Origin of the sequence: Chitinophaga sp. Ak27 (assembly GCF_012726295.1) — a bacterium.
Lineage (GTDB): Bacteria > Bacteroidota > Bacteroidia > Chitinophagales > Chitinophagaceae > Chitinophaga.
This window is the reverse complement of sequence record NZ_JABAOB010000004.1, coordinates 403,700-519,042: the sequence shown is the minus strand read 5'-3', so window position 1 is coordinate 519,042 and position 115,343 is coordinate 403,700. Positions and strand designations below refer to the sequence as shown.

General features: G+C 46.6%; 111 protein-coding genes (2 of these 111 running past the window's edge). 50 read left to right on the top strand and 61 right to left on the bottom strand.

What is annotated here, in order from left to right; genetic code table 11:
- Positions 1 to 1,104: the 5' portion of a TolC family protein gene (locus HGH90_RS16960; protein WP_169191603.1), read on the bottom strand. It extends 231 nt beyond the left edge of the window; 1,104 of the gene's 1,335 nt are visible here — the first part of the coding sequence; the start codon lies at positions 1,102 to 1,104; its stop codon lies beyond the left edge, outside the window.
- 86 nt (positions 1,105 to 1,190) lie between these two features.
- Between HGH90_RS16960 and HGH90_RS16955 the strand changes: the two genes are divergently transcribed.
- The 5 genes from HGH90_RS16955 to HGH90_RS16935 all read left to right on the top strand — a co-directional run bounded on the left by HGH90_RS16955 (position 1,191) and on the right by HGH90_RS16935 (position 6,117).
- Positions 1,191 to 1,982: a helix-turn-helix transcriptional regulator gene (locus HGH90_RS16955; RefSeq protein ID WP_168763179.1), complete on the top strand. Its 792-nt coding sequence runs from the start codon at positions 1,191 to 1,193 to the stop codon at positions 1,980 to 1,982.
- Between the two features lie 84 nt (positions 1,983 to 2,066).
- Entirely contained in the window at positions 2,067 to 3,614 is a 1,548-nt protein-coding gene (locus tag HGH90_RS16950) for a S10 family peptidase (protein WP_247679827.1), read from the top strand.
- Between the two features lie 151 nt (positions 3,615 to 3,765).
- Positions 3,766 to 4,284, top strand: a complete 519-nt coding sequence (locus HGH90_RS16945; RefSeq protein WP_168763178.1) for an FUSC family protein — start codon at positions 3,766 to 3,768, stop codon at positions 4,282 to 4,284.
- 56 nt (positions 4,285 to 4,340) lie between these two features.
- Complete coding sequence (locus tag HGH90_RS16940) at positions 4,341 to 5,171, top strand: phosphatase PAP2 family protein (protein WP_211172652.1); 831 nt, start codon at positions 4,341 to 4,343, stop codon at positions 5,169 to 5,171.
- A gap of 430 nt (positions 5,172 to 5,601) precedes the next feature.
- On the top strand, positions 5,602 to 6,117 hold the full coding sequence (locus tag HGH90_RS16935; protein ID WP_169191602.1) for a hypothetical protein: 516 nt from the start codon (positions 5,602 to 5,604) through the stop codon (positions 6,115 to 6,117).
- Here the strand turns inward: HGH90_RS16935 and HGH90_RS16930 are convergent.
- The 3 genes from HGH90_RS16930 to HGH90_RS16920 all read right to left on the bottom strand — a co-directional run bounded on the left by HGH90_RS16930 (position 6,109) and on the right by HGH90_RS16920 (position 7,693).
- Positions 6,109 to 6,750, bottom strand: coding sequence for a phosphatase PAP2 family protein (locus HGH90_RS16930; protein WP_169191601.1), 642 nt, complete (start codon positions 6,748 to 6,750; stop codon positions 6,109 to 6,111). The two genes, HGH90_RS16935 and HGH90_RS16930, sit on opposite strands and share 9 nt — an antisense overlap.
- A 4-nt stretch (positions 6,751 to 6,754) precedes the next feature.
- On the bottom strand, positions 6,755 to 7,201 hold the full coding sequence (locus tag HGH90_RS16925) for a DinB family protein (protein WP_169191600.1): 447 nt from the start codon (positions 7,199 to 7,201) through the stop codon (positions 6,755 to 6,757).
- A 93-nt stretch (positions 7,202 to 7,294) separates the two neighbouring features.
- Positions 7,295 to 7,693, bottom strand: coding sequence for a GRAM domain-containing protein (locus HGH90_RS16920; RefSeq protein WP_168763174.1), 399 nt, complete (start codon positions 7,691 to 7,693; stop codon positions 7,295 to 7,297).
- A 60-nt stretch (positions 7,694 to 7,753) separates the two neighbouring features.
- On the opposite strand from HGH90_RS16920, the gene pncB reads away from it, so the two are divergent.
- Positions 7,754 to 8,920 carry a nicotinate phosphoribosyltransferase gene (pncB, locus tag HGH90_RS16915; protein WP_168763173.1) on the top strand — a complete coding sequence of 389 codons (1,167 nt, stop codon included), beginning with the start codon at positions 7,754 to 7,756 and terminating at the stop codon, positions 8,918 to 8,920.
- A 67-nt stretch (positions 8,921 to 8,987) separates the two neighbouring features.
- On the opposite strand, the gene HGH90_RS16910 is transcribed toward pncB, so the two are convergent.
- Entirely contained in the window at positions 8,988 to 9,851 is an 864-nt protein-coding gene (locus HGH90_RS16910) for a neutral zinc metallopeptidase (protein ID WP_168763172.1), read from the bottom strand.
- Between the two features lie 139 nt (positions 9,852 to 9,990).
- On the opposite strand from HGH90_RS16910, the gene HGH90_RS16905 reads away from it, so the two are divergent.
- The 4 genes from HGH90_RS16905 to HGH90_RS16890 are packed head-to-tail and all read left to right on the top strand — an operon-like array spanning position 9,991 to position 14,700.
- A complete protein-coding gene (locus tag HGH90_RS16905; protein ID WP_169191599.1) occupies positions 9,991 to 11,001 on the top strand; it encodes an NADP-dependent oxidoreductase in 1,011 nt (336 codons plus the stop codon).
- Between the two features lie 8 nt (positions 11,002 to 11,009).
- A complete protein-coding gene (gene fdhD, locus HGH90_RS16900; protein ID WP_168763170.1) occupies positions 11,010 to 11,858 on the top strand; it encodes a formate dehydrogenase accessory sulfurtransferase FdhD in 849 nt (282 codons plus the stop codon).
- Positions 11,851 to 14,145: an FdhF/YdeP family oxidoreductase gene (locus tag HGH90_RS16895; protein WP_248277026.1), complete on the top strand. Its 2,295-nt coding sequence runs from the start codon at positions 11,851 to 11,853 to the stop codon at positions 14,143 to 14,145. The genes fdhD and HGH90_RS16895 overlap by 8 nt, the downstream gene beginning before the upstream one ends.
- A gap of 3 nt (positions 14,146 to 14,148) precedes the next feature.
- Positions 14,149 to 14,700: a putative glycolipid-binding domain-containing protein gene (locus tag HGH90_RS16890; RefSeq protein ID WP_168763168.1), complete on the top strand. Its 552-nt coding sequence runs from the start codon at positions 14,149 to 14,151 to the stop codon at positions 14,698 to 14,700.
- Here HGH90_RS16890 and HGH90_RS16885 read toward each other — a convergent pair.
- From HGH90_RS16885 to HGH90_RS16875, 3 genes are all read right to left on the bottom strand, one after another.
- On the bottom strand, positions 14,681 to 15,760 hold the full coding sequence (locus HGH90_RS16885; protein ID WP_169191597.1) for an NAD(P)H-dependent flavin oxidoreductase: 1,080 nt from the start codon (positions 15,758 to 15,760) through the stop codon (positions 14,681 to 14,683). The two genes, HGH90_RS16890 and HGH90_RS16885, sit on opposite strands and share 20 nt — an antisense overlap.
- A 125-nt stretch (positions 15,761 to 15,885) precedes the next feature.
- Positions 15,886 to 17,808, bottom strand: a complete 1,923-nt coding sequence (locus tag HGH90_RS16880) for a hypothetical protein (RefSeq protein ID WP_168763166.1) — start codon at positions 17,806 to 17,808, stop codon at positions 15,886 to 15,888.
- Positions 17,809 to 17,866: 58 nt separating this feature from the next.
- On the bottom strand, positions 17,867 to 18,625 hold the full coding sequence (locus HGH90_RS16875; protein ID WP_168763165.1) for a DUF695 domain-containing protein: 759 nt from the start codon (positions 18,623 to 18,625) through the stop codon (positions 17,867 to 17,869).
- A 338-nt stretch (positions 18,626 to 18,963) separates the two neighbouring features.
- Here HGH90_RS16875 and HGH90_RS16870 point away from each other — a divergent pair, with 338 nt between their 5' ends.
- Positions 18,964 to 21,456, top strand: a complete 2,493-nt coding sequence (locus tag HGH90_RS16870) for an outer membrane beta-barrel family protein (RefSeq protein WP_168763164.1) — start codon at positions 18,964 to 18,966, stop codon at positions 21,454 to 21,456.
- 30 nt (positions 21,457 to 21,486) lie between these two features.
- Positions 21,487 to 21,960 (top strand): acyl-CoA thioesterase, encoded by a 474-nt coding sequence (locus HGH90_RS16865; RefSeq protein WP_168763163.1) that lies wholly within the window; start codon positions 21,487 to 21,489, stop codon positions 21,958 to 21,960.
- Between the two features lie 116 nt (positions 21,961 to 22,076).
- Here the strand turns inward: HGH90_RS16865 and HGH90_RS16860 are convergent, their stop codons facing one another.
- The 3 genes from HGH90_RS16860 to HGH90_RS16850 form a co-directional block, all read right to left on the bottom strand.
- Positions 22,077 to 23,849 carry an ABC transporter ATP-binding protein gene (locus tag HGH90_RS16860; protein ID WP_169191596.1) on the bottom strand — a complete coding sequence of 591 codons (1,773 nt, stop codon included), beginning with the start codon at positions 23,847 to 23,849 and terminating at the stop codon, positions 22,077 to 22,079.
- A gap of 128 nt (positions 23,850 to 23,977) precedes the next feature.
- The gene (locus HGH90_RS16855; protein WP_168763161.1) at positions 23,978 to 24,235 is read right to left on the bottom strand and encodes a hypothetical protein; all 258 of its coding nucleotides are present in this window, start codon (positions 24,233 to 24,235) and stop codon (positions 23,978 to 23,980) included.
- A 68-nt stretch (positions 24,236 to 24,303) separates the two neighbouring features.
- Positions 24,304 to 24,501, bottom strand: coding sequence for a DUF4348 domain-containing protein (locus HGH90_RS16850; protein WP_168763160.1), 198 nt, complete (start codon positions 24,499 to 24,501; stop codon positions 24,304 to 24,306).
- A gap of 126 nt (positions 24,502 to 24,627) precedes the next feature.
- Here HGH90_RS16850 and HGH90_RS16845 point away from each other — a divergent pair, with 126 nt between their 5' ends.
- From HGH90_RS16845 to nfi, 3 genes are read left to right on the top strand one after another with little or no spacing between them, the layout of a single operon-like run.
- On the top strand, positions 24,628 to 25,293 hold the full coding sequence (locus HGH90_RS16845; protein WP_168763159.1) for an MgtC/SapB family protein: 666 nt from the start codon (positions 24,628 to 24,630) through the stop codon (positions 25,291 to 25,293).
- A 21-nt stretch (positions 25,294 to 25,314) separates the two neighbouring features.
- Positions 25,315 to 26,523, top strand: coding sequence for a DUF763 domain-containing protein (locus tag HGH90_RS16840; RefSeq protein ID WP_169191595.1), 1,209 nt, complete (start codon positions 25,315 to 25,317; stop codon positions 26,521 to 26,523).
- A 22-nt stretch (positions 26,524 to 26,545) separates the two neighbouring features.
- Complete coding sequence (gene nfi, locus HGH90_RS16835; protein WP_248277025.1) at positions 26,546 to 27,238, top strand: deoxyribonuclease V; 693 nt, start codon at positions 26,546 to 26,548, stop codon at positions 27,236 to 27,238.
- Positions 27,239 to 27,245: 7 nt separating this feature from the next.
- On the opposite strand, the gene HGH90_RS16830 is transcribed toward nfi, so the two are convergent.
- The gene (locus tag HGH90_RS16830) at positions 27,246 to 28,859 is read right to left on the bottom strand and encodes a hypothetical protein (RefSeq protein WP_169191593.1); all 1,614 of its coding nucleotides are present in this window, start codon (positions 28,857 to 28,859) and stop codon (positions 27,246 to 27,248) included.
- Positions 28,860 to 28,989: 130 nt separating this feature from the next.
- Here HGH90_RS16830 and HGH90_RS16825 point away from each other — a divergent pair, with 130 nt between their 5' ends.
- The 4 genes from HGH90_RS16825 to HGH90_RS16810 all read left to right on the top strand — a co-directional run bounded on the left by HGH90_RS16825 (position 28,990) and on the right by HGH90_RS16810 (position 32,785).
- Positions 28,990 to 29,685 (top strand): LytR/AlgR family response regulator transcription factor, encoded by a 696-nt coding sequence (locus HGH90_RS16825; protein WP_168763155.1) that lies wholly within the window; start codon positions 28,990 to 28,992, stop codon positions 29,683 to 29,685.
- A 128-nt stretch (positions 29,686 to 29,813) separates the two neighbouring features.
- On the top strand, positions 29,814 to 30,062 hold the full coding sequence (locus HGH90_RS16820; RefSeq protein ID WP_169191592.1) for a hypothetical protein: 249 nt from the start codon (positions 29,814 to 29,816) through the stop codon (positions 30,060 to 30,062).
- A gap of 143 nt (positions 30,063 to 30,205) precedes the next feature.
- On the top strand, positions 30,206 to 32,404 hold the full coding sequence (locus tag HGH90_RS16815) for a hybrid sensor histidine kinase/response regulator (RefSeq protein ID WP_168763153.1): 2,199 nt from the start codon (positions 30,206 to 30,208) through the stop codon (positions 32,402 to 32,404).
- A 168-nt stretch (positions 32,405 to 32,572) separates the two neighbouring features.
- Positions 32,573 to 32,785: a hypothetical protein gene (locus HGH90_RS16810; protein WP_168762522.1), complete on the top strand. Its 213-nt coding sequence runs from the start codon at positions 32,573 to 32,575 to the stop codon at positions 32,783 to 32,785.
- A 230-nt stretch (positions 32,786 to 33,015) separates the two neighbouring features.
- Here HGH90_RS16810 and HGH90_RS16805 read toward each other — a convergent pair whose 3' ends face one another.
- Positions 33,016 to 34,275: a tetratricopeptide repeat protein gene (locus tag HGH90_RS16805; RefSeq protein WP_168763152.1), complete on the bottom strand. Its 1,260-nt coding sequence runs from the start codon at positions 34,273 to 34,275 to the stop codon at positions 33,016 to 33,018.
- A gap of 156 nt (positions 34,276 to 34,431) precedes the next feature.
- The gene (gyrA, locus tag HGH90_RS16800) at positions 34,432 to 37,026 is read right to left on the bottom strand and encodes a DNA gyrase subunit A (RefSeq protein ID WP_169191591.1); all 2,595 of its coding nucleotides are present in this window, start codon (positions 37,024 to 37,026) and stop codon (positions 34,432 to 34,434) included.
- 422 nt (positions 37,027 to 37,448) lie between these two features.
- Here gyrA and HGH90_RS16795 point away from each other — a divergent pair, with 422 nt between their 5' ends.
- Positions 37,449 to 38,771: a saccharopine dehydrogenase C-terminal domain-containing protein gene (locus tag HGH90_RS16795; RefSeq protein ID WP_168763150.1), complete on the top strand. Its 1,323-nt coding sequence runs from the start codon at positions 37,449 to 37,451 to the stop codon at positions 38,769 to 38,771.
- 85 nt (positions 38,772 to 38,856) lie between these two features.
- Here HGH90_RS16795 and HGH90_RS16790 read toward each other — a convergent pair whose 3' ends face one another.
- The 6 genes from HGH90_RS16790 to pdhA form a co-directional block, all read right to left on the bottom strand.
- Positions 38,857 to 39,534, bottom strand: a complete 678-nt coding sequence (locus HGH90_RS16790) for an SIR2 family NAD-dependent protein deacylase (protein ID WP_168763149.1) — start codon at positions 39,532 to 39,534, stop codon at positions 38,857 to 38,859.
- A gap of 150 nt (positions 39,535 to 39,684) precedes the next feature.
- On the bottom strand, positions 39,685 to 40,098 hold the full coding sequence (locus HGH90_RS16785) for an EVE domain-containing protein (RefSeq protein ID WP_168763148.1): 414 nt from the start codon (positions 40,096 to 40,098) through the stop codon (positions 39,685 to 39,687).
- A gap of 36 nt (positions 40,099 to 40,134) precedes the next feature.
- A complete protein-coding gene (locus HGH90_RS16780) occupies positions 40,135 to 40,854 on the bottom strand; it encodes a (Fe-S)-binding protein (RefSeq protein WP_168763147.1) in 720 nt (239 codons plus the stop codon).
- A gap of 10 nt (positions 40,855 to 40,864) precedes the next feature.
- Complete coding sequence (ribH, locus tag HGH90_RS16775; protein ID WP_168763146.1) at positions 40,865 to 41,365, bottom strand: 6,7-dimethyl-8-ribityllumazine synthase; 501 nt, start codon at positions 41,363 to 41,365, stop codon at positions 40,865 to 40,867.
- Positions 41,366 to 41,425: 60 nt separating this feature from the next.
- On the bottom strand, positions 41,426 to 42,124 hold the full coding sequence (locus HGH90_RS16770) for a tetratricopeptide repeat protein (RefSeq protein ID WP_168763145.1): 699 nt from the start codon (positions 42,122 to 42,124) through the stop codon (positions 41,426 to 41,428).
- 146 nt (positions 42,125 to 42,270) lie between these two features.
- Positions 42,271 to 43,281: a pyruvate dehydrogenase (acetyl-transferring) E1 component subunit alpha gene (gene pdhA / locus HGH90_RS16765; RefSeq protein WP_317166150.1), complete on the bottom strand. Its 1,011-nt coding sequence runs from the start codon at positions 43,279 to 43,281 to the stop codon at positions 42,271 to 42,273.
- A 210-nt stretch (positions 43,282 to 43,491) separates the two neighbouring features.
- Here pdhA and recF point away from each other — a divergent pair, with 210 nt between their 5' ends.
- Together recF and HGH90_RS16755 are read left to right on the top strand one after the other, a co-directional pair.
- Positions 43,492 to 44,571 (top strand): DNA replication/repair protein RecF, encoded by a 1,080-nt coding sequence (recF, locus tag HGH90_RS16760; RefSeq protein WP_168763144.1) that lies wholly within the window; start codon positions 43,492 to 43,494, stop codon positions 44,569 to 44,571.
- Positions 44,572 to 44,619: 48 nt separating this feature from the next.
- The gene (locus tag HGH90_RS16755; protein WP_145666492.1) at positions 44,620 to 44,907 is read left to right on the top strand and encodes a DUF721 domain-containing protein; all 288 of its coding nucleotides are present in this window, start codon (positions 44,620 to 44,622) and stop codon (positions 44,905 to 44,907) included.
- Positions 44,908 to 44,914: 7 nt separating this feature from the next.
- On the opposite strand, the gene HGH90_RS16750 is transcribed toward HGH90_RS16755, so the two are convergent.
- The 6 genes from HGH90_RS16750 to HGH90_RS16725 form a co-directional block, all read right to left on the bottom strand.
- Positions 44,915 to 45,412, bottom strand: a complete 498-nt coding sequence (locus HGH90_RS16750; protein WP_169191590.1) for a DUF4252 domain-containing protein — start codon at positions 45,410 to 45,412, stop codon at positions 44,915 to 44,917.
- A gap of 15 nt (positions 45,413 to 45,427) precedes the next feature.
- On the bottom strand, positions 45,428 to 45,949 hold the full coding sequence (locus tag HGH90_RS16745) for a DUF4252 domain-containing protein (RefSeq protein WP_145666498.1): 522 nt from the start codon (positions 45,947 to 45,949) through the stop codon (positions 45,428 to 45,430).
- A gap of 34 nt (positions 45,950 to 45,983) precedes the next feature.
- Positions 45,984 to 46,475 (bottom strand): hypothetical protein, encoded by a 492-nt coding sequence (locus HGH90_RS16740; RefSeq protein WP_168763142.1) that lies wholly within the window; start codon positions 46,473 to 46,475, stop codon positions 45,984 to 45,986.
- Positions 46,465 to 46,980: an RNA polymerase sigma factor gene (locus tag HGH90_RS16735; protein ID WP_168763141.1), complete on the bottom strand. Its 516-nt coding sequence runs from the start codon at positions 46,978 to 46,980 to the stop codon at positions 46,465 to 46,467. The genes HGH90_RS16740 and HGH90_RS16735 overlap by 11 nt, the downstream gene beginning before the upstream one ends.
- A gap of 132 nt (positions 46,981 to 47,112) precedes the next feature.
- Positions 47,113 to 48,168: an ABC transporter permease gene (locus HGH90_RS16730; RefSeq protein WP_169191589.1), complete on the bottom strand. Its 1,056-nt coding sequence runs from the start codon at positions 48,166 to 48,168 to the stop codon at positions 47,113 to 47,115.
- An 18-nt stretch (positions 48,169 to 48,186) separates the two neighbouring features.
- A complete protein-coding gene (locus HGH90_RS16725; RefSeq protein ID WP_169191588.1) occupies positions 48,187 to 49,266 on the bottom strand; it encodes a BT_3928 family protein in 1,080 nt (359 codons plus the stop codon).
- A 243-nt stretch (positions 49,267 to 49,509) separates the two neighbouring features.
- On the opposite strand from HGH90_RS16725, the gene folP reads away from it, so the two are divergent.
- Both folP and HGH90_RS16715 read left to right on the top strand, forming a co-directional pair.
- Positions 49,510 to 50,373 carry a dihydropteroate synthase gene (gene folP, locus HGH90_RS16720; RefSeq protein WP_248277024.1) on the top strand — a complete coding sequence of 288 codons (864 nt, stop codon included), beginning with the start codon at positions 49,510 to 49,512 and terminating at the stop codon, positions 50,371 to 50,373.
- Between the two features lie 25 nt (positions 50,374 to 50,398).
- Positions 50,399 to 51,211: a diadenylate cyclase gene (locus HGH90_RS16715; RefSeq protein WP_168763138.1), complete on the top strand. Its 813-nt coding sequence runs from the start codon at positions 50,399 to 50,401 to the stop codon at positions 51,209 to 51,211.
- Between the two features lie 79 nt (positions 51,212 to 51,290).
- Here HGH90_RS16715 and HGH90_RS16710 read toward each other — a convergent pair whose 3' ends face one another.
- Positions 51,291 to 52,184, bottom strand: a complete 894-nt coding sequence (locus HGH90_RS16710) for an FKBP-type peptidyl-prolyl cis-trans isomerase (RefSeq protein WP_168737005.1) — start codon at positions 52,182 to 52,184, stop codon at positions 51,291 to 51,293.
- A 36-nt stretch (positions 52,185 to 52,220) separates the two neighbouring features.
- Complete coding sequence (locus HGH90_RS16705; RefSeq protein ID WP_169191587.1) at positions 52,221 to 53,225, bottom strand: DHH family phosphoesterase; 1,005 nt, start codon at positions 53,223 to 53,225, stop codon at positions 52,221 to 52,223.
- Positions 53,226 to 53,390: 165 nt separating this feature from the next.
- Here HGH90_RS16705 and HGH90_RS16700 point away from each other — a divergent pair, with 165 nt between their 5' ends.
- Positions 53,391 to 53,807: a nucleoside-diphosphate kinase gene (locus tag HGH90_RS16700; RefSeq protein WP_145666522.1), complete on the top strand. Its 417-nt coding sequence runs from the start codon at positions 53,391 to 53,393 to the stop codon at positions 53,805 to 53,807.
- Positions 53,808 to 54,215: 408 nt separating this feature from the next.
- Complete coding sequence (gene xerD / locus HGH90_RS16695) at positions 54,216 to 55,115, top strand: site-specific tyrosine recombinase XerD (RefSeq protein WP_169191586.1); 900 nt, start codon at positions 54,216 to 54,218, stop codon at positions 55,113 to 55,115.
- A gap of 107 nt (positions 55,116 to 55,222) precedes the next feature.
- On the opposite strand, the gene HGH90_RS16690 is transcribed toward xerD, so the two are convergent.
- Positions 55,223 to 56,119 (bottom strand): hypothetical protein, encoded by an 897-nt coding sequence (locus HGH90_RS16690; RefSeq protein WP_169191585.1) that lies wholly within the window; start codon positions 56,117 to 56,119, stop codon positions 55,223 to 55,225.
- 555 nt (positions 56,120 to 56,674) lie between these two features.
- Between HGH90_RS16690 and HGH90_RS16685 the strand changes: the two genes are divergently transcribed.
- From HGH90_RS16685 to HGH90_RS16665, 5 genes are all read left to right on the top strand, one after another.
- Positions 56,675 to 57,085 carry a hypothetical protein gene (locus tag HGH90_RS16685; protein ID WP_168737000.1) on the top strand — a complete coding sequence of 137 codons (411 nt, stop codon included), beginning with the start codon at positions 56,675 to 56,677 and terminating at the stop codon, positions 57,083 to 57,085.
- Positions 57,086 to 57,100: 15 nt separating this feature from the next.
- Positions 57,101 to 57,787, top strand: a complete 687-nt coding sequence (locus HGH90_RS16680; protein WP_168763133.1) for a hypothetical protein — start codon at positions 57,101 to 57,103, stop codon at positions 57,785 to 57,787.
- Entirely contained in the window at positions 57,774 to 58,583 is an 810-nt protein-coding gene (locus HGH90_RS16675) for a sensor histidine kinase (protein WP_168763132.1), read from the top strand. Before HGH90_RS16680 ends, HGH90_RS16675 begins: the two co-directional genes overlap by 14 nt.
- A 116-nt stretch (positions 58,584 to 58,699) precedes the next feature.
- Positions 58,700 to 59,356 carry a response regulator transcription factor gene (locus HGH90_RS16670; protein ID WP_168763131.1) on the top strand — a complete coding sequence of 219 codons (657 nt, stop codon included), beginning with the start codon at positions 58,700 to 58,702 and terminating at the stop codon, positions 59,354 to 59,356.
- Between the two features lie 21 nt (positions 59,357 to 59,377).
- Positions 59,378 to 60,226, top strand: a complete 849-nt coding sequence (locus HGH90_RS16665) for a DUF2911 domain-containing protein (protein WP_169191584.1) — start codon at positions 59,378 to 59,380, stop codon at positions 60,224 to 60,226.
- Positions 60,227 to 60,344: 118 nt separating this feature from the next.
- Here HGH90_RS16665 and HGH90_RS16660 read toward each other — a convergent pair whose 3' ends face one another.
- From HGH90_RS16660 to HGH90_RS16620, 9 genes are all read right to left on the bottom strand, one after another.
- Positions 60,345 to 62,033, bottom strand: a complete 1,689-nt coding sequence (locus HGH90_RS16660; RefSeq protein ID WP_169191583.1) for a sodium:solute symporter — start codon at positions 62,031 to 62,033, stop codon at positions 60,345 to 60,347.
- Between the two features lie 129 nt (positions 62,034 to 62,162).
- Positions 62,163 to 62,339, bottom strand: coding sequence for a hypothetical protein (locus tag HGH90_RS16655; protein WP_168763128.1), 177 nt, complete (start codon positions 62,337 to 62,339; stop codon positions 62,163 to 62,165).
- Positions 62,340 to 62,352: 13 nt separating this feature from the next.
- On the bottom strand, positions 62,353 to 64,833 hold the full coding sequence (locus tag HGH90_RS16650; RefSeq protein WP_169191582.1) for a PIG-L family deacetylase: 2,481 nt from the start codon (positions 64,831 to 64,833) through the stop codon (positions 62,353 to 62,355).
- Between the two features lie 197 nt (positions 64,834 to 65,030).
- Positions 65,031 to 66,476, bottom strand: coding sequence for a RagB/SusD family nutrient uptake outer membrane protein (locus HGH90_RS16645; protein ID WP_169191581.1), 1,446 nt, complete (start codon positions 66,474 to 66,476; stop codon positions 65,031 to 65,033).
- 7 nt (positions 66,477 to 66,483) lie between these two features.
- A complete protein-coding gene (locus HGH90_RS16640; RefSeq protein ID WP_169191580.1) occupies positions 66,484 to 69,726 on the bottom strand; it encodes a SusC/RagA family TonB-linked outer membrane protein in 3,243 nt (1,080 codons plus the stop codon).
- A gap of 215 nt (positions 69,727 to 69,941) precedes the next feature.
- Positions 69,942 to 70,976 (bottom strand): FecR family protein, encoded by a 1,035-nt coding sequence (locus HGH90_RS16635; protein ID WP_168763124.1) that lies wholly within the window; start codon positions 70,974 to 70,976, stop codon positions 69,942 to 69,944.
- A gap of 109 nt (positions 70,977 to 71,085) precedes the next feature.
- Positions 71,086 to 71,652, bottom strand: a complete 567-nt coding sequence (locus tag HGH90_RS16630; RefSeq protein WP_211172651.1) for an RNA polymerase sigma-70 factor — start codon at positions 71,650 to 71,652, stop codon at positions 71,086 to 71,088.
- Between the two features lie 124 nt (positions 71,653 to 71,776).
- Positions 71,777 to 72,106 carry a DMT family protein gene (locus HGH90_RS16625; RefSeq protein ID WP_145666563.1) on the bottom strand — a complete coding sequence of 110 codons (330 nt, stop codon included), beginning with the start codon at positions 72,104 to 72,106 and terminating at the stop codon, positions 71,777 to 71,779.
- Positions 72,107 to 72,341: 235 nt separating this feature from the next.
- Positions 72,342 to 73,064 (bottom strand): hypothetical protein, encoded by a 723-nt coding sequence (locus HGH90_RS16620; RefSeq protein WP_169191579.1) that lies wholly within the window; start codon positions 73,062 to 73,064, stop codon positions 72,342 to 72,344.
- A 254-nt stretch (positions 73,065 to 73,318) separates the two neighbouring features.
- Between HGH90_RS16620 and HGH90_RS16615 the strand changes: the two genes are divergently transcribed.
- The 3 genes from HGH90_RS16615 (at position 73,319) to HGH90_RS16605 (ending at position 78,309) form a co-directional block, all read left to right on the top strand.
- Entirely contained in the window at positions 73,319 to 73,861 is a 543-nt protein-coding gene (locus HGH90_RS16615; protein ID WP_168763122.1) for an RNA polymerase sigma-70 factor, read from the top strand.
- 70 nt (positions 73,862 to 73,931) lie between these two features.
- Positions 73,932 to 74,909: a FecR family protein gene (locus tag HGH90_RS16610; protein WP_168763121.1), complete on the top strand. Its 978-nt coding sequence runs from the start codon at positions 73,932 to 73,934 to the stop codon at positions 74,907 to 74,909.
- 22 nt (positions 74,910 to 74,931) lie between these two features.
- Positions 74,932 to 78,309, top strand: coding sequence for a TonB-dependent receptor (locus HGH90_RS16605; protein WP_169191578.1), 3,378 nt, complete (start codon positions 74,932 to 74,934; stop codon positions 78,307 to 78,309).
- Between the two features lie 115 nt (positions 78,310 to 78,424).
- Here the strand turns inward: HGH90_RS16605 and HGH90_RS16600 are convergent, their stop codons facing one another.
- Together HGH90_RS16600 and pyrR are read right to left on the bottom strand one after the other, a co-directional pair.
- Positions 78,425 to 79,357: an aspartate carbamoyltransferase catalytic subunit gene (locus HGH90_RS16600; protein WP_168736986.1), complete on the bottom strand. Its 933-nt coding sequence runs from the start codon at positions 79,355 to 79,357 to the stop codon at positions 78,425 to 78,427.
- A gap of 51 nt (positions 79,358 to 79,408) precedes the next feature.
- Positions 79,409 to 79,939, bottom strand: coding sequence for a bifunctional pyr operon transcriptional regulator/uracil phosphoribosyltransferase PyrR (gene pyrR, locus HGH90_RS16595; RefSeq protein ID WP_168763119.1), 531 nt, complete (start codon positions 79,937 to 79,939; stop codon positions 79,409 to 79,411).
- Positions 79,940 to 80,023: 84 nt separating this feature from the next.
- Between pyrR and HGH90_RS16590 the strand changes: the two genes are divergently transcribed.
- A complete protein-coding gene (locus HGH90_RS16590; protein ID WP_247679823.1) occupies positions 80,024 to 80,545 on the top strand; it encodes a peroxiredoxin in 522 nt (173 codons plus the stop codon).
- Here the strand turns inward: HGH90_RS16590 and HGH90_RS16585 are convergent, their stop codons facing one another.
- The 5 genes from HGH90_RS16585 to prfB form a co-directional block, all read right to left on the bottom strand.
- Entirely contained in the window at positions 80,546 to 81,109 is a 564-nt protein-coding gene (locus HGH90_RS16585; protein WP_169191577.1) for a hypothetical protein, read from the bottom strand. It abuts the gene before it with no gap.
- Between the two features lie 9 nt (positions 81,110 to 81,118).
- Positions 81,119 to 81,886, bottom strand: coding sequence for a hypothetical protein (locus tag HGH90_RS16580; protein ID WP_169191576.1), 768 nt, complete (start codon positions 81,884 to 81,886; stop codon positions 81,119 to 81,121).
- A gap of 114 nt (positions 81,887 to 82,000) precedes the next feature.
- Complete coding sequence (locus tag HGH90_RS16575) at positions 82,001 to 82,411, bottom strand: hypothetical protein (RefSeq protein ID WP_168763116.1); 411 nt, start codon at positions 82,409 to 82,411, stop codon at positions 82,001 to 82,003.
- 52 nt (positions 82,412 to 82,463) lie between these two features.
- Positions 82,464 to 84,095 (bottom strand): L-glutamate gamma-semialdehyde dehydrogenase, encoded by a 1,632-nt coding sequence (gene pruA / locus HGH90_RS16570; RefSeq protein WP_168763115.1) that lies wholly within the window; start codon positions 84,093 to 84,095, stop codon positions 82,464 to 82,466.
- A gap of 162 nt (positions 84,096 to 84,257) precedes the next feature.
- A protein-coding gene (prfB, locus tag HGH90_RS16565) for a peptide chain release factor 2 (protein ID WP_145667849.1) occupies positions 84,258 to 85,353 on the bottom strand; the annotation gives its coding sequence in 2 pieces (ribosomal slippage) (positions 84,258 to 85,292 and positions 85,294 to 85,353; 1,095 coding nt in all).
- Positions 85,354 to 85,554: 201 nt separating this feature from the next.
- On the opposite strand from prfB, the gene HGH90_RS16560 reads away from it, so the two are divergent.
- Together HGH90_RS16560 and pgi are read left to right on the top strand one after the other, a co-directional pair.
- A complete protein-coding gene (locus tag HGH90_RS16560; RefSeq protein WP_169191575.1) occupies positions 85,555 to 86,292 on the top strand; it encodes a hypothetical protein in 738 nt (245 codons plus the stop codon).
- Positions 86,293 to 86,334: 42 nt separating this feature from the next.
- Positions 86,335 to 87,987, top strand: a complete 1,653-nt coding sequence (gene pgi / locus HGH90_RS16555) for a glucose-6-phosphate isomerase (protein ID WP_169191574.1) — start codon at positions 86,335 to 86,337, stop codon at positions 87,985 to 87,987.
- A 120-nt stretch (positions 87,988 to 88,107) separates the two neighbouring features.
- On the opposite strand, the gene HGH90_RS16550 is transcribed toward pgi, so the two are convergent.
- The 5 genes from HGH90_RS16550 to HGH90_RS16530 all read right to left on the bottom strand — a co-directional run bounded on the left by HGH90_RS16550 (position 88,108) and on the right by HGH90_RS16530 (position 93,698).
- Positions 88,108 to 88,542, bottom strand: a complete 435-nt coding sequence (locus tag HGH90_RS16550) for a DUF3276 family protein (RefSeq protein WP_168763112.1) — start codon at positions 88,540 to 88,542, stop codon at positions 88,108 to 88,110.
- A 157-nt stretch (positions 88,543 to 88,699) separates the two neighbouring features.
- Positions 88,700 to 90,496: an ABC transporter ATP-binding protein gene (locus tag HGH90_RS16545; protein ID WP_169191573.1), complete on the bottom strand. Its 1,797-nt coding sequence runs from the start codon at positions 90,494 to 90,496 to the stop codon at positions 88,700 to 88,702.
- Between the two features lie 156 nt (positions 90,497 to 90,652).
- Positions 90,653 to 91,228 (bottom strand): DcrB-related protein, encoded by a 576-nt coding sequence (locus HGH90_RS16540; RefSeq protein ID WP_168763110.1) that lies wholly within the window; start codon positions 91,226 to 91,228, stop codon positions 90,653 to 90,655.
- Between the two features lie 53 nt (positions 91,229 to 91,281).
- The gene (locus tag HGH90_RS16535; RefSeq protein WP_169191572.1) at positions 91,282 to 92,211 is read right to left on the bottom strand and encodes a phosphoribosylaminoimidazolesuccinocarboxamide synthase; all 930 of its coding nucleotides are present in this window, start codon (positions 92,209 to 92,211) and stop codon (positions 91,282 to 91,284) included.
- Between the two features lie 122 nt (positions 92,212 to 92,333).
- On the bottom strand, positions 92,334 to 93,698 hold the full coding sequence (locus HGH90_RS16530; protein WP_169191571.1) for an exonuclease domain-containing protein: 1,365 nt from the start codon (positions 93,696 to 93,698) through the stop codon (positions 92,334 to 92,336).
- 298 nt (positions 93,699 to 93,996) lie between these two features.
- Between HGH90_RS16530 and HGH90_RS16525 the strand changes: the two genes are divergently transcribed.
- From HGH90_RS16525 to HGH90_RS16495, 7 genes are all read left to right on the top strand, one after another.
- On the top strand, positions 93,997 to 94,530 hold the full coding sequence (locus HGH90_RS16525) for a YceI family protein (protein WP_168763107.1): 534 nt from the start codon (positions 93,997 to 93,999) through the stop codon (positions 94,528 to 94,530).
- A 66-nt stretch (positions 94,531 to 94,596) separates the two neighbouring features.
- Positions 94,597 to 95,535, top strand: a complete 939-nt coding sequence (locus HGH90_RS16520) for a ring-cleaving dioxygenase (RefSeq protein ID WP_169191570.1) — start codon at positions 94,597 to 94,599, stop codon at positions 95,533 to 95,535.
- A gap of 75 nt (positions 95,536 to 95,610) precedes the next feature.
- Positions 95,611 to 96,012, top strand: a complete 402-nt coding sequence (locus HGH90_RS16515; RefSeq protein WP_168763105.1) for an OsmC family protein — start codon at positions 95,611 to 95,613, stop codon at positions 96,010 to 96,012.
- A gap of 5 nt (positions 96,013 to 96,017) precedes the next feature.
- Positions 96,018 to 96,461 (top strand): (4Fe-4S)-binding protein, encoded by a 444-nt coding sequence (locus HGH90_RS16510; protein WP_169191569.1) that lies wholly within the window; start codon positions 96,018 to 96,020, stop codon positions 96,459 to 96,461.
- A gap of 7 nt (positions 96,462 to 96,468) precedes the next feature.
- Positions 96,469 to 96,741: a GNAT family N-acetyltransferase gene (locus HGH90_RS16505; protein WP_168763103.1), complete on the top strand. Its 273-nt coding sequence runs from the start codon at positions 96,469 to 96,471 to the stop codon at positions 96,739 to 96,741.
- 34 nt (positions 96,742 to 96,775) lie between these two features.
- Positions 96,776 to 97,351 (top strand): YeeE/YedE family protein, encoded by a 576-nt coding sequence (locus tag HGH90_RS16500; RefSeq protein ID WP_168763102.1) that lies wholly within the window; start codon positions 96,776 to 96,778, stop codon positions 97,349 to 97,351.
- Position 97,352: 1 nt separating this feature from the next.
- Positions 97,353 to 97,763, top strand: a complete 411-nt coding sequence (locus HGH90_RS16495) for a DUF6691 family protein (RefSeq protein ID WP_168763101.1) — start codon at positions 97,353 to 97,355, stop codon at positions 97,761 to 97,763.
- A 71-nt stretch (positions 97,764 to 97,834) separates the two neighbouring features.
- On the opposite strand, the gene HGH90_RS16490 is transcribed toward HGH90_RS16495, so the two are convergent.
- The 7 genes from HGH90_RS16490 to HGH90_RS16460 all read right to left on the bottom strand — a co-directional run bounded on the left by HGH90_RS16490 (position 97,835) and on the right by HGH90_RS16460 (position 104,819).
- The gene (locus HGH90_RS16490) at positions 97,835 to 98,407 is read right to left on the bottom strand and encodes a DUF4142 domain-containing protein (protein WP_168763100.1); all 573 of its coding nucleotides are present in this window, start codon (positions 98,405 to 98,407) and stop codon (positions 97,835 to 97,837) included.
- A gap of 253 nt (positions 98,408 to 98,660) precedes the next feature.
- Entirely contained in the window at positions 98,661 to 99,785 is a 1,125-nt protein-coding gene (locus HGH90_RS16485) for a zinc finger domain-containing protein (RefSeq protein ID WP_168763099.1), read from the bottom strand.
- Between the two features lie 62 nt (positions 99,786 to 99,847).
- Positions 99,848 to 100,957: an SPFH domain-containing protein gene (locus tag HGH90_RS16480; protein WP_169191568.1), complete on the bottom strand. Its 1,110-nt coding sequence runs from the start codon at positions 100,955 to 100,957 to the stop codon at positions 99,848 to 99,850.
- Positions 100,958 to 101,028: 71 nt separating this feature from the next.
- Complete coding sequence (locus HGH90_RS16475) at positions 101,029 to 101,877, bottom strand: alpha/beta hydrolase (protein ID WP_168763097.1); 849 nt, start codon at positions 101,875 to 101,877, stop codon at positions 101,029 to 101,031.
- A 156-nt stretch (positions 101,878 to 102,033) separates the two neighbouring features.
- Positions 102,034 to 102,525: a hypothetical protein gene (locus HGH90_RS16470; protein ID WP_168763096.1), complete on the bottom strand. Its 492-nt coding sequence runs from the start codon at positions 102,523 to 102,525 to the stop codon at positions 102,034 to 102,036.
- A gap of 115 nt (positions 102,526 to 102,640) precedes the next feature.
- Positions 102,641 to 103,396 (bottom strand): SGNH/GDSL hydrolase family protein, encoded by a 756-nt coding sequence (locus tag HGH90_RS16465; protein ID WP_169191567.1) that lies wholly within the window; start codon positions 103,394 to 103,396, stop codon positions 102,641 to 102,643.
- 64 nt (positions 103,397 to 103,460) lie between these two features.
- Positions 103,461 to 104,819 (bottom strand): acyl-CoA dehydrogenase family protein, encoded by a 1,359-nt coding sequence (locus tag HGH90_RS16460; protein ID WP_169191566.1) that lies wholly within the window; start codon positions 104,817 to 104,819, stop codon positions 103,461 to 103,463.
- Positions 104,820 to 105,173: 354 nt separating this feature from the next.
- Between HGH90_RS16460 and HGH90_RS16455 the strand changes: the two genes are divergently transcribed.
- From HGH90_RS16455 to HGH90_RS16440, 4 genes are read left to right on the top strand one after another with little or no spacing between them, the layout of a single operon-like run.
- Positions 105,174 to 105,728 carry an RNA polymerase sigma-70 factor gene (locus HGH90_RS16455; protein ID WP_168763093.1) on the top strand — a complete coding sequence of 185 codons (555 nt, stop codon included), beginning with the start codon at positions 105,174 to 105,176 and terminating at the stop codon, positions 105,726 to 105,728.
- 56 nt (positions 105,729 to 105,784) lie between these two features.
- A complete protein-coding gene (locus HGH90_RS16450; protein ID WP_169191565.1) occupies positions 105,785 to 106,762 on the top strand; it encodes a FecR family protein in 978 nt (325 codons plus the stop codon).
- Positions 106,695 to 109,400, top strand: coding sequence for a carboxypeptidase-like regulatory domain-containing protein (locus HGH90_RS16445; RefSeq protein WP_168763091.1), 2,706 nt, complete (start codon positions 106,695 to 106,697; stop codon positions 109,398 to 109,400). The genes HGH90_RS16450 and HGH90_RS16445 overlap by 68 nt, the downstream gene beginning before the upstream one ends.
- A gap of 2 nt (positions 109,401 to 109,402) precedes the next feature.
- Positions 109,403 to 110,434 carry a DUF4249 family protein gene (locus HGH90_RS16440; RefSeq protein ID WP_169191564.1) on the top strand — a complete coding sequence of 344 codons (1,032 nt, stop codon included), beginning with the start codon at positions 109,403 to 109,405 and terminating at the stop codon, positions 110,432 to 110,434.
- 120 nt (positions 110,435 to 110,554) lie between these two features.
- On the opposite strand, the gene HGH90_RS16435 is transcribed toward HGH90_RS16440, so the two are convergent.
- A complete protein-coding gene (locus HGH90_RS16435; protein ID WP_168763089.1) occupies positions 110,555 to 112,411 on the bottom strand; it encodes a M1 family metallopeptidase in 1,857 nt (618 codons plus the stop codon).
- Between the two features lie 64 nt (positions 112,412 to 112,475).
- On the bottom strand, positions 112,476 to 112,847 hold the full coding sequence (locus tag HGH90_RS16430; RefSeq protein WP_168763088.1) for a hypothetical protein: 372 nt from the start codon (positions 112,845 to 112,847) through the stop codon (positions 112,476 to 112,478).
- 311 nt (positions 112,848 to 113,158) lie between these two features.
- On the opposite strand from HGH90_RS16430, the gene HGH90_RS16425 reads away from it, so the two are divergent.
- A complete protein-coding gene (locus HGH90_RS16425; RefSeq protein ID WP_145666732.1) occupies positions 113,159 to 114,232 on the top strand; it encodes a ParM/StbA family protein in 1,074 nt (357 codons plus the stop codon).
- Between the two features lie 9 nt (positions 114,233 to 114,241).
- A complete protein-coding gene (locus tag HGH90_RS16420; protein ID WP_168763087.1) occupies positions 114,242 to 114,715 on the top strand; it encodes a polymer-forming cytoskeletal protein in 474 nt (157 codons plus the stop codon).
- A gap of 85 nt (positions 114,716 to 114,800) precedes the next feature.
- Here HGH90_RS16420 and HGH90_RS16415 read toward each other — a convergent pair whose 3' ends face one another.
- Together HGH90_RS16415 and HGH90_RS16410 are read right to left on the bottom strand one after the other, a co-directional pair.
- Positions 114,801 to 115,031, bottom strand: a complete 231-nt coding sequence (locus tag HGH90_RS16415; RefSeq protein ID WP_211092181.1) for a DUF3820 family protein — start codon at positions 115,029 to 115,031, stop codon at positions 114,801 to 114,803.
- A gap of 107 nt (positions 115,032 to 115,138) precedes the next feature.
- On the bottom strand, positions 115,139 to 115,343 hold the end of the coding sequence (locus HGH90_RS16410) for a DUF4136 domain-containing protein (RefSeq protein WP_168763086.1). Its footprint extends 440 nt past the window's final position; the window shows 205 of its 645 coding nt (coding positions 441-645); its start codon lies off the right edge, out of view; its stop codon occupies positions 115,139 to 115,141.

The following is a 115,343-nucleotide window of genomic DNA, read 5'->3' as shown; positions in this document are numbered from 1 at the left end:
ATAGGCAGCCTGTACCTCCTGGCGAACCTGGTCCTTTGTATCGGCGTGTTCTATTTCCTGGCGCTCCAGGTTGATTTTTGCTTCCTGTTTTTTATGCTTATTCTGGTAAAAAGCAGAGATGGGAACAGCAGCTTTCACGCCTGTTTGCCCCAATCCATATAATGCGACGGAGTAAGGATAAAAAAGTATCTGGGGATAGGTATAGGCGTATTCTGCATACAGTCCCACTTTGGGGAGTATATTACTTTTTACGTCCTTCAGTTTCAATTCACTCAATGCGGTTTCCTTTTCTGAAATCTTAAAGGCGAAGGAATATTCGTAAGCATCAGCGAGATAATCTTCGTAGCTGCGTAGCGGGGCTTGCGGCACTACCAGCGTATCAAGAGATAACTGGTTATAGCTGCTGTCTGGCTGGCCTATCATAATATTGAGGCGCTGGTTAGAGATATGTATTCCGTTCCGTACTTCGAGCAGGGTCATTTTTTGTTTGGATAGCATCAGCTCTGCGCGGAGCACGTCACTTTTTAATACCACGCCATTCTGTTGCAGGTGGCGGATTTCCTCCAGTTGCTTTTCCCTTTCTGCGATATCCTGTAACAATACTTTTTCGTACATCCGTCCCCGATAGACATCCAGATAGACGGCCGCCGCTTTATAATGTATTTCTGTGACAGTAAGATTTTTCTGTTCTGTAGCCAATTCTGCCTCGGTTTGCCTGGCCTTGATTTCCCGGGATGTTTTCCCTCCATTATATACATTCAGGTAGGCATCGGCGCCAAACTGGTAATAAGCATGCACAACAGGATATTGCGTGGGCGACTGTAATAATCCATCCTGGTAGATGGCAAGATTGGATACGCGCGCATATAAGCCATTGGCTTTCACTTCTGGCAAACGCTCATCCCTGGCTGCTTTGGTACGTTCGTCCATACTCCGTACATGGAGATACTGCATTTGCAATTGCCGGTTGTAAGCATCCGCTCTTTTCCATACATCCGTTAACGTTAGGGTATTCTTTTCGGGGGCCTGACTAAGGGCTGTTTGTGTGGTGAAAAGTGCGATCAACACCCCTCCTGCCAGCCACTTATTAGTAATTCTAGACATATTTATAGTGATGAAGATGCAAAGTTCCAACCCGATTAGTTAATTTATTTTCTATAAATTGCCATAAAATTGTTAGATCCGGCCAAATGAGTGATTTTGATCCACAACTGATATTAAAAGCTGTTGATGCCATCCCGGAATCGGCCTATGTATGGCATTGGAAAACGGAACATCATTTTTCCTCCCATAAGCATAACAAAGGACAGCTCACCTATGTTGAAGGCGGTGCTGCTTTTTTATATACAAAAGATAAAACCTACTTTCTGCCCGCCAGGCATTACATGTGGGTGCCCGCGGGAGTAGAACATTACTTTCAACACCGGTACCCGGCGAATTTTGTGCGTACGATTTATTTTTTCAGTGAGCTGGAAGACCAGGACGATCCGTTTTATACCAAGACAGGCATTTACCCGGTGAGCAACCTGTTGCTGGAAATGATCCTACATACTGCCCAATGGGACGGAGACATATTGCCGGGCGATAAGCGCTTTACCTTCATCAAGGCCATCAAGGACATGTTGCCCGAAATCAGTTCGGTACCTCTGCCTATAACCTTGCCAACCACCGATAATCTCCGGTTGCAGCCGGTACTCAGGTATATACAGGAAAACCTTGCTGAGCCGCTTACCCTTGAATCGGTGGGACATGAATTCAACTACAGTGAACGAACGCTGACACGCCTTTTCCGTGCCACCATGGACATTTCTTTTTTTCAATACCTGAAGCTGGCCCGGATGATCAAGGCGATGGGATACCTGTTGGAGACAGAGAAAACCATCAACGAAATAGCCTGGGATACTGGGTACAACAGTGTTTCTGCCTTTAGCAATACTTTCTTCAAACTAGTGGGCAGGAGACCCAGTGATTTTCAACAATAGGCAGACAGCGGCCTCCATTCATCCTAAAGTATTTGAATTTATGCGGCTTTTGCATAATCTTTAAACTCCATCAAGATCCGATCCATGAACATAATGAGTAAGCAACTGATGCTATCGCTATTGCTGTCAGGCACTTTAGGACTGCCACGACTACAGGCACAACAAAAAAACACGAAGCCACCGGTATCTTCTAAAGAAAATGTACTGCCATACGGGCCTGTTATCCTCAACCCGGATACAACGGTCACCACGTATCACGATGTTACCGTAAAAGGCCAGAAGATCCCCTACAAGGCGATTGCGGGCACCCAGCCCGTTTGGGACCAGGATGGGAAAGTATTGGCCGGGCTGTTTTATACCTATTATGAAAGAACAGATGTCAAAGACCGCGCAAGCCGCCCCCTGGTTATTTCTTTTAACGGCGGCCCGGGTACGCCTTCAGTATGGATGCAGATTGCCTATACCGGTCCGCGGCTGTTAAACATCGACGATGAAGGTTATCCCGTACAACCTTACGGTATACACGAAAATCCTGAATCCATTCTCGATATTGCAGATATCATTTATATAGACCCTGCCAACACGGGCTTTTCGAGAATCACCGGCAAAGAAGTACCCCGTGAAAAGTTCTTCGGTGTAAATGCTGATATCCGTTACCTGGCCGAATGGATCAATACTTTTGTTTCCCGCCAGAACAGGTGGGCATCCCCCAAGTACCTGATTGGCGAAAGCTATGGCACCACGCGGGTATCGGGATTGGCGCTGGAACTGCAAAACGCGCAATGGATGTACCTGAACGGCGTCATCCTGGTATCGCCAACAGAACTGGGGATATCGCGCAATGGTCCCGTGGACGCCGCTTTACGCCTCCCTTACTTCGCGGCTACTGCCTGGTATCATAAGGCACTGGCGGCCGATTTACAGCAAAAAGACCTTTCCGCTGTACTTCCAGAAGTCGAAAATTTTACCATTCACGAACTGATACCCGCTATCAGCCAGGGAGGCTTCCTCGACGATCAGCAACGGAAGGCCATCGCCGCCAAAATGGCCCACTACTCCGGTCTGTCAGATAAAGTGATATTGCAGCATAACCTCAACGTACCTCCCAGTTTCTTCTGGAAAGAATTACTGCGGGATAAAGGCTATACGGTAGGTCGGCTCGATTCCCGCTACCTCGGCATGGACCGGGAAGATGCAGGCAGCAACCCGGATTACAACGCAGAACTTACCTCCTGGCTGCATGCGTTTACACCGGCCATCAATATCTACCTGCGGCAGGAACTCGATTTTAAGACTGACCTGAAATACCTGATGTTTGGTCCTGTGCATCCATGGGATAGTAACAACGATAATACCGGGGAGAACCTGCGCCAGGCCATGGCTGCAAATCCTTATCTGCATGTCATGATCCAGTCGGGCTACTACGATGGCGCCTGCGACTATTTCAATGCCAAATACAGCATGTGGCAAATGGATCCAGGTGGCCGTCTGAAAGACCGGCTTTCCTGGCATGGCTATCGCAGCGGGCACATGATGTACCTGCGTAAAGACGACCTCTCCACCGGCAACAATGATATCCGCGCTTTTATTAAGGCATCGATGCCGAAGTCGGGTCAGCCAGCGAAATATTAAGGGGAGCTAAAAGCATACAGCGCAAAGCAAAAAGCTATTGTGGAAAAAGAATGTAGCGACCTATCTAAAACTCGCTCTAATCATCCTCCGCAATAGCTTTTTGCTTTGCGCTGTATGCTTTCAGCTTTGATAAAATTACTATCATTGCAGCATGTTGGATAGACAACGAATAAGAAGAATCCTGACGTATGCAGCAAAATGCGTAACAGGCGTACTATTAGTACTGGGGCTATCCTGGCTGACAGGATATGAAGATATTATCTGGGTATTAATTTCTGTGATGCTGGTGTTGTCGCCGGATGGTTCAGATGCGGTAACGTTGGCGGTTACACGTATAAAGGCGAACGTAGTAGGCGCAATCTCGGGATTTCTGTTGATACTTGTACATCCCAATATGCTCCTGATGATGTGTGCCGCGGTATTTATCACTGTAGTGATCTGCAATTTATTGAAGTTAGAAGCGGCTACCCGGACCGCGTTGGCGGCTACTATTATCGTGATGACGCACGAAGCTGGCGCCCACGTCTGGGACACGGCAGTGGCCAGGGTATTATCGGTGCTCGCCGGTTGTTTATTAGGCTTAGTTATCACTTTCCTTTTTCATAATAAGTATACCCGGCAAACCGCAGAAATAATACTCCCCAGGGCGCCGGATCGTGGCGGCGAATAAGCAAGTACAGATTTCCTCCAGAATTGCCCGCTATTTTTGAGCGATTAAGGAGAGATATGAAGAAAATGATATTTTCAGCCGGACTGGCTTTAGGCGCCTTTACCTTCTCTGACAAAGCAATAGCCCAGGAGATTGATTCCCTTCCTTCCCATGTTGATTCAACACATATTGTAACAGCTGTTCCCCCTCCCAGCCAGTTAAGCCGGACACCTGAGCGTTTTCACAGTACCATAGAAGGTATTGCTATACCAGCTGCAATGCTGGGATACGGCTTTATTGCACTTAACAATCCTACCTTACGGGACTTGAATACCAGCACCAGGGCAGAAGTAAAAGAAGACCATCCAACCTTCCGCACGCAAATTGATAATTACCTGCAATATTCGCCGGTGGCAGCAGTGTATGCACTGAACGCCCTGGGTATACACGGTAAGCATAACTTCCGTGACCGTACTATCATCCTCGGGCTGGCGGCCGTGTTTACAGCAGGTACTACCGAGGGGATCAAGCACTGGACACATGAAGAACGCCCCGATGGTTCCGATTTTCTCTCTTTTCCATCAGGACACACAGCTACTGCCTTTGCTTCGGCAGAATTCCTCCGGCAGGAGTATAAAGATGTATCTCCCTGGTACGGCATAGCAGGATACGCTGCGGCGGCTGCCACCGGCGCATTACGTGTTTACAACAATAAGCACTGGGTAAGCGATGTAGTAGCCGGAGCAGGCTTGGGTATTTTAAGCACTAAAGCGGCCTACTGGGTATATCCCTGGATGCAGCAAAAACTGTTTAAGGATAAACGGGAACACGCAGATAAAGTGGTAATGCCCTATTACAATCCGCAGTTTCATAGCGCAGGACTTAGCTTTATCTTCTTTCCCCGCTAATGATCACACATAATAAATATATCCTATACAAGAAAAATCACCAGCGCAAAAAGCTTTTGATACCACGAATGTTGCATTAAAGAAAATTTAAAAGTATTAAGTGGGGAATATATGGGGGTTAACCCCTAAAGCTGACCTGGCTACAAACACCCGTTTTTGGCAATGTGACAAAGTTGCAGGATTCTGCCGATAAATTTTGTGATTTAATTGTTAACGTGAAAAAAAATATCCATCTTGTAATAACCCTATGAGAAACCGTATCGTGTGTAAATCTGTTTTTTGTTAACATTGGATTTACAGTTGTATAAATGAATCCAGCTATTTTAGTGTTATCAAATTAAACATTTAAATATCACCCTACCCCCTCTCGTAGTTAATGATGTAAATCTTACTCGGTGTTGCTTTCTCCTCCCCTCAAAACCTGTTAAACATGTACGTTCCGGTCATTATTTTTTCCTTTTTCACCCTATGGTATATTCATTTCAGAACCTGTAGTTTGCGACAGGCCCGCATAAAAAGGAAACGGTTAAAACCTGTTCCTGGAGAAGATGCGATACATACCGTACGCATCGTAGGCGCGTCCAATAGCGTATTCAGTGTTTCCAAATATCTCCGTAGCGTTAAAAATATGTCGGATAAGCGATTTATGACCGTGGCGGTAGATCAGGTGATTACCACAGCGATGGGCACCACGCGGCAGGCGCGCCTGATTGAAAACCTTGCGCCCGGCGAAGAGCGCCGGCTCGGACACAGCGATCACGTTCGGGAAGGGAAATACCAGATTTATATCGGTTATGAAATATTATGGGCAAGATATATACCTGCGCCGGTACATTACAAGGGAAAAACGAAAGCAGCTCCTGCCATGCTAGGCAATGATCTCCTTCACCAGCATCAGCACTCCCTGATACAGGCCATGGAAGTCCGAAAGGACCTTTTATCGTGATAGCTGCTCTTCCTTTCCGCCAAAGATGCTTAGCCAGACCATCGTGAAAAAGACGCCTATCATAGCGCCTGCCGTCACATCCTCCAGGAAATGCTGACTCATATACATGCGGGAATATCCCACCAGCATAGCCAGCACCAGGTAAAGCAATGACCAGTACTTGCTGCGGGCATAGTAGGCCAATACTGTAGCTGCCGTAAAAGCACAAATGGTATGACCGGAAGGAAAACTTCTGAAGTTGTCGAGTACTTGTACGCCAGGCACAAAATAAATATCATGCAAACGATGTTCGAAATAACGGTGCGGACGGGGAAAACCAATCCATATTTTTAATACGCCGCCAATGGCAGCTGTAAAAAGATAAGCAGAACCAAGTACCATACCTATACGCCTGCGAAATACCAACAACGCTGTGCTCAGCAAGATGGCAGCCACCGTACTGCCCAATTCCGTGATATAGGGAAATATAAGGTCTCCCGCCGTAGTATGTAAATGATTGATAAAAAAGTACGCAGTAGTTCTGCTCACCGTCAAGCGGGCGAGCAATATTCCCAGCAGCACGGTTATCAATGGCCATAAAAAAAGTATTAGCCGCTGGTATACCTGTTTAAAGCGCTCCAGAAAAACACGCATGAATTTACGACTGGGTTAAACGGCGGTGGTAATTAATCTGGCCGAGATGGTAATTAAGATGAGTGCACAGGTGTACCAGGAAATGCCCGGTAAACATGGTTCCCGAGAATACCTTCTCCGGGTATACTTTCTCCAGGTCTTCCGCTGTCAGGTCGGCAATCACGGTTAATGTAACACGGCGGGTAGTGCCTATCAATACCAGCAAATCCTCCCTGGCAATGTTCCGGTCGCTGAATTCCCGGTCACGGTCCCGCAGGTAGCCTGTCTTTCCAAGTATGGCGCCTACATAATGTTGCAGATTACCACACAGGTGCAGACACAGGGTTCCGGCTGAATTGCTGATACCAGCGGGCACCTTCCAGATGCCTTCCTGGGTTTCATAAGCAGCGATCTCCTGTTCCAGCTTGCTGAGATCCCGCTCAAATAAATTGATTAAAATACTGGTAAGCATAATCTAAAGATAGCGAAAGATTCACATTGCCCCTGCAAAGGACATAACGGCAATGTGAATCATGTCAAATATAACAGTACTAGTGGGAAAGATCTATTTTACACTAAAGAGTGGCTGTACATCCAGCATAGCTTTCTGGTAGGCAAGATCAAAAGCCTCCCACTTACCGCCGATACCAAAGCGATAGTTAGCCCCATCGATTACACTAAAGGAGGCAACTTTTTTGTTGAACCCATGTTTAGTTCTCTGGAAGTCTGTAATATCCGATAAGGAGAATTCGATCGCTTTCTTGTTGCGGGTAAGCAGCCAGCCAATAACGCCAAATAAGAGAAACATCAGCATCGGCTTAGCTTCAAAAACAATTCGTTCATTGGTCAGATACAAGGCACCTTGCTTGGCATTCCAGCTGTTCTTGATGTAAACTGCATTCACTTTGTACAAAATGGTTTCCTGTGGGTTAAGGGGCCATTTAACTTTGATGGTTCGTTGCATTGATTAACAATATGGTTAGCCGCAAAAATATAATATTATTGTGAATCTAAATAACAGACCATGATCCTGACATCGATTCTCGACAATGACTTCTACAAATTCACCATGCAGCATGGAGTGGTTAAACTGTTTCCGAAGGCGCGCGCCCGTTATACCTTTATCAACCGGGGCAAGCATTCGTTTCCGCCTGGCTTTGCAGAGGCATTGAGAGCAGCGGTGAACGATATGGCCCAGTTACAGCTAACGGCAGAAGAAAAAGAATTCCTGCAGCTCACCTGTCCCTACCTGGATCCTACCTACCTCGATTTTCTCCAGGGATACCGCTACAATCCTTCCGAGGTATATATTTCGCAGCATGGGGAAGAACTGGAAGTACACGCTGATGGATACTGGTACCGAACCATTCTATGGGAAGTACCCCTGATGTCGCTGATCTGTGAATTGTATTATCAGCTCACAGGGCAACAAAGGGTCAGTGATGCTGAGGTAACCCGAATTACCCGTGAGAAAATTGAAAAATATAAACAGATGGGCATTACCATCGCCGATTTTGGCACCCGGCGTCGGCATTCGCTGGCAGTACATCAACTGGTAGTGAAAGCCTTGCGGCAATATGGTGAAGGATGTTTTATCGGCACCAGCAATATACACCTGGCCATGCGCAATGGTGTGAAACCGGTAGGTACCCATGCACACGAATGGTTTATGTTTCATGCGGCTAAATACGGTTTTAAAATGGCCAATATGCTGGGATTGGAAAACTGGGTACAGGTATACCGGGGAGATTTGGGCATTGCTTTGTCAGACACCTATACTTCGGCCGTTTTCTTCGAACAATTTGACAAAAAATTCGCGAAACTATTTGACGGTGTACGCCACGATAGCGGCGATCCAATCCTGTTTGCAGAGCAGACCATTGCCCATTACATCAGTAAGGGCGTGAATCCGCTCAGCAAAACGATCATCTTCTCAGATGGGCTGAATTATGATAAAGTAGCGCATATTGCCGACTATTGCCGCGGTAAAATAGGCATGTCGTTCGGCATTGGCACCAACTTCACTAACGACGTAGGGCTTACCGCCTTGAATATCGTTATCAAAATGTACGAGGCTCTGCCGGAAGACGCGCCCAGATGGACGCCGGTAGTGAAACTCTCTGATGTAAACGGTAAACACACCGGCGATGAAAAAATGATTGAATTGGCGAAGGAAATGCTGGCCATGTAAATCTCAAAATAAAATTGGCCACGTGATATCACGTGACCAATTTTTTATTTTAAAGTCTTTTAAATATTTACCAGCTTCCCAATCCAATACCTGTATCCCCCTGGGAAACGTCTCCTGATTCAAATCCTTTTTTAAACCAGAACATACGTTGAGCAGAGGTGCCATGGGTAAAAGCATCCGGTACTACTTGCCCGGTGGCTGCCTGTTGCAGGCGATCATCCCCCACGGCGCTGGCAGCACTTAACCCCGACTCTATATCTCCCGGGTCCAGGAAGGGTTTGATTTTATTGGCGCGGCTGGCCCATACTCCTGCCAGGAAATCGGCCTGCAGTTCCAGCATCACCGACAACTTGTTATATTCTTTTTCGCTCAGCCGGGAACGCATTGCCTGCATTTTCCCACTGATGCCCAATAGATTTTGAACGTGATGACCCACCTCATGAGCAATTACGTAGGCCTTGGAAAAGTCGCCCTTCACCCCAAAACGTTGTTCCAGCTCGTCAAAAAAGGAAACATCCAGGTATACCTTATGATCGGCCGGGCAATAGAATGGGCCCATGGCCGATTCTGCAAAGCCGCAACCAGATTCTGTTCCTTTTTCAAAAGATACCATACCAGGCACTTCATAAGTTTTGTTCCTTTCCTGGAATTCCAGCTTCCATACCCGCTCGGTGCTGCGTAATACTTTGGAAGACATGATTTCAAAGGGTGATGCATTTTCTTTGGTCAGCTTCTCAGAGGTACCCTGTCCCTGGCCGGGACCCTGTGCTTGCTGTACGGCCTGCATCACCTGTTGAGGGTCCTGCTTAAAGAGCAGCGCCAGTACTATAATGATAATACCGCCGATACCGCCGCCAATACCAATATTGCGCATACCGCCACCGGTACGTTTCTCGACGTTGTCGCTCATTTCTTCATCATCAAGACGCATAGTAGATCTAAAATTTAAGGGTGAAGTTTCTTACCCCGAATGTACATTTTTCTTTCATATGCAGGGCTTTTATGCTAAACAAAAACATCCCGGTACTGTTATTATTGGAGCACGTTTATTAACGCCAAAATACCATCGTATGCAAATTAAACAAATCCTGCTGGCTTCCCGTCCCCAGGGGTTACCAGACGATCATACCTTTAACACCGTTAAAAGCAGTCTCCGGGAGCCACAGCATGGAGAAGTACTGGTAAAACCGCTTTACTTTTCGGTAGATCCGTATATGCGTGGCCGTATGAACGACGCTAAATCCTATATCCCGCCCTTCCAGGTAGGAGAGCCTATTGAGAGCGCAGGCGTAGGGGAAGTTATTACCAGCCGGGACGATCAATTTAAAACCGGAGACCTGGTCATGGCTACGGGCGCCCGTCCTTTTCTTCCCTGGGCTACAGCAGCTATCTTTCCAGGTACCCATCTCCGGAAAATTGACCATAGCATTCCTCCTACCTATTACCTGGGCCTCCTGGGCGTACCGGGACTAACGGCCTATTTTGGCCTGGTAGATATCGGTAAACCCAAAGCGGGTGAAACAGTGGTGGTATCCGGTGCTGCTGGCGCAGTAGGGATTATCGTAGGACAAATCGCCAAAATAATGGGCTGCCGCGCGGTGGGTATTGCTGGCGGCGCGGAAAAAGTAAAGCTGCTCACAGATACCTTTCATTTCGATGCCGCTATCGACTATAAAGACAACCCTAACCTGGATGCCGCCATTGCCGCCGTATGCCCCAATGGTATAGATGTATATTTCGATAACGTGGGAGGCGACATTTCCGATGCCGTGATGAGACATCTGAACTTCTTCGCCAGGGTGCCGCTGTGTGGGCAGATAGCGTTGTACAACGTTACCGAAGTACCGGTTGGCCCGCGCATTCAGCCGCTCATGGTTACACGGAGTGTGCTGATGCAGGGTTTCACGATCGGTAATTACTCCGCCCGGTTCGGAGAGGGCGTGAAACAACTGTCGGAATGGATAAAAGCGGGCCAGATAAAATATACCGAAACAGTAATAGAAGGTTTCGACCAGTTACCCAATGCCTTACTGGGATTATTTTCCGGGAAAAACAGCGGTAAGATGGTAGTGAAAGTGTAATTTTACGTATGACAAATGCTATTGTTCATACCCGCGTCAGAAAAGTAGCTGCGGCAGGATTCACCGACACCAATGATACCCTCGCTACAGAAGACCCGCTCGAAATCAGGCTGGTACATGGGCCTTCTCATAATCGCCGGCAGCAAAACATATCCGTTACCATGCGTACGCCCGGCAATGATATGGAACTGGCTGCCGGCTTTTTATTTACAGAAGGTATCATTTCCCATAGTGATGATATCCAGGAAGTTATTTTATCATCTACTGAGGATGGCGACATTGCCACCGTACACCTCAAACCTTCGGTCAACGCGCGATTAGGACAAGTACAACGCAACTTTGCGGCTACGGCCGCCTGCGGCGTTTGCGGTAAAACCAACCTGTCGTCTATTCGTACGGCCGTGAATGTTGGTGAGCATACTTTCACCCTGTCAGCTCCTTCCCTGCTCCGGCTCCCGGACTTACTCCGGCATCAGCAATCGGTATTTGACAGCACCGGGGGCCTTCATGCCGCCGCCTTGTTTAACGACAGCGGGCAATTATTGCTGCTGCGGGAAGATATTGGCCGGCATAACGCAGTCGACAAAGTAATCGGCGCCGCCATACAGCAATCATCGTTGTCCCTGCAGCAATATGGTTTGCTGCTCAGCGGGCGTGCGGGGTTTGAGCTGATCCAGAAAGCAGCCATGGCCCACATCCCGGTGATAGCCGCTATTGGCGCCCCTTCCAGCCTGGCAGTGAAAATGGCGGAACAATGGCATATTACCCTCGTAGGTTTCCTGAAAGAAGATCGTTTTAATATCTATAGCGGCGCCGCCACTATTGATGTTCCACAAAATACCACCCAACATGGATAGTGCAGAAAATCCCGTAAAGTTTACCGGCATTAAGCTCGGGCCACCAAAAACAGTAGCAGCGGGTATCCCGGCAGTAATATCCAGTATGCGGCATGTGCTGGAGGAAATGAATGCCTTTCGTGGCATGAAAGCATTACTGAAACTGAACCAGAAAGACGGGTACGACTGCCCCGGCTGCGCGTGGCCCGATCCTGATGATGAACGATCCGGGATTGCCGAATACTGCGAAAACGGCGCTAAAGCGATTGCCGAAGAAGCCACCACTAAGAAGCTGACGCCCGACTTTTTTGCGCAACATAGCATCGCTGCACTCGGCGACCTAACCGATTATGAGATAGGTAAAAAAGGCAGGATAGCCCAACCCATGTACCTGGCCGAAGGAGCTACCCACTATAGCCCCATCTCCTGGGAAAACGCCTACCAACGTATTGCCTCCCATCTCAAGCACCTATCCTCGCCCAATGAAGCCATATTTTATACCTCCGGCAGAACCAGCAATGAAGCTGCCTTTCTTTACCAGTTGATGGTACGGGAATATGGTACCAACAACCTGCCCGACTGTTCTAACATGTGTCATGAATCCAGTGGCGTAGCGCTCAACGACTCCCTGGGCATAGGAAAAGGATCTGTAACCCTGGAGGATATTCACGAGGCAGAAGTGATTATTATACTAGGACAAAATCCGGGCACCAATCACCCCCGCATGCTCACGGCCCTCCAGAAAGCCAAAGCAAACGGCGCAACGATTATCGCAGTTAATCCACTTAAAGAAACAGGACTGCTCAACTTCCTTAACCCGCAAACGGTAAAGGGGGTATTGCAGATAGAAACACATCTCACCGATATTTTTCTACAGGTAAAGATCAACGGCGACATGGCCCTGGTTAAAGCCTTGTCCCTGCTGCTGTTACAGGAAGAAGAACGTCATCCGGGTACCGTGTTTGACAACGCATTTATTGCCAGCCAAACCAAAGGATACAATAACTATATCCAGCACCTGAAAACACAGCAGCTATCACAGCTGATGGCCGACAGTGGCGTGGACCCTGTACTGATAGAAGCCGCTGCAGCAGCTCTTTTCCATAAAAAGAAAATAATTGCCTGCTGGGCCATGGGCCTTACCCAGCATAAAAATGCTGTAGATACCATCCGGGAAGTGGTCAACCTCCTGCTATTGAAAGGCAGCATAGGTAAGCCCGGCGCCGGAACCTGCCCCGTACGCGGACATAGCAACGTACAGGGCGATAGAACCATGGGCATTTACGAACAACCAACCGATGCCTTCCTCGATAAAATACAGGCGGTATACGGATTTGATCCGCCCCGCGCACACGGGCATGATGTAGTACACGCCATCCATGCCATGCACAAGGGCCAGGCAAAAGTTTTCATGGCCATGGGAGGTAATTTTCTATCTGCTACACCGGACACTTTATATACTGCCGCCGCACTGCGTAACTGTGATCTTACCGTACACGTATCTACGAAATTAAACCGCAGCCACGTTGTACATGGTAAAGAAGCCATTATTCTGCCTTGCCTGGGCCGTAGCGATAAAGACATGCTCCACGAAGAGGCCCAGTTTGTGACCTGCGAAAATTCAATGGGCGTCATCCAAATGTCGAAAGGGAACCTGCACCCGATATCGGAACACCTGAAAAGTGAGCCTGTCATCATCTGTGAGCTGGCTACTGCATTGTTCGGAAAAGATACCCGCGTACCCTGGCATGATTACGCCAAACATTATGATCATATCCGGAACGATATTGAAAAAATAATTCCCGGCTTCGATCAATATAATCAACGGGTAAGACATCCGGGAGGCTTTTACCTCCCCAACGGCGCCAGGAAGGGACAGTTCAATACCCTTACCGGTAAAGCTAATTTTAATATAGCGCCCGTACTCAACACCCCATTGGCTGCCGGCGAGTATATGATGATGACGATTCGCAGTCATGATCAGTTTAATACTACTATCTATGGACTGGATGACCGTTACCGCGGTGTATACCATGAAAGGCGGGTGATATTCATGCATCCCAAAGACATTGCTGACGGCGGATTTCAACCGGGACAGGTAGTGGACCTGTATAACTATCATGGGCAAACGGAGCGTGTCGCTTATGGCTTCATTATTGTAGCCTATGATATCCCGGAAAAGTGCACCGCTACCTATTTCCCGGAAACCAATGTGCTGGTCCCTGTTGACAGCGTGGCAGACAAAAGCAATACGCCCACGTCTAAACTGGTGATCATTCAAATAAAATCATCTGACATTAAAAATTAGTACATGCAACCCATCATATGGCAAGCGCTGAAATGGCCTGCTACCGAATATTGTACCCTGCAGGATCATGCACAGGGAATGCTGGCCAATGGCAGGATTAACGGCGTATACGAACAACAACCATTTTCTGTTCACTATGCTATAGAAATTACGGCCGATTGGCGGGTATCTTCTTTCCATATCCGCCAGGAAGGCATACATTATACAGAGCTCAAACTCACCTCTGACCTGCATGGGCATTGGTTCGATAAAGACAATAACCACATTGCGGCCTTTGACCACTGTATAGATATCGATATATCGCTGACTCCATTTACAAACACATTGCCCATAAAGCGGGAGTCGTTTGAAGAGGGAGAAAGTAAAGTGTTAGATATACTGTATATCAGCCTGCCTGCCTTTGAGTTGCAGAAAGTGCAGCAGCGCTATACCCGGCTAAGCCACCATGAGTACCTGTATGAAAATATTGTCACTGATTTCAGTGCTAATATTCCGTTCGATCACCAGGGTATTGTGCAGGACTACCCCGGGTTATTTAAGCGAATTTATTATTAGGAAAAAGAAGGGCGGTTTCCCGTACCAGTTCTGCAAAGATATCTGCGGCACTCCATGCCTGTGCCTTACCGGCCGCCTGGCCCGCCCAAATATTGATCCATTGAGCGTTATCTGCCTCCCTCGCCACTTTACGTGCAGGCTGTGTTAACATATCCTGGAAAGGATAAGGGCAAAATGCCTCTCCTGCGGCTTCCAGTTCCGTGATCAATTTATTACGCACGCCTCTTGCCCAACGCCCCGAAATGGCCCTGGTAAGCTGCGTGTCTGTATCGGTTATCTGACCTAGTACTGCCTTCTGAGCGGGAGTAGCCAGGCTTTCATGACAGCGGAGAAAAGCGCTGCCCATTTGTACGCCAGCGGCGCCCAGCATTCTCGCGGCGGCTATTCCCCTCGCATCCATAATACCGCCTGCTGCTATAACGGGCATGCGCACACGATCTGCAATTTGCGGTACCAGCGCCATAGTGCCTGTTTGCGATAAGGGGCCGGGCAGAAAGGATCCCCGGTGTCCACCGGCTTCTATTCCCTGTGCCACTATGATGCCTACCCCCGCGGCCTTCAGTACTACTGCTTCCGCCACGCTGGTGGCGGTTCCCATGATATGCATACGATGCGCTTTCATGAGCGCAAATCCGTCGGCATCCGGCATACCGAAAGTGAAACTCACGTGTTGAATGCCTGCAGCAATCAGCACCGGCAATTGTTCTCTCCAGGAATGGACCTGTAAATCTTCATATTTAACGGCCGCCGGTGTAAATCCCGCCGCCTGGTATAACTCGTGGATGAGCGCCTGCATGCCATCGAAAGTGGACCGGTCCGGAGCCAGCTCAGGCTCATAGGTAAACATATTCACCGCAAACGGGTTGGCCGTCAGTGACTTTACCTCCCTGATCAGGGCAGTTACCTTCTCTGGTGATAATCCTCCTATGGGCAGGGAGCCCAGACCGCCACTATTACTGATAGCAGCCACCATTGCAGGAGTAGTGATACCTAACATAGGGGCTTGTATCAGCGGATAAGCGATACCCAGTAGCCGGGTTAATTCGTTTTTCCATTCCATGACAATCAGGTTTGTTGAACGCAATAATAGTATCCGGGAATGCGCTTTCACTCAGGTCTCGTTCAGTTTCCCGGTTATGTAAAGGTAGAAACTATTACGCAGTCTTAACATATTTCAGGAGGCTGTTAGCGGAAGCTCAGTATGTTAGGCACTTTCAGGGCAGATACATCAAACCGGAAATCAACAATGGTGGTAATCTCCAGCATGGCCTTTTTCATAGGCGGCGGTGCATTAGGATAATAATATCCTGAAACTTTTATCGTATTCAGCGCCAGGTTTTCATTACGTATCCTGAATCCACCACCAATACCCAGGTAAATGGGATTTTGCAACAGGTCGTCGTTATTGTTGTTGATCATGGATGCCTGCAGAGTTGTAAAGAAGTTGAATTTGAAACCCAATAACTTCAACGGACTATAATACACGGTTTCCGAGCTGACATTCAAACGTTGAAAGCCATTGAGCTTGGTATTCTTATATCCCCAGATACCATTCTCCATGTTAACGTTGAGCGGCTTATTAAAAAAGGGATTAGGGCTTTCCAGGTAATCAGCTGTAACGAACTGGCGGAACCGGGACTTACGGAAGGTGAGCAGACGGCTGTAATATTCGACCCTGGCATGGAAGACGGCGTCTTCGATGGAGCCCCGCAGCCAAAAAGTACTGAGCCCTACGGAGGTATTTAAAAGTCCCTGGTGCCGGGTAATCCAGAATTTCTGCGCTTCCAGACCTGTATACATCCTTCTCCGGCCTTTCCAGCTTTCCCATCCGCTGGTGGCGCTCATATTGTATCCCAGCGGGATATCCTCTGTACGGCCAAAACCAAAGAAGTAGTGTGCCTTGAAATAGTCGACCCGGTAAGTTTCCAGCTGTAGTAAATAAAAGCGGTGATTATTATACACCGGATCGTCTTTATACCTGGCCTGATCAGGCTTCCGTTGGAATGAAAGATTATAGTGCCGCGCCAGCAGCGCCAGGTTGGGCTTACGCCCAATAGAGCCATCGTGTTTATAATTGTTAATCAGGTTATAACCAATCCAGCCGTCAATCACGGTGTAGTTATAATCCCGGTAGAGGCTATCCCCCAGGTCAGCTAGCGAACCGTGTATATTGATAGACCAGTTCTTAGATATATTTAATCCCCCTACCAACTTAGCCGAATTCCGGTAAAGGGGGCGGTTGAAATTAATAAAAACAGCTCCTTCATAGGCATTGGTATCCAGCTGGGCATAGTTATTCAGCGTAGTATATCCCAGGCTCATATCGACGAAAGAGCCGAACATATTGTACTTGGTGTAGCGTACTTCTGTATTCCAGGTAGGTGAGTAATCCGATCGCCATTGCATACCAAATTTAACGCCTTGCCCCGCACCAAAGAGGTCGTTGTTAGACACACTGGCCCGGACATCGGTAGCGCTGAACTGAGTAAGGTCGGCGCCATATTCAAACAGGTCTTTGGTAACGACTTCTACGTCGATAGAATCACCGGCCGTACTTTTCACGTAAATACGGGCATCCTGGATGAAGGGGCGGTTACGCAGGTAACGCTCGTTGTCGGCCAGTTCAAAGGGATCCACCCGCTGGTCTTCCCGGAAGAACAGCGACTGCCGGATGACCCATTCCCTGGAATCGTAGTGCAGGCGGTTAGCCAGGCGGAGCAATTTCATGGAAGAGGTAAAAGTGGTATCGTTAATATTCCTGGGACCAAATACTTTTACCTTCCTGTAATAAATATTGCGGATAACCTTACCGGCAAAGGGCGTAAAATAGGCTTCACTTTTAATGATGGTGCTGTCGTTGTCGTCGGAGCGTACCGCCTCATCCTGCCGCGTAATACGTTTGATGAGCGTTTGGCGGTAGCCTTTGTTACGCATGGAATCGCGGTACTCTCCTATTTTTTTAAACAGGCCGCCCCCAGCTTTATGCGGTATCGTATCAGTGGAAAGTGGAAACTGCTGGGCGCTGGCATATACTGATGCAGGGCTATGCAAACTTAGCAGCCAGCAGATGACAGTTAATGTAGGCCATATTTTTAGATACTTCCTCAAGGATTAGCAGTAGGTAACAAGTATATTGAAAAAAAACGAGAACGCAGAAAGCATACCGTTATTTCATGATGCTCGTTTCCCAACCGTCGTATTCGGCATTTACCTGTTGAGCCAGTTCCCAAAGGCTCATCACCACACTGTCGATGGTCGTTTCTATGGTATTATCAGTGCGGGCAATACAGAGTTTAAAGGGGAATTCCGGGTTATCTAATTTTTCATCTCTTACCAGGGAGAAACCATTTTCTTTGATGTGCTCCCAGTAAACGTTTTTATCCTCTTCTGTTCTGAAATGTATCCAGTGTTCAATGGTACGCTCTTTTTCAGATGCATCTCCATGCTGCCGGAGCATACGCAACACTTTCCTATTTTGTATACGTTGAAATTCATATACGTCAGGGAAGAGAAAGTCAAAATATAATTCCCAGTTATTATCTTCCTTCACCCCATAGTCATAGCGGTAATCGGGAAAATTCACCATCGCATCCGCAATGAATTTATCATGCAGTAACGTAGTGCCGGTATAGAAGTAGAAATCACGTACGCCATTAGAGAAGGTGCGGCCAACGAAGTGCGCATCCAGCTTGGTTTGCAGTTGTTCCACCAAACGATCCTCTATTTCACCCATGATGGCAAATTCATCGTTCTGCGGGAATCCGTCTTCACGTGGATGATTAAGATATACTGTTATATATATGGCATTCGGCTTTTCCTTCAATGGTGCAAATCGTCTCAGATCAAGGTCAAGGCCTATTACTGCTGGACTTTCCTCAATATGGCACGTATAAATATCCCAGTCCGGTCGGTAATCCTTATGCATATAAAAAAATTAAAATAACGCAACAGCTGGCTGTAAAGATACGTTGCTCTCCGTTACAATCGAAAAGATAAACTTGTATTCAACGCTTTTTTATCCACAAATTTTAGCGTATGCTTTCCATTGGGCACCATACACTTACAGGAGGCTTAACACTAATTAACAGTTGGGATATTTTTCTACAGTATTTCTACAACCTGCTACCACAAGGAATCCTGCGCAATTCTGAAGTTGAAATAGCAGACTGTAAAGGGTTCTGTCTGACCTTTCATCCTAAAAAACAGGCATTCTTTAGGCATAAGGACTAATTTTACACCCGCTATAAATTGTTGGAAGCTATTATGAGAAAAATTGTATCGTTATTTACAGGTTGGCTATTATTGTTTGGTTGCTTTAGCACAATGGCACAACAACCCGGTGAAAAAGCCGGCCCGGCCAGCACCGGTACCATCTATGGTAAATTGCTGGACGCTCAGACTGGTAAACCTATTGAGTACGCATCTGTAGCACTGCTGCGTTCCGACTCCACTGTGCAGACAGGCATGCTCTCCAAAACCAATGGAGATTTTCGCTTTGAAAACATCGCCCTTAATAAATATATCCTCAAGATTAATTTCATAGGATACGAAACGATCTATAAGAATGCGGTTCTTTCTCCCAAAGCCAACAGTATCGACGTGGGTAATTTTAAATTGAAACCTAACGTAAAGTCACTGGCGGCCGTGAATGTAGTTGGCGAAAAGCCTGCCTTTACGATGGCTATCGATAAACGGGTGTTTAACGTAGAAAAGAACCTGGCCAGTATTGGTGGTACGGCCACCGATGTACTAAAGCAGGTACCTTCGGTGAATGTAGATATAGACGGTAACGTTACCGTAAGAAATGGTACGCCCACCATCTTCATTGATGGCCGGCCTTCTACATTGACGCTCGACCAGATCCCCGCCGATGCTATTCAGAATATCGAAGTGGTCACCAACCCCTCCGCAAAATACGATGCAGAAGGGATGAGCGGGATTCTCAATATCGTATTGAAGAAAAATAAAAAAGCAGGTATCAATGGATCGGTGAATGCCGGCGCCTCGTCGCTGGGCAGCGCCAATGGCGGTATCGATTTCAACCTGCGCCAGGAGAAATTCAACTTCTTCATTAACTATAATTTCCGTAACCGCAAATCCCCGATGAATAGTCGCCTGTACCGGAAAAACATAGGCGCTGATACCACCACTTATACCGAGCAACTGGAAAGCGGTGACTTCTACCGTAAGTTCCAAACCGGTCGTATCGGGTTTGATTGGTTCATCGATAATCGTAATACAATTACCCTATCTGAAAATATCACCGGGGGTAATTTCAACAAATATTTCGATCAAACTGTCAATGAGCTGGACGCCCATCAACAGCGGGTTCGCTATGGCACCGGTATCGACAATACGCTCAATGGATTCCGTAACTACACCACCCAGCTGGGCTTTAAACATACCTTTGCGAAAGAAGGAGAAGAGCTGACCGCCGATTTCACTTATAACCACGCCAACGGCGATAATGGCTCCAATTACTCCCTCCAGTATTATGATCTTTCCGGCAAACCTATTTATGATCCCAGGAAGCCCGAATTGCGCAACGGTAGCGGTGAAGGCACCACTACCTATCTTACTGCCCAGGTGGATTATGTAAAGCCACTCACTGAAAAGTCGAAGCTTGAAATGGGATTACGCAGCAACACCCGCAAATTTGATAACTATACGAACACGTTTGGTCAGAATTATCCTTCCGGCGATTTTGTGCTCGATTCTGCCCTTTCCAATAGTTACCACTACCAGGAACAGATTAATGCGGGCTATCTGAGCTATACCGGTGCCAAAGACAATTTTGGTTACCAGGTTGGCTTGAGGGCAGAACAGTCGAACTACGACGGGGAAACAAGGCTGGGACAAAAATCGTCTTATAAGATCAGCTACCCGGTGAGCTTCTTCCCCAGCATCTTCCTGTCGCAGAAATTCAAAGGCGATCATGAATTACAGCTGAACTACAGCCGTCGTATCAGACGCCCCTGGTTTCGCGACCTGCTGCCAACGATCGACTACAGCGGGCAAAGCGCCAGCACCGGTAACCCGGATCTGAAGCCTGAATTCACCAACTCCTTTGAGCTGTCGTACCTGAAAGACTTTAATCATCAGCATAATCTCCTGGTATCTCTATACTATCGCAATACCGATAATGCCATTACTGATTTTTATGTAGATACCACCCTTACGCTGAACGGACAGGCGCAACATGTGGTATTGTCGTACCCTATTAATGCCAGCACCCGCAACTCCTATGGAGCGGAGTTTACCTTAAGGAGCCAGCTTACAAAAGCCTGGGACCTGACCACCAACGTAAACCTGGCCCAAACGAAGATCAATGCCAGCGGTAATGGTAATAACCTGTCTAACCAGGGCTTTACCTGGTTTGGTAAATTAAACAGCAATACGAAACTGCCGTGGAACCTCGCCTTACAGGTAAGTGCAGAATATGAGTCCAGGCAAATTTTACCACAGGGAGAAAGAAAACCAAAATGGTCGGCCGATGCCGCAATCAAAAAAGACATGTTGAAGAATAAGGCATTGTCCATTTCCCTGGGCATAAACGATATCTTCAATACAGATCGTAATCTCAGCTATACCAGCACGGCTTTTTCTGAGCAGGAAAACTACCGTAAGCGTCTTACCCGTGAGCTAAGGCTCAATGCCACCTGGCGTTTTGGCAAGATGGATACCAATTTGTTCAAACGTAAAAACAACCGGCCAAAAGATAACAACGGGGATATGAACGGAGGTGATAATTATTAATTCGTACTTTGTAGATTGTAAACATCTATTATGGATTCTATTTATCACACTATTACCCTGCGGTTTCTAGCCGAACCATCGGACGTTAACTTTGGTGGAAAGGTACACGGAGGGTCTGTTATGAAGTGGATTGACCAGGCAGGTTATACCTGTGCGGCCAATTGGAGCGGACAATACGCGGTTACTGTTTATGTGGGAGGCATTCGTTTCTTCAAGCCGATTGCAATTGGCGACCTGGTGGAAATCCAGGCCAAGATTATCTACACCGGTACTACCAGCATGCATATCTCTATAGATGTATTTGCCGGCAACCCGCGACAGCAACAAAAATCAAAAACCACTCACTGCGTCATGGTATTTGCGGCAGTAGATGACACCGGAAAAACAGTGCCGGTACCCAAATGGATTCCACAAACCGCCAATGAAATCAGCCTGGAAGGATACGCCAAAAAGCTGATGGACCTGCGTAAGGATATTGATGAAGAAATGAAACCGTATTTGTAATAGCAGAAAGCGTAAAGCAAAAAGCTATTGTGAAGAAGACCTGGCGACTATTTGATATTCGCTTTAATCATCCTCCACAATAGCTTTTTGTTTTACGCTTTCTGCTTTCTTTCAGCTTAACTGGCAAACTGCATATCACTCAAGGTTCTATACAAACCATCCAGTCCTATTAATTCGTTGTGGGTACCTTCCTCCACAATACGTCCTTTATCGAGTACAATAATTTTATCTGCCTGTCTTACCGTAGCGAGACGGTGAGCAATTACCAGGGAAGTACGGCCTTCCATGAGTTTATCCAGGGCGTCCTGCACCAGTTTTTCTGACTCCGAATCCAATGCAGATGTAGCCTCGTCCAATATCAGGATGCGGGGATTTTTGAGTACGGCGCGGGCAATGGCAATGCGTTGGCGCTGGCCTCCGGAGAGTTGTATTCCGCGTTCTCCGACTACGGTGTCGAGCCCTAACGGGAACCGTTGTATGAATTCCCAAGCATTGGCCTGCCGCGCAGCGGCTTCCATTTCAGCTATTGTAGCATCCGGTTTACCATAGGCAATGTTTTCCGCAATGGTACCGCCGAAAAGAAAAACATCCTGCGGTACAACGGCCATCTGCGAACGTAGTTGTGATAACGGAAAGGATTTGCTGTCTTTACCATCAAACAAAATATGTCCGCTTACCGGGTCGTACAGGCGTAACAGTAAGGATACAATGGTGCTTTTACCGGCGCCACTGGGTCCTACCAAAGCTACCTTCTGATCGGCATATATATCAAACGAAACATTATTCATGATACTCAGGTCTGGCCGGGAAGGATAATGGAAAGAAATATCGCGGAAGCTAATCTGCCCGTCCAGCTGGTTTTCCGGCGCAATAGCCGTCACCGGTGTAATATCTTCTGCCGGTTCGTCCAGAATCTCCAGCAAATGTTCTGTGGCGCCGATACTCTTTTGCAGGTTGGTATATACTTCTGCCAGCCCGGCCACCGAGCCGCCTATGAACAGGGAGTACAACACAAAAGACAACAAGGCGGAGGTAGGCATGCCCATGGCTACCCCTCTCCAGATAACAGCCACCAGGGCGCCGAAGATGCCCAGGATAATAAAGGAGGAAAATGCTCCCCTGTATTTCCCCCCTTTCATGCCGGTGCGGGCTGCTTCGTTGGTACGTTTGCGATAGCGTGCTATTTCAAAAAATTCATTGGCAAATGCTTTTACATTCAGGATACCCTGTAAGGTTTCCTCTACCACGGTATTAGCGGCGGCTACCTGTTCCTGTACCTGCTTGGAAAAACGGCGGATGAATTTCCCAAAAAAAACTGCAGCCAACATCATGGCTGGTAAAGTGGCCAACATAAAGGCTGTTAGCCCCGGGGAAGTAATCAATAAGATTACAACGCCTCCTATGATGATTATCATCTGCCGGATAAACTCAGCCAGCGTGGTGGTAAAGGTCTCCTGCAGCAGGGATATATCTGAGGATATGCGACTGCTCAGCTCTCCTACCCGTCTTTCCAGGAAAAACTTCATAGGCAACTTAATCAGGTGACTGTACACCGTTTGGCGAAGGGTCGCCAGTGTCTTCTCCGTCACATTCACAAATAATATAATTCGAAAAAATGAAAATACCGCCTGTCCTACGAGTACCGCTACCAACAGTACGCCCGCCAGGTTCAAGCCTTTAAATAATTGTTCGCTGCTTTTCGGATCTACCAGATTACCTAATAATTTGGGAAGTGCCAGGCCAGCCAGGCTGGAAACCAGGAGGAACAAAAGTCCCAGGGTAAATTGGGGCCAGTACGGTTTTACATAACGGAATAGTCGGAATGTTTTCTTGAGGGAAGCCAGCTTAATGGGCGGCTGCTGCGCCGCTGCGGTGGTGTCGTTTTGCATTCGGATATAGACTTTTTATATAGAGGTTGACGAACGATATCCAAATATATTGCAAAAAACGAGATAAAATAATGATGCCTCCATTGTTTACCTGCAAGGTATAAACACTGGAGGCATCGGGTGACGTACTAACGACGTGGTCTGTTTTTGGATGAATCCCCGGCGCCAGTACCATAGCGGGCTGAATCTTCCCCGGGATTGATAGCTCCCGGAGGCGTTTGGGCTGCCGGCGCGGTATCTGCTGGTGTAACGGTTCCCGTACCCATTCCAACTGAATCTGTGGAAGTGTTGAGAGAATCTGTAGCCGTATGCCGTCCGTTTCCACAGGCGACTAACATTAATGTGGCTACTCCCGCTGCCAGGAACATGTTTGATACTTTCATCATATTGACTGTTTAAGGTGAAGTAATCATTTGAATGAGTTAACCAGCTACTTCCCCTCGCCGATGTCTGGTTAATGATGTGTTGTATCAGGCTTTGTATTCATGGTATCCACGGGTATTACACTGGTACTGTCTACGCGGGGCATAGACACCGCCGCTGAATCTGCTTCCCTGCCGGCTTCTTTACTGCCGCTGCAGCTGAAGAGAAAAATGCTGAGCATTCCAGTCAGGCAAATAATAATACAGGCTTTATAAAAAAATGGTTCCATCCTGACATAATTTATAGTGAATAAACGCGGCTGTTAAAACGACAAACACACGAGTGCTTTAATTTTCATTTTGTATTGAAAGAATTGTGCCAACGCTTACATTTGTAAGAAGATATTTTTTGCCCCATGAAACATGTATTGCAAATCATAGAAGAAGATCAGCTCCTCAAAATATTGATCGCACTGCTAGTGGGTTCGCTACTGGGGATAGAAAGAGAGTACAAACGTAAAGCGGCAGGCATGCGTACCATGACGCTGATCTGCATTGGCAGTACAGTTTTCACCATCCTGTCGGCCGAAATGGGATTTCCCAATTCCCCCGATCGTATAGCTTCTAATATTCTCACAGGTGTTGGATTTATTGGCGCGGGCGTTATCTTTAAAGGTGACTTCACTATTGATGGTATTACAACTGCCGCCTCTATCTGGATAGCCGCAGCATTGGGAATGGCAGTGGGAATGAGTCAGTACTGGCTGGCAGCAACTGCGCTGGCCGGGGCTTTGGTGGTATTAATATTGCTGGAATACGTGGAAAAAAGTATTGCCGACATCAACGATAAACGGGTATACACGATTTATTTTTATGAAGATAAATCTCCACATCCCGACATTGAAACCATGTTAGCATCGTTTCATCTTAAATACAAGAAAATGCTGACGGTGAGGAAAGAAAATGTAATAGAGATGAACTACGCTGTGCGGGGCCATCGCGACAAAATGGAACAATTAGATGAATTTTTGCTACAACACAAAGACATCTTCGAATATCAGATCCAGGCTAATCCCTTATAACAGCTGCCTTAATTTTTTTATATGCCTTCATATGCTGATATGCCACTGCACTACGGCCAGGTACCGCCCTGGCTGGCCCGCCGCATGAGCCTTTTAGGCGGCGCTATTGTAGAGGCCATTGTGACCGATTATGGTAAAGGAGAAGTGATTAGAAGGCTCAGCGATCCCTGCTGGTTCCAGGCACTTGGCTGCGTATTGGGCATGGACTGGCATTCTTCCGGTATTACTACCAGTGTGATGGGTGCATTGAAAAAAGCCATTAATCCCCGTGCGGCGGAATTGGGCATTTATATCTGCGGAGGCAAAGGTCGTCACAGCAAACAAACACCTGCCGAACTCATCGCCATTGCCGATAAAACCGGCCTGCCGGGCGATCAGCTGGTATACAGCAGTAAGCTTACTGCCAAGATAGATAACACCGCCATACAGGACGGCTTTCAGCTATACCTGCATTCCTTTATTTTATCCGACGAAGGAGAATGGGCGGTAGTGCAACAGGGCATGAATGACGCCAGTAGCATGGCCCGGCGTTATCACTGGCATTCGGCCGCTTTTAAGTCTTTTACAGAAGCGCCGCATACGTTTATTTACGGCCGCAACCAGGGACAAATCCTTAACCTCACCGATCTCCAGGCAGATAGCACTAAGTCAGGCATCTTACAACTTACCAAAGAAAAGCCAGCGCACCTGCTGCCGGAAATAAAACAGCTGATCATGCCGGCGCACCACGATGTACGAGCGGAAAATGTAAACCTGAAACGGCTGGGCAGCGTACTGGCATTAGCTCATGACACCAATCCCGCCAATTTCGAAACACTGTTGATGCTCGAAGGCGTAGGCCCGCGCACGTTACAGTCACTAACCCTGGTGAGTGAAGTGATACATGGTACCCCTTCCCGGTTTGAAGACCCGGCCCGATTTTCGTTTGCCCATGGAGGTAAGGACGGACATCCTTTCCCCGTGCCTACCCGCATTTACGATGAAACGATCCATACACTCAAAGAAGCCCTGTATAAGGCTAAAATCGGGGAATCTGATAAAAAGGATGCGATCAGGAAGCTGTCTGTTTTATCACAACAAATAGAAAAAGATTTCGAACCCAACACCAACTTCGATAAATTAATTGAACAGGAACGTCAAAACTCCTGGCAATACGGGGGTAGAACCGTTTTTGGGAAAGCGGTGAAACCCACGCCACCTCAAAACGGGGATCAACTAACCCTTTTCTGAATGGACCTGTAAACAAATGGATATGCCTGATTATAATGAATTAACTGTTCCGGAAGCCACCCTGTTGCAACGGGAGCTACAGGAAAAAGTAACGCTGATTCCATATAAAGGCCCTTTGAACTACGTCGCAGGCGCCGATATTTCCTTCAATAAATTCAGTACAACGGTATACGCGGGCATCGTGTTACTAAAGTTCCCATCGCTGATACCAGTGGGTTATAGCCTGGTAAAGAAAGAAGTGCACTTCCCTTATGTTCCCGGATTCCTCGCCTTCCGGGAAGTACCTGCCCTGCTGGATGCATGGGAGCAACTGCCATTGAAGCCTGATATATTGGTGGTGGATGGACACGGCATTGCACACCCTCGCCGCATGGGCATTGCCAGCCATTTTGGTGTGCTGGCGCAACAGGCCACTATTGGTAGCGCCAAGAAAAAATTATATGGCGTATATGAAGAACCCAGGCCTGAAAAAGGCAGCGTTAGCCCGTTGACAGACCGAAAGGGCCAGCTGTTGGGAAATGTATTGAGAAGTAAGACCAATGTAAAACCCATCTTTGTTTCCCCCGGCCACCTGATCGATGTTCCTGATAGTCTGCGTATTCTCCGGCAGTGTATACAAAAATACCGGTTGCCCGAACCTACCCGGCTGGCGCACAATGCCGTGAATCAGTTCCGCCTGGGCGCCATCCCGGAAGGATGGATGGAAATAAGCTGACGCTTCATTAAAATCTTATCCAGGCAATATTGGCTTTCTTTTCCAGTCCTTTTCGTGAAATCACCACAGTAGCATAGGTACGGGAAGCATCGTTGTAATCCGCAGCGCCAATCATACAGGCATATCCCTTCGTTACCTCCGGCATGCCAAATAAAAAGAGCTTTTCTATTTTACCATTATACAAACGACAACAGATGAAATTAGCATCTATAGCGAACTTCAGCGGCTTGCGCACCCGATCCTGACCACCGGTATCCAGGTATTGCAGGTAGTCGTTAAACAATACAAAAGATGCATCGGGTGTGGTGATGTAATCATAAGAAAGATAGGTATTCGTATTGAGGGCGGCAATTTTATTGCGAAATACCCATGCGCTCTTGGCCCGGCGTTGCAGCTGGAAAGGCTCGCATATGCCGGTAATAACCTGGTACTTGGATACTGCCACAGCGCTTTGTTCCCGCCCGGCGGTATCGAGCCGGCTGATGCCAATGTCGCCCAGGTTGGTATGGAGCTTGTTGATTTGCGAATTACCCTGTTTGTAAAACGACAGGTTTTCCAGGAGGAGTGTACTGCTGCCATCTTCGTGTAGCAGTAATCGTTGTGGCGTTCCTTTAAAGTCGCCCTTATAACCCAGCTCCTGTTGCGCTTTGCTGTTGAGTTCGGGAAACGTCCAGTCCACATGCCTGCGTAGCTTTCCATTGGGCGCCTGAAAAACGTTCATCATCATGCCATTGACCGGATGATTCAGTAAGAGGTATACCTGCGACAATGTAGTGGCGGACCGTAAGTACCCGGTCATATTACCTGCGCCGGCAGTATAGTCGAGCACCCGGTGGGCAAAGGTGGCCGAGTCGGGCGATAGCATGGAGAAGATCACTTTCGGCGCCGCATCTCCTTCTCTTCTTTTAGCATTAAATCCAACAGTTGCCAGGTATACTTTTTCTTTACCTTGTACGGCCATATCGATGTAACTGAAATAGCTATACGATGTATCGGGCAGGTAAAACCATCCATGGTGGATCATTTCATGCGACGGCGAAAAATGCAATACTTGTATGCGTTCGTGAATGCTATCGTTTTTCTGGATAGCTGCGCCCGAAAACAGGGCCACCGCATAGTAATCGCTGTCGGGGTCCTTTTCTACATAGCAATCGTGGGAAGCAAGATTATCTTCCGCAAATACGCTGTGATGCTGTATTGACGGTAGTTCTCCCAGTTTATCTTCCCGCAGTAACTGGCCGGTTTGGCCGTCCAGAACCAGGCGATATAATACCGGGTTATATTTCGCCAGCTGTTGCAGGAAAATAACCGGTTGCCCGTTGATCTCGTAAATCCCGTCTATTTCTGTCGATTCCAGGTCGGCCGCATTCCACTGCGTGGTGTGTATCGTATCAATTACAACCGGCTCCCTTTGTGGGTTATATATAGTTAATATCAGTCCTTCTTTATTTCCAAAATGCAGGTATACGGTGTTGCCATTTTTCAGTTGCAGCAATTTATCCCAGCCGTCTCCCGGCTCTCCGAAGGCTGGTCCCATGGTAACAATGGGTATCTGCGCAAGAGCCGCTGTACTAAGCATTAATCCCACTAAAAGAACCGGCCATCTTAGATATATCATCATTCAATTAATTAGTAATTTCAAATATATGAAATATTTTAAATTTTTAAAGAGATAGTGAACAGAGATGATTGTTTATCGATAGTTATGGCTGAGATGATATTATATTATGAATTGTCCTTAAATTAGCCGCATGAATTGCCTGATAGTAGACGATAATAAGCTGGCGCGTACTGCCATGAGGCAGCTGGCCAGTCACGTAGAGCAGTTGCAGGTTGTAGGCGAATGCAACAGCGCCATGGAAGCCTACAATATTTTGCAAAAAGAGAAAATAGATCTCCTGCTCCTGGATATTGAGATGCCCGGCATGAGTGGGTTGGAGCTGACCCGCAACCTGGGGAAAAAGCGTCCGGTAATTATCTTTACCACGGTAAAAAAAGAGTATGCCGTAGAAGCGTTTGAGTTGAATGTGGCCGACTATCTGATCAAACCCGTACCTCCTGCCAGGTTTATCCAGGCCATTGAAAAAGCCCGGGAAATCATCGACAGCAACAACCGGGAGTTACAGGTATCCGACAACGAATTTGTGTTTATACGGGACAATGGGATATTAAAGCGAATACGAACAGAAGATATCCTTTTCCTGGAAGCCATGGGCGATTATGTAAAACTGAATACGCCTCAGAAGTTTCATGCCATTCATACCACCCTGAAAGCGCTGGAAGAAAAGCTGCCACCAGGGAAATTTATGCGGGTGCACCGTTCTTATATAGTGGCGCTCGACAAAATCGAGTCTATAGAAGACGGTACCATTATTATTCAGAAGAATGCCATCCCGGTTGCAGATGCATACCGGTCGGCCTTGAATAATAAGCTCAACCTCCTTTGATTCAACGACACTTTCCCCTTTTTGACCGATAGCTGCCGCCCATTGGGCCATAAGTTAAAATACTGCCTTTGAACCCGTTGTATCTTTAGGTCGTCAAACAAATTGATCACTAATTAAAGTATACAACCATGAAAAAGTTTAGTATTATCATCGCTGCAGCTATGTTGTTTATGAGTGCATCAGTATTTGCTCAAACAAACAAACCGGCGCCAAAGCAAGAGAAAGCTAAGAAGGAAATGAAGGAAACAAAACAGGAAGAAAAGAAAGAAGAGGCGAAAGAAGCGTCACATAAAGCGCATGCCAAGCATCACCACCATCATGCTAAGCCTGCTAAGTCTGCTACTCCTGCCACTCCTGCTGCACCAAAAGCAAAATAAGCATAACTTATTATTTCCCTTTTTAAAATTTTAGCCTCAGAGTAATGTTGCTCTGAGGCTAAGTTTCTAAAGAACTCTGGAATAAATAAGTACTTTTAATGAACTGGCATCCTATATCAGCGTTTTATATGTACTAAACTGTCATGCAGCCAAAAAGAATCAAATATTACCTCCTCGGCCTGTTCATTACTGGAATGATATTGTTTGTTGTGCTTCAATTTAACTCCGCCAATAATATCCGTAAACTGATTAAAGGCAATGAACAACTCCTGCAGGAACTGAATGTAAAGAATGAATTACAGAAGCTGCAAACCAATATGGCCAGGACCGACAGTAAAGTACGCGGAGCGGTCATTTCCCAGGATACCACCCATATTACCGGCATCGAAGCCGAAATAGCCGTTATCAAAGCCGACCTCAAAGAGATTAATAAAATCATCAAAAACGATAGTACAGAAAGATTGCTCACCCAGCTTAATTACCTGGTAGATGAGAAGAATAACTTTAACCTGATGGTGCTCGATACTTTCTATAGCAACGGCAAATGGGCTGCAGAAAGAATGATCAATAACCAGAAAGGAAAACGCCTGGGTGAAGCGATCAACAGCATTATCCGGCAACTCGACACCACCCGGCAAACAGAAGTAAACCGTACCACCCACCTGATTGACAGCAGCGGACAGAAAGCGCAAAGCTGGGGAAGTGTACTCGTTTTCTTTGCCTGTCTCACCAGCCTGCTGGCATTCCTATATATTACCAGCCGCATACACCGGCAAGAGCAATTGATTGAAGCGCTCGATGCGTCCCAGCAGCAGGAGAAAAAACTGGCCGCTGTGAAAGACCAGTTCCTGGCTAATATGAGCCATGAAATCCGCACACCCATGAATGCCGTACTAGGATTCACCCATTTATTGAAAGCACAACCCCTCACCGATAAATCAAAGGAATATGTGGGAGCCATCGAAAACGCGGGACAAAGTTTGCTGGAAATCATCAACGATATCCTGGATATCTCTAAAATAGAGTCCGGTATGATGCGTATCGAAGCCAGCGCCTTTAGTTTACGCAGTGTGCTACATGGTGTAAACACTATGTTCAAACCTAAAGCAGAAGAAAAACAACTGCAGCTGTCGGTGACCATTGACGATAATGTACCTGATATACTATATGGTGATGTAATGCGCCTTACCCAGGTGCTGGTTAATCTGGCCAGCAATGCCGTAAAGTTTACCCAGGAAGGAAGCGTACATATACATGCCGCTAAGATCTGGGCGGAAGATAACGCCGTTCGTATATTGTTTACCGTTAGTGACACCGGTATCGGTATTGATCCCTCCAAACTCGACGCTATATTCGATCGCTTCAACCAGGCGGAGGCCTCTACTACCCGTAAATTCGGAGGTACCGGTTTAGGCTTAACGATCGTTAAACAACTGATAGAACTGCAAAATGGTTTTATTTCTGTAGAAAGCAAGCCGGGAGAAGGCACTACCTTTAAAGTGGAACTGCCCTATACCCTGGCAGATTCCTTGCTGGAGGAAGGCAATTCTTACTTCACAGAAAACGATCAATTACCGTTACATCCTGATGTGCGCATACTGGTCGCGGAAGACAATAAACTCAATCAGAACCTGCTACGCCACCTGCTGACCGGCTGGCACCTGCAATATAAAATTGTCACCAACGGAAAAGAGGTATTACAGGCGTTAGATAAGCAACATTTCGACCTGGTACTCATGGATATCCAAATGCCGGAAATGGACGGCTATAGCGCCGTACAGGCTATCCGCAACGAACTTCACTCCACCATCCCGGTTATTGCCATGACAGCCCATGCCATGACAGGAGAAAGGGAAAAATGTTTGCAGATGGGTATGAATGAGTATATTTCAAAACCCATTATTGAAGAAGAGCTGTATAAACTCATCCAGGTATATATCGGGAAGCTTCCTCCACGGGAACTACCTGCTACCAATTACTTACCGCATGAAAATGGTACCCATCAGCTGATAAATATGCATTACCTGCATGATTTATCCAAGGGCAATACCAGCTTTGAAAAAAACATGCTGGAACAGTTCATCGCACAGCTACCGGAAGAGTTATCCCTGTTGAAAAAAGCAGTGGCAGCGGAAGACATTGCCGCTATCCGCGCCAGTGCACATAATCTCAAAACCACCGTATCCTTTATTGGCTTGGAGGACCATCTCTATCCCATCCTGGAACCACTCGAAAAAGTACAGGAAAATAATTATCATGCAGCAGTTGTGGCGGGTCAGTTCAATACCCTGAAACATCTGTGTATACAGGCTGTACAAGAAGCGATCAACATCCTATTGTAGCTGTATTTCACGTATCGCGGCATACATTAACGTACATTTCCCCCTGTTCAACGACAGTAATTCCCTGTTCACCGAAACTTGCCAATTATGCCCTTGTTACTGGTGTATTTTTACTATACAAATCAACAAACAACATTCTTAATCTAATCATTCTAAAAGACAATTATCATGAAAAAAAGCCTGATCGCCGCTGTAGTAGTAATGAGCATTTCTGCTGCTTCTTTTGCACAAGCTCCAGCTGCTAAACCTGCAAAAAAAGAAAAAGCTAAAACTGAAGCTAAAGCTGAAGCAAAACCTGCTGCTGATACAACTAAAAAAGCTGCTAAACCTGCTAAGAAAGCTGCTAAACCTGCTGCTAAACCAGCTGAAAAGAAAGGCTAATTTAAGCTATACAGCGTTTGAGTTATTAGTCCCGTTGGTCTCTGGCCAACGGGATTTCTTTTGTACACAAAGAAGCTAAGGAGCAAAGCCCAAAAGGCAATTTGTCAAAACATAGGTTCTTTAGGAGCTTATAAATTTCTTTGCGGCTTTGCACCTTAGCTTCTTTGTGTACAAAAAAAATCCCGCCGATATGGCGGGACTCTTTTCAATGATATCTATTAAAGAAGCAATTATTTCTGGCCTAATCCGTCCAGTTTCTTTTTCACTTCTTCTACTTTAGCATTGTTGTTTTTAATAGCATAGATTTTTTGTAAAGCATACAGGCAGCTTTCATAAGTCTGCTTGTCGCTGGCTTCCAGGCTGCTGGCTTTAGCAGTGAAGCCTGCATCTGCCTTTTCAAAGAAAGGTAATGCCTGGTTCATTAAACCTTCCACTTTACCTTGCAATTCTTTTGCTTTAGCAGAAGTTTGTTGCTTGCTATCCAGGCCATTCAGTTCTTTGTTGAAAACAACTGCGCGGTTGAAATACAGTGCACCCAGCTGGAAATTAGCAGTAGCATCAGCAGGATTCATTTCAATTGCTTTCTTATAAGCTGCTTCTGCTTTACCCATCAGCTCTTCATAGTTAGCTGGTTTAGGCGCATCATTACCTTTATCGTCACGGGGATTAGCCAGATTGTCTACACGAATAGCGTAGTCCAGCACAGCGGCTTCATCATTAGGATTTTCAGCGATTTTCTTTTCCAGCATTCCGAGTAACTCGTTGGTTTTACCGGTTTTGCTGTAGAATGCCATTTCCATATCGTTGAAGCGTTTATCCTTAGGGAACAGTACTTTCGCCTGTTCGATGGTTTTCAGCCAGTTAGCCTGGTCGCCTTTTTCTTCGTACAGTTGACCCAGGATTACGTAAAGTGCTGGTTCGCCTTTGAATTGCAGGTCGGCAGCTTTTTTCAGGTAAGTGAAGGCATCATCTTTTTTACCTGCCATGTTAGCGGCGTATCCTACATAAAAAGTCAGGGCAGTATCTGTAGGGATAGAGCCACCCAGGTTTTTGCTGTTATAGAAATCAGCTACTTCAAAAGCTTTTTTGAAATGGATTAGTGAAGAATCCCATTTCTGTTCGTTCAGGTTGGCATAACCGGCGTTAGCAATGGTAGCATATACGTTGAATAAGGGCTGGTTCATTTCCAGTACCGCCTCTTTCATTTTAGGATCTATTTCCAGGGCTTTTTTGAAGGCAGAAAATGCTTCATCAGCCAGGGCTGGGTTCTTCTGCTTGGTACCCATTGCCTCGAGGATTTTACCATCCACCAGCCATGTTTTAGCGTCGCCTTTGGTTTTATCGTTCTGCAATGCTGCGTCGATGTCCGCTTTGGCTTTTTCCAGGTCCTGCTTCTTCAGGTTCTCATCCGCACTGCTAACTTTTGCCCGTTGCGCCATTACCGATACACCGGCCGTGCAAAAGAGAAGAGATACCAATAATTTTTTCATGCTTTTGTTTTTTTTAGTTGCTGATTACAATAAGAGTATGGTGCTCTGATAATATATACAACCAGACACGGCGTTACCACTATAGCTGGCCCTATTTTTTTATCAGGAAAAAACAACAGCTCCTTTAGAGAGCTGTTGCCTGTATCTTGATCTTAATTATTCTGCTGATTCGCCGGTGGTATTTTCTGCTGCATCATTGTTTTCTGCAGTAGTATTATCACTGCCGTTGGTGGTAGAAGCATCGGCGCCTTCTATGCCTTCCGCTCCTTCTTCCGTTTCGGGCTCTTCCTGTTCGTCCAGGCGTGCTACAGCGGCGATTTCATCACTGTCGTCCAAACGGATCAGACGAACGCCCTGGGTAGCGCGGCCTGCTTCACGGATATCTGCTACCGCCATGCGGATGGTAATACCGGATTTGCAGGTGATCATCAGATCCTGTTTTTCTTCTACGTCCAGGATAGCGATCAGGTTACCCGTTTTCTCGGTGATGTTAATGGTTTTCACTCCTTTACCACCACGATTGGTAATACGATATTCCTCAATATTGGTACGCTTTCCGAACCCTTTCTCAGAAACCACCAGGATGGTTTTCTGCTCGTCGTCCTTATTCACACAAACCATACCAACCACTTCGTCATTGTCGCTGTCGACCTCAATTCCTCTTACGCCAATGGCGCCACGGCCCGTGTCGCGTACGGTGGCTTCAGGGAATCTGATAGCGCGTCCGCTCTGGATAGCCATCATAATCTGGCTGTCGCCGGTAGTGAGACGGGCTTCCAGCAGCTGGTCGCCTTCATTTACCGTAATGGCATTCACACCGTTCTGACGGGGGCGGGAGAATTCTTCCACCAGCGTCTTCTTGATGATACCTTTCTTGGTACAGAGAACGATATAATGGTTATTGATGAAGTCTTTGTCGCCCAGGTCTTTAATATCGATGATAGCGCGGATCTTATCATCTGCCGGCAGCTGGATCATGTTCTGGATTGCACGGCCTTTTCCACTCTTCTCTCCATCCGGAATTTCATAGACCTTCAGCCAGTAGCAGCGGCCTTTTTCTGTGAAGAACAGCATAGTATGGTGGGTAGATGCCACAAAGAGGTGCTCAATATAGTCCTCGTCGCGGGTTTTGCCACCAATAGCGCCACGGCCACCACGTTTCTGCTGACGGTAATCGTAAGCAGAAGTACGTTTAATATAACCCAGGTGAGAAATGGTGATCACCACATCTTCTTCTGCGATGATATCTTCAATTCTCATTTCACTGGCCAGGTACTGGATTTCAGTTTTACGCTCGTCTCCGTATTTCTTCTTTACCTCTTCCAGTTCTTCCTTGATAATCTTCATACGCAGCGACTCATCTCCCAGTACTTCTTTCAGGTAAGCGATCAACTTCATGATATCGTCGTACTCTGCGCGGATCTTATCGCGTTCCATACCGGTTAAACGTTGTAAACGCAATTCCAGTATCGCTTTAGATTGTATTTCAGACAAGCCGAATTCAGACATCAGTCCGTCTTTCGCTATTTCAGGTGTAGCTGCAGCGCGGATGAGGGCGATTACCTGGTCCAGGTGATCCAGGGCTATCAGGTAACCTGCCAGGATATGTGCTTTTTCTTCTGCCTTGCGTAAGTCGAACTTGGTTCTTCTTACTACTACCTCATGACGGAAGTCGATGAACTCTGCAATCATATCTTTCAGGTTCAGGATACGCGGCCGGCCTTTCACCAGCGCCACGTTATTGATACCGTAAGATGTTTGCAGTTCAGAATATTTAAATAACTGGTTGATGATCACGCTGGAAATGGCTTCCCTTTTCAGATCAATTACCAGGCGCATTCCTTCGCGGTCACTTTCGTCCCTTACATCGGAGATACCTTCAATGATTTTATCGTTTACCAGTTGTGCAATCTTCTGGTGAAGTACCGCTTTATTGATCTGGTAAGGCAGTTCATAGATCACCAACTTTTCGCGGCCATTTTTAGCAGTTTCTGAGGTGATTTTACCTCTTACCACTACCCTGCCTCTACCGGTTTCAAATCCTTGTTTTACGCCCTCAAAACCATAAATAACACCCCCTGTCGGAAAGTCGGGCGCCTTTACATGTTTTACCAGTTCGTCGATCGTGATGTCGCGGTTGTCAACATAGGCTATGGCGCCATCCACCACCTCACCGAGGTTGTGGGGCATGATGTTGGTGGCCATACCTACGGCGATACCGGAGGCACCGTTTACGAGCAGGTTAGGAATACGGGTAGGCAGTACAGTAGGCTCTTCGAGGGTATCGTCGAAGTTGTTGGTGAAATCTACTGTTTCCTTGTCGATGTCTTCCAGCATAGCCTCCGCAATCTTCTGCAAACGGATTTCCGTATAACGCATCGCTGCAGGCATATCGCCATCTACCGAACCGAAGTTACCCTGGCCATCCACCATGGGATAACGCATGCTCCAGGGCTGCGCCAGACGTACAATGGTGTCGTAAATGGAAGCATCCCCGTGCGGGTGATACTTACCCATTACTTCACCGACCACACGCGCTGATTTCTTGTAAGGCTTGTTACTGTGATTGCCCAGTTCATTCATTCCGAATAGAACGCGGCGGTGTACAGGTTTCAAACCATCTCTCACATCGGGCAAGGCTCGGCCTACGATCACGGACATAGAATAATCTATGTAGGCCGTTTTCATTTGTTCCTCGATATTTATCTGGACAATTCTCCCTTCCTGCTGATTTTCCGTATGCTCTGTCATTTTGTGTGTTGATTTACAGTTTTTTCTGCTCAAAACAGATAAAGGCAAATATAGCCATTTCAGCCCTTATTTGAGCCTAAAAATCAAGAAATGTGAATAAAAAAGGCCATAGGGATTACCGCTTATATGGCAATATCGATATATAGCTAAATTGCCTCATGAATGACAACTATTTATAGCGCTTTTTTGTTATAAAGAAGACGCGCGATTTTTAATTTATCTGCTATATGTTAAACCCGTTTAATATATCAGAATATAAATATTGGCAAAGTATTTGTCTTTAAGGTCCTGATAATCAATACATCGAATCAACGGAAAACATATATATAATAAGAACAAATCCGAATTGGCCTAAAAATTCGAACATTAGTATCAAAAGCACTGTTATTCCCCTGATTCTTAATCATTTTTCGACAAAAACTATGAAGAATATTTTGTTGTTTGGCGCCGGGAAATCGGCCACGAGTCTGATCGATTATCTCTTAACCAATGCGCCCAGACAAAAATGGCATCTGACTGTTGCAGATCACGACCTGTCTCTTATCAAGTCTAAAACAGGAAAGTCATATTATGCTACCCCGGTAGCACTGGATATAAACGACCAGGCTGCCAGGTTACAACTTATCAGGGAAACCGATCTCGTTATCTCCCTATTGCCTCCCACTCTTCATATTTTAGTCGCCAGGGATTGCCTGGAAGCCAAAAAGAACTTACTGACCGCCTCCTACATAGATCCTGAAGTGCGTAAACTGCAAGCGGATATAGAAAATGCGGGACTGCTGTTTATGTACGAAATGGGACTGGACCCCGGTATTGACCATATGTCGGCCATGAAACTCATTCATTCTATTGAGAAAAAAGGCGGCCAGATCTTTTCGTTTAAATCCTACTGCGGGGGATTGATATCACCCGACAGCAACGATAATCCCTGGCAGTACAAAGTATCCTGGAATGCACGTAACATCGTGTTGGCAGGCAGCTCCGGCGCCACGTACAAAGAAAAAGGCAAGGTAAAGGAACTCTCCTACGAGCAACTGTTCGACCACACCAAAACGATCTACGTACCGGGGCTGGGTAAACTGGCCTTTTATCCTAACCGCGATTCCCTTTCCTACATGGAGGAATATAAGCTCACCGAGCTCGCCACCTTCATGCGGGCTACCCTCCGGTTTCCCGACTTCTGCGAAGGCTGGAATGCCCTGATAAAGTTGGGCCTCACGGAAGATAGTCATAAAATTGCGACAGATCGGCTCACCTATATCGGCTGGGCTACCCGCCTTGTTCCCGAACAATCCGGCAGCACTGAAGAGAACCTGGCGCAGTTCCTGGGAGTTAGCACCAAATCAAAAGTAATCCGTCAGCTAAAATTTCTCGGCTTATTAAGCCCAGATGTTATAAATTTAGGGGAGAAAACCAATGCGGAGATACTCCAGTTCCTGGTTGAGTTTAAACTCAGAATGGAGCCAGCCGACAAAGACATGATTGTAATGATGCATGAAATTGAATTCGAGCGGCGCAATATGGCCACTAGGATGCTCAGCTACATGATTGTTCAGGGTGAAGATAATATTCACACCGCCATGGCTAAAACAGTAGGACTTCCACTGGGTATTATGGCCAAACTGTTGTTACAGGAGAAAATTACTTTGACAGGACTTCATATTCCGGTAATGCCGGAAATTTACAACCCCGTTCTGAAAGAATTAGAAGATTACGATATAAGATTTGAGGAAAGCTTTGAATAGCAACGTTATTGTTTTCCTATGACGGACTCTATCGGGCACCCAAGGACTTGTGATACCTCCCCTTTATGCGGGGAGGTTTTTCATTTTATAAAATACTTAATAGTTCCAGCACTCCTTCTGTAGCTGGCTTCTCAATCCGGTGCAGGTTAGCTGCCCCTTCTACAAGTGGTATTTTGCGGTCAATAATATACACCGGCACATGCGTCCTTACATAATTTAGCAGGTTAGCCGCGGGATACACCTGCAGCGACGTGCCTATCACTACAAAAATATCGGCACGGCGTACTTCCATCAACGCAGGTTCTATCATAGGTACGGCTTCGCCAAACCAAACAATGTGCGGGCGCAGCTGCCCTCCGTCTTCCGCTACATCTCCCATTTGTATATCCTCGTAGATATCGTAGATCAACTCCTCGTTACTCACGCTGCGCATCTTGAAAATCTCTCCATGCAAATGCAGTACCCGTGTTGATCCGCCACGCTCATGCAAGTCGTCGATGTTCTGGGTGATCACGCACACGTCGTATTTTTCTTCCAGCCTGGCCAGGCCTGTATGTGCAGCATTAGGGAGCGCCGCTTTCACATCTTTCCGGCGGCCATTGTAAAAGTCCTGGACAAGGGCGGGATTCTTTTGCCATCCTTTAGGAGAAGCCACTTCATATACATCATAGCCTTCCCATAATCCATCGGTATCTCTAAAGGTCCGGAGGCCACTTTCTGCGCTGATGCCGGCTCCGGTCAGCACCACTAATCTTGGTTTCATGTTTTTTCGTTTATTGGTTTACGTTATTGGGGTTAAAATAAATTCTGTTGCTCTATAAATATAAGAAGAAAACCCTTACAGCGGGCTACAACGACCGCGGGTGTATCAAAACATTGATACACCCGCGGCACTATATTACAGTAAAAACGATTATTTCTTCATGCCTCCCATCTCCATAATCACTTCAAATTCTTCTGGCTTTACATCACATACCGACAAGCGGCCCTGGCGGATCAACGAGAAGTTCGCCAGCTTTTTTTCCGCTTTCATCTGTGCCAGTGTAACGAATTGTTTGAAAGGTTTCAGCGGCTTCAGATCTACTACTACCCAATTAGGATCCGGTGTGGTAGGGTCCTGGTAAGCTTCTTTTGCTACCGTTGCCAGACCTACAACCTCCAATCCTTCATTACTGTGGTAGAACAACACCTGGTCGCCCTTTTTCATGCCTTTGAGGTTATTACGCGCCTGGTAGTTACGCACGCCGTCCCAGAAAGTAACCTTGTCTTTTACAAACTGTTCCCAGGAGTACTTAAACGGTTCTGACTTCACCAGCCAATAATTCATATTGCATTCAGTTTTCAGGTTTGAGGATATGCCGGGTTACCAGCCACTGGCCAGTACATCGGCGATGTGCATCACTTTAATATTGGTGCCATGTTTACGGATATAGCCATCCAGGTGCATCAGGCAAGACAGATCTGTAGAAATCAAGTAGTCAGCGCCGCTGTTCACCGCATTGTTTACTTTTTGTTCTCCCATCCCCATGGAAATGGGTTCAAACTTCACCGCAAACGTGCCTCCAAATCCGCAACAGGTTTCACAGTCGTTCATCTCTTTCAGTTCCAGTCCCCTTACTTTTTCCAATAGTTTGCGGGGGCCTTCCTTGATACCGCATTCGCGCAGGGCGCCGCAGGCATCATGATAGGTGCCTACGCCATTAAGAGTAGCTCCCAGGTCGGTAACGTGCAATACATCCGTGAGGAATTCAGTGAACTCGAACAAGTTTTTCTTCAGCAGTTTCACATCGTTATGCGCGGCAGAATTGTCAAACAATTTACCATAGTAATTGCGAACAAACCCTGTACAGGAACCACTTGGGGCAACAATGTAATCGAAGGTTTTGAAATCTTTTACAAACTTGGTAGCAATGGTGCGGCATTCATCCTGGTAGCCCGCATTATATGCCGGCTGGCCGCAACAGGTTTGCTCCGTGTTATACATTACATTACAACCGAGTTTCTCCAACACTTTCACCATATTAAAGGCTGTTTCGGGAAACAACTGGTCTACAAAACACGGTATAAATAACTGTACATTCATCTTGTTAGTTTCAGCTTTTAGCCAATTTCCGTTGCAGGGCAATCATCTTCAGGGCGGTGATGGCTGCTTCCTCTCCCTTGTGGCCGTGAGCGCCTCCCAGCCTGTCGAGTGCCTGCTGTTCATTATCCACTGTCAGAATTCCAAATATAACAGGAACAGGTAACTGAAGGTTCAATTGCAGGATACCTTCTGTTACGGCTTTACACACATAGTCGAAATGTGGCGTTTCGCCGCGGATCACGCAACCGAAAGCAATAATAGCGCCAGGCTGTTTACCTGTGCCTTTGGTAGTTTCCCAATATTGCCTGCAGGCGTAAGGTAATTCAAATGCGCCAGGTACAATGATCTTCTCTGACCTTGTCACCTGGTACTGATCCAGGGCTTTTTCACAGCCGGCTACCAGTTCATTGACGATGGCAGCATTCCATTCGGTATACACCATAACAACACTGGCATCCTCCAGGTTGAGAATGCCAGCGTCGTTAAGTAAGCTCTTATTATGCTCAGACATATTTTTCCGCTTTAAAAACAGCTGGCTGTCAGTGATGTACACTAACAGCCAGTTGTAATATTAGTTCTTTACGTCACCCAGTCTAGCCAGGTACTTATCCATTTCACGACCTTCGTTGGTCAGTGGGAATTTCTCTTTAATTTCTTTGTAGATGGTGATGGCTTCCTGTGCCTTACCTGCTTTTTCCAGGGCCTGACCGGCGCGGAACAGGTAAACAGGAGAAGTCAGTTCATTATCATTGTAGTGAGCTGCTTTTTTGTAAGCTTCAATACCCTCTGCAGTTTTATTCATTTCCATGTAAGCATCTCCGATCAAACCGTAAGCAGTAGGCTGCAACAGTAAGTCGTTAGAGCTAAAGGAATTCAGCATGTCGATACCTTTCTGGAATTCACCCAGGTGGATATAACAAACGCCTGCACTGTATTTGGCGAGGTTACCTGCCTTAGTGCTGCCGTATTTTTCCGCTACCTGTAAAAAACCATAATTATTACCGTCACCATTCAGCGCCAGTTTGAAGGAATCCACGGCAAAATAGTTCTGCGCATGGAATACCATTTCCTGTGCTTTGGTTTCGTTTGGCTGTTTAACAAAACGGTTATAGGCGAAGAAACCGCCTACTACCACCACCACAGCTAATACTGCGATAGAAATAACGTTCTTGTTTTTAAAGAAGAAATCTTCTGCCCGGTGCATGGATGCTTCCAGGTCAAAATCTTTAGTAGGTTGAGGCGTGGTGGCTTTATCTTTAGTTTCTGCCATTGTAAGGTGTAATTGTGATTTGCTTGATTATTTAATAGGTAACGAACGGCTCAGTTATTAGTGTTTCCTTTAGCCAATACAGCGAAGAGCATTATACATCCTCTTCGCCGTATTGGTTACCGGGCAAAATACTAACCCTAATATGCTTAGTCAACGATAAATGGATAGTCTTCCTGTACGTAAACGTCTTTCAGGAGCTCATCATCGCTTGGCCATGGAGACTCTTCTGCAAAAGTTACGCATTCTTCAACTTCTGCTTTTACGCGTTCATTGATTGCTTCAATTTCTGCTTCAGTAGCCCATTTATTTTTCTGGATAACTCTCAGTACTTCGTTGATCGGATCTTTCTCTTTGTACTCTTCCAGTTCTTCTTTGGTCCGATATTTCGCCGGATCGCTCATAGAGTGACCACGGTAGCGGTACGTTTTGATTTCGAGCAAGGTAGGTCCGCCATTTTCACGGGCGCGTTTTACGGCTCTTTCGATACCATCATGTACTGCTTCGCAACTCATACCGTCGATAGAATCGGCCGGCATTTCATACGCATCTGCTAATTTATAGATGTCCAATACGTTGGAGGTACGTTCTACGGAAGTACCCATGGCGTACATGTTGTTTTCGCAAATGAAAATAACCGGGAGTTTCCAGGTCATCGCCATGTTGAAAGTTTCATGGAGAATACCCTGACGGGCAGCGCCATCACCGAAGAAACACAACACTACGTTGTCTGTTCCGGTATATTGCTCTGCCAGGGCCAGACCAGCGCCTGTGCCTATCTGGGCTCCCACAATACCATGGCCGCCAAAGAACCCGTGCTCTTTCGAGAAAAAGTGCATACTGCCTCCCTTTCCTTTCGAACAACCGGTTGCTTTACCATACAGTTCTGCCATACAAGCCTTCGCTGAAATTCCCTTAGCAATTGCCAGCGCATGATCACGATAAGCTGTGATGAATTTATCCTCCGGCTTGGTAGCTGTAATCGCACCAGCAGCTATTGCTTCCTGTCCTATGTACAAATGACAAAAACCACGGATTTTTTGCATCCCGTACAATTGGCCTGTCTTTTCTTCAAAGCGGCGCAGCAAAAGCATCAATTCATACCAGTACAGATATGTCTCTTTGGTGAATTTCGTCTTCACGTCTGTTTTAGTTTGCACTCTTTCTAAATTTGTTCGCAAATATAACAGGAAAATCGTAAAATATAAATATCAATTCTAATTCCCATTAAATTATGCAAATTGATCAATTTCAAACAGTTTTGCATTTAATTGCACCTGAATCACAGGGAAGTTCCCATTAGCGCGGTTTTTTATCACTTATAAAGTGGATTATTTTCGCATATTATTAATTACGCATAACTTTTTTCTTTGCTTTATATAAATAAAATATCACTCGTCCAGTTCAAAAACTACCAGCAGGCCAGCTTTTCGTTCCAACACCGCATTGTTGGCATTACGGGCAGAAATGGCGCCGGTAAAACCAACCTGTTAGACGCCATCTACTATCTTTGCTTCACCCGCAGCTATTTTACCAGCAGCGACACTCAGAATACCCGGTATCAAACCAACGGCTTCCGCCTGGAGGGCCTCCTGGAAAAAAACGGGCAGGCCGAAAAAATTGTATGTACGGTGAAAGATGGTAAAAAGGAGATCTCCCTCAATGACGATAAATATGACCGGTTTTCCCGGCATATCGGGCATTTTCCGGCGGTGATGATCGCCCCTGATGATGCAGACATTATCCTGGGAGGCAGCGAAGAAAGACGCAAATGGCTTGATAGCCTCCTGTCGCAGCTCTATCCCGACTACCTGGACCACCTGATCATTTATCAGAAAATATTATTACAGCGCAATACGTTACTGAAAAATATGGCGACCACCGGCCAGCAGCAAGACCAGCTGCTGGATGTGTTCGACCTGCAGCTGGTCTTGCATGGCGTACCCGTGTACGAAACGCGCCAGGCTTTTCTCCGGACATTTATTCCCAAAGTGCAGCAGCTGTACGATTATATTGCCGGCACCCATGAAGTGGTGAACATACAATACCAGTGTACGCTGCAGGAAGAGCCCTATGCGGCGCAGCTGCACAAGGCCCGGTACCGCGACATGCAATTACAGCGCACCAGCACCGGTATTCACCGCGACGATCTGCTCTTCCTCCTGGACGGCCACCTGATGAAAACCAGCGCATCCCAGGGGCAGCGCAAAAGCTTTTTATTTGCGTTGAAACTGGCACAATTTGAAATACTACGGCAACATAAAAATTTTCCGCCGCTGCTGCTATTGGATGATGTGTTTGAAAAACTGGACCAGGAAAGGGTACAGCGGTTAATTGCGCTGGTGGCAGGCGATCAATATGGACAGGTATTTATAACAGATACTCATGCAGAACGGCTGCAACAAGCATTTGCGGCTACCGCCGGGGAAATCCAGCTCATTGCCATCTAACGTATATTCTTTGCGGCATGCCGCTCTAAAATTTACTACCTTTGCACCATGCGTCATGGAACTACCAGTATAGGAGATGCACTCCGGGAATTTATGAATAAGAGCAGGATGAAACCCCGTCTCACGGAGGTGCGCATCCAGGAAAATTGGGAACAGATTATGGGGAAAACAATTGCCCGGTATACACAGAGCATTCAGCTGATAGACGGTAAATTGATTGTTACTACAACAGTGGCGCCACTAAAGCAGGAGTTAACTTATTCTAAAGATAAGATCATCAAGCTGGTAAATGAAATGCTTGGAGAAAGCATTGTTAAAGACGTGATGATCAGGTAAAAAGAGATCAGTTGGATGCAAACTGACGGATCAACGTATTAATATCAGACATTTTCAGGGTTGTTTGTAAATTCACGATCACAAAGTCGCTCTCATCCTGTATCAGCATCACTACCTTACCCAATTCATCGTCGGTTCCTTTATTCAGGATATGTACCCGGCTGCCTTTATCTCTCACATCCATCAATTCGTCGAAATGATCGTTGCGTAGCAGGTTACTTTTCAGGTCAGCAATGTCCTGGCTATTGACCGTATTGCCGTTAACGTTAGTAATCGTGTATACCTTTGCCTTTTGTATCCCTCTCATCACCCCTTTCATGTCTTTGGAATCATCTGAAAACGAGAGGCAAAAGCCTGCCAGTCGCATCGCGAAGCCGCCTACACTAATGGTACGTACCTCGGAGCAGTGGCGGTATTTGTTGCGAAACTCGCGCAGGGAGCGGTCCTGGGCCTTTACAGCTACCGCAGCTAATAAACAGCAGCCTGCAATAATGAATGCTTTCATGGGTAAATGTTTTAGTTACTTTTTCTTGATGTTTTTTAGTTTGTCCATGCCCTGTATATTAACAGACCCGGCAATCTGGGAAATCTCATTGAGGTCGATGTCGCCGACCAGGCTCATAGCCAGAAATTCGGTGGAACTGCCTACCAGCATGACCAGCTCATTGATATTGCCTTTGGCGTTTTCTTTTACCATGAACTTCAGGTCGCTGTCCTTGTCGCGGAGCGTCATCAGTTCTTCGAAATCGCCTCCCAGGAAAGCCGCTGCTTCTTTATAAAGGCGGGGACCATCTTTGGTACTTTCCTTCGCGAGGATACGCAGTCCTCTTAGTTTCTGGATAACCCGCATCAGGTTCTTGGCATCCGGGTCGCCGGCATCCACCTTAGCAAACATGCTGAACATTTTGGGCGTAATACTGACCAGCGTAAAGTTCCGGTCGTTCTCATACCGCTGAAAGAAGCGGTCTATAGCGCTTCCCTGCTGGGCTGACCCATGGAAGCTGGCAAAGATCGCCATCAATAAAAACAGGAATCGTTTCATTTCTCAATATTTATATCAGGTTTTATAATAGCCATTAGTCATTCTTTCCTTCTACCAGTGAGGTGGCTTCATTGAAGTAGGCCAGCTTCTGCATTTTGGCAGTGCCTTTATTCAGGTTCCTCGCCAGCAGCTGCAGCGCTTTCTTCGTTTCATCGAGGGCTTTCTGCGGGTCGTTCATCTCCTGCTGCCGCAGGGCAATAGCCGCATCCTGCTTACGTACCTGCTGCTGCTTCAGGGCATACCCGATGCCTACCGCCACTAGGGCAACTGCTGCATACTTCATCCAGTGACGCAGCGGCGACAGTTTCACCACCGGGGTGGTTACCGGCAGCATAACCGGGGGTACGTCCCAATCTTTTGCCGCTTCCACGTTAAAATACTGGAATAACGGCGCTGCCTCCTGTAATGCTTCAGGCAAGTCTGCGTGTGGTACACTGAAAAAATCACGGAGCATTGCTTCCTCCTCCAGGGTAGTTTCCCCCTCCCAGTACTTTTCCAGCAAATCGCTGATCCATTTATAATCCATATACCTGCAGGTTTTGTAGTTTCTCCCGTACTGATTTACGGGCACGGTGCAAATTCACTTTTACGTCATTCATGTCTATATCCAGTACGTCGGCGATTTCCTGGTAAGAAAGACCGTCTATATCTCTCAGTTGGAGGATAGTGCGGTATTTCTCGGGCAGGGCGTTGATCGCTACATGTACTTTTCCCATTACGTCATTTTGTTCGGCTGCTGCATGAGGGCTTTGCTGGTGTATAGCAGGCACTTCTCCTGCCCTGTCCAGGTCGTCTGACAAGCGGTATTTCCGCGACTTGATTTTATCCAGCGCCAGGTTGCGGGTAATACGCATGCACCAGGCTTCCATGTTTTGCAGTTCCACCATCTTTTCCTGCATGCTCCATACCTTCATCAGCGCATCTTGTGTAATATCCTGTGCGTCTTCCTCATTGCCCAACAGGCGGAATGCAAAGCGGTAAAGCTTTTGCCGGACGGGGACCACCTGTGTGAGAAATCTTTCGAGTGACATGCAGAATAATGCGTTTGAGAAGAAGACGATTGTAAAAAAAAGATGTTACAGCGATTTTGAAAAAAATATCCGGAGTGATTATTTTTTTTCGTTGATCCTATCTATAGGATTGATAATGATGCTGTTAGCCGGTTAATCCAGTTTTATCCTGGGATCTATCAGCGTGTAGAGCAGATCGGCCAGGAGGTTCACTATGACGAAGATGCCTGCGGTAAAGAGGATGGCTCCCATTACGACAGGGAAGTCAAATTTGTCGAGGGCATCTACCGTTACTTTGCCGATGCCCTTCCATCCAAAGATATATTCTACGAAAAAAGCGCCGGCCAGCAATTCCGCGAACCAGCCGGTGATGGCCGTAATCACTGGGTTTAAGGCATTGGGCAGCGCATGGCGCCAGATGACGGCCGGTTTGGAAAGGCCCTTGGCATAGGCTGTACGGATAAAGTCCTGGTGCAGTACATCCAGCATGGCGCTGCGGGTGAGCTGCACAATGATTGCCAGTGGGCGGATGCCCAATGTGATGGCGGGTAAAATAAGATTACGCAGGTTGAGTATCCTGCCTTTAAACGGATCTACATCAAACAGGCTGCCGGTCATATGCAGCCCGGTATAGTCGCTGAGTACAAAGCCGAAAAGGTAAGCCAATACAATACCGGCAAAAAATGAGGGGGCTGAAATCCCTGCTACGCTTGCAAATACCGCCCCGGTGTCCATCCAGGTATTTTGTTTCACGGCAGATTGAACTCCAAGTGCCAATCCTACCACGGTAGCAAACAACATGGCGGCTACCGCCAATAATAAGGTACCGGGTAAGGCTTCCAGCAAGATATCCCATACCTGCTTTTTTCCCTGGTACGACCGGCGCAGGTAAGGCGTTTTGAGGACCAGGATCTTATTTATTGATATATGCGCTACCGTTATATAATGCAAGTTCTCTTTTGCTTCAGTGACGGTATGTACGCCTATGGGTAACAAATCATTCAGATAATACCCAAACTGCACCCCTACCGGCTGGTCGAGGTGCAATTCTTTCCTTACATTTTCCAGGGAGGCTACGTCTGCCCGCTGCCCCAATGTAAGCCGTGCGGGATCACCGGGCAGTACATTGAACAGGAAAAATACCAGCACCACTACGCCGAGTAGTACGAGTAATCCATAAGCTGTTTTACGGAGCATGAAACGCAGCATCACTATTCAGTTTTTATCTCAGGGGATATCATTATAATGCCATTTCCCTTTAATGGTGCCTTTATTGAGCAACATTAGGCAAGGGTTACTCCTGCCTGCGGTTTTAATCGCCACACCGTCCATTTGCACAAAAGGAAACTCCAGTTCATGTTGTTGCTTAAAGGCGGCTATTTCATCTTTGGTAGAAGCGGTGACACCATATATTAATATCTCCTGGTTCTTCCATTTGGCCTGCAGGGCTTTCATCTTAGCATCCCAGCCGCTGCCTGCGTGCTGAACGTTCTGTACCAGGAACAGGTAAACGGGTTTGTCGGCCGACAATACGGCCTCCGTTTGATTCACCCCATCGAGGTCGGTCAGGATAAAATCCTTGATGGCAGGTTCGGCATTTCCTTTCTTCACCAGTTTATCCTTCCGGTCTACAAACTTCCAGGTACTGTCGGACCAGGGATAGTTATCGGCTGTAAACTCTTTCTTCTGCCCGTCTTTTTCGTAGATGAACACCATCTCATATACGTCGGGCGTAGCACCTGGCGGCAATTTCATCTTTTCGGGAATATTGTTTCCCACTTTATAAGGCAGGCAATCGAATATAGGCAGGTGTTTTAACGTATACGCCTGTACGCCAAAGGATAATAATACGGACAGGATAAATACCAGGGCTGCCCGTTTCACCGGCAGTATTTTTTTGCGGTAAAAGAAGATCACCAGGATCATCAGCAGCAGGATCACATCTTTCCAGAAGGTTTCTACCGGTGTTAATTTGATACAGTCGCCGAAGCAACCACATTCGCGGATAGTTCCGCTAAACAGTGCAAAAGCCGTGAGGAAGGTGAAGAAGATAATCAGCAGCAGTAAAAGTACAGAAAAGATGCGCATGCGGTATCCCACGAGCACGGCCACGCCGGCAATGATCTCAAAGGCATTCATCACCACGGAAAATGCCAGTGAGTAAGGCGACAGGAAAGTGAGGTGCAGTACTTCAAAGAATTCGTCCATCTTATAACTGAGGCCCAGTGGGTCGTTTGCTTTAATAAGCCCCGAAAAGATGAACAGTACCCCTACGATGATGCGTAACAGGTTAAGGATAATCTTCATAAAATAGTTTAATGGTTAAGTAATGGTGAAGTTAAGGACTATCCTGATTTACCTGTATTAGAAAGTGATGAGCGTAACCCATGCAAATCTCTTGCTGAAATAAACATCGAAATCCCTAAATTCGAAAATGATTGATTTTCCTCCTTAGATTTGCAGGCAAAATAAAGAATTTCAGCTAAAAGGCTGGAACTATATGATTAACCGGGAGGTAAAACCTGCTCACTCACCATTCAATGCTATCACATGACACCGCACCATATCCATATGCATCATTCACTGGCTATTAATTGCAGGGGGCAACTATTGTCCCTGGCAGCACCTGTGGTGATGGGTATTATTAATGTAACGGATGATTCCTTTTATGAAGGTAACCGAATGCATCAGCTACACCAGGTAATGGACAAGGTGCAGCAGCACCTGGAAGAAGGCGCCGCTATACTGGATCTGGGGGCACAGAGTACCCGCCCGGGCGCCACGGTGGTAGGCGCCGACGAAGAAATACATCGCTTAATTCCCGCCATCCATGCGATCTTGAACAGCTATCCGAAGGCGATCATTTCCATTGACACCTGGTATGCTTCCGTAGCGGAAAAGGCCGTACTTGCGGGCGCTTCTATTATTAACGATGTCAGTGCGGGGGACCTGGATGCGGCCATGATCCCAACCGTCGGTCAATTACAGGTGCCATATATCGCCATGCACATGCAGGGGAAGCCCGCTACCATGCAGCATAATCCACAGTATGAAGACGTAGTGGCGGAGGTGTTGGATTACCTGCAACGGAAACTGGCTGAGTGCCGGGCTGCCGGGATAAAAGATTTTATTGCAGACCCGGGGTTTGGTTTTGGTAAAACCCTGGATCACAATTATACCCTGCTGGGCAAGCTGCATCTTTTCAGGGATATATTGGGTGTACCGGTGCTGACGGGGATTTCGCGCAAGTCGATGATATATAAGTTACTGGGCGTTACTCCGGTGGAAGCGCTGAATGGCACCACGGTATTGAATACCATTGCCTTGCAGCAGGGCACCCATATCTTGCGGGTGCACGATGTTAAAGCGGCGGTAGAAGCGATAAAGATCACAGAGAAAATGAGGGGCCGTTAAATCTTATCTTACTATTTTTACAATTATGAAGGAAGTTATACAGTTTTATGGAGTTGAGTTTCGCTGGCTAAATGTTTTGGACCTGCTGATTGTTATTTTTTTAATTATTCAATTATACCGTTTATTAAAGGGCAGTCTTGCGTTTAATATTTTCGTAGGTCTGTTAATGGTATATGCCGCCTATTTCCTGGTCAGGGCGTTATCAATGCCTATTTTGACCAGTATCCTGCAAAACTTTATCAATGTCGGGATTATCGCTATCATTATTATTTTTCAGCCGGAGATCCGGAAGTTCTTGCTGGTGCTGGGTAAGAAGACACCTTTGAGCAAGGATAGTTTTTTTACTAAGTTATTCCTGCCTGATAAGTTTAAAAGTTATAAGGAAGAAGAAAATATCATTAACGAAATCATCGTGGCGGTAAGCCGTATGCAAAGTACGTTTACCGGGGCGTTGATGGTGATTGCAACTACTTATCGTGTAAAGTTCGATTCTGCCTCCAGTATTCCAATTGATGGGAATGTAAGTGCCAAGCTGATAGAGAGCATTTTTGAAAAGCATAGTCCGCTGCACGATGGGGCGTTAATCATAGTAGGGAATAAGATCCTGGCGGCCAAGGTAATACTACCGGTATCAGAAAATCCGAATTTGCCTACCCGTATTGGATTAAGACATCGTTCGGCAGTGGGCATTACCGAGCATAGCGATAACCTGGCGATTATAGTATCGGAAGAGCGGGGCACAGTTTCCTATGCTATGGATGGGGTGCTGACCCAGGATGTGTCGCTGGAAGACCTGAAGGTGAAATTATACGAAGTATTGATAGATGGCTACGCCTGATAAGGGGGCAGCATTAGTATATGATATAAAGAAGGGCCCTCGCTGATGCGGGGGCCCTTCTTTATTACGATCGGGTAATTTATTTTTTAACCGGCGCTGGCGCAGCTGGTGCTACAGGAGCAGCTGGTGCTGGTGCACCTGGTTTAATATCTACCAACTGTACGTCGAAAACGAGGATAGAGTTGCTAGGAATTACCGGGGGACTTCCCTGCAGGCCATAAGCCAGGACAGAAGGAATTACCAGGGTAGCTTTGGAGCCTTTTTTCAGACCGCTTAAACCTGCATCCCATCCTTTGATAACGAAACCACGGCCGATAGGGAATTTAATTGGCTCTAAAGGCATGCCTGGACGCATGGTTGAGTCCTGGCTGGAATCGAATACTTTACCGGTGGTGAGTTTACCAGTGTAATGTACGTAAACGGTATCACCTGGATTAGGGGTGCCGCCAGTACCTTCCTGGGTAACTGCTACGTATACGCCTTCTGCGTTTTTAGTAGCGTTGATTTTGTTTTTCTCCAGGTACTCTTTAATGAGTTTTTCGTCTTTCTCTTTCTGAGCTGCTGCTGAATATTTTCCTTCAACCGCGAAAGTGATTTTCAGCTTATCACCTTTCTTACCAAATGGAGGACGTTCCTGCGCTGGTAATGAATCCCATGGAATAACGAAAGTAGCGCTGTCGCCTTCATGGAGGAGGGCAATGCCTTCCATCAGGTCGTACTTGTTTTGTGCTTTAGCCACGAGTACGGGGATGGGTGCGCCTACCATTTTACGGGAATCGCCCAGCAAGGAATCATTGATACGCTGGGTAACGTTCAACAGGGCGGTATCGCCCAATTTCAGTTGTGCTCCGCTGCCGGATTTGTGAACGATATACTCAATACCGCCCGGTGTTTTTTTAACACCTGTACCGCAACTGGCTACGAATAAGCCGAGTGCTGCGGTTGCAACTAATAACTGATTGTGTTTTTTCATTTGATTGTATTAGTAGGTTGAAATACTTTAATTCATTTATTGTAACAGCGCTTCGTTTTGTTCTATGGCTCTTATAAAGCGGTCTACTGTTTTCTCGAGTGAATCCGTGCTACGGCCGCCGGATGCGTTAAAATGCCCTCCCCCGTCAAAATATTTCCGGGCGAAGGTATTTACATCGAAATCACCTTTAGACCGGAAAGACAACTTCACTTCTGAGTGGCGATCGATGATTAATGCCGCCATTTTGATTCCCTGTATCGACAACAGGAAGTTAACCAGGCCTTCCGTATCTCCGGTTTGCAGGTCAAACCTTTTCAAGTCTGTATAAGGAATGGCCAGCATGGCGGTATTATACTCATAAAATACCTCCATACGGTTCAAGAGGCTATGCCCGAGGAACCGGAGGCGGTTTTCCAGGAAGTTATCATAGATCGCCTGGTGAATGACTTCGTGGCGCAGGCCTCTTTCCATGAGGTCGGCTACCATGCGGTGAACGGCCGCTGTGGTAGACGCAAAACGAAAGGAGCCGGTATCCGTAACGGTACCCGCATAAATGCATTGCGCAATTTCGAGGTTAATATACTGCTCATCTCCCAATTTATATATAGTTTCATAAACTAACTGGGCGGTGGAGCTGGCTTTTGTATCGCTTACACCATAGTCAAAACTGGGTTGAGGCTCCAGGTGATGGTCAATGAGGATCTTGATACAATCTAATTTTTCGAGATGAGGCGCCAGGTTTTTGGTGCGGTACAACGCATTAAAATCCAGGCAAAACAGCAGATCAATCCCTTCCAGTGCCTGTATAGCCCTGTCTGTGGAGGATTCAAAATCAATAACGGTATCTGCACCTGGCATCCATTTCAGGAAATCCGGAAAGTTAGTGGGTGAGATTACAGTTACCTGGTGTCCTTTCTGTAACAGGTAGTGGTACATCGCCAATGAAGATCCCATGGCATCGGCATCTGGTTTCTGATGCATTGTTACGACCACTTTCTTAGGGCTCTCCAGCAAAGGCTTAATTTCCTCGATCGGCTTCATTAAAAAACTGTAATGTTAAGAGTTGATTTCCAATCACAACAAGTGGTTGAAACAGAAAACGAAGTGCGAAGTTCTTTATTTGAGCCAGAATTTCAAAATTTTTTACCACTAAAGAAAATGTAATTACTTTTGCGGCCTAATCTGTAATTCGGAATTAAACATTATATGAGCAACAGAACATTTACTATGATCAAGCCTGATGCAGTAGCAAACGGGCACATTGGCGGCATTTTAAACATGATTAACGCTGCAGGTTTCCGCATCGTAGCCATGAAAATGACGCAGTTATCTACTGCAAAAGCAGGTGAGTTTTATGCAGTACATAAAGAAAGACCTTTTTACGGTGAACTGGTAGAATTCATGAGCAGCGGCCATATCGTAGCAGCTATCCTGGAAAAAGACAACGCCGTAGAAGATTTTCGTAAACTGATCGGTGCCACCAACCCAGCTAATGCTGAGGAAGGTACCATCCGTAAAAAATATGCTGAGTCTATTGGCCGTAACGCCGTTCACGGTTCTGACTCTGACGAAAACGCTGTGATCGAAGGCAACTTCTTCTTCAGCGGGCTCGAAAAATTCTAATACTGTCACTTACTTCAGTGCAAAAAGCCGGTTTTGATAACCGGCTTTTTTATTGCCACTATCAGCCGACTTTATTTAATTCAATAAATTGATTTTTAAATATTTACACTAAATATATAAACTGTCACTTTAAACACTAGACCCAAACTGACAAAACGTCGCAATCGCATGGTTTTTAATAGAAATATGATAGCAAAAAAGGTGCTTAAAACTCCTGTTTTGTCTATAAAAAGAGGCAAAATTATATCTTTTCAAATAGATGATTTTCAATAATATAACAACGCTTTCATCAGGTGATACTTTAAATAAAATCCTTCTCTCCTACTTTTCACACCATTTTCCTCCTTTTTTAGCGCTTTTTCGGATAGTCATCACCGTTGTTTTATAAAAAGCATTTAACTTGCTTTCATGTGGGAATCGTTCCGAAAATTATTTAAAGGCTACCTGCGCTTGGAGCGATCGATGTCGGATCATTCAGTAGAAGCCTACCTCCGTGATGTAGAAAAACTGGAGCAATACCTGATGGTCAACGCTAAAGAAAAGTTCCGGCCCCAGGATGTTACACTCGAAGATTTGCAAGGCTGTATTCAATGGATTGCCCAACTGGGTATGACCGCCACCTCCCAGGCCAGGACCATTTCCGGCCTGAAGGCTTTTTACAAATTCCTGCTGCTGGAAGACATGGCCCAGGAAGATCCTACCCAGCTACTGGAAGCGCCCAAGGTATTGCGTAAGCTGCCCGATGTGCTTACCTTCGAGGAAATTGAAAAGATCATTTCCCAGATATCGCTGGATACCGCTGAAGGCCATCGTAATAAAGCCATCCTGGAAACCATGTACAGCTGTGGACTCCGGGTGAGTGAAGTGATTAATTTGCAGATTACCCAACTGCACTTCGATGTGGGGTTTATCAGGGTGATCGGGAAAGGCAATAAGGAACGTATGGTGCCTATCGGGAAAGATGCCGTGCAGCAAATAGATATTTACCGGAGAAATGTACGCGTGATGCTCCCGGTTAAATATGGAGAAGAAGATACGTTGTTTCTTAACCGCCGGGGCGGCGCCCTGAGCCGGGTAATGATTTTCCTGGTGATCAAGGAGCTGGCACAAAAGGCAGGTATCCAGAAGAATGTATCTCCTCATACCTTCCGGCATTCCTTTGCTACCCACCTGGTAGAAGGCGGGGCAGACCTCCGGGCCGTGCAGGAAATGCTGGGACATGAAAGTATTACCACCACTGAAATCTATACTCACCTCGACCGGGAATACCTCCGGGATACCTTGCTGCGTTTCCATCCCAGGTTTTAACCTATTATAAAAAGTAACAGCTACCTGCGAAAGGTAGCTGTTCTATTTTGCCATTTGCAATAAGGGGGAATTTACAAACACCAGATGTTCAAACATCCAGACAACTTTTACAGTAAGCTATATTGGGTTATCAAACGGAATTTATCACTCTTGCTTTTTCGTGTACCCTTAAGGGTAATTATATCTGAGAACCAGTTACCTATCTGGTCGGAAGCTCGTTTTACTTTTGAAGATTTATAAATAAGATTGATGTTACTGCAAGGGGCGATATCTCTTCGTTCCCGGCTTAGTCCCATCCGCTCATCTTCTGCCCATAGCAAGTGGTTATTGCGATATACTTTGAAATATACATCCGGTCCCAGGTTTTTACGACCGGGAATAATGGCTTGCGGACGTCCGGTACCTACCTGGTCCCTGGAGAAGTGCAAAAAGTACCGGCCTGAATCGTCGGTATGGGCAATTCCCAGTAAGCGTCCGGAGAGCGCGTTGTAGGCTTCCACTTTCAGGTGGGGTTGTCCCGGTGCACTGAAGTAGGGCTTTACCACCCCGGTAATAAGCCAGGCGCCGGCGCTGGAATAAATGTTCTGCCAGAGCGTCGCTGGTATTACATAGGCATAGGCGCCTACATAACCGGTACTGTTTCTTTTCCAGGGCAGCACCAGCCGGCTGAGGTGGTAGTTGCGGGGATGACGGTTACCATTTTTTCCTGGCAACTGATCCAGGCAGAGGTCCAGTTCCAATGCTTCCGTAAACAGGTGTACTTCGTTCCAGGACAGGCTAAAGCCACCTTTTTCGTCAAGGGTGGTTTCGGCCAGGAGCCTGTCGGCTTTCATCAGCACTTCCCGTGCCGACAAAGGCTGCATATCATTAAAGATGCCATTTGGCTGCGGGGTTACCGGGGCGTGTGCCGCCGGCAAATAAACCCGGATGCGTGCATTAGCCAATGGCTCAATACAATCATTACAAATAAGTGCAGAGATGTTTCCGATTAATAGGTAACTCATAATTTTATTTTTTTAAGAAAACAAAAGGGGTTAACGAGCATGACCTGATGAACTGTTTCTGCATATACTAATCAAACAAACAAGGTAGAAAGGCCCAAATACACGAAGGTATTTTTCTAAATACAACTGATACTTAAGCGGTTGATGTTGCAAAGATTGTGAAGTTTATCAGAGCAGTCAAGCGTTGAACAACTGAAAAAAAGGATTACGTATAAGTACGCAGCTCCTGATAAAAACCCTGCAACAGCCTGCTGCGGGTATGCAGTCACTGATCTTGATAAAACGTGCCGGGTATTCCCCTCCCCGAGGCAGGTGAACGGAATCAGGTATTTGCCATTGGAATACTCCTTCAAGCCTCCGGAAGGCATACGTATAAGTACGCAATCTATGGAGATGGCTACTGATTTTTCCATCTCCTTAAACATACCAAAACACCTACCCACAAAGCATTTGAGAACAATACGCAAGATAAAATGGTTCACGTAGCTGTGTAATTCCCCCGTTGATTATGTAAGAAATTATGATATTTTTACCGCAAACTAAAACTTCCCCTATATGAGCAACCTACCTAACAGACCCATTCCGTCAGACGCGGGCGGGTTCATTTCTTTAGAAGAAATGTTGGAGTTAACAAAAAATCATGATGACGATCACGCGAATCAGAAATCTTTCGACAGTCATGTAAAGGCAATGTGCTTTGGTAAAGACAAGGTGCTGGAATTGCTGGATCAGCCAGGTGCTGTTGCGCTGAGAATTTATTACGGTATCAAGTTAAATGGCGATAGTCAACGGGAAAGGAAAATGATCCTGGTAGCCGTTGACGAAAATGGTAACGATATTCTCCCTAAATCTGCTGCAGAAATGGCGGCTGCCCAGGCATCCGGCATTGTTGCCAAGGATACGCCTCCTGTCATCCTGGATCAGGGTGTACCATGCCCACAATATTGTTCCGGTACAAAACCTTAACTATAAAGGAATCTCGTGGATAAATTATTCTGGTACAGTTATTACGCCATGACGGGGATCGAATTACTAATTTTGATCCCCTTCATCCTAAACTATAAACTGTTTGACCGCCCTTCCCTCTGGATATTTTATTATATCGTTAGTAGTATTGTTTTCGCTGTAGGTTCAGATGTCATTGGATATTTGTTCCATAATAATATGTGGTTCTTCAATTTCATGAACCTTGTTCAGTTTGTTATTATTTCCCTGGTTTACCTTAGTTGCATTAAAAGCAGGGTGATTAAACGGGTGATCCTGTTTATGCCCATCGTTGTTGCCCTTGTTTTTGGCCTCGACATCTTTGTTATTGAAGGATTCTATCATTACAACTCTATCTCTGCCGGCATCAAATCGATTGTCATTCTCATATACGGGGTTATATTTTTCTGGCAGATGTTAAACGACAAAGAACTGATAGAAAAATCGATCTACATTGATGCGCTGCCTTCCTTCTGGTACAATTCAGGCATTTTTCTCTTTTATTGTACAGTATTCCTGTTTAACATCAGTTATAATGTACTGCAACAGGTGTTCAGGCCCGATCCCAGGGGAAAAGTGATTTCTGGGATTCTGACCATCAATAATTTCGTTGGCATAGTTTCTATGATTCTGCTGTATATTGGGCTCTCAAAACTTAAAAAATTGAGATATGCAGACAGTTGATATTATTGTAATTGGAACTACAGTAATGTTAATGCTGGGTGTTATTGTGATCATTTTAGTGATGTTACAGCAGAAGCAGGTGATACAGCACAAGCTGTTGATCCGTGACAAAGACCTGCAACTCCAGCGGGAACGTCTTGTAGCTGTTTTACAGGGCCAGGAACAGGAAAGGAAGCGCATTGCAGAAGATCTGCATGACGAAGTAGGCGCACAACTGTCGGTGTTAAAATTAAATATTGGTGGCCTGCAGGCCCTGCTAAAGACAGGTAACGGCGAAACTGACCGGCTCAAAGAAACCAAAGACTTTACAGATACTATTATACAGCAACTGCGATTCATATCTCAAAGCCTCCACCCCCAGGCACTGGAAAACCTTGGTTTAGCCCATGCACTAGATTCTTTCTGCAACCTGATGAATAAAAATAAACAGGTAAAGATCAGTTTTACTGCCGCCGGCAGCGGACAAACGGTAGACAGGGAAAAAGCACTGAACGTATACCGCGTAATACAGGAACTGATTAACAACATTCTGAAACACGCCGCCGCCACTGAAATAAAAATCAGTTACCAAACCACCCCGTCCCTGCTTACGATAGATGTGGCAGACAATGGTAATGGCGCGCTCCTCACTACGTTGGGGGATGCCCGTAAGAAAACAGGTAGCCTGGGCCTTAAAAATATTGAGAGCCGCCTCAATATTATCGGCGGAAATATTACCTTCACAGCCGGAACACCACAAGGTACAATTGCGTCGATTAGTGTAGAGAATTACCAGTCATCCTCACAGAATAGTTGATACTTATCTTGTTTTATTACTAAATTGCCATCCGGTTGTGTTAAACCCGCATAATAGCATGACTAATAGTAATTTATTCACAATAAAATAATAGCAAATCTTCTAACTGTCCACCTATGGCACACATAAAAGTGGCCATTGCGGATGATCACAAAATCTTCCGCAGTGGAGTCATCAACACACTGATTCCTTACGAAAATATCCGCTTTATTTTCGAGGCGGATGATGGACTGCATCTGTTGCAGACCATGGAAACACAACAGCCGGACGTTATACTGATGGACCTGAAAATGCCCAATATGGATGGCATTGAAGCCACCATTAAGGTAAAGGAAAAATACCCCGATGTAAAGATCATCATACTCACTATGTATGAAGATGACAACTTTATTGTCCATCTGGTAGAAAACGGCGCCAATGCCTACTTATTGAAAAATGCCGAACCTGAAGAGATCTACGAAGCCATCTGTACTACTTTCGAAAAAGGATTTTACTTCAATGAAAATGTGAACCTGGCCCTGCTGAAAAAGGTATTACATAAAAATAAACAGCAATTTAAACCGACACTTAAAAACGAAATACAACTCAACGACCGGGAACAGGAAGTACTGAAGCTGATTTGCAATGAATTAACTACCCAGGAAATTTCTGAACAGATTTTCCTGAGCCCCCGCACCGTTGAAGGTATCCGCCAGAAGTTACTGGAAAAGATCAACGTTAAAAATAGCGTAGGACTGGTACTGTACGCATTCCGTAACGGCATCATCGAATAGTATTTAAATACCCACCTAAATATGAGAACTATCAGAACCTTCGCCGCTACAGCCGGTGCTATGCTTTTGCTGTATGCGGGCACTACCCTCGCCCAAGGCATTAAGATGCCTGCGCCAAGTCCTACTCAGACCATCAAACAGGACTTTGCCTTATCTAATATAGAGCTGAGCTACTCCCGCCCGCAGAAGAATGGCCGCGTAATCATGGGCGACCTGGTACCTTACGACAAAGTATGGAGAACCGGCGCCAATAGCGCTACCACCATTACTTTTGGAGAAGATGTAACTTTCGGCGGTGTGCCGGTTAAAGCTGGCAAATATGGTTTACTATCTATCCCGGGCGCCAAATCCTGGACAGTAATCCTGACCAGCAGCCTGGACGTTACCAGCCCTGCGGCTTACAAGCCTGAAAATGATATCGCCCGCGTGAAAGTATCACCCGTTTCCATGCCTTTTTCACAGGAAAACTTTACCATCGAGTTTGAAAACGTACGTTCCAATAGTGTTATCCTCGCGCTTAGCTGGGATAAAACCAAAGTACCGGTAGTCATTAAAGCTGACATTGATGGTAAAATAACGGGGCAGATCGAAGAAGCCATGAAGGGTGACAAGAAGCCTTATTTCCAGGCAGCAGTGTACTACTTCGAAACCGGTAAAGACCTTAACAAGGCGGTAGAATGGATTGATGCAGCCGCTGCTCAGAGCCCTGAAGCATTCTGGGTGTGGTACCAAAAAGCACGCATCAACGCCAAAGCTAAAAATATAGCAGTAGCGAAAGAAGCTGCACAGAAGTCTATCGAACTGGCGACCACCGCTAAAAACGATGACTATGTAACGCTGAATAAGAAGTTACTGGCCACGCTGAAATAAGCGGAAAGCGGAAAGCAGCAAGCTTAAAGCAAAAAGCTATTGTGGAGAAGACTTTAGCGAATATTGACATTCGCTTTCATCGTCCTTCACAATAGCTTTTTGCTTAATGCTTTCTACTTTATTCTTTCTGCTCAAAAAACCGGTGAAATACCCAGGCCAATAACAACACCAGCAAACAGCCAATAGCATTGAGCCACAGGAAGGATACTGCGCCGGTCCAATACACTACCAGTACCGCAATTTCAGAAATGATGGCCGCCCAGAAGGTGGCTGTCCCTCCTACCTTCTTCAGGTAAAAGGCTACCAGGAAAATACCCAGGATAACCCCGTAAAACCACGATCCCAGTACGTTTACTACCTCAATGAGACTACCCAGGCTACCGGCAAACTGCGCCACCACAATACAAAATACGCCCCAGATCAATGTCCAGAGCCGGGAAACCAGGAGATAATGAACAGGAGAAGCATTGGCATTGTACAGGCGTTGATATACATCCACCACCGTAGTGGAGGCAAGCGAATTCAATGCGGCTGCAATACTCCCCCAGGCTGCCAGGAAAATAATGGCAATCAATAAGCCGACCAAGCCTTTGGGCAAACTATTTACCACGAAATGCAGGAAAATATAATTGGTATCACTGGTGTCGGCAGTAGGATCTGATGCTTTAATCAGCGACAGGGCCTCCGTTCTGATGGCTGCCGACCTGACATCCGTTTGCTGCAATTCTTTTTTAGCGATATCAGCTTGCGCATTATTGCCCGCTTCCAGGGCGGCGGCGAGCTGCTTTACCTGCTGCTGTTTTATCTTACCTAACTCCGTATATTGATCTTCTAATTTCAGTAACGCAGGGCCCTGTTCTGTTTTATGCGCCCTTGCCAGCTGGGCTTCATTGAAGAAAATAGGCGCCCTGAAATACAGGTAAAATACAAATACCATGGCTCCGATCAATAAGATCAGGAATTGCATGGGTACTTTCACCAGGCCGTTCATCAGCAGGCCCATGCGGCTTTCCTTCTCCGATTTGGCCGTCAGGTAACGGCCTACCTGCGACTGGTCTGTTCCAAAATAAGATAGCGCCAGGAAAAAGCCACCGATGACACCACTCCAGATGTTGTATTTGTCTTTCCAGTCGAACTTCGTTACAATCACATTCAGCTTATCCATTTTACCAGATACCTGTAAAGCCTGTTTAAATCCTATATCCGGAGGCAATAAATGCACTACCATCCAGCCGGCGAGAAACATACCTCCGAAAATGATGATGAGCTGAAACGTTTGTGTGTAGGCTACTGCCCGGGTACCGCCTACTACCGTGTAGATAATGAGTAGTCCCCCCATGATCATATTGGTCCAGTAAAGATTCCATCCCAGCAGGGACGACAATATAATAGACGGTGCGCAGATACTGATACCGGTAGAGAGTCCTCGTTGGATCAGAAACAACATCGAAGCCAATGTACGCGTTTTAAGATCAAATCGCTGCTCCAGGTATTCGTAGGCCGTATATACTTTAAGTTTATGAAAAATGGGGACAAAAGTGATACAAAGTACTACCATGGCCAATGGCAGGCCGAAGTAATACTGAACGAAACGCATTCCGTCTGTATAAGCCTGTCCTGGTGCTGAAATAAAGGTGATGGCGCTGGCCTGAGTGCCGATAATAGATAACAGGATAATATACCAGGGCATAGATTTGTTGTCCAGAAAATAGCTTTCCAGGTTTCGCTGGCCGCGGCTTTTCCAGACACCGTACAGAATAATGGTGGTAAGCGTACCAACAAGTACAATCCAATCTAAAGGGCTCATGAAAATGTTTTGGTGAATAAGTAGAAGAGTACGATCAGCAACAGCAACCAAGCTATCACCAATGCGTACCAATACCCCCATGTTGGGAATAAAGGTGGTTTCTCTTCGGGCTGTTGATCCAACGCCATATTAATCGTTTGAATTACTTTTACTCCACATACTTCCTGATAAGAGGCCCAGCGCAATTCCTATAAGCAATCCTACCTGCACGCGCTTGATACTGAATCCTATCAGCAACCCCAGTATAATACAAAAGCCGGCGGCTATTCTTAGCCGGGGGCGGTTCTGTTCGTGTTTCTTACTCATTTTCGTTCAATCCCTATTTAACAGAAATCAGGTTTACAAACAGGCGATACGCGCCAGGCACGCCTGCCGGCAGCTGCCGGAAAAATGACAACCCTGTATAAACATAAGCTCCTTTACCATAATGCGCTACCAGCGTAGAACCATCCAGTGGTGATTCTCCCTGGTCATGCATCGTAAAGAGTTTATCATAGGCTTTGTCTGCATTGGTAGTATAGTATAATCCCCGCTCCTGCACCCAGCCGTTAAAATCAGCCGCTGTAATCTCATTAGGATAATGGAATACCGGATCTTTTGGATTGATGAAATGCACCGCTGCGTTTTCATCGGTTACCCGGTCGCGGGAAAGGTTGAACGGATAAGGCCCGAGGTTATTAGTCACCAGCGGGCTGTTTACATTATACTGTACAATCAGTTTACCACCGTTGTTCACATATTCCATCAGCCTTGGCTGCCAATACTTCATACGTGCGTTTACGTTATAGGCACGTACCCCGGCGATGATGGCATCGTATTGTTGCAGGTTACCGCTCATAATGTCCTTTTCGGTCAGCTCCGTCACATCATAGCCTACCTGGCGCAGTGAAGCTGCCACCATATCTCCGGCTCCCGGAATATATCCCAGGCGGTTGCCATTGTGTTTCAGGTTTACAGATACCAGCCTGGCTGCAGCCGGCGGAAATAAGGTAATGAGTGGAATATGATCGTAGCGGATCTGCTGCAGGCTCTGCGTATATTCTTTCCCGTTAGTTTGCATCACTACTGTAAAAGTATCCGCATGGTTGTCGGTAATATTTTTTTCCGGGTGGATATTAAAACGTACTTCTACCTCGTCCCCTTTCTGGGCCAGGTTAAAAGGCAGACTGCTTTCGGTGGCAACAAAGCCGGCAGGCAACTGCAATTTCACGGTTCCCTGTACCTGGTCGGCCATGGCTTTAATTTTTACCGGTACGGGTTGCGGTTTGGTATCTGTAAAAATATATACCTGGCTGTTCAGGTCTGCGACTACTGGTGGGGCAATTACCAGCGGCTGATATATTTCCCCTTTTACCGGGTCCGTATATTTATATTGCAAGGGGCGGGTAATGTTGAATTCCTGACCACCAATGCGGAACCGGATCTTGGCTTGCAGGGGTGGAATATTTTCCGGGTTACCCACCAGTAAAGGATCATTTATAACGTACATGCCTACCCGATGTGCTGCTGCCAGCCAATAGGGTTGTGACTCAGGGGTGTTGGCGGGTACTGCCAGGGTTTGTGAAATGCTGGTAAACTTATTATAGCCCAGTTCCTGTTGACCTGCGGCGTTGGGCTTTCCCGGGAGGTCGATCTGCTCCAGGGTTACCTTAATGTTTCCACGATTGATCAACTGAACAGTGGCTTCCATATTCGTTCCGGGCACTACTGTAGGAGCAGTACTATAAGCTTCTGCCCAGAGACCGGCGCAAGCATAGATGAGCTGCTCTGTTTCCGCGAGTTTCAGGTTACGCCAGTAGCCGTCGGGTAAAGCCTGAATGGCGCTGCGTATTTCCAGCAAAGCCGGCACAGAAGCAGACGGGTCATCCATATTATACGCGGCGAGTGCGGCATCTACCAGGTGTCCTACTTTGTCGCCACCTGCCACCCTTGACCAGCTGGTGTTTACGTCGTCGAGTAAATCTTTTTTGGGTGTACCGCCTTTGATGGTCAGGAAATATTCCAGTGAGCTACCCCTGGAAGCTGGTACCCCGAAGCCCTGACTTTTGTGCTGGGAGCGACTTTCTGCGGCTATCTCTCCAAATCCTTTACCCAGTAAAGGATTAAACGCGCCTACATCTATTTTAAACTGATCATCGGCGGTCGTATTGATGCTGCCAAAGCTAAAGGTATTCCACAGGATGCGTTTCGCCTGCCAGGGCTTTACGAGCTTCAGCTGTTCAGGGTATCGTTTGGGATCAGCAGCGGCGGTAAACGCTTCTGCTGCCAGCATGGCGGAGGCGGTATGGTGCCCATGCCCGGCGCGACTATCCGCTGGAAAACGACAGATGATCACGTCTGGTTGAAATTTGCGGATCATGTATACCACATCTCCTAAAATCTTTTCACGATCCCAGATGGTAAATGTTTCCTGTGGATTTTTAGAGAATCCGAAGTCCTGGGCGCGGGTGAAGAACTGTTCTGCCCCATCTATGCGGCGGGCGGCCAGTAGTTCCTGCGTACGAATTAATCCAAGCAATTCGGATTGTTCATTGCCTACGAGGTTTTGTCCGCCGTCACCACGGGTGAGCGACAGGTACCCGGTTCTGTATAGCTTTTCCTTGGCCAGGTAGCCCAACAGGCGGGTGTTTTCGTCGTCCGGATGGGCGGCAACATACAATACGCTTCCCAGCGTATCGAGTTTTTTCAATTGCAGTCTGATATCAGCAGCATTCCATGCGGGAGATGGTTGTGCCATAGCGGGTAAACCGATAGCTGCTAATAAAATGATAACCAAAGCGGTATAACGTCTTATAAACATTTGGCGATACGTGAATTTACAGATTGTCAAAAGTAATAATTAATTAGTGGGAGTTGAAGAGAAATTGGTTGAATGGCGGAATAGGGCTATAAAAACAAAAATCCCCCCGCTTTCGGCGAGGGGACTTCTTTTCTTCATAAGCAAATAACCAACCAGCTTGTAAGCAAAAACCAATTATTAACAAAGGCGGTTTAGATTTAATTGTATCCTTCGTTCTGCTGGTTGCGTATGTTGGGGTTAGCATCCAGTTCTCTTTGTGGGATGGGCAGTATCACTTTGGTACTGGGCCAGGCCACTGGTATCGTTTTATCACCCGCCAGGTATTTGGTGAATGAATGTTTTGTTCTATTTAAGTCGAAGAGGCGGTGTCCTTCAAACGCCAGTTCTTTTCGTCTTTCCAGCAGGATTGCTTCCAGCAATGCCGGGCCGGTGGCAGTTACGGGCGGGGCGGCAGGATCTGCGCGCCGCACCACGATGTTCAGATCAGCCAGTGCTTCCATTGTTCTTCCAAGGTGGGCTAATGCTTCCGCGCGAATCAGGTATAATTCCGCCAGCCGCATTACCTTCATACTTTCGGAGAAAGTCGTTACATCACTGTATTTCGTAATGATGTTGGCAGGGTTCTCTCCTCCATTACCCGCGCGTTTACCTTTCCTTAGAAAATTGCGTCGTACATCGGTGCTGGTATAGATGTTATATATGTCATTTGTTGCCAGCACATCTCCATAACCTTCCTGGCTGAAGATGTAAGCCAATCCATCAGTTCCCTGGTTATCCACCGGGGTATTGATGACTTCAAAGATCGTTTCACCGTTGCCGGTATTCTTAAAATCACTCACCAGTTTATCGGTGGCCAACAGCTGGTATTTATGGGCGTTGATGACATCGCTGGCATAAGCCACCGCTCCTGCCCAATCTTCTTTATACAATAATACCCTTGACAGTAATGCCTTGGCGGCATACACATTCAGGTGTCCGGATGAAAAGGCCGTGCTCCCGCTTTCTTCGAATCGGCGGATGGCGGTGTTGAAGTCGCTGATTACCTGTGTATAGGTATCCCTGATATTGCTGCGGGAAGGCGACTGTACCGAATCTATATTCGTAACCGTTACAATGGGTATTCCCATATTTGTACCGGTGGGTGTGTAATTATAAGGCTGTGCGTATAGGCGCGCGATATCAAAAAACACCAGGCCTCTTACGCCGTAAGCCTCTGCCACCATTGTTCTGGCGGAAACCGTGTCTGTTGCGGAGGGCAACAGGGTTATTGACGGGCCTTTCATGATCACCATATTGGCATTGGCTACCACGCTGTATAACTTATTCCAGGTATCGGTAATCGATACGTCGTTGGCAGTAACAATATACTGGTCGTGGTTACGATAGCGGTTAGAGTTGATCACGCTGATAAATGCATTGTCGGCCCTCAAATCGGGCAGCAATGGCATTGTACGGCCGTAGTAGTTAGCATCCTGCAGGAGGGAGTACATACCGCTGACGGCGGCTTGTAATCCAGGCAGGTCTCTGATAGTTTTGCCGGTTTCGGCAGACTGGTCTGGCTTCAACTCAAGGAAGTCCCTGCTGCAGGCTCCCAGCAGGCCTGCCATTGTGATGATGATGCTGAATACGTATCTCTTTTGCATGGCTTCCTTAAAAATTTACATCCATACCTACCAAAAATGTTTTAAATACAGGCGGTCGTTGATCATAGTCCCCTGTTACTGGTACTTCCGGGTCCATCGTCAGCCGTTTATCTTTTACGTATGTCCATAAGTTGTTGCCGCGCACATATATTTTTACTTCCCCGATATTGGCTTTTTTCAGCCAGGTAGCGGGGAGTGCATAGGCCAGCATTATATCTCTCAGGCGGATAAAGCTGCCATCGTACAGGAACCTGGAAGAGAGTTGATTGCTCAGGCCTGACTGGGTATTACCGAATACCACTTTCGGCACGCTGGTGATATCACCGGGACGTTGCCAGCGGTTTTCGTAAGTGAGTCGCGACATTTTTGCGCTGCTGCCAAATCCGCCGCTGCCATCCGATTCTGTGAAGGCGCCCCAGTTGTCGTATACCTTGTTGCCCCAGTTAAAGAAGAACTGAAAGTTCAGTTCAAATCCTTTATACCTGAAATAGTTGGTAATACCGCCATAAAACTTAGGGAGCGCACTGCCCTGGTTAAAACGTTGCGCTTCGCCGTAAACTTTAGTGGTAGTAGTTTTCGTGGCATCTTTATACCAAAGGGCTTCTCCTGTTTGCGGGTCAGCGCCGGCAAATCCGGCGAGGTAGAACTGGTAAAAATCGGTGCCCAGCTCTCGCCTGTAGATCAGGCTGGTGATAGGATTGTCCAGTTTGGTAATCGTATTTGTCAGCGTAGAGAAATTAGCATCTGTACGCCATGAGAAATCATTTTCATTGGCGGCAATGATATTGCGGGAGGAAAGGGATATTTCTATGCCCTTATTTTTCATCTCTCCGTTATTTCTGAAAATGGTGGTAATACCATTTGCCGATGATACCGGGACATTCAGCAGTAACCGGGAGGTGGTTCTATTATAGTATTCCACTGTACCTGACAGCCTGTTGTTCAATACCGCAAAATCGAGTCCCACGTTAAACGGCTTGTTCTGTTCCCAAGTGAGGAAAGGATTGGGGTATTGTGTCAGCACATACCCCGGCTTTCCATCATAATCATTTCCCGGACTGTATAGCGACAATGAGGCATAATTATCAATAGCCTGGTTTCCGTTGCTGCCGTAGCTAGCTCTTAATTTCAATTCATTGATGCCGGTTACCTGCTGGAGGAATGGTTCGCGGTAGATATTCCAGGCGGTTCCTACCGACCAGAAGGCGGCACTTCTTTTCCGGCTGCCAAATCGGGAAGAGGCGTCTCTCCTGATGGAAGCCGTGAGATAATATTTTTGTTTGTAGTCATAACTGTTATTCAAAAACAGTCCGGTTAATGAGTTGGCGCTGGATACCGAGGTTACTGATTCGGGCTTGGAAGCATCTGCCAACAGTTGCAGGTTGGGCAGCAGGTTAGATGCCTGTGTAGTATTGCCGCTGTTGGTTGTTTTTTGCGCTTCGTATCCTATAAAAGTGTTGATACCATGATATCCCCAGCGCTGATTAAAACGCAGGATATTTGTAGATACCCAGTTGTTCCAGAGATTGTTGTTGACCGATATCCAACCATTCGTATTTCTTCCGTCGCCAAAGCCGGGTGATAAGAACAGGTTGCTGCGGGCATAGTTCAGATCGAGGCTGATTTTGGTTTCGAAGGAAAGGTAGTTGGTAAAAGCATATTTAGCGGCAGCTCCTCCGAGGAGGCCGTAGGTAGTACCGGTGCGGCTGTTGCCGTTGAGTATTGCTACCGGATTAAAGGTATTGTTATAGCTGAAGTCATAGCTACCGTCGTTGTTGTAAACCTTCAGCCAGGGCTGTAGGCGCACGAGTGCGCGCACCGGGTTGGCCATGAGCCCCACATCTCCTACTGCGTTGGCGCGCTGGTAGGCCAGGGAGAGATTTACGTCGAATGATAGGCGATTGGTGGCCTGATTGCTCAAGTTGATCCTGCCGGTCATGCGTTTATAATCTACTCCTTTGAGGGCGGATTTAGAGTCGTACAAGCCGCCGGACACATAAAACTTAGTTTTATTACTTCCGCCGGCGGCAGATAAATTAGCCTGTGTATAGTTACCATGGCGGGTGAGGACATCGATCCAGTTGGTATTTACTGTGGTATCGACTCCCCTGGCGCGGAGTTCCTGTTGAAATCCGGTTTCGCCGGTACCGTCTGCCTTGTTGGCCCATCCTTCGCGTAGCAGCTCCATCATTTCTTTAGTGCTGAGCGGGTAGTTAGCGCGGGGGATGGTGAGCTGGTTGCTTCCGGTTTGTACCGACGCATTCAGCCGGGTACGGCCCTGAGTGCCGGTTTTGGTCGTAATAAGGATTACGCCATTGGCGGCCCTGGAGCCATAGATCGAGGCAGCGGCGGCGTCCTTTAAAACGGAAATCGAGGCGATATCAGCGCTGTTGATGCCCGCGAGGGTGTTTACGTTATAATCTGTGAGATTGTCGGTCACCACGGGTACGCCGTCCACCACATATAGCGGGGAGCTACCGGCGGTGATTGAACCGATGCCACGGATATAAACGCTGGGTACTGAGCCGGGTTGACCCGAGCCGTTGGTAGATTGTAAACCGGGTACATTGCCTTGTAAGCTTTCCTGGAAGCTGCTACGGGGCGCCTTATCATACAAAGCGGCGTTGACCATAGTAGCTGATCCTGTCAAAGAACTTCTTGTTTGCACGCCATAGGCAACCACCACCACTTCATTCAATCCCCTGGCATCGTCTTTCAGTGTAATGTTAAAGTGGGCGGTATTATTGACCGGCACTTTCTGCTCTTCATAACCGATGAAAGAGCAGATTAATACTGATGTGGGTGGCGCTTCCATCTGGAACTGTCCTTTTTCACCGGAGGTTGTTCCTTTATTGGCGCCTGCAATCCGAATACTCACACCGGGCAATGGATGTCCGTAAACATCTGTGACTACTCCACTGATACTAAGTCCGGTACTGGCTTTCTCTTCCGGCGCAATAGCAACCAGGTTAGCAGAAAGTTGCTTAAAAGTCAGGCCAGTGTTCTTCAGTATCTTCCGCAGCACATCTTCTGTTGAAGCATTCTCCATGTCCACTGATACCTTGCTGTTGGCTGGAAGCTGATCGTTGCGATATACAAAGCGGTATCCGCTTTTCTTTTCAATCAGCTTCAGCAACCGGGTCAATGGCAATGAATCTGCTTTTATGGAAATACGCCGGTCTTGCTGACCGTAAGCATTTCCTGCTATTTGCAAACAGGTAATAAGAATAATAAAGGACACCAGTTTCATTATCAATACAACTTTTCCCAATGTTTTTATACGCAAAAGGATTGCATAATGTATGAATTTTTTCCATACATTTAGGTTGTAAAAGGTCATAAAACTACGACAGCACTACATTGCCAAGTGAAGCTAACTGCCGTTTGATCTCAACAAGGGGGTAAATGTTAGCAGCATTTACCCTTTTTATATGAGCGGTATCGATTTCTGTTTTCTTCCAACCCCTATTGGGTAATAAATATCTCGTTGCCGGTGATCCGGAAACGGAATGATGTTGTAACCTTCAGCGCTTCCAGTACTTCCGGAAACGATTCATTTTTAAATGTGGCTGTAAAACGGTATTGTTTGAGTTTTTCTCCGTTGAGGTGTATTTTAATACCATACCAACGTTCCATTTTACGCGCAATATCTTCAAAGCTGTCATTGTCAAATACCAGGTAATTATTATACCAGGCGGTTTCTGCTACGAGGCTATCCTGCTGGTTATAGTGGATATTTTCTACCCGGTAGCCATCTACCTGTCCTGCAGGTTTGGATGACGCGAATTCGTTGTTGTGTTGTAAAACGATTTTCTGATTGGGCAACAACCTGATGGTGCGTTCTACTCCGTCATTGAGTGTCACTTCCACGGCCCCCGTAATCAGCGTAGCTTCGGTGGTTTCATCCTGCGTATAGGCTTTCACGTTAAAGGATGTTCCCAATACCTGGATGTTCATTTTGGCGGTATGAATGGAGAAGGGTTTCGCTGCATTTTTTGCTACATCAAAAAAGGCTTCTCCTTCCAGTGTTACCTCCCGGCTATCCAGGTTGTTCATGTCAGGATGATAGGTTAAACGGCTGCCGCCATTGAGCCAAACTTCTGTCCCGTCGGGCAATTGTGCCCGAGAGCGCGAGCCATCTCTTGTGAAGATGGCTGCGACACTGGCTTTGTTCCCCTTTAAAGGGGTATTTCTCATAAGCAGATATACGCAATAAGATCCCAGCATCAATACCAGTACCGATAGTACCGCGATGAGCTTACGGATGTTCCGGCCTGTTCTTTTCACAGGTAGTTCTTCCACAGGGAATTCCGCCTCCATTCTCAACAGGTGCTTTTCCAGGGCACTTTCTGTTTTCTGTTCCCAGGCATTGTCGTTCCCTGCCGGAGGCCAGTTACTTAATACCGACAGCTTGTATCTCATATCGGGGTCTTTCTGCAGCAGCTCTTCCAGCTCACGCAGCTCCCCCATCGTGGCTTCGCCCGATACCTTCCTTCCCATCAAAAGCCATATTCTTTCCTGTTCCATGTGTATGATACAAAAGCATGATTATATAGAAGGACAAGTAAATATTCCCAATCTACTACTCCGACTAAAAAAAAATTTAAAATTATTTTGTCCTGGTAAAAGAGAGGTTGATTACCTCGCTGATTTTTTTGAGGGCCTGGGCCATATGAACGTCAATGGTATTGACAGAAATATCGAGGATTTGGGCTACCTCTTTATATTTCAGGCCATCTTCCCGAATGAGCTTAAAGATCATTTTCCGTTTTGGGGGCAGGGCATTAACGGCCGCCTCGATCCTTTTCACCATTTCTCCGGAGATGAAGATCTGTTCCGGGGTAGCATAACTTACCGTAAAATCGACCGCCAGTTCATCCAGGCTGAAGTGCTGGGTGCGCGCCGCCTTATTGAGGTAATTCAGGGCTATATTTTTGGCGGATACATAAAGATATACTCTGAGATTATGGACCTGTAGCAACCGTTCCCGGTGTTTCCATACATTCACAAAAACATCAGACGCTATTTCCTCGGCGGATTCCCAGGATTTGACGATAGAATAGGCAAACTGGCTCAATGGTTTATAAAACAACCTGAATAATGCCTTGTATGCCTGCTCATCTCCCAGTGATGCCACCCGTTCCGCCAGTAACTGTATATTAGCGTCTTCCCTCAATGCAATGTTTTTTGGTTGAAAAGTGAATCCCTAAAGATAATACAGATTAATTTTTAATTTAACATTGGATTATATCTTTTTTTATATAATACATTATATTACTAATATATCTCTTTCTTTTCCGCTATTTCTTAAACATGAAATATACGGCGCCAATAAGGAAAACGAACGACACCAGGTAATTCCAGCGAAGCGGCTCTTTCAGGAAAGTGACGGCGAAGATGCTGAACACAGTGAGCGTAATGACTTCCTGGATGGTTTTGAGCTGAAACCCGCTGAATCCTTCCTGAGCGCCATAGCGGTTGGCCGGCACCATAAAGCAGTACTCAAAGAAGGCGATGCCCCAACTGATAAGGATTACTTTCCAGAGGGCTACATCCTGGTGTTTAAGATGCCCGTACCAGGCAAAAGTCATAAAGGTATTAGAAACGGTGAGTAGAAGGATGGTGCGCATGCGCTGTAATTAGATTTTTAAAACTGGACGCAAGTTACGATCTATTCATGAAAAAGCCGACGGGCGATAGACCCGGTCGGCTCGTCATAAAAAAAACAGGCAGCATCTTTTATGGTTCTTCTGCTGAGAAACAAAAAAGAGGGACCGGTTAAGGTCCCCCTGCATCAAGCCAAAATGGGGCTTCCATTGTGGATGATCTTGTGTTGTTGGTTGCTATTTCATTATAAGAAAACTACTATTGTTCCAGCTTAATCTCGCCCAGGTCGGTAGCTTTACCTTCTTCTACCTTCACATCTTTTAATACGGCATTTTTGTAAGGGCTTTTACCGAAAATGGTAATGGTATATGTACCGGCTTTAGCAGCAGGGATGGTGAATGCACCCTGGGAAACGGCGCCTTTCAGTTTATCTGCACCATTTACGGCTTCTACTTCAGCAGCACCATCTGCGGGGCTGATTTTACCGGTGATAGAACCGCCTTCTACAGCTACGCTTTTCAGGGAATCAGTAGTTTGCAGCGAGTCCATACGTTGTAAAGAATCCCTGCCGGTCAGTGAATCCAGGCGCTGTAAAGAGTCTACACCAGTCAGTGAATCCAGACGCTGTAAAGAGTCCACACCGGTCAGTGAATCCAGGCGCTGTAAAGAATCTACACCGGTCAGCGAATCCAGGCGCTGTAAAGAGTCTATCCCGGTGAGTGAGTCCAGACGTTGTAACGAGTCTATCCCGGTGAGTGAATCCAGACGCAGACTTTGTAATGAGTCCACTCCATACACTTTCATCGAATCTAAGCGAACAAGGGAGTCTACACTACGCAGAGAATCTACCCCAGCAATTGAATCCACCATTGTGGCGGTGCTGTCTGCAGACTTCACTGCGGTGGCGCCGGCATTTTTAAATGCGGACATTCCTACGACCATTGTTGCTAAAGCGAGCATTCCTACAATTGATTTTTTCATGGCTTCAATATTTACATGGTTAATATTTAATAAGACTTTTATCCGTGCTATGATGAAAGTGCATGATTTTTGTTATATGCCCTCATCGTTGGCTGCCGTATAACAACAATACATTCGACAATGGCGATACCATTAGTCAAAGAAATGTTAAAGTGAAAAAAAGAATCATTGTAGCATTAACAGGCAAGCATTCTTAATTAGTACTTTTAAAAATTATCTTTGCCGTACGGAAAGAAATACAAAAGACGAAACGCATGTTGCAATTGAGTAATGACGAAATAGTAAAAGGTATCCGGAGCAGGAATAAAAATGTCTTTGAGGCTGTTTTTAAACAGTTCGCCCCTTCTATGTATAATATCGCTGTACGCTATGTAAAGAATGAGGATGATGCGAATGATATGGTGCAGGACGTATTCCTCAACTTGTGGAAAGGTGCGGAAAACCTGGATGAAAGAGCCCCTATTAATCATTACCTGGCCAGGGCGACTGTTAACACCTGTTTAAACCGTATAAAAAAAGAACAACGGCAGGAAGTATATACCCGGGAGCAAATGCTGCAACCTATACCTACCGCCAACAGCCATTCACAATTGGAACATAAGGAACTGGAAGCCCAATACCGTCATGCCCTGGAAAAATTACCGGATCAATGCCGTCGCGTATTTGAAATGAGCCGCCTGAAAGGTTTGTCACCAGCCGAAATCGCTGATCAGTTAAATATCTCCATTAATACAGTATATGCACATCTTACCACGGCATTGAAACGATTGCGGGTAGACCTGATCAACAAATCTTAGCCTGACCAAAATTTTTTTTAACATCGCTTAATGGTATAACGTTACCCGGTTGTATTACTAATAAGTAGCCATGAATAATCAAACCGACATAGATATAGTAGTCCGTTACCTGGAGGATCCGGAAAATGAGCTGTTGAAACAACAGCTTAATGAATGGATTCAACAGGATCCTGGCCATCTCGACATATTCCTGGATATGAAGGCGATGTGGCAGGGCGATCCGCTCCCCGCCCCTTCTGCTTTCGACACTGCCGGGAAATGGGAAGAGCTGGACGCCAGGCTGGATCAGGCTGCTGTGCCTGCTGTTGCGGCACCGGTCAATACCCGCGTCATTAAAATGAACCGGCGGTATTGGTGGGCTGCTGCCGCTGTGCTGGTTATTGCCGGCACCTGGACCCTGATGGGGCCTGGCGGTTATAAAACCTTTGCTACGGCTCAAACACAGGATAGCCTGCGTTTACCGGATGGCTCCATGCTTTACCTGAACGCCAATACCCGCGTACGCTATGCCCGAAGTTTCGGAAAAGATAACAGGATCGTAAAAATAGATCAGGGTGAAGCCTTCTTTGACGTGAAGCCAAACGAAACCCTTCCCTTCATCGTAAATGCACCAGAAGTAGAAGTACAGGTATTAGGTACCGCCTTCAATGTAAAAGCTGCCAATACCGGCGTAAAAGTGTTTGTGCAGTCCGGAAAGGTAAGCGCCGCCTATAAGGGCACTGAAAAGAAAGTGATCCTGACCCCCGATATGGAAGCCTCGCTGAAATTGCATGGCAGCACCATAGACACACACGTACATAAAAAGAATAATAATATACTGGCCTGGAAAACCAGAACCCTCACATTTGATGAAGCTCCGCTGAACGAAGTAGCGGAAGCGCTGGAAGATTTTTATCATGTACAGGTGCATATCAGCAATCCTCAGCTGGCTGACCAAAAGCTGCTGGCCACCTTCCCCAATATGGCATTGGACGAGGTACTGGACATCATGAGAAAGACCCTCCGCATCAATATCACGCATAAAAACGACCTGGTAGACATCTACTGATTCGCGCCCTGACCACTTGCTTATGCAGCAATTTTTGCTACAGGCGCGAAGCTCCAATACCAGGTTTGGAAGCGTGCCTGTCTTTATTTTCGTTGTTATCCTGGTATTGGCGACTGCCCTGGCAGTGGCCCAAAACCCTATTGCCCCACCCAAACGTATTTCACTGCAATTTACCAATGCGCGACTGAAAACCGTTATCCGGGAGATAGAACGGCAGACCAAATATACTTTTGCGATTTCTTCCCAGGAGCTGGAAACCCGTCACGGTGTTAGCTTACATGTACACAACGCCACTTTACAGGAAGTACTTCCCAGTATCTTTCCTCCTTCCCGTTATAAGGTAGAAATCAGAGATGGACAGATCATCGTGATCCCGGTCAATGCCACGGCGACCGACACGGCGCCGCCCGTCCCTCTTCCGGCCGACTCCACCAAATGGCAGGTGAACGGTAATGTATCGGATGGAGAACAACCGCTCAGCGGCGTATCTATCCGTGAAAAAGGCACGACTAACGGTACCGCCACTACGGAGAATGGCAGCTTTAAACTCAATGCCGCCAATGGACAGGCCATTTTGCAAATATCCCTGATCGGCTATGAGACCAAAGAAGTGGCCATCCGGGAACGAAGAAATATCAGCGTACTATTGCAACCCGATCTCCGTAAGCTGAATGAGCTGGTGGTACTGGGCTATGGCTTGCAAAAACGTGCTAATATAACCGGCGCCATCTCGCAGGTAGACGGCGTACGGCTCCGCAGCAGACCCGTGGCCAATGCCATGGCGGCCCTGCAGGGGACCGCTACCGGCCTGGTAGTAACCCGTAGTAATGGCCAGCCGGGACGCGAAGGCTTCAACATACAGGTACGGGGCGTAAGCTCTGCCTCCGGCAGCAACACGCCTATCATTGTAGACGGTGTTCCCGGCTCCCTGGCAGTGCTCAACCCCGACGATATTGAATCTGTATCTATCCTGAAAGATGCTTCCGCTGCGGCTATCTACGGCGCCCGGGGAGCGGGCGGTGTGGTACTGGTAACCACCCGTACCGGCAAACCCGGCAAATTAAAAGTAGACTTTAGTACCCTCGGCGGATTTGAAACGCCCATACGGCTGCCCAATCGCGTACCTTCCTGGATAGCCGCCACCATGCAGAATGAAGCGGCCCAAAATGCCGGTCAGCCAATCCCCTGGCAACCCACAGAAATTTCCCTGATGCAATCCGGTAATCATTATGCCATTGATTACCTGCGCCCGGATTACTATACATATTACTATAACCTGGATCAGCTGCACCTGCTCACCAAAAGCAAAACAGGCGTAGAAAACTATAACGTATCTGTAAAAGGTGGTGACAGCGCCAACCAGTTTTCCGCTTCGATCGGGTACTTTGGGCGACAAGGACTTTTTGCAGCAGGCCCTGACAGAACACGCCGGATGAACGCCAGGGTGAACGTAAACAACCGGCTCAATAAACATTTCAGCCTGGAAACACGATTGTCGTACGCACAAACCAATACCTTTTCTCCTGCGCAACCAGTGGAAGGGCCGAATGGCTTGCTGGCCGGACTTTATCGCGGGCCCAGCAATGTACCCGTTTATGTACCAGGCACCCAGCATTTTGCCTATGGCGGCGCACCTGTATATGCCATCCTACAGAACGGTGGCAGGCGGGATGAAAAAAACAATTATATCGATGGGGTATTTACCCTGCGGGCCGACAGCCTTGCAAAAGGACTCACCTTACGATTGATTTACAGTCCTCAGCGACACGTACTGCAAGACAACCTGGGCAGAAATGCTATTGCCCTCTGGAACCGGACAGATACCGCTGCACTGTTACAACCTGGTAACCTGGCACAGCAAAGCCGGCTGGAATCCAAAGGCGGCAACCTGCAAGCATTGGCAGATTACGATCTGAAAACTGCCAAACATACCATCCATCTGCTGGGAGGCTTTACACAGGAAACCTATAATACCACCCAAAATACGATGGCAGCATACGACACCGGCAACACCGACCGCTTTGATAACGCACGCGACTATACGCAGCTGCTGGCGGCTTCTGGTTCCTTGCAGTCGCTCTTCGGGAAAGTAAATTATAACTACGATAATCGTTACCTTATAGAAGCCAATCTCATTGCGGCCCACCTGATGCAACACAGCACCCTCTTTAATGGCGGATCGCAATGGCAGGCCTTCCCTTCTTTCTCCGCGGGATGGCGACTGAACAACGAAACCTGGTTTAGCAACGCGCTCCCGTTCTTTAACGAGTTTAAACTACGCTGGTCGTGGGGACGCCTGGGTAACGTGAACAGCTGGAACAGCATTCCAAATGATGAGCAACTGCAGACCTTTACCTTCAACCCAGGCTGGCGTTCCATGTTGCCATTTGTATATAAAAACCCAATATTACAGGCCAATGGCTGGGAAAATATTGCCACCAATAATTATGGCTGGGATGCCACCTTGTTCCGGGGACAGCTTAGCTTGTCGGCCGATTACTTTACCCGCCGCAATAAAGACATGCAGATGCCGGAGCTGATGGCGTCTACACAAGGCGCCTGGCCCATTGCATTTCAACGGGGCGTGCTCAAAACCTGGGGGTGGGAAATCAATGCCAGCTGGAAGCATGACCGCGGGCCGTTTACCTGGTACATCAATGCCAACCTGTTTAACAGCCGGAATAAAGTATTGCAACATGATCATGTTATGCCCAAACCTGGCTGGAACCAGGGCATAGCTGGCCACCCGTATTCTTCGCTGTTTGGCTTCCAGGCAGACGGGTACTTTCAAACTGCCGCGGAAGTGAACCAGCATGCTTACCAGGGACCACACACCGCCCCGGGCGATATCCGCTACCGGGACGTCAACGGTGATGGAAAAATAGATGAGGCAGACCTGGTTTACCTAGGCAGCCCCGATCCCCGGTTGTCCTATGGCATAGATGCCGGCTTTGCCTGGAAAGGTTTCGATTTTTCAGTCTTCTTCCAGGGGGTGGCCCAGCGTGAGGTAATGCCTGATCCCCGCTATAGTATGCCTTTTATCAATTCCTGGCAGCAACCCTGGGATATTAACCAGGACTATTGGACACCGGAGCGCCAGCATGCATTGTTCCCAAGGCTTTATCTCAATGATCAGCAAAACAGTGTACCTTCTTCCCACTGGGTAATGAATGGTTCTTACATCCGGCTTAAAAACCTGCAACTTGGTTATACCTTCCCGAAAGATTGGTTGAAGCGGATATGGTTGAGTAACCTGCGGATATACTTCTCCGGGCAGGATCTGTGGGAGACGACTAAAATGAAGATAAAATATTACGATCCTGAACAGGCTGGTGGATATAACGGATACGCCTATCCGTTTTTCAGATCTTATACCCTGGGACTTACAGTAGGGTTTTAAAAAGAGCATAAAGCGTAAAGTAAAAAGCTATTGAAGCGAATGACCAATGCGGTTTATGTCCGCAAAAGATCATTCGCTTCAATAGCTTTTTACTTTATGCTTTATGCTTTCAGTGCTATTCCGTTACTTTCTTTCCTGCCAGCAGGTAAAGTGCAGCCATGCGGACGGCTACCCCGTTTTCAACCTGATCGAGAATAATTGACTGACCAGAATCTGCTACATCAGAATTGATTTCTACCCCACGGTTGATGGGTCCCGGGTGCATGATCACCACTTCTTTCTTCAGGCTGTCCAGCAACTCCCGATTTACCCCATAAGCCAGGGAATACTCGCGGAGAGAGGAAAACAGCGGTGTATTTTGTCTTTCGAGCTGAATGCGGAGCACATTGGCCACATCGCACCATTCCAGCGCCTCACGTATATTGTAGCTCACGTTAACACCGAGGGCAGCGGCCATATATTTCGGGATCAGGGTGGGTGGCCCTACAACGGTTACCTCTGCTCCCAATTTCTTCAGACAGTAGATATTGGATAGTGCCACACGGGAATGCATGATATCGCCACAGATGGCTATTTTTTTCCCTTCCACGCTGCCCAACCTTTCCCGGATAGAGAAGGCATCGAGCAGGGCCTGGGTAGGGTGTTCATTAATACCATCACCGGCGTTGAGGATAGGCACGTTGATGTGCTTAGCCAGGAAATGCGGGGCGCCGCTGGCTGAGTGCCGCATCACTACCATATCTACTTTCATAGAGAGGATATTATTGACGGTATCTATCAGCGTTTCTCCTTTGGAAACAGAGGAGCCTGAAGCAGAGAAATTAATCGTATCTGCGCCCAACCTCTTCTCCGCCAGCTCAAAAGAGATGCGGGTACGGGTAGAGTTCTCAAAAAATAAATTGACAATAGTTGTATCGCGGAGCGTAGGAACCTTTTTTATAGGTCTTTGTAAAACCTCCTTAAACTGGTCGGCGGTTTGAAAAATAAGCTCTATATCCTGGCGCTGCAGATCGCGAATTCCGAGTAAGTGTTTTACAGAAAGTGACATTAATGTGCAAATATAAAGGGTGAAATCTGAATTCTGAAATCCGGACTCATTTTAGTCAATCAGAATTACTTCGTCTTTACCATCCCGTTCGTTCCAAAGTACCCTTACTTTCTGGGAGATGAGGGCATCGATGGTACGACCGGTATAGTCGGGCTGGATGGGCAGCTGCCTGCTGAAGCGCCGGTCTATCAGCGTTAGCAGTTCTACCGACGCCGGCCGGCCGAAATCCAGCATTGCATCCAGTGCCGATCGGATGGTGCGGCCTGTGTACAATACGTCATCTATTAGCACTACCTTTTTATTCTCTATCGAAAAATCAATACTGGTTTCATTGGGAACATGCAGCGTTTTGCTCTGGTTGAAATCATCCCGGTAAAAGGTGATATCCAGTTTACCATAATCAATGTGCGCCCCCGGCACTAATTTTAATAATGCTTGATGCATTCTGCCGGATAAATAAATACCCCTGGGCTGTAATCCAATCAGCACGGTTTGCTCGAACTGTAAATGATTTTCTATTAACTGATGACAAAGCCTGTCTATCGTAATAGCCATTTGTTTGCCGGTTAGTATGGTTTTCAAAACACAACGTTTTAGGGGCCAAAAATAATGATTAAAGCGGAAAGCAGAAAAGGGATTCGTACTTTAGCAGTATAATGCCAGATCATGAAACTATTATCAAAGACAATCATTGCTATGGCCGCCTTTTTTCAATTATGGGGATCCTCTGCCCAGGGACAGATAAAGACCGGAGACAAGATACCTGCATTTTCTTTGCAGGACCAGGATGGGAAGACATTTAATATCACCAGCGTACTGGGCAAACAACCATTGGTGATCTATTTTTATCCGAAGGATGAAACTAGTGTATGTACCAAAGAAGCCTGTTCATTCAGGGACTCCTATCACGACTTCCAACAATATGGCGCCATGGTAATCGGCATCAGTGCTGATAACGTAGCTTCTCATAAGAGCTTTGCCAACCATCACCAGTTGCCGTTTACGTTGCTGAGTGACCCTAAAAACGAGGTGCGTAAATTATTTGGCGTGCCTAAAACTTTTGTCATTCCGGGACGCGTTACCTATATCGTCGATAAAAAGGGCGTAGTCGTACATGAATTCAATTCACTCCGGGATGGGGAGAAACATGTAACAGAGGCCCTGGCGGCGTTGAAGAAAATGCAGTAGTTATCTTTTGATTTCTTTCTGTTTGATCATTTTCCCTTCCGGAGAAAAGGTCCAGGTAGTAATGGTAGAATCTGCCGGCGCGTTGTCATTATCTATATCAGTAGCCATGTAAGCGGTTTCCGTAATGACCAGCACCGAATCATTGGGCAGTTGATAACTCAGCTCATTGACATTGCGCTCATAGTCGATATCGCATTCATTCCTCACTAAACGGCTATCCGTAGCCACCAGCGTGGCTTTATCAATCAATACTAGGTATTGGTTCAGACATACCTCCTGGTCGTCTTCCGTCAAAATAGCTATAGCGTATGGCTTATCGGATGGAAATCTCACTGTACTTCCGGCAAACGAACTTTCGGAGGCCAGGTTGGGGATATGACGTTGCATTTGAGTGGACGTAAGCTCCATGCCTGCTTCCAGGCTGTCAAAGAAATTATGGGGCGCCATATCGGATGCGGGCGCGGAGAGCGAATCCCGGGTTACGGGATTTTCCTGTGCGGGGCCCAGGTAGCCGCAACTACAACAAAGTGTAACCATGACAGCAGGGAATAGCAAAAGCTTCATTAACTATACTTAAGGTTCGTTTAACGCCGACACATGTACCAGTATTTGCTGGTCATCTCCATCTACAATCTCCCCATTCGCATCCAGCGGATCAACAGTAATATATTTCAATTTTCCCGTATTTCCATTGGGCATAAAATAAAAATTGCCGAGGTCTTTCCAGGTAAAGAATATCCTTGCAATATAGGGCTGCCGATCCAGGTTAACTAAAATCCCCGTGCCTATTTCACGGAATTTGCCGGTGGCGCAATCAGCGCTGGCAATCAGCAGGAGATAATGGTACCGGGTGGATTTAAACGTATAAGCGTCACCGACAGTTGTGGCATCCAGCTCTTCACCGTTGATGGAGTCTCCATTTTCTGTGAAGTATTTCGTTATCTCTTTTCCATTGATTTTTATTTTCCCTTTGCAATCAAATGGATCTCCCCCGGTACTGCTGATACTGACAATGCTAAAGCTGTCGCTCTTTAAAGTGGTAGTGGTAATGAGCGCATTTCCTGCACCCCTGCTTTCTTCCTGTTCGCTACTGAGAGATACCTTTTTCTCAAAAGCAGTGTCCCATTGTTGGTGAGCCAGGTAACCAAACAATGCATTCGACGCCATAGATAGTCCCTTGCTGCTGTCGGCAGCCACACTTTTACCGGCTGGCTGAGGTGAGGCAGCATTATCGGCCGGCGCAACGGAATCGCTCAGGGAAGCGGCTTTCGGATGTTTATCATTGCTGTAGAAATCACAGGCTGGCAGAGAAAGAACGATCAACAGGTAAACATACTTCATATTGGTATTGCGGTTACTTACGCGCAGCCAATTTACTTTTTCCGGGGAGGAAAATGAAATTGGATATGATCCTGATAAGTAAACGAGCCCTGGGAAGTAGTATCTGCGGGGAGATTATAGATTTCTCAGATCCTTAAAAGTATTTATCTCTTCTTTCAAGGCAAACAACTGTACCCCCCATATCAGACCACGCACCAGCGCAAAGGCTACCAGGGCCAGGGAAAGGGATACCTGCATAAAGCTACCTTCTTCGCGGTTGGTGAGGGTAATGATTTTTATGAGGAAGATCAGGCCTATGCCAAAGAAAATGGCAGCCTTGAGACCTTTGGTACGGAGCTGCTTTTTGAAATAGGCATCAAATCCGCTTGCAGCGGCGCGACTGGCGTCTGCTTTTTCTGTGCCTCCGGCTATGAGGCGTTGCTCCAGATCTGCTACCCTGAGTTGTTTATGACGTTCTGAAAAGTAAGTGGTGACGATATCTTCCTGCATAATGCCCGCTGTTCTGAATGAGACTGCAAGGTACAAAAAAAGGCGATGGATATACATCCACCGCCTTCATATAAATCATGAACATTTACTAAGCTTCTTTCAGGAACGGGTACCTGTAATCGGTAGCCGGCACAAAAGTTTCCTTGATACTTCTGGCGCTCAACCAACGGTACAAGTTTAGCATGGAGCCAGCCTTGTCGTTGGTTCCGGAGGCACGGGCGCCGCCAAAAGGCTGTTGTCCTACCACCGCACCGGTTGGCTTATCATTAATGTAGAAGTTACCGGCACTGTTTACCAGTTTGCGGGTAGCCAGTTCTACAGCGTAACGGTCCTGCGCAATCACTGCGCCGGTCAAAGCATATTCTGAAGTGCTGTCCACGGTGTGGATGATATCTTCAAACTTATCGGCTTCATATACGTAGATCGTCAGCACCGGGCCGAAGATTTCTTCGCACATGGTTACGTAGTTAGGGTCGGTAGTTTCAATAATAGTAGGTTCAATGAAATAACCTTCTGATTTATTATAGTTACCGCCGGCGATGATCTTCACCGCAGGATTATTCTTCGCATTGTCGATGTACTGTGCAATCTTATCGAAAGAACGTTCATCGATCACGGCATTGATAAAGTTGCTGAAATCTTCTGTGGTACCCATTTTCATGGTTTTCAGTTCAGCCACTAATTTTGATTTTATATCGGCAGCAAGATTGTTTGGTATGTATGCACGGGAAGCGGCAGAGCATTTTTGGCCCTGGTATTCGAAAGCGCCACGGGCTAATGCGGTAACGGCAATATCTACATCGGCAGATTTGTGTACCAACACGAAGTCCTTACCACCAGTTTCGCCAACAATACGTGGATAGGTTTTGTATTTATGAATATTTTCACCGATGGTTTTCCACATCGTCTGGAATACGCCGGTAGAGCCGGTGAAGTGAATACCTGCGAAGTGGGGATCTGCAAAGCAAATGTCGCCGATAAGCGGTCCTCCTGCGTATACCAGGTTGATTACGCCGGCTGGCAGTCCTGCTTCGATCAGCACTTTCATGATGATCTGGGCGGCGAATACCTGCGTGTTGGCGGGTTTCCACACCACAACGTTACCGCACATAGCTGCGGAGGTAGGCAGGTTACCGGCAATAGCAGTGAAGTTGAATGGTGTAACGGCAAGTACAAATCCTTCCAGCGGGCGGTATTCTACCCTGTTGTGGATACCGGGTGCGCAAACGGGCTGCTGGCGGTAAATTTCACTGAGAAAGTGTACATTATAGCGTAAGAAGTCGATTAGTTCGCATGCGCTGTCTATTTCAGCCTGGAAAGCATTTTTGCTTTGTCCGAGCATGGTAGCGGCATTGATATGATAACGGTATTTGGTAGCCAGGAGCTCAGCGGCGCGGAGGAAGATGCCGGCGCGTTGTTCCCAATCCATATTTGCCCATTTCTCGCGTGCCTCCAATGCGGCTGTGATGGCGGCTTTCACGTGGGAGGCATCTCCCATATGGAAATGGCCCAGCTTGTGTTTGATTTCGTGGGGAGGGCGTAGATCTACGGTATTACCGGTGCGTACTTCTTTACCACCGATATACATGGGTACATCTGCTACTTCTGCCTTAAAAGCGGCTAATTGTTTCTTTAGTGCAATTCTTTCTGCAGAACCGGGTGCATAAGATAACACAGGCTCGTTTGCAGGCGCTGCGTACTCAAAGTATCCTGTATTCATTGTAACCTGAATTTAATATTTGTTTATTTGATTATTTGTTCATCAACATGACAATATCTGATAAACAAATAACCAAATAAACAAATGACAACGTGATTTGTTTCCGCTGCAAAATTAATGGTTACGGCGCCGGGACGCTTATTAATTATTAGTCGATACTTATTAATTATTGTCCTCTTCCTTCTGCATCATGAGGTATGCCTTGATAAATCCGTTTAGTTCGCCGTCCATTACAGGTCCTACGTTTCCAACTTCGTAGTCGGTACGGTGGTCTTTGATCATTTTATACGGATGGAATACGTATGATCTGATCTGGGATCCCCATTCGATTTTACGTTTATTGGCGTTGGCTGCATTTTTCAGCTCTTCTCTTTTGCGGATTTCCTCTTCATACAGGCGTGATTTCAGCATGGTGAGGGCTTTCTCGCGGTTCTCTCCCTGTGTACGCGCCTGCTGGCATTCGATAATAATGCCGGAGGGAATGTGTTTCAGACGTACGGCAGTTTCCACCTTGTTTACGTTTTGTCCGCCTTTACCACCGGAGCGATAGAATTCCCATTCCAGGTCGGCCGGGTTAACAGCGATCTCGATGGTATTATCCACTAACGGGTATACGTATACGGAAGCGAAAGAGGTATGCCGGCGGGCGTTGGAGTCAAACGGGGAAATGCGTACCAGGCGGTGTACACCGCTTTCTGCTTTCAGGTGGCCGTAGGCAAAGTCGCCATCAAATTCCAGGGTTGCGGATTTGATACCGGCGCCGTCGCCATACTGGGTATCAATTTCCGATACTTTCCAGCCTTGTTTCTCTCCATACATGCGGTACATACGCAGTAGCATTTCGGCCCAATCCTGGCTTTCCGTGCCGCCTGCACCGGAGTTGATGGTGAGCACTGCGGGCATTTCGTCTTCCGGCTGGTTTAAGGTCGACTTAAATTCCAGGTCATCCAACGCTGTCAATGCATCGCTATATGCTTGTTCCACTTCCTCTTCGGATGCTTCTCCTTCTTTGAAAAAATCATTCAATACAGCACTATCATCGATAGCCGCATTTACCTGATCATAAAGGTCAACCCAATATTTGTTTACCTTAATTTCCTTCAGAATCGAAGTTGCTCTGACGTTGTCATCCCAGAAGCCGGGCGCCAGGCTTAGTTGTTTGTCGTTTTCTATTTTTGCTAATCGGTCAGGTACGTTAAAGAAAACCTCCCAGGACATATAAACGGTCCCTCATAGCTTTTAGTTGCTCAGCTGTCATAGCTGGCAAATGTATGTAAAAATAGAGATATAAGCTAATGTCGGAATAGTTTGTTTTGATTCTCTAGTCTAGCATAATATTTGTGTTGCAACACGGTAGCCATATCGCTAATATTATAAAAAGTGATTATTCATTATGGTGCGCCATGAAACCCTTCACTTCAAGAACAGGTCTATATTTAACACGCTTGGTTACATTATCATGATCGCAGTCAATGTACTGGCGGTGTTACTTCCTATTAACGGTAATACCACCGGGCAGGTGTCAGCGGAGTACCCCAGCCTGTTTGCACCGGCGCATATTACATTTCTGATATGGGGAGTTATTTACCTATCATTGCTGGGCTTTATTATTTATCAATTGTGGCTAGCTTTTTCCAATAAACATCCGGAGGGGTTGTCGCGTGTAATGCGGCGTATGAAACACTGGTTCCTGATTTCTTCGGTGTGTAATGCCTGCTGGCTCTTTGCCTGGCATTATCAATTGATACCGGTGAGCGTAGCAATTATGTTAATATTATTGTTATCGCTGGCCGTCATACATTTCAATTTTGGCATCGCCACTGCCCCTGCCTCTCTCGCTGAGCGGGTATTCATTCACTTTCCATTTAGTCTTTACCTGGGCTGGATCGTTATTGCCACCCTTGCCAATATCGCTGCTTTTTTATCCTATGCCGGCTGGGAAGGCAGTTTGCATGCCCAGGTAGTCCGCACCATTGTGATGATAGCCGTTGGTACCCTGCTGACTATCGTCATGGTCTTGTTTCGCAACAATATCGTATATGCGCTTGTTAGTGTTTGGGCATTTTATGGTATCCTGTTAAAAAGAAGAACGGTGGATATCATGGAGGAAAACGCCATCATACACGCCTGTATTATTGCCATCGGCGTTATTGCAGTCACAATTTCCTGGCAATTATACAGGAAGCAGAAATCCTGATATGAAAAGAGTATTTTTGATGCGCATTTAATAAACAACATTATGTTTCCATCTACCAATCCAACTACCACCAAGTCGTGGGAGGCACTAAAAAAACACGCTGAAGACATGAAGCAGGTACATATGCGTACCTTGTTTATGGAAGACAAAGAACGCTTCAGTGCTTTTTCGCTGCAATTTGAAGACATTCTTTTCGACTATTCGAAAAATATTATAACGGAAGATACCCGTAACCTGTTGTTGAGCCTGGCGGCAGAATGCAAAGTGCCAGATGCCATCAAGGCTATGTTCCATGCGGAAAAGATCAACGTAACGGAAAACCGTGCCGTGCTGCATACTGCATTGCGTAATACATCCGACAAACCAGTGTTGCTCGACGGCCGCGATGTAATGCCCGATGTGAAGGCCGTCTTAAATAAGATGAATCATATCTGCCGGCAAATACACTCAGGTGAGTGGAAAGGGTATACCGGTAAGCCTATACGCTATATCGTTAACATTGGTATTGGTGGGTCCGACCTGGGCCCTGTAATGGTTACTGAAGCGCTGAAGCCGTATTGGAGACCTGGTATACAACCGTATTTTGTGTCTAACGTAGATGGCACACACATCGCGGAAACGCTGAAAAAAATTACGCCCGATGAAACCCTGTTCCTCATTGCATCCAAAACGTTTACAACACAGGAAACCATGACCAATGCGCACACGGCGCGCGCCTGGTTCCTGGAGCATGCAAAGGACGAGAAATTTGTGGCCAAACATTTTGCGGCGCTCTCCACCAATGAAAAAGCAGTGACTGCATTCGGCATCGATCCCAATAATATGTTTGAGTTCTGGGACTGGGTAGGTGGCCGTTACTCTCTATGGTCTGCTATTGGTTTATCTATAGCGCTGACCATCGGTTTCGAAAACTTCACAGAACTGCTCGATGGTGCGCATGCCGTAGATAATCATTTTACCCAAACGCCGCTGGAAAAGAATATCCCGGTGATTATGGCGCTGATTGGTTTATGGTATGGCAACTTCTTTGGCAGCGCAACGGAAGCCATTCTTCCTTATGACCAGTATATGCACCGCTTCGCGGCCTATTTCCAGCAGGGTAATATGGAGAGCAACGGTAAGACAGCCGATCGTACTGGCGATAACGTTAGTTACCAAACCGGCCCTATTGTTTGGGGCGAGCCAGGTACCAACGGACAGCATGCCTTCTATCAACTCATTCACCAGGGTACGAAGTTGATACCCTGCGATTTTATCGCACCAGCGATCAGTCATAATCCTATCGGCGACCATCATGTGAAATTGTTGTCTAACTTCTTTGCCCAAACTGAGGCGCTGATGAACGGTAAAACGGAAGCAGAAGTACGTGCCGAACTGGAGAAAGCAGGAGCCTCTGCTGAAGAAATAGCGAAGATATTGCCATCTAAAATATTCAGCGGCAACCGTCCTACCAACTCTTTCCTGTTGAAAAAGATTACTCCTCGTTCCCTGGGCTCACTGACAGCCTTATACGAACATAAAATATTTGTGCAGGGAGTGATCTGGAATATCTATAGCTTTGATCAATGGGGAGTGGAACTCGGTAAACAATTAGCCAGCAAGATATTGCCGGAGCTGGAAAACAATGATACTATACTGAATCACGATGCCAGCACCAATGGGCTGATTAACGCCTGGAAACAGATGAAAGGTTAACAATACTACCATATAAACGAAAGGGGAAGGAAGCTAAATCCTTCCCCTTTTTTGTTCCTCAATGCAATAAAAAACCCCCGGAGAAATCCGGGGGTTGACAATTATTTTAAGTAAAAAATCTTACCATTTGTCTACCTCATCTGAGCTATGTGAAGCGGGAGCGGCAACAGACGCCTCAACAGGTGCGGCGGCAGCTTCTACTGAAGTACGCACTTCAGCTCCTTCTGCTTCTGCCTCGTCCTGTTCTTCCTGCACATAATCATGGTTGTAGGCATCAAAGTCGAAATCAGGCATCAACTCAGTTTTTACATAGTTGATAGTTTCGGTCAATGCATTCAGGAACTTGTTAAAGTCTTCCTTATACAGGAATACTTTATGCCTGTCATAACCGTTGTCATTAAAACGTTTCTTACTTTCTGTGATAGTAAGAAAATAGTCGTTTCCCCGAGTGGTCTTTACATCAAAGAAGTACGTTCTTCTTTTGCCCGCTTTCAATCGTTTAGAAAAGATGCTATCATTGTTTCTTTCCTGTTGATTGTTGTTGTCGTACGCCACAGTTGATAGATTTAAGTGTTAACGAATCAAATCCTGTTACAATAAGAGACAAATATACTATTGTTTTACAAATATCAAAATATTTTTAAATGATTTTGAAAAATCATAAAACCGGCTTGTAACCGGCTTCCACAAAGGGTATACAAGCTCATGATTGTTATTCAGTTACGTTTTCCTCCTCTCCTGTTTGCTGACGAGTATACAATTCTGCGTAGTATCCATTCAATGATAATAAATCTTCATGCGTACCTTCTTCCACAATCTTTCCTTCGTCCAATACAATGATTTTATCAAACTCAAACAGGGCAAAAATGCGATGGGTAATGATAATGGCTGTTTTATGCTGCAGATAGGCGTACAGGTTACCAATGATTTCCTTTTCTGTGCGGGCATCGACGGCCGACAGACAGTCATCGAAGATGAGGATATTTGGATCTTTGATGAGCGCCCGGGCGATGGAAATGCGTTGTTTTTGCCCACCGCTGAGGGTAACGCCCCGCTCCCCTATTTCTGTTTCAAAACCTTCGTTAAAACCGAGGATATCTTTTTCTACCGAAGCCTGCCGGGCAGCCGTTTGCACGGTTTCCAGGGAGGCGGTAGGATCGCCAAAACGAATGTTATTGGCCACTGTATCTGAAAACAGGAATACGTCCTGTGGGACATAGCTGATCTGGCCCCGCAGGCTACCCAGCTGAATGGTACGAATGTCCTGTTGATCCAGTAGTACCTTTCCCTGCTGGGGATCGTACATGCGAATCAGCAATTGTGCCAGCGTACTCTTGCCGGCGCCCGTTCTGCCGATAATGGCTACCTTCTGACCGGGTTTAATATGCAGGTTAAAATCCTTCAGGGCAGTAATGCCGGTATGTGGATAGGTAAAGGAAACATTCTCCAGTCGCACCTCTCCTTTCAGCGTAGCCGGCTGTGCGTTGGGTGCATCCGTAATAACAGGCGTAATCTGCAGGAATTCGTTTATACGTTGTTGTGATGCGGCTGCACGCTGTATCATAGATGCCACCATACCAATAGAAAAGAATGGGAACATCAGCATATTCACGTAAATCACAAACTCCGCGAGATTACCCACGGTAATATTTCCATCGATCACCTGTATACCGCCGATAAAGATGGTTAATATCACACTCAGTCCTATCATGAGCGCCATCGTGGGTTGAAACAGGGCATCGGTTTTGGCCAGGCTGATAGAGCTGTTCTTATAGGCTTCGCTGGCGTCTTCAAAATGTTGTGCGCTGGCGTCTTCCTGGATATAAGATTTTATGACCCGTATGCCGGAGTAAGACTCCTGTGCAATAGAGGTGATATTAGACAACTGCGCCTGTATCTTTTCGCTTTTACGGTGAATAATCCGGTTTACATAATAAATAGTTAATGCCAGCAAAGGCAACGGTGATAAGGTATACAGCGTTAGCAGCGGATTTACCTGGAGCATCAGGTACACAATAATCACAATGAGAAATAAGGTTCGGGAGGCATACATAATCGCCGGTCCTACGTACATACGTACCCGTGATACATCTTCTGTAATACGGCTCATCAGGTCGCCGGTTCTATGCATCTTGAAGAAGTTAAGGTCCAGGCGCTGGTAATGCTGGTAGATCTCATTTTTCAGGTCGTATTCAATATGCCGGCTCATCACGATGAGTGTTTGCCGCTGCAGGAAGAGAAAGAACCCACTGAGCAGGGCAAAGATCAGGATGCTTATGCCGTAAAAAGCCAGTACATGTGTAAAATCGGACCGGAAAAAGCTTTTCAGCGAGGTATCACTCAGGAGGCGGTATTCATCGATATTATGCGACAGCAAATCAAAAATCTGCCGGACCATGATCGGTTGAAAAATACTGAACACGATGGAGATGGCCGTAAACAACAATCCAAGGATCAGGCGCCATTTATTGGAAAGAAAATACTTGTTAAGTGCTGCCAGGTGTTTCAATGGTGAATGATTTGAAAGTAAAAGTACTACAAAGAGCCGAAAGCGTAAAGCAGAAAGCAAAAAGCTATTGTGGAGAATGATTCAAGCGAATTTTAACTATCCGCCAGGATATTCTCTACAATAGCTTTTTGTTTTCTGCCTTGTCCTTTCAGCTAATTACTTTGCATTAAACGACGTCAGTATTTCCTCCAGGGCGGGTGTATACTTTTCCATTTCGTTTGCCAGCGTAGTGAGTGTGATAGCGTAGGCGATATTATTTTTCACCAGTATAGTTACCTGTCCATTAAGCATAGTACCGGATTCGCGATGAGCATACTGGCATCTCATCCATTTAGCCGTTACATCGGTAACGGTGCGTTCGCCTTCTGCGAGTTTCTTATAGTCGCTGAAAAACGTTTCCATTTCCTGCTGGGTGGTGGTCATGTATTTGTCGAGCGTGAAACCAGTTTTCAATTCCTGGGAAACGATGTTAACGTTGGCCTGGAAATCATTGCCCGGCTCCAGTGGCGCCATCATGAAAGTATATTCTATGCGGCTCATCACTGTATCTTTGGTAGACCAGCCTGCGGGAGCTTTCACGGTATACTTTCCATTGCCCGCATTCATGCCGGGCGCCTTTCCCGCTATTTCCAGTACTTCAGCGCTGCTTAGTTCTTTAGGGGATTTGGAAGCGTGGTTACATGCGGTAAAACTTAACAAACAAATTGCCGCAAGGAGTAATTGTATTTTCATCGTGCACAAGGATAAGTAATCGCTCCGGCAGCTTGCCGGAGCGATTATCATGATTATAAACTTTTCAGTGCAGCTATGATAGTGGATTCTGCATCCGCAGCCGCAACATCTTCTTTCACAAATTTCTGACCGGTAATATTTTCAAACAGCTCAATGTAACGCTCACTAACGCTGTTAACGAATTCATCTGTCATTTCAGGTACCTGTTGACCATCTTTACCCTGGAAACCGTTTGCCATCAGCCATTCACGTACAAACTCCTTGCTGAGTTGTTTTTGCTGAGTACCATTTTTCTGGTTTTCTTCATAGCCATCTGCATAGAAATAGCGGGAAGAATCAGGGGTGTGGATTTCGTCGATTACATAGATGGTATCACCGATTTTACCGAATTCATATTTGGTATCTACCAGGATCAGTCCGCGTTTAGCGGCCATTTCCTTACCTCTTTCAAATAAGGCAAGGGTATACTTTTCCAGTTGTTCGTATTCCTCTTTACTTACCAGGCCCTGTGCGATGATCTCTTCGCGGGAGATATCTTCATCGTGACCTTCATGCGCTTTGGTAGTGGGCGTGATAATGGGTGTAGGGAAGAAATCATTTTCCTTCAGCCCGTCCGGCATGGTAACGCCGCAGAGTACACGCTGACCGGTTTTGTAGGTTCTCCAGGCGTGGCCGGTAAGGTTACCGCGCACAACCATTTCTACAGGGAAAGTTTCGCATTTCAAACCAATCGTTACGTTTGGTAACGGAGAGGATTTTACCCAGTTGGGAACGATGTCTTTGGTTGCATCCAGCATTATAGCCGCTACCTGGTTCAATACTTGACCCTTATAAGGAATCGGACGAGGTAATACTACATCAAATGCAGAGATACGATCACTCACCACCATTACCATCAGCCTGTCTTCAATCGTGTAAACATCACGTACTTTTCCTTTGTAAAAGGCAGTTTGACCTGGCAATTTGAAACTTGACTCTAACATGAATAAAAAATTAAATATGAAATCTGTGATTAGGAGTTGCAAAAGTAATCACGAATCAGTTTATTTTTCGCTATTGCGCTTTTTTTTTCTTGGCGACCAGGAAAACAGGTATTTATCCTTACTTAAGAGGTGGTGAGTTGCTGGCTATTGCTGGCGTATGGCCGAAGCAGGCCAACGATGACTTCATTTTCCGCATAGGGGGTCAGGTAGGTTCTGAACTGCTCCACATCAGACATATCTACTTCTGCGGGTACATAGCCCATTCCATAAAATCGTCCCCGCTCCATCAGGATACAGCTCTTTTCGCTACTGTTGCGTCCTTTATCGATGATAGTCACGGAGGGTTGTTGCGCCTGCAGGAAAGCGATGGCGGCCTTCATCCGCTCATTGTAAGCTTCCGGGGCTTCCGCTTTTTCGCAGGCTCCTTTGCAAGTGGCGGCCGTAATGCCGGCACAGGTGCCGTTACCTTTCTGAAGAAAACACAATTTGGGGCATAATCCGAACTCCTTTATCAGCGAGCGTAACAAGCGATGTCCATCTATCAGTAAATTAAAGCTATGTACCGGGTGGGTATACTTCCTTTTCTTTTCTATGGCCAGCCGTAAGTAACCGTGCTGGTCTTCAAAGAGGTAAAAGCCATAGCGGAACTCCACCCGTTTCTGGGCAGCATTATAAATGGGCCAAAGCCGTTTTATCTCTACTGACTCCAGGATGCAGGCCATCAGGTCTGTGGCCGTTTCTTGATGGGTAATGCTATAAATGGTGCGGAGGAAGTTTTGCCGCTGGCGGCTGGTGCTATGCCCCGTAAAGTGGCTGTTGACACGCTTTTTCAAATCTTTCGCCTTGCCTACATATACTACTTTCCCTTTCTGGTCGTGGAAATAGTATACGCCAGGGCGGTCGGGCAACGACTTTACCTGCTCTGGCGGCAGGTTGGGTGGCAGGAACTGTTCTTTTGAGCCCACCTTCAGGGCGGCGGCAATTACCTTCTCCTTATCGTTTGCCAGTAAGAGGCCAAAGAGTTTGGCTGTAGCCTCGGCATCGCCACCGGCCCGGTGACGGCCATGAATCGGGATACTGAAATGCCGGCAGATATTCCCCAGGCTATAGGATGCCAGGCCAGGGAAGATCTTGCGGCCCAGCCGAACCGTACACAGTTTTTTCGATTGCAGGTCAAAACCGGCGGTACCCAGCTGATGTTTAATAAAAGAATAGTCGAAGTTGACGTTGTGCGCCACAAAGATCCGGTCCTTCAATAACCCGAAAAGCAGCGGTGCAATGGCTTCAAAGGGAGGCGCTTCCGCTACCATTTCGTTGGTGATTCCCGTGAGGGATTCGATATAATAAGGAATGGGTATACCGGGGTTGACCAGGGTTTGGTAATGCTGCGTAATTTCCTTGCCATCGAACAGGAATACAGCTATTTCCGTAATTCCATTGGCACTGGCATGGCCACCTGTTGTTTCAATATCTACAATTGCATACATCCGCTTACAAAGATATGGATTGTTGTTACTAATTTTTCATGAATAAGGTATGAAGTATTTGAAAAAAATTATACATAATTTGATAATAAATGAGTTATGGTTAAAATCCTTATCTTTAGTAAGGATGATAAATAGTACATCATTTACTGTATTTGATCCATTTGCTCCCAGAGATAATCACCCGATATTTGTATTGCAAAAAAATAAACAATAATTTTCAGTTCTTGTTAAAATATAGTCCTGCAGCGGATTTCGCAGCTAAAAACATCATTGATTCATTATAAAACTACATTTACTTATGGCAAAGCAACAATGGACGTTAGATCCTACCCACAGTGAACTCGGATTTAAAATCCGTCACCTGATGATTACCAATATCAGTGGTAAGTTTCACAATTTCACGGTAGATGCCGAAACAGAAGGGGAAGACTTTATGACGGCAAAAGTAACGGTGAAGGTAGATGTAGACTCCATCACTACAGGCAGTGATGACCGGGACAAGCACCTTCGTTCGCCTGATTTCTTTGATGTGAATACTTTCCGGGATATTACGTTTGTGACCACGAAATACGAGAACGTGGACAATGATGGCTCCTACGAGTTATGGGGCGATCTGACCATCCGTAATGTGACGAAGAACGTAAAGCTGGCCGTTGAATTCGGCGGCGTTGTAAAAGACCCCTGGGGCAATACCAAAGCTGGATTTACCATTAACGGTAAAATCAACCGTAAAGATTTTGGTCTTACCTGGAATGCAGCCACAGAAACCGGCGGCGTACTGGTAGGCGACGATGTGAAGCTCTACGGAGAAGTGCAATTAATTAAAAAATAGGTGGATGTGGTTAGTTGCAGATAACGACTACCTGCAGCTAACCACTCCTGCTTAAAAAGAGGTGTTATGAACGAACAAGCTATCACTGGGTTACACCATATTACCGCCATATCCGGCAATGCTAAAAAGAATTATGATTTTTACACCCGTGTCATGGGATTGCGATTTGTAAAGAAGACGGTAAACTTTGACGACCCGCATACCTACCATTTTTACTACGGCGATGAAACAGGTACGCCGGGCACCATACTCACCTTTTTCCCCTGGGAAGATATTATGGCCGGCCGCAGAGGTACGCATATGGCCACTGAAATAGGTTACTCCATCCCGGAAGGCAGTATTGACTTCTGGTTAAAGCGATTCGAGAAAGAAAATATTATTTATAATAAGCCTTCGTCCAAATTCGGCGAAATATACCTGACTTTCCTGGATCCTGACGGGCTAAAGATAGAACTAACGGTACCGGATATATCCGACTCCCGCATTCCCTGGGTTACACCGGAAGTACCTGAAGAATATGCGACACGTGGGTTCCACCATGTAACACTTACACTGGAAGACATACAGGCCACCTCCGATATACTGGTATCCGTTTTTGGTTACCGGCTGGTGAAGCATCATGCCAATCGCTATCGTTTTGCCAGTCCAGCCGGCGATACCGCCAACTTTATAGACCTGGTAGAAGCCAAGGGCGAACCCCGCGGGCATGTAGCAGGAGGCAGTATACACCACATTGCGTTCCGGATGAAAGACGATGCGATGCAGTTACATTACCGGCAGCTGCTGGAAGATCGTGGGCTGCATCCAACAGAGCAGCTGGATCGCAAATACTTCCGTTCCGTTTATTTCCGGGAGCCGGGAGGTGTGCTGTTTGAACTGGCCACCGACACCCCGGGATTTGCGGTGGATGAACCGATAGCGGAACTGGGTACACACCTGATGTTACCGGATCAATTTGAACCACAACGGGAAGAGATTGTAAAAAAACTGATTAAACTGGGATAATATAATCATCACCAGGCACAACAGAGCATACCGTTAGCGGCAGCATGGCTTAAAGACAATTTCTAATAATAAAATATGGATCAGGAAGTTAGTGTAAGTTTATCCGGGCACCCTTACCAGGTGACCATCGATACCCGGGGGCACCGCTGGTTGGGAGATGAACCTGAAGACGTGGGCGGCGGTGATACCGGCCCACAACCCGGGGAATTATTATTGAGCAGCTTGGGCGCCTGTACCGCTATTACTTTAAAGATGTATGCCAACAGGAAAAAATGGCCCGTGGAACATATCGCCGTGGAACTGCGCTACAACAGTGCAGCCAAGCCAAATCCACTCACCACTGTTATCGATATGGAAATTCATTTTTCCGGAACGCTCAGCGAGGAACAGCATGCCCGGTTGCTGCAGATAGCTCACTCCTGCCCTGTTCACAAAGTGCTGAGCAATCCTATTGTTATCAATACAAAAGCAGTTTAAAAAAGATGAAAGATATCACCAAACATTACACCAACGGGGAAGTAACCATCGTATGGAAACCGAATGTTTGTATACATTCGGAGATGTGTTTTCATGGGCTGCCGGAAGTATTTAATCCGCATCAAAAGCCCTGGATCAATGCGGAAGGCGCTTCCACAGAAAAGATTGTGTCGCAGGTAAAACAATGTCCGTCTGGCGCCCTCACATTTTATATGAATGCCGACGTAGCGGCAGAGGGAGGCACAGCCCCCGATATCACTGCCGAAAGTATTGTAGAACCTATGCCTAACGGCCCTTTACTGGTATATGGCAATATCGTGGTAAAGGACGCCAGCGGAAAAGAAACGCATAAAAATAAAGTCACCGCTTTCTGCCGCTGTGGCGGTTCTTCCAATAAGCCCTATTGCGACGGCACGCATACCAAAATTAGTTTCTCTGACAAATCTTAATGATAATATGGAACTCACGATTACCAACAATACAGCGAAACAACAGTTTGAAACCGTAGTGGAGGGTCATACCGCGCTGATTGCCTATAAGCTGTTTCCCGGCGGCATTGCCTACATACATACAGAAGTACCACCGGAGCTGGAAGGCCGTGGCATAGCTGGGCAACTGGCGAAATACGTACTGGAATATGCCCGGGAACACCACCTGAAGGTTAAACCGCTATGCCCTTACGTAAACGCCTATATGAAAAGACACCCGGAGTACAACGACCTGTTGTAACAGCTGTCTGGTTAATATCTAACAAATACCTGTTATGCAACTATTAAAGTTTATTCAGCAGCCCTGGCACTGGTCTGTGTCAGGATTGCTGATCGGGCTCACGGTACCGGTGCTCCTGATATTGGGCAACAAAGTTTTTGGTATCTCTTCTTCCCTGCGACATATCTGCGCCGCCTGTTTTCCGGCCAACATCACCTTCTTTAAATACGACTGGAAGAAGGAGTCATGGAATCTTTTCTTTGCAGCAGGCATCCTGGTGGGAGCATTTATTGCGGGGCATTACCTGCAGGATGGGCAGAACATCCAGGTAGCGGCAGCTACCAAGGAGCGGCTGGCCAGTTATGGTATACACGACTACCGTGCCTTATTACCGTCTGAAATATTCAGCTGGCAGCAGCTGTTTACCTGGAAGGGGCTTATTTTCTTCGTGATAGGCGGCTTCATGATAGGCTTTGGCACCCGGTATGCCGGGGGTTGCACTTCGGGGCATTCCATCATGGGATTGTCCAACCTGCAATGGCCTTCACTGGTGGCAACGGTCTGTTTTATGGCTGGTGGGTTTGCCAGTGCGAACCTTTTTATTCCCCTTATTTTTAAATGGCTTCACTAAGATGAAAAATATCAAATACTTGCTGGCAGGCGTTTTCTTCGGTATTATACTGGTAAAAGCCCAGGTGATCAGCTGGTTCCGGATACAGGAAATGTTTCAGCTCACGTCTTTTCATATGTATGGGGTGATTGGCACAGCAGTGGTGACTGGCATTATTTCCCTGCAGTTGATTAAACGCTTTCATATCAAAACACTTTCAGGCGATCCTATTGTGGTGGCGCCCAAAAAGTTCAGCCAGGGGCAGATATACGGGGGATTGATCTTCGGATTGGGATGGGCGATCACCGGTGCCTGTCCGGGGCCCCTCTTTGCGCAGATAGGGATGGGATTTAGCGTAGTGGCTGTTACGTTAGTGAGCGCCATTGCCGGTACCTGGGTATACGGTGCGATCCAGTCGAAGTTACCTCAATAAAAAAGCAAAGCTCCAGGGAACGTATCCCTGAAGCTTTTTGCTATTCTCTGGACTCACAACTTGCGTATTGATTATTTAAATGCTTTCTGAATAGCCCTGGCAGAGTCCTGGTGCACTTTTAAAGTAGGTAAAGTGTTTGTTGCCCAGGTTTTGAGATCCGGATCTGTCAGATCACTGGAAGCTTTTTCAAACTCTTTTACATCTTTATCGTGGTCATCCACCATCATATCGATGTAAGATTTATCAAAGTCTTTCCCGCTCTTTTTACTCAGATCATCCAGGTGATTTTTTTCCTGGGTAGATAGTTCTGCCGGTAAGGCAATATTTTTCTTACCGGCCAGTTCTTTTAACTGGTCTCCTGCTTTGGAGTGATCGGTGACCATCATAGCACCAAATGCTTTCACTCTTGCATTAGATGCTTTTTCCTGTGCCAGCTTTCCCATGGCTACTTCCATCATACCGCCATTAGCAGCGTCCACTGCAAATTTTGAAGAATTTTCATCTACCGGTTTAGCGATTTCATTCAGGTCCTTGGCGCTGTCGGCAGGTTTTTCCGATTGCGGATTCCTGTTGGTGTTATTGCCACAGGACTGCATCATCCACGCGGTCAGGGCAATAGTTGATACTAACATTAGTTTCTTCATGACGTTATATTTTGGGTTCGTAATAGGTGTGCCTGTATAGCATTGATTTTACAAAAACGGGACCCGGATTGCATCATCTCTCTCTATACACGCTACTACAAAGGGTTTCCAGGCTCCAGCGAGCTGCGGGGCATATGAAAGGGTTTGTAGATTGTTTTCCCCAGAGCGCGAAAAAAATGGCGTTTCCCTTACTGTTGCGTTCTCTTTTAACAGCAGTAAGGAAAACACCATTTGCCCAGGGGGCAGGTATTACTTATTTCGATTGACTAACAAAATAGATAGTAGCAATGACGATAATGATCAGGAGAATCAGCCCTGCAATCTTGATCCAGCTATAGGGCCTATCACCCGTTACTTCGCCGGTGCAGGCATTTACCACGAAATGATAGAGCTTGTCGTTATAGCGATAGGCACTGATCCAAACAGGCAGCAACAGGTATTTAATTCCCAGGTTATTATAATCCACTTCGTAGCGGTCGATGCTTTGTTCATCGCCACCAATGTCGCTGCAAATTTCATCCTGTATTACCGGGTCCATTCTCTTTTTGGCAATTACCAGGGCCTGTTCGGCGTTGGTTTGGTATATTTCTGCGCGGAATCCGCTCAGGTATCGCCCATCGTATTGCTTCAACTGATCGAGGTGCCAGGGTTCCAAGATCTGCGCCATCTTAAGTGGCAGCGAGGGACTGGCTGATACCAGTACATCCCGGAAATCGTTGCTCACCCTGCCGGAAGCAGGATACCAGGCTGTATGGCGTACTTGCCGGGTGCGGGTTTCCGTTTTACCGTTTACCTCTTCCGTATAGGTTTCGGTAGTATAATAATATTCTCCTCTTTGGCCTATGTAATCTGTAACAGTATCCGTATCGTAGCTCCAGTGGGGAATATATACACCTTTCAGTTGCTGAGAGGAGCCGTCCTTCACTTTCTTCACCAGGTCGGAAGGGGCAAACCAGAGCTTCCCCATCCAGGTACGGAAGTGTTGCAGGGCTTCATTGTCTTTTACAACGAAGGGTAGTACATAGTGTGGCTGGAGAATGGCCGTTGTCTGCGCCGTATCTACCACGAGCGGAGAGGCGCAAAACGGGCAGGCATCGGCAGTTACATTGGGAAGCATGGTCGTAGAAGCTCCGCAACTTTTACATTTTACGACCACCGCTTGCTGGGTGGTTTCGGTATGATTTTGCTGTTCTGCGATAAAGGTAGCATAGTCTATCGCATGAACGGCGGTAGTAATAGTTTCCTGTTCAATTTCATTTACAGTGCCGCAGTATTCACATACCAGGCTATTGGTACCGGGAGCATAATGCAGGATAGCCCCACAGTTCTGGCATTTCAGCGAGTTGACTGTTTCACTTGTTTTTTCCTCGAAAGACATAGGAATATTTTGGGTAACAGCTGTTGAGCCAATGCCGGATCAACAGCCGTTACCAATGATTATTAGGGTAATGGTGGCGGAATGGTGGCCAATACTGGCGCTAATTCAGGCACGGTGGCAGCGGCTGACCAGGCAGCCATACCAGTTTTCCATACCAGGGTTTGAGCATTCAGGTTGCCGGCAACTGCCAGCTGGCGGAGTTGTTCCATATCAAAAGGGCCGCTTTGCTTACCTTCGATGGCTACATAGAAAGGAGTAGCGCCGGGCAATGGCGGAGGCGTACCCGCACCGGTGCTGGCAGGTTGATTGTTATTCTGGAAGACATTCCCTACTTGTCCCATCATGGCTGCGCCCATACCGGCGCCCAGTCCTGCTGCTGCAAGCCCGCCGCCATTGGGATTTTCCGCTGCTTTTTCCATGGCGTTGGCAGCCTGGAACTGCGCATAGGCGCCCAGGTTACCCACAATACCCATGCTGCTGCGTTTGTCGAGCGCTGTTTCCACTTCTGGGGGCAAGGAAATATTTTCGATGAGGAATTTGGTTAATTCCAGGCCCAGTTCATTGAATTCTGTACCGATTTTGCCGGTGATCTGTGAAGATACTTCTTCGTAATTGGCTGCCAGGTCCAATACAGCAATCTTGGCTTCTGCAATGGCTTCCATTCCACGGGATACTGCCAGGTTGCGCAGTTGTTCGTTGATGCCTTCTACGGTGAACTCCGGGTTGGTGGCGGCTACCTCTTTCAGGAAAGTGCCGGCATCTTTTACCCGGAAAGCGTAACTACCGAAAGCCCGGAGTCTTACCGGTCCGAATTCCGCATCGCGCAGCATCACCGGGTTTTTAGTTCCCCATTTCTGGTTGGTAAACTGCCGGGTGCTTACGAAGAACACGTCTGCTTTAAACGGACTATTAAAGCCATACTTCCATCCCTGCAAGGTGGTGAGTATGGGCATATTTTGTGTAGTCAGTGTATACATGCCGGGTTGGAATACGTCGGCAATTTTACCTTCATTCATAAAAACGGCCACCTGTGATTCGCGCACGGTGAGCTTCGCATTCATTTTTATTTCATTTTGGTAGCGGGGAAACTTCCACACAATGGTGTCTGTGGACGGGTCTGTCCACTCAATAATGTCAATAAATTCATTCCTGAGTTTATCAAAAATTCCCATGGTAACAGGTTTTATAGTCGCTCAAATGTAGAGAATTATTTAGTCTCAACGTCCGTCCTGCCTTGTGATAATTATTTCACGGCAGTTTTCAGCCATTGTTCCAGGAGTGCGGGCCAGGCGTCTGCTGCGGGATTGCCACTGCGCAATCCATATCCATGGCCACCTTTGGCGTAAAAGTGGAGTTCCACGGGCACTTTCGCATCGCGGAGAGCGCCGGCCATTACCAGGGCGCTGTTGCCGTAGAAATCATCGGCGGTAGCAAAAAGAAACATGGGAGGTGTTTGCTCATTCACGGTCAGTTCAGGCGTAAGCGTCCTGTTTGTACCCTGATCAAGATAAGCCGGATATACCAGGATACCGAATGCCGGCCGGGCAGACAGACTGTCGGCTTTGTCGATGGCCGTATAGGTGTTCACGTTATACCGGGTAGCGGCGCGGGCGGTGAGGCTACCGCCGGCAGAAAATCCCATCATGCCTATTTTATCCGGCTGCAGTCCCCATTCAGCTGCGCGGCTGCGTACAAGGCGGATAGCCCGTTGTGCGTCCTGCAGGGCGCCCGCTTGTTTTTTGGGCACCCTGTATTGCAATACAAAAGCCGTATATCCCAGCTTGTTAAGCCAGGCTGCAATTTCATCGCCTTCCAGGTCAATAGCCAATATCCCGTAACCTCCACCGGGATTGATAATTACCCCGATGCCATTGCTATTGCCTGCGGGAGCCGGAAACACTTCCAATACCGGGTCGGTGACATCGGTCAGCCGTTTTATGTTGTTACTGCCGTCGGGCGTTACCACTGCTGCATGCTTTGCTGCAGTTTCACCGGGAACTTTTCCCGGCCAAAGATGGATAGTTTGCTGCTGAGCACTGATCGTCATGGTCAATCCTAACATCATTGTTAATAAAATACCTGTTTGTTTCATAACTGGAAATTCATGTGATAAAACAAATGTAATGAATGTAAAGGGCAGATAAAAGAGCAGCCTCCCAAAAGGGAGGCTGCGTGGTCCAATCTAACCGACAGGATATATGCAGATCCTGAAAGGTATCATCCTTGCTTATTGAATCAGGTATTGTTGCTAAATAGCTTTGTAGACCATCACAAGCGTTCTTACGACATTTTCTCCATCGATCTTACCCACTGCTGTAAGGGTGAAACCCTGGTCATTTTTAACTACACTGGTATGGCCTTCAAAATTATCCAGCATTTCACCGCTGAATGCACCATCTGCCGTCAAGCTCCAGTGGAAGCTGCGTGTCTGGGCTGAATCCGGGCACTTGTCACCTCCTTCATCTTCCGTACCTGTGCCATCGTCTTTCAGCACGATAAAATTATCCCGTAAGCAGGCCGGCATTACTGCCAGCAGGTCGGATATAGGTCCTTGTCCTATGTCTATGCCAGGTGTTACCGTAGCGGATGTGACATTCCATTTTTTATTGATAAGATAAGACTTATCGATACCACGAGGCTGATCATCTTTCTTCCTGCATTGGGAAAAAAAGAGTGCCGTTAAGATAGCTACCGCAAATAATGTTACATCAGCCAGGCGGGAACGCAATGATTTTTTCATGATTAAGTGTTAATAGTGAACAATAAGGGGTTAATGGGTGCAAAGCTAGTTTGCACCCAGTTGTCACTATTCAGTAGAAGTACTTAATCTTAAAAATCAGGGAAGAAGGAAACGGTTACTTTATACATTGCAGCCAGGCTTCGGCCATTAGCTGGGCACCGGCTACGCTGGGATGTACCCCATCTCCTGTCCAGTAGGCACCGGGAGCTGATTGCAGGGCTTTGTCGAAAATAGCCTGGTAGGGAATAAAAATGGCCTGGTGCTTATCGGCTATCTCCTTTGCCGCGACGCGGTATTCATCGAAAGCCGGGTACCATTTGTCGTCTACAGCGCTCACACCTTTCACAGCAAAAGGCTCGCCGATAATCAGCTGTACATCGGGCAACTGCTGCCTGGTACGATCCAGCAGCTTATTGTAATCGTCGCGATAGGTTTGAACGGTGCCTTTATAATTACCATTGAGCGTATGCCAATAATCGTTCACTCCTACGAGGATACTGAGCACATCGGGTTTTATTGCGAAACAGTCGTTATCCCAGCGTTCCGCCAGTTGAAAGACCTTATTGCCACTGATGCCCTTGTTGTAAATTTTCAGGTTCTTATCGGCGTTCCTGCGCAATAAACCTGATGCTGCCATGAGGGCGTATCCGCTTCCCAGCGCAGCGCTGTTATTGGGCTCATTTTTATCTCTTTTCCGGCCGGCATCAGTGATAGAATCGCCCTGGAAAAGGATAATACCTTCTTTTTTCAGTCCGATCTTTTTACTTTTTTCAACCGCAACAGCGGCGGTAACAATGTTGGGAATACTAATAGCGGCCATGCTTCCCAGCGAAACATTCCGGAGGAAGTTGCGGCGGTTAAATACATTCATAATAGCAATTCATTGAGTGAATAACGTGGTTTGTGCCGTTAAGCTATAAAAAAGAATTCATATTTTATACGAATGCACTGGAACCGGTAATTGCTCTTCCTACGATGAGGGAATTGATTTCCTTGGTACCCTCATAGGAATAAATAGCTTCCGCATCGGCAACAAAGCGAGCCACATTGTATTCCAGGAGAATGCCATTCCCTCCCATCACCTCACGGGCACGGCTTACTACATCGCGGGTGCGGAGGGTACAGAATACCTTTGCCAGGGAAGCATGTTCATCCTGCAAGTGGCCTGCATCCTGTATTTCAGAGAGGCGGTACACCATGGTTTGCATGGCGGTAAGGTTGGAGAGCATTTCTACCAGGTGTCCCTGTATCAGTTGAAAAGCGGCGATGGGTTTTCCAAACTGTTTACGGGTGCGGGTATACGCCAATGCGTTTTCGTAGGCGCCACGTGCGCAGCCCACTGCCTCCCAGGCCACGCCGGCGCGGGTCATTTGCAGTACTTTCGCGGTGTCTTTAAAAGAGTTGGCCAGCTGGAGCCGGTCGGCCTCAGCTACCTCGCAATCTTTCAGCGTAATCAGCCCGTTCTGCACGATTCGCAATGCCATTTTATCATGTATTTTCTCTACACTGAAACCGGGCGTATTTTTTCTCAGCAAAAAACCTTTCACCTGGTTATCGTCTATATCACGTGCCCAGATAACGACTACGTCCGCGAAAGTGGCGTTGCCGATCCATTTTTTTTGCCCATTCAGTACCCAGCTATCCCCGCTCCGTTTAGCCGTAGTAGTGAGTCCTCCCGCAGCGGCAGAACCAACTTCCGGTTCAGTTAGCCCAAAAGCGCCAATGATATTCAGCTGTTGCATGCCTGGCAGCCATTCCTGTTTCTGGGCTTCAGAGCCCAGCATATAAATAGATCCCATGGCCAGTCCGCTCTGTACACCGAAGAACGTAGCGATCGACGCATCTATGCGGGCCATTTCCATGGCAATAATTCCTTCCATCAGGAAAGAGCGGTTCGGGCAACCATAACCATTGTAGGTAACGCCACAGATATTCAACTCCCGGAATTTGGGAATGATTTCAAAAGGGAATTCAGCTTTCAGCCAATATTCATTAACGATCGGTTGAATTTCTTTCTCCATGAATGCCCTTACTTTCAGCTGCAGCGAACGGTCTTCTTCATTCAGCCTGCCGGCGAGGTCGTAAAAGTCACCATCGATGGGCGGGAGTTCTTTCTTTTTTCCCCCGCTGCCAAGCATTTTCATCAGTCCCTGTAGCTGCTGCTCATTCATATGGGCGACTGATTCCATTACTTTGGGCAGGTCAACCTTTTCAGACAGGCGGGCCAGCATACCCAGGTCGATATGCTTCAGCAGCTGGTAGGCATTTTTCAGTTTGGAGAAGGTTCCGGACATAGTGCATGGTTTTGTATAAAAATACAAAATGTGTCGGGGACTACTCCATAGACAGCTGCAATGGATTGCAAAAATATTCAAAACAGCATCAGGAGAAGTTAATATTATACAAGAGGGAGTAAAAAAGGGCTGCATAAGCGCCTATGCAACCCTGGTTTTAAAACACAACTAAAAAAATTTCCTACAAGCATATAGGCATAGGTGTTAGCTATATGACGCAAGAGAAAGCAATTCCCTCTATATCTCATTTAAAAAAAAAGTGGATTAAAAATCAGGGGAGCAAATATGTTTGTTTTCGAAAAGATAGTTACTTTCGCAGCGATCATTCACGCATATAAAATATCTGAAGGTTAAATGCTTACATCACCTTCTTACCAGGCTTACAAAGCGTTATTCGATTCACAATATAATGACTTATGTAACTACGCATTTAGTTTTCTGAAAGATGATGCTGCAGCAGAAGATGTAGTACAGGAAACATTTATCAGGCTTTGGGAAAAACATCGTGAGCTGATAAATATACCTAATATAAAAGCATACTTATTCCGGGCTGTCCGCAACAATTCTATTTCTGTACTGCGCAGGCAAACCACGGAAGAAGCGGGCAACAAGGGATTTGAATGGATAGCGGAGCACGCGGAAGATCCGGATGCCAGGGAAGTAGAAAATTCGAGGCCGTACTACGAACAACTGATATACGAAGCCATTGCCAACCTTCCACCACAATGTAAAGAAGTATTTACTTGTTGCCGGCTCCAGGGGATGACTCATCAGCAAACAGCCACTAAGCTGGGGCTTTCCGCCAAAACTGTAGAAAATTATATGGGGCGGGCGCTTAAGTTACTGAGAAAGTACCTGCAGCAATACGGGTTACCAGTTGCCATTTTCTTTTTGTTAAAATTATTTTAACCTTTATAGAGGGATCGTCACACCCGAGCGTTATTTAAGTAGAGCACACTGTAACTATGGAGCATTTAGATACTTACCTACATGAACTTATAGCCAAGAAGTTATCCGGTCAAAGTACTGAGGCAGAATCTGCAACTTTACAGGAATGGCTGGACAAGTCCCCTGAAAACAGGGCAGAGTACGAAGTTCTCGCCAAAATCTGGGGTGACAGCCCGTCCGCTGTTATACAATCCCGTCAATATAACACTGCGGCTGCCTGGGAAAAGACCGGCGGGGTTATTCAATCCAATACATCCAAAGTAAAATACCTGTATACTAAATATGCTGCCGCGGCCGCTATTTTAATTTTGCTGACTGTAGGAGCCTGGTGGCTGGAAAGCCGGTCTGGCTTGAAGAAACATGAGCTGGCCGCCAATGACGGCAGGATAAGAAGCCTAGAGTTACCCGATAAGTCTACGGTTACGCTCCGCCAGGGCGCCCGCATCCGTTATATTAATGGTTATCATAATAACCAGCGGATTGTGGAACTGGAAGGAGAAGCTTTTTTTGAAATAGCCAGCGATCCCTCCCACCCTTTCCTGGTAAAAACGCCCAACCAATCGGTTGTGGAAGTACTGGGTACTTCCTTTACTGTACAAACGGGAAAGGACAGTACAACGGTGGTAGTGGCATCTGGTAGTGTAAAACTGGGCGTGGAAGGTGATACCGCCTCCCTGGTGCTGGCCAGCGGCCAAAGAGGTACCTGGGGGAATGGCCAATTATATGCCCGGAACAACAACAACCCTAACTTTATTGCCTGGAAAACAGGGATTTTGCAATTTAATGATCAGTCACTTCTTGAAATATTGCCACAATTAGCCGATTTTTACGCAAAAGATATCAGGATTGATGAAAAATACAAGGAAACGGCCGCGCAGCAAAAAGCTACAATAACGTTCCAGCATCAGTCCTGTGATGATGTTTTGCATGAATTACAACTATTGCTTGGGTTTAAATACCAACAGGAAGGCGACACTATCGTCATCAGCCAGTAGCTTATTAAACCAGTTTTTATATCTATGTTGTGCCGTCCTGCTGTTGCTGCCTGTCAATCAATTGCGGGCACAAAGCGGTGGAAATGACATTCTCGCACGTCCCTATACGCCACCTTCCAAACAGGGCACCATCCTTTTTTATATACAGGATATCCAGAAAAGTACAGGGGTTAGTGTATCCTATAGTTCCAGCTTCCTTCATCTCAATAAAAAAGTTCAGTTGGCGGGTACCGAACGTACCACCGGTGCGGTATTGACAACCATCCTGCAAGGAACCGGGATACAGGCGGCTGCCCTGAATGGCAAAATATTCCTGCTCAGGGAAAGTTCCCAAACCCAATACTATACCATCAGCGGCTTTGTAAAAGAAACGAACAGTAATGAGGCCATCATCGGCGCATCAGTGTATGATCCTGTCACCAAGAAGGGTACGGAAACCAACTCATATGGGTTTTACAGCTTGCAGGTACCAGATAGCTGCCAGGGAGTGGTATTCTCACATATCAGTTATAAACCCATCTTTCAACCCTTGCCACCTCCCGACGAGGGACAACTGGATATTCACCTGGAAACCAGGGGCATGCTGCAAACCGTGGTGGTGAACGGGGAAAAAGAGGAAGTCAACTCCCAGCCGGGGTTTATCAATATGCCTGTAGGCTATGTATCGAATTTCCCGGCGTTACTGGGCGAAAAAGACGTACTTAAATCGCTGCAACTATACCCCGGCGCCAGCAGCTCCCTGGAAAGCAGCAGTAACCTGTTGATCAGGGGTGGCGCAGCAGACCAAAACCTGTACCTGCTGGACGGAGTTCCCTTGTATCATACCGGCCACCTGTTCGGCCTCTTTTCCATTTTCAATGGCGACGCTGTAAAAGACGTATCTCTTTACAAGGATGCTTTCCCCGCACGATATGGCGGGCGTTTGTCTTCCGTGGTAGATATCCGTACCAAAGATGGTAATATGAAGGAGTGGCATGGCAGTGTTACCGCCAGTCCCGTTTCTGCCAGCGCCTTGCTGGAAGGGCCTATTGTAAAGGACAAGAGCGCTGTATTGCTGTCTGTCAGAAGATCCCTGGTAGATGCACTGTATGGACAAACCTATCTCAAAGATTATGGCCGGTATTACCTCTATGATGTCAACTTCAAACTCAACCAGGTTATCAACAACAAAAACCGGGTGTATGTGAGTTTTTATAAGGGACAGGATAAGATGTTTATCCAGAGCACCAACCCGGTAATACAGCTATTTGATGATTACAATTTTGACTGGAGCAATATTACGGCGGCAGTGAAATGGACCCGGGTAGTGAATCCCAGGGTGTTTTCCAATACCACCGCTACGTACAGCCGGTTTTACAACCTTTTTACCCAAAACTCTATTATCCCGCTTACGATCAACGACTCCCTGTTTGTAAAGGGTAAGGGAGTTTCACGGATCCGGGATATCGCTGTGAGAAATGAAACAGAATATAATGTAAGCAACCGGCAACATATTTCCTTAGGTGGAGGTTATACCTACCACAACTTTGCCCCTACAGCTTATCATACCAATATTTCGGCGGGAGAAGCCGCTGTGCGGAAGGCGCCCATTTACTATATGTCGGAGGTAACGGCCTATGCAGAAGATGAACTCAGCTTATTCAATGATAAGCTGATTGTGCGACCTGGCCTGCATTTCGGGGCATTAATACAATCCTCCTCTTTTTATGCCAGCGCCCAGCCCCGGATCATGGTACGCTGGCAACTACCCCAGTCGCAATTCGTGCAGGTATCGTTTGCTAAAATGACGCAGTTCGTGCATCAATTAACCACGCCTGTGATTAACTTGCCTACCGACCTGTGGGTACCCAGTACCGATAACATCAAACCGGAACATGCTTTTTCCTATAGCCTGTCTTATCAACGGCAGTGGAGCCCTGACTGGCGGTTTAATGTAAATTTCTACTATAAGCAGCTGAAAGATATCGTTACTACCAACACTGTATTGAATATATTTGACAACTCGGATCTGTGGGAAAAGAAAGTGATTGCGGGCAATGGTTATAATTACGGGAGCGAAATTTTGCTGGAAAAAACGCAGGGAAAGCTTACAGGCGTATTTTCCTATACGCTGTCCTGGGCCTGGCGTCAATTCGACCGCCTGAATGGGGGCAAAATGTTTCCCTATAAAGAAGATCGCCGGCACAATCTTTCCCTGGCGCTTAAATACCGGATCAATGAGAAGTGGAATCTTTCCGCTTCCTGGAAGTTTGCCAGTGGCGCTCCTTTCACACTGCCGACGCAAATATTCCCGGACTTCGACTGGGCGCGTAATATACAAGGATACCTGGATGAACGTTACTCTCCTTTTTCTACCTTCCAGGTCAACTACCTGCCTTATATAGCGCGGTTAAATAATTACCGACTCAATGCCGTACATCATCTCGACCTGGGCGCCAATCTTTTCCTCGGCAGTAAGAGGCGGTTCAAACATGTGATTTCAGGCGGTATTTACAATATCTACAACCGCTCCAATCCATTTATTGTGAGCTTTGATCAATTTTCTTATTTCGCATATGATAACGTATACCCGTTACAGTTATATCAATATAGCCTGTTCAGGACATTACCTTATCTAAGTTATACTTTCAAATTTTAGTCATGAAATATCTCTTCTTCATATTACCCATGGCAGCCTGGTGGTTACTCACCGGATGCGAGCGGCAGTTACCCCTGCCAGATAACCATGCAGCGCCACGGGCAGTGGTATACAGTGAGCTGATAGCCGGAGAGGTACCACAGGTGTTGGTAGGTAAAAGTAAGCCCGTTGCACCTGGGGTAAACAATGGATTTATACTGGTAAACGATGCCAAGGTGACGCTTATGGACAAAGGCGGACAAGTACTGGAGGAGCTGCCTTATGTGCCTGATACTACCCGCCCTATGAGTCTCTACCAGGGCAAGACGAAACTGCTGGGCGGAAAAACGTATACTGTTAGGGTGGAGGTTCCGGGACTGCGACCTATTACCGTGCAACCCCCTCCTACCATTCCTCTTCCGTTTAAGCTGGATTTACTGGATACCGTACGGACCTTGCTGAACGGGCGTCCCGTATTGCGTTTTCATTTTACGGTTTATCCTTTGCCTGGCGTAAGACAATACCTGGTGATGGAAGCGTTGAAACAAAGCGTAACGCTGGATACTTCTTTTACCTGGCAAGGTGTGAGATACCGGAAAAGCGAAAATGAGGCGCTTTATAACCAGGTAAAAGATAAGCCGGGCATTGATATGAAAAAAGACAGCATCTTCCTGAATGACTTCCTGCGTATTCCGTGTTATACCCAGGATGAAAATGCGGACAACAACCAGATTGGCGGGTTGAATGAAAACTATAACAGCATCTTATTTACACAAACGGGGAAACCACTGACCACTTATTTTTATATCAACGCTACTGCACTGAGTTCCAGTCCGGCGGAAGCCATTGCACCGGTGGGCCGGGTACAGGTATATGTAAAATCTGTATCGAAAGAATACTATGATTTCCTGCTGACCTATGAAAAAGTAAAACGAAATCCGGGGTTAAACAGCCTGATTCAGGCCATACAACTCCGCAGTAATACGCAGGGAGGCCTGGGGATAGTCGGAGGAGTGTATCAGCAACTCTACTCCTTGTATTATGACACACTTTAGAGAGCAGAAAGCTTAAAGCCTGAAGCAAAAATCTATTATAGCGAATGAGCTAAGCGAGCAATGATATGCGCTGGTCATTCGCTATAATAGCTTTTTGCTTCATGCTCTAGGCTTTAAGTTTTACTTCGGCTCATACACATTATCTGCCTTATTGATATCCGCTACCCAGGTACTTCCCAGGGTTACTTTTTTTATTTTTTTGGGAGAAGAAAATGTCAACGAAACTGTTTTGTTGCCCTTTTCCCAGCAGGCAATGCTCCGGTGCAGCCGGAGGGTGCTGTTGTCTTCCAGCAGTACCGACACATCTACCGGCACTGGTTTGGTGCCTTTTGATACTATCTCCACTACTCCTTGTTTTCCTTTTTGCAATACTTTACCGATGGCCAGGTCGGGGTATCCATTATCAAAGAACCAGCTTTTCCAGAACCAGTTCATATTTCTGCCAGCACCGGTATTCATACAATTAAAGAAGTCGTACGGCTGTGGATGTTTGCCGTGCCATTGTTCAATATAATAATGCAATGCTTTCAGGAAAAGGCTATCGCCCAGCATATCCTTTACGTACAGGTATCCTAATGCCGGCTTGGGATAGGAATTGGTTACATAAGCATCCGTGAGCTGATTAGAAGGCGTGATAATGGGCAGATCGGCCGCTTTGCCGGCAACGTAGTTATACGGTGCGATCCCATAGTCATCGATAATGGTGCTGTCTATGCAAGGAGAGATGATCCATTCGCCGATGGTAGCCCATCCTTCATCCATCCAGGCATACAGCGTTTCGTTGGTGCCCATATAAAAAGGAAACATTGTATGAAAAACCTCATGGTCGGTCAGTTCAATAGCCTGCACTTTATCGCTAAGCGGATTATCGTTTACCATCATGGGATACTCCATCTGGTCGAGGCCATCAAACACTGTTTCGTGGCTATAAGGGAAAGGCCATTTAGGAAAGTAATGGCTCATTTTATCGACCGTTATGCGGGCATAGCGTACTACATCGAAGAAATCAGCGTGATTGGGATTAAAAGCTACGTCAACGCGGGTACGCCGTTTAGTTTGGTTGTCAACCTGCACGCTGGTGGCATTCCAGCAGTAGTGGTTACTGAGGGCAAAGGCAAAGTCAGGTACGTTGATAGCTTCGAAGCGCCAGGTATTGGTATTGCGCTTCGGGCTGATATTGCCCGCCCGGATGTCGCTGGTATCTATCACCGTAATGATATCATTACTTTTTTCCGCAGCAGCTATGCGTTGCACATATTTATCAGCATATACTTCGCCGGTATTTTTGAGATCGCCGGTAGCCCAAACCTGGTAGGCGCCGGGAACGGTGATGGCTACACGGAAATCGCTGAAGTCGTTATAAAACTCCAGCATACCCATATAATTGATCATATCCCAGCCATTAATATCATCGTATACGGCTATACGCGGAAAAAAATAGGCAATAAAATAGGCGCCGGTATCGATGGAGCCTGTACGGATATGAGTATTTTCGTTCAGTATATAAGAAAAATCAAGGTTAAATTTCAGTGACTGCCCGGGATACAGTGCCGGAATATTCACGGGCATGTTAGTTCCTTTGGTCGGCGTCATCACGGGATTATCGTTCCCATTGATCTTCATATTTTTAATCACCACGCCATCCGTCAGGTCATCTGCCGACACGGGCATATTTCTCACGGCGCCTTTCTGGAAGATATTGGGAAACAATTTAAAATTGACGGAGTAAAGAGTATCGGGGCTGTTGTTGGTATATTGAATCGTTTCTGTACCAGCTACCCGGTTGGTAGCAGGGTCGAAGTTGACCTGTATATCATACCCCGCTTTATTCTGCCAGTATTTACTCCCCGGTGCTCCGCTATAGCTGCGGGTTTGCCGGTCGTACGCCTTTTTGAAGCCAAGTGGCATGTACAATGGGGTTTGCGCTATTACCTGGCTGGTGGCGGCCAGGAGTAAAAAAAAGAAAACTTTCCTCATAAACAATTTAAAGCAGTCGTACCAAATGTAGGGAATAAACAGGAAACTGAGCCGCTGCGTCGGATCAATTTATGTGACCAGACAGTCCGTGACGGGAGGTATCGGTGGGTGATGCGGGTACCTGGGTGGAGTCTGCCGGGAGCGGCAGGGCCGTACTGTCGTTTACCGCAGTGGAGCTGTCTTTACCGTTTCCATCTTTACCTGGCAATGGAATGGTGGGTGCTGAGCTCCTGCGTTTAGATGAGTATCCGGATGCCGTTCCCCGCTGCTGCATATCCTTCATTGTTTTTTTATCGAAGAGGTAGCGGGGATGTTTTTCCGGCCGGAGTCCCCTGTCAAATTGTGCCTCTGCTCCTACTGCCGGTGCCTGGTAGATCTTCTGCGAGGAGTGACAGGAAAGTAATAATAAGATGGGTGACCAAACCAGCAATTTCATATTGGTAGATTTGTGCAGTGGTGATCACAGTGATCTCTGCATTTGAATAGTATACTGGTATGGGATGGGACAGCTAAAAAACGTTGAAAAGCGGGGTTTTAGTATCTGTTGGTCTGCGGGGAAGTGCTGTAATCAGTGCATAGGAAATTTCCGGGGTATTTTGAAATTCAAGGATGCTGTATTAAATTTATCGTAAATTCACTGGTTGTCATCCCCTTATCCTAATATTTTATATCTTTAACTACTATTTCAATCCCGATGAAAACCCTCCTGCGGGAGAGTCACGGCCACAACGTTATTAATATAGTACTATGAAAGTATCAACAACCAGCTTCCCAAGCGTTTTTGAGACCGCATTTGGAAACACCGAAAACTCAAGTAAGGACTTACTCAACGGATTAAAAATTAAAAAAGATGAAGCCTGGTACTTGGTAGGCAATCTTGCGAAGAGAGGTGGTATCAATCCGGGCAGGGTGACCAATGCCTCTCCTACGGAAGAAGATTATGAAATATTGTTTAAAGCTGCGTTGTTGAATACGATCGATAAGGTACAACAGCCAATAGCCTTAACCGTTGGTTTTCCTTTCTCTACCTACAATATCTACAAAAATGCGGCGGAGCAGTTTTTAAGTAAAAGACATTTCCTGATCGATTACGATACGCAGACTTACAATACCAAGGGCTCGTTTAAGAAAGCAATGTTTGATATTGAGAAGTATGAAGTTATACCTGAAATTGTGGGTGGTATTATTGGCTTGAAGAAAACTATCAATGAACCACAGCTAGACAATTTCATCGCAGTAAGTTTTGGATTTGGTACCATTGAAGGTGGCATGGCCACAGGCGATGGACTGATTCACCGTACCTGCTTCAGTTCACATGGTATCCGTTATGCGATTAACAATCTTACCCGGGAGCTGAACCAGAAACATTACCTGGAAATGAAAAACGAACACCAGGTGGATGATGCCTTTATGAAAGGCTCCATCTTCACCAACCGCAAGCGTATAGATCTGCGTGATATGCGTAAAGGGGTGCTCACACAATATTATAAGGAAGTAGTGTCGCCGTTGATGCGTAGCTATTTTACCGACCTGGATTTTGAAACCTGTGAAAAAATTTATCTCATGGGTGGCGGTGCCCATTACCGGGAGCTAACCGATGCTTTTGTAGAAGAGTTCCGCGACTTTATTCCTGTAGAAGTAGCACCTGAGCCTGAAAAGCTCATGAGCATTGGTTATCTTTATAATTCGTTAAGAATTTCAGATAATAAACCACAGCGGAGTGTGGGCCTGGATCTTGGTAACTCCAGTTCTATTATTTCAACATTTGAGGACCAGCAACAGCATACTCCTACGATAACACCTAATCCCATCACCCTCTAATTTGTACGTGTGATCAGTGTCAGACATCTATTCCGAAATATAATTGTCCCCGGAGCTTTTCGTATTCCCAAAACGGTGTCCGTCAACGGCAGCATCGACGCTTCTGTTTCGGGTCGTATCGACGGTAATGTGAGGGGCGATGTAAAAACCACCGGCAAGTTGGTGGTAAGTGAAACGGCGAGCATTCGTGGCCATATATATGCTACCGACCTGGTAGTACAGGGAAAAGTGTATGGCGATGTGTACATCAGCAACAAAGCACATATCAGCAATAAAGCCCTGGTAAAGGGCGATGTAAATGCGATGGTGCTGGAAATAGAAGAAGGTGCGGTGGTAGAAGGCGCCATCCGCAAAAATGTAATGCCGGCTCCTAAAGCTATTTCAGAGCTGCCTGCAGAGGCAGCCGTTGCGCCAACCGCAGCTGCGCCTGCTGATACAGCCGGTCCTGTGGAAGAGGAGGAACAAAACACCAGTTGGTTCTGATATTTTTCAAACCATATAAGCAAAACGGCTGTTTCCAATAAGAAACAGCCGTTTTGCTTATATGGCAGGTTAGTACACCTCTACCCTATCTTTTGTTCTTCAGCGGGTCCAGTAAGGCAGAAAGCCCGTTCATTTTAATGACCAGCATTGTTTCCAGCAGCATGCCCAGCTTGCCCTGGGGAAAACCCTTTCGCTGAAACCATTCCAGGTAACTAACGGGGAGGTCGCAGAGCACTACATCCTTATATTTTCCGAAAGGCATCTTCATCACGACGAGTTGTTTCAATAGCTCCGGGTTGGGTGTGGTCATTTCCATACAGGCCTTTTTATCATTAATGCGACAAATGTAAATTATAAATCCGTTTTCACCAGCTTCTTCATCATTCGTTGGTATTCAAGACGACTTGCGATCCTAATGACTGATCATTTTTTCAGCAACCCGGCATTCTCCAGGGCAGTGGATACCTGTGTGGCATATGATTTTGCGAAAGACTCGAGGCTATTGGGATTATACGTTTCAGACTGGCCAGACCATACCAGTTTGCCCTCCTGGGTCAGATCATACAGGTTGCTTTCCAGGAAATAGGTTTTGTCGGTAGTATAATATCCGGGAGAATAAGCGCTGCCC

Bases quoted from the DNA above. Each gene is read 5' to 3' on its own strand.
- HGH90_RS16955 (WP_168763179.1), top strand. From the start codon at position 1,191: ATGAGTGATTTTGATCCACAACTGATATTAAAAGCTGTTGATGCCATC.
- HGH90_RS16950 (WP_247679827.1), top strand. From the start codon at position 2,067: ATGAACATAATGAGTAAGCAACTGATGCTATCGCTATTGCTGTCAGGC.
- HGH90_RS16945 (WP_168763178.1), top strand. From the start codon at position 3,766: ATGTTGGATAGACAACGAATAAGAAGAATCCTGACGTATGCAGCAAAA.
- HGH90_RS16940 (WP_211172652.1), top strand. From the start codon at position 4,341: ATGAAGAAAATGATATTTTCAGCCGGACTGGCTTTAGGCGCCTTTACC.
- HGH90_RS16935 (WP_169191602.1), top strand. From the start codon at position 5,602: ATGTACGTTCCGGTCATTATTTTTTCCTTTTTCACCCTATGGTATATT.
- HGH90_RS16930 (WP_169191601.1), bottom strand. From the start codon at position 6,750: ATGCGTGTTTTTCTGGAGCGCTTTAAACAGGTATACCAGCGGCTAATA.
- HGH90_RS16925 (WP_169191600.1), bottom strand. From the start codon at position 7,201: ATGCTTACCAGTATTTTAATCAATTTATTTGAGCGGGATCTCAGCAAG.
- HGH90_RS16920 (WP_168763174.1), bottom strand. From the start codon at position 7,693: ATGCAACGAACCATCAAAGTTAAATGGCCCCTTAACCCACAGGAAACC.
- pncB (WP_168763173.1), top strand. From the start codon at position 7,754: ATGATCCTGACATCGATTCTCGACAATGACTTCTACAAATTCACCATG.
- HGH90_RS16910 (WP_168763172.1), bottom strand. From the start codon at position 9,851: ATGCGTCTTGATGATGAAGAAATGAGCGACAACGTCGAGAAACGTACC.
- HGH90_RS16905 (WP_169191599.1), top strand. From the start codon at position 9,991: ATGCAAATTAAACAAATCCTGCTGGCTTCCCGTCCCCAGGGGTTACCA.
- fdhD (WP_168763170.1), top strand. From the start codon at position 11,010: ATGACAAATGCTATTGTTCATACCCGCGTCAGAAAAGTAGCTGCGGCA.
- HGH90_RS16895 (WP_248277026.1), top strand. From the start codon at position 11,851: ATGGATAGTGCAGAAAATCCCGTAAAGTTTACCGGCATTAAGCTCGGG.
- HGH90_RS16890 (WP_168763168.1), top strand. From the start codon at position 14,149: ATGCAACCCATCATATGGCAAGCGCTGAAATGGCCTGCTACCGAATAT.
- HGH90_RS16885 (WP_169191597.1), bottom strand. From the start codon at position 15,760: ATGGAATGGAAAAACGAATTAACCCGGCTACTGGGTATCGCTTATCCG.
- HGH90_RS16875 (WP_168763165.1), bottom strand. From the start codon at position 18,625: ATGCATAAGGATTACCGACCGGACTGGGATATTTATACGTGCCATATT.
- HGH90_RS16870 (WP_168763164.1), top strand. From the start codon at position 18,964: ATGAGAAAAATTGTATCGTTATTTACAGGTTGGCTATTATTGTTTGGT.
- HGH90_RS16865 (WP_168763163.1), top strand. From the start codon at position 21,487: ATGGATTCTATTTATCACACTATTACCCTGCGGTTTCTAGCCGAACCA.
- HGH90_RS16860 (WP_169191596.1), bottom strand. From the start codon at position 23,849: ATGCAAAACGACACCACCGCAGCGGCGCAGCAGCCGCCCATTAAGCTG.
- HGH90_RS16855 (WP_168763161.1), bottom strand. From the start codon at position 24,235: ATGATGAAAGTATCAAACATGTTCCTGGCAGCGGGAGTAGCCACATTA.
- HGH90_RS16850 (WP_168763160.1), bottom strand. From the start codon at position 24,501: ATGGAACCATTTTTTTATAAAGCCTGTATTATTATTTGCCTGACTGGA.
- HGH90_RS16845 (WP_168763159.1), top strand. From the start codon at position 24,628: ATGAAACATGTATTGCAAATCATAGAAGAAGATCAGCTCCTCAAAATA.
- HGH90_RS16840 (WP_169191595.1), top strand. From the start codon at position 25,315: ATGCCTTCATATGCTGATATGCCACTGCACTACGGCCAGGTACCGCCC.
- nfi (WP_248277025.1), top strand. From the start codon at position 26,546: ATGCCTGATTATAATGAATTAACTGTTCCGGAAGCCACCCTGTTGCAA.
- HGH90_RS16830 (WP_169191593.1), bottom strand. From the start codon at position 28,859: ATGATGATATATCTAAGATGGCCGGTTCTTTTAGTGGGATTAATGCTT.
- HGH90_RS16825 (WP_168763155.1), top strand. From the start codon at position 28,990: ATGAATTGCCTGATAGTAGACGATAATAAGCTGGCGCGTACTGCCATG.
- HGH90_RS16820 (WP_169191592.1), top strand. From the start codon at position 29,814: ATGAAAAAGTTTAGTATTATCATCGCTGCAGCTATGTTGTTTATGAGT.
- HGH90_RS16815 (WP_168763153.1), top strand. From the start codon at position 30,206: ATGCAGCCAAAAAGAATCAAATATTACCTCCTCGGCCTGTTCATTACT.
- HGH90_RS16810 (WP_168762522.1), top strand. From the start codon at position 32,573: ATGAAAAAAAGCCTGATCGCCGCTGTAGTAGTAATGAGCATTTCTGCT.
- HGH90_RS16805 (WP_168763152.1), bottom strand. From the start codon at position 34,275: ATGAAAAAATTATTGGTATCTCTTCTCTTTTGCACGGCCGGTGTATCG.
- gyrA (WP_169191591.1), bottom strand. From the start codon at position 37,026: ATGACAGAGCATACGGAAAATCAGCAGGAAGGGAGAATTGTCCAGATA.
- HGH90_RS16795 (WP_168763150.1), top strand. From the start codon at position 37,449: ATGAAGAATATTTTGTTGTTTGGCGCCGGGAAATCGGCCACGAGTCTG.
- HGH90_RS16790 (WP_168763149.1), bottom strand. From the start codon at position 39,534: ATGAAACCAAGATTAGTGGTGCTGACCGGAGCCGGCATCAGCGCAGAA.
- HGH90_RS16785 (WP_168763148.1), bottom strand. From the start codon at position 40,098: ATGAATTATTGGCTGGTGAAGTCAGAACCGTTTAAGTACTCCTGGGAA.
- HGH90_RS16780 (WP_168763147.1), bottom strand. From the start codon at position 40,854: ATGAATGTACAGTTATTTATACCGTGTTTTGTAGACCAGTTGTTTCCC.
- ribH (WP_168763146.1), bottom strand. From the start codon at position 41,365: ATGTCTGAGCATAATAAGAGCTTACTTAACGACGCTGGCATTCTCAAC.
- HGH90_RS16770 (WP_168763145.1), bottom strand. From the start codon at position 42,124: ATGGCAGAAACTAAAGATAAAGCCACCACGCCTCAACCTACTAAAGAT.
- HGH90_RS16755 (WP_145666492.1), top strand. From the start codon at position 44,620: ATGCGTCATGGAACTACCAGTATAGGAGATGCACTCCGGGAATTTATG.
- HGH90_RS16750 (WP_169191590.1), bottom strand. From the start codon at position 45,412: ATGAAAGCATTCATTATTGCAGGCTGCTGTTTATTAGCTGCGGTAGCT.
- HGH90_RS16745 (WP_145666498.1), bottom strand. From the start codon at position 45,949: ATGAAACGATTCCTGTTTTTATTGATGGCGATCTTTGCCAGCTTCCAT.
- HGH90_RS16740 (WP_168763142.1), bottom strand. From the start codon at position 46,475: ATGGATTATAAATGGATCAGCGATTTGCTGGAAAAGTACTGGGAGGGG.
- HGH90_RS16735 (WP_168763141.1), bottom strand. From the start codon at position 46,980: ATGTCACTCGAAAGATTTCTCACACAGGTGGTCCCCGTCCGGCAAAAG.
- HGH90_RS16730 (WP_169191589.1), bottom strand. From the start codon at position 48,168: ATGCTGCGTTTCATGCTCCGTAAAACAGCTTATGGATTACTCGTACTA.
- HGH90_RS16725 (WP_169191588.1), bottom strand. From the start codon at position 49,266: ATGAAGATTATCCTTAACCTGTTACGCATCATCGTAGGGGTACTGTTC.
- folP (WP_248277024.1), top strand. From the start codon at position 49,510: ATGACACCGCACCATATCCATATGCATCATTCACTGGCTATTAATTGC.
- HGH90_RS16715 (WP_168763138.1), top strand. From the start codon at position 50,399: ATGAAGGAAGTTATACAGTTTTATGGAGTTGAGTTTCGCTGGCTAAAT.
- HGH90_RS16710 (WP_168737005.1), bottom strand. From the start codon at position 52,184: ATGAAAAAACACAATCAGTTATTAGTTGCAACCGCAGCACTCGGCTTA.
- HGH90_RS16705 (WP_169191587.1), bottom strand. From the start codon at position 53,225: ATGAAGCCGATCGAGGAAATTAAGCCTTTGCTGGAGAGCCCTAAGAAA.
- HGH90_RS16700 (WP_145666522.1), top strand. From the start codon at position 53,391: ATGAGCAACAGAACATTTACTATGATCAAGCCTGATGCAGTAGCAAAC.
- xerD (WP_169191586.1), top strand. From the start codon at position 54,216: ATGTGGGAATCGTTCCGAAAATTATTTAAAGGCTACCTGCGCTTGGAG.
- HGH90_RS16690 (WP_169191585.1), bottom strand. From the start codon at position 56,119: ATGAGTTACCTATTAATCGGAAACATCTCTGCACTTATTTGTAATGAT.
- HGH90_RS16685 (WP_168737000.1), top strand. From the start codon at position 56,675: ATGAGCAACCTACCTAACAGACCCATTCCGTCAGACGCGGGCGGGTTC.
- HGH90_RS16675 (WP_168763132.1), top strand. From the start codon at position 57,774: ATGCAGACAGTTGATATTATTGTAATTGGAACTACAGTAATGTTAATG.
- HGH90_RS16670 (WP_168763131.1), top strand. From the start codon at position 58,700: ATGGCACACATAAAAGTGGCCATTGCGGATGATCACAAAATCTTCCGC.
- HGH90_RS16665 (WP_169191584.1), top strand. From the start codon at position 59,378: ATGAGAACTATCAGAACCTTCGCCGCTACAGCCGGTGCTATGCTTTTG.
- HGH90_RS16660 (WP_169191583.1), bottom strand. From the start codon at position 62,033: ATGAGCCCTTTAGATTGGATTGTACTTGTTGGTACGCTTACCACCATT.
- HGH90_RS16655 (WP_168763128.1), bottom strand. From the start codon at position 62,339: ATGAGTAAGAAACACGAACAGAACCGCCCCCGGCTAAGAATAGCCGCC.
- HGH90_RS16650 (WP_169191582.1), bottom strand. From the start codon at position 64,833: ATGTTTATAAGACGTTATACCGCTTTGGTTATCATTTTATTAGCAGCT.
- HGH90_RS16645 (WP_169191581.1), bottom strand. From the start codon at position 66,476: ATGCAAAAGAGATACGTATTCAGCATCATCATCACAATGGCAGGCCTG.
- HGH90_RS16640 (WP_169191580.1), bottom strand. From the start codon at position 69,726: ATGAAACTGGTGTCCTTTATTATTCTTATTACCTGTTTGCAAATAGCA.
- HGH90_RS16635 (WP_168763124.1), bottom strand. From the start codon at position 70,976: ATGGGAAGGAAGGTATCGGGCGAAGCCACGATGGGGGAGCTGCGTGAG.
- HGH90_RS16625 (WP_145666563.1), bottom strand. From the start codon at position 72,106: ATGCGCACCATCCTTCTACTCACCGTTTCTAATACCTTTATGACTTTT.
- HGH90_RS16620 (WP_169191579.1), bottom strand. From the start codon at position 73,064: ATGAAAAAATCAATTGTAGGAATGCTCGCTTTAGCAACAATGGTCGTA.
- HGH90_RS16615 (WP_168763122.1), top strand. From the start codon at position 73,319: ATGTTGCAATTGAGTAATGACGAAATAGTAAAAGGTATCCGGAGCAGG.
- HGH90_RS16610 (WP_168763121.1), top strand. From the start codon at position 73,932: ATGAATAATCAAACCGACATAGATATAGTAGTCCGTTACCTGGAGGAT.
- HGH90_RS16605 (WP_169191578.1), top strand. From the start codon at position 74,932: ATGCAGCAATTTTTGCTACAGGCGCGAAGCTCCAATACCAGGTTTGGA.
- HGH90_RS16600 (WP_168736986.1), bottom strand. From the start codon at position 79,357: ATGTCACTTTCTGTAAAACACTTACTCGGAATTCGCGATCTGCAGCGC.
- HGH90_RS16590 (WP_247679823.1), top strand. From the start codon at position 80,024: ATGAAACTATTATCAAAGACAATCATTGCTATGGCCGCCTTTTTTCAA.
- HGH90_RS16585 (WP_169191577.1), bottom strand. From the start codon at position 81,109: ATGAAGCTTTTGCTATTCCCTGCTGTCATGGTTACACTTTGTTGTAGT.
- HGH90_RS16580 (WP_169191576.1), bottom strand. From the start codon at position 81,886: ATGAAGTATGTTTACCTGTTGATCGTTCTTTCTCTGCCAGCCTGTGAT.
- pruA (WP_168763115.1), bottom strand. From the start codon at position 84,095: ATGAATACAGGATACTTTGAGTACGCAGCGCCTGCAAACGAGCCTGTG.
- HGH90_RS16560 (WP_169191575.1), top strand. From the start codon at position 85,555: ATGATCGCAGTCAATGTACTGGCGGTGTTACTTCCTATTAACGGTAAT.
- pgi (WP_169191574.1), top strand. From the start codon at position 86,335: ATGTTTCCATCTACCAATCCAACTACCACCAAGTCGTGGGAGGCACTA.
- HGH90_RS16540 (WP_168763110.1), bottom strand. From the start codon at position 91,228: ATGAAAATACAATTACTCCTTGCGGCAATTTGTTTGTTAAGTTTTACC.
- HGH90_RS16535 (WP_169191572.1), bottom strand. From the start codon at position 92,211: ATGTTAGAGTCAAGTTTCAAATTGCCAGGTCAAACTGCCTTTTACAAA.
- HGH90_RS16530 (WP_169191571.1), bottom strand. From the start codon at position 93,698: ATGTATGCAATTGTAGATATTGAAACAACAGGTGGCCATGCCAGTGCC.
- HGH90_RS16525 (WP_168763107.1), top strand. From the start codon at position 93,997: ATGGCAAAGCAACAATGGACGTTAGATCCTACCCACAGTGAACTCGGA.
- HGH90_RS16520 (WP_169191570.1), top strand. From the start codon at position 94,597: ATGAACGAACAAGCTATCACTGGGTTACACCATATTACCGCCATATCC.
- HGH90_RS16515 (WP_168763105.1), top strand. From the start codon at position 95,611: ATGGATCAGGAAGTTAGTGTAAGTTTATCCGGGCACCCTTACCAGGTG.
- HGH90_RS16510 (WP_169191569.1), top strand. From the start codon at position 96,018: ATGAAAGATATCACCAAACATTACACCAACGGGGAAGTAACCATCGTA.
- HGH90_RS16505 (WP_168763103.1), top strand. From the start codon at position 96,469: ATGGAACTCACGATTACCAACAATACAGCGAAACAACAGTTTGAAACC.
- HGH90_RS16500 (WP_168763102.1), top strand. From the start codon at position 96,776: ATGCAACTATTAAAGTTTATTCAGCAGCCCTGGCACTGGTCTGTGTCA.
- HGH90_RS16495 (WP_168763101.1), top strand. From the start codon at position 97,353: ATGAAAAATATCAAATACTTGCTGGCAGGCGTTTTCTTCGGTATTATA.
- HGH90_RS16490 (WP_168763100.1), bottom strand. From the start codon at position 98,407: ATGAAGAAACTAATGTTAGTATCAACTATTGCCCTGACCGCGTGGATG.
- HGH90_RS16485 (WP_168763099.1), bottom strand. From the start codon at position 99,785: ATGTCTTTCGAGGAAAAAACAAGTGAAACAGTCAACTCGCTGAAATGC.
- HGH90_RS16480 (WP_169191568.1), bottom strand. From the start codon at position 100,957: ATGGGAATTTTTGATAAACTCAGGAATGAATTTATTGACATTATTGAG.
- HGH90_RS16475 (WP_168763097.1), bottom strand. From the start codon at position 101,877: ATGAAACAAACAGGTATTTTATTAACAATGATGTTAGGATTGACCATG.
- HGH90_RS16470 (WP_168763096.1), bottom strand. From the start codon at position 102,525: ATGAAAAAATCATTGCGTTCCCGCCTGGCTGATGTAACATTATTTGCG.
- HGH90_RS16465 (WP_169191567.1), bottom strand. From the start codon at position 103,396: ATGAATGTATTTAACCGCCGCAACTTCCTCCGGAATGTTTCGCTGGGA.
- HGH90_RS16460 (WP_169191566.1), bottom strand. From the start codon at position 104,819: ATGTCCGGAACCTTCTCCAAACTGAAAAATGCCTACCAGCTGCTGAAG.
- HGH90_RS16455 (WP_168763093.1), top strand. From the start codon at position 105,174: ATGCTTACATCACCTTCTTACCAGGCTTACAAAGCGTTATTCGATTCA.
- HGH90_RS16450 (WP_169191565.1), top strand. From the start codon at position 105,785: ATGGAGCATTTAGATACTTACCTACATGAACTTATAGCCAAGAAGTTA.
- HGH90_RS16445 (WP_168763091.1), top strand. From the start codon at position 106,695: ATGAATTACAACTATTGCTTGGGTTTAAATACCAACAGGAAGGCGACA.
- HGH90_RS16440 (WP_169191564.1), top strand. From the start codon at position 109,403: ATGAAATATCTCTTCTTCATATTACCCATGGCAGCCTGGTGGTTACTC.
- HGH90_RS16435 (WP_168763089.1), bottom strand. From the start codon at position 112,411: ATGAGGAAAGTTTTCTTTTTTTTACTCCTGGCCGCCACCAGCCAGGTA.
- HGH90_RS16430 (WP_168763088.1), bottom strand. From the start codon at position 112,847: ATGAAATTGCTGGTTTGGTCACCCATCTTATTATTACTTTCCTGTCAC.
- HGH90_RS16425 (WP_145666732.1), top strand. From the start codon at position 113,159: ATGAAAGTATCAACAACCAGCTTCCCAAGCGTTTTTGAGACCGCATTT.
- HGH90_RS16415 (WP_211092181.1), bottom strand. From the start codon at position 115,031: ATGGAAATGACCACACCCAACCCGGAGCTATTGAAACAACTCGTCGTG.